This window comes from Bacillus sp. FSL K6-3312 (assembly GCF_038007485.1).
GTDB classification, from domain to species: Bacteria; Bacillota; Bacilli; order Bacillales; family Bacillaceae; genus Bacillus; species Bacillus pumilus.
Genome location: NZ_JBBOXI010000001.1, coordinates 1,729,626 through 1,844,078, shown reverse-complemented (window position 1 = coordinate 1,844,078; position 114,453 = coordinate 1,729,626). Strand labels below are relative to the sequence as shown.

The following is a 114,453-nucleotide window of genomic DNA, read 5'->3' as shown; positions in this document are numbered from 1 at the left end:
ATGACTAACTATTTACCGTTTGAAGATTTATTCAGTTGGCTACTAGAAAAACTTCTTAGGATATTAATAAAGTATTTCTTCAAAAAACTAAGAAGAAGAATTAAACAACGCAGCTAAGGCAACCCTCTTGTGTTGTATCCTTAGTTCTTGCATAGTAAAGAGTCTTGATTCCTTTGTGATGTGCGTACAAATCAATTCTATTCAAATCTCGTGTTGTCATAGTGTCTTTGAGGAATAATGTAAATGAGATTCCTTGGTCAACATGGGTTTGAATAGTTGAAATTAAGTCAATAACCTTGAACATATCCATGTCATAAGCTTCTTTATATAAGAACCAATTGTTCGGAGACAGTCCAGGCATAGGATAATAAGTCTTACTGTTTCCGTAGGTTCTTTCCTCAATTCTCTCCATGATAGGCATTACACCTGCGGTAGATGACTGTACATATGAGATGCTTCCAGTAGGTGCTACAGCTTGTCTGTAACTGTGATAGAGTCCATATGTCTGTACATCACTCTTTAATTGTTTCCAATCTTCAATTGAAGGGATATGCTGCTCCTTAAACAGTTTCGCTACCTTCTCAAGCTTCGGTGAATAATCAATGTTTAGATACTTATCAAAAAAACTTCCTGATTTATACGTAGATCCTTCAAACATGTAATATGTTTCTCCAGTTTCCTTAGCGATTTCCATTGAACGCTTCAGAGAATAAAAATTGACCATCATAAAATATGTATTAGCAAAATCAATCGCTGCTTCTGATTCATAGGGGATACCATTTTGAGCAAGATATCCATGTAGATTCATCTGTCCCAATCCAATTGATTTCATTGTTTTGTTTGCCTTATTAACTGCTGGAGCATTAACAATATTAGTTGCATCAGTGATCCTTGTAAGAGCGTCTACTGCTGTTCTAACTGTCTTCTCGATTGATTGATTATTCATGACATTCAGGATGTTCATTGAGCCTAGATTACATGAAATATCCAAACCAATTTCATCTTCTTGATCGTAGTCTGTATACTTTGATACTTTAGAGGACTCAAGCACCTCGCTACAAAGATTGGAAAATTTAACCTGAGAAATATGGTTATTCGCATGAACCTTGTTTACATTATCTTGGAACATAATATATGGATAACCTGATTCGTATCTAAGGATGGCCAGTTTCTCAAGAAGTTTTCGAGCACTCCCCTTAGTTTTTCTTACATTTGGGTTTTCTACAAGCTCATCATACATTTCATTGATATTCATCTCGTCTAAATGTTGCCCGTATTCTTTATAGACCGTATGAGGATAGAACATATAGTAATCTTTATCTTCTCTAGCAAGCTCGATAAATTTATCTGGAACAACTACTCCAATGGATAACGTTTTAGCTCTTACATCTTCATCTGCTGATATTTTTTTCGTATCTAAGAAATCATTAATATCAGGATGAAATACTGTTAAATATGTTGCTCCGCTCCCTTGTCTTTGCAGACTATTCAGGTATGTTCGCTATTCACACCCCGTCAATTGACTGCTCCGTGTTACCACGAAGATTAGACTATATCTTCATCCTATTAAGGATGCCTCCTGTTTCGACTGCCAATCGCTTGCAGCCTACGCCTTTCGGCTAGTCGTTGCACGTTCAAGACGTTTGATCCAAGTGTTTCCACCTGTGTCTATAACAAATTTTTGTAATGATTGATTCGCTAGCGTATGTATGTAATTTTTTCAGTTCTTTAATGGTAATGCCCTGTTTATATTGATGAAGTATCTCTTTTGCTTGTGCATTTGTTATTTTTGCGTTAGGGCTGTCTTCTCCCTTTCTTAGCAAACCGTGCTTGGATGCATGTTCAGCATTTCCCTTTACAGTTACCCATTCCAAGTTAGATATATCTGGATTAGCTTTATTACCATCTAAATGGTTTACAACGGGCAAATTCTTAGGGTTATCAATGAAGTATTCTGCCACTAGCCTATGCACTCTTTTTTCTTTACGAATACCATCTACAAACATTGTTGCTTTGACGTAACCATCTGAATCTATTTTAGTCTTAAGAACTGTATTATTCTTTAGTTTAACCACTCGACTTTTATTAGTAATTCCATACCCTGCATATTCTTTAAGGGGTTTGCAAATCTCTCCTTCCTCAGGAATATACGGCAACTGAGTTTTCCTTAAGCCCATAGCTATTACTCTGTGATTAATTGTCTCTCTAGATACACCCAGACTATTGCCGATTTCTTTTGCAGTCATAGAGTGGTAATGCTTGCGAATAAAATCTTCATCAACTTCTAATTTGTTATGCGGTTGTCTTGCTTCGCTCATGATTGTCCTCCTTTGACTTTTGTACCCCAATCGCCAAGAAGGAGTTCCCATGAATTAAAGAGGTTTTTCAAACGCCATTACTGACGAAAGGGGCCAATTTAACCCATCTGATCTGCATATCTGAAGGCATTATCTAAAAGTTTCATAACACCTACTACACCTTTAGTAGAGTTATCAATGTCTTTAATTGACTCTCCTTTAGCTCTAATCTTACTTAAATTGAGTGCTACTCCACCGCCTAATTTTGAAAGCTGCATGGAAATATCAATCGCTCTAGAGATGTCATTCAAGCTATCTCCGACTTCAATTAAGAAGCAGCTAACCATTTCACCTCTACGTTTTCTCCCAGCATTCATAAATGTAGGAGTGGCTGGCTGATACTCTTGCTTAATCATGGATTCAACATATCTTAGAGCTTTATCAGTATTTCCCTTTGCCAAAAACAAAGCAACAATTGAGATACGATCTTCATATCGTTCTAAGATTTTCATTTTATCGTTGGTCTTAAGTGCATAGTCGTTGTAAAACTTAAACGCACTCATGAATGATGGGAATCTAAACTTAAAACTGTAAGCAAACTTGAATACCTTTTTGATATCCTCTTTGCTGTATAGACTTAAAAATTCTTCTTCGTAATAATCATGTTCCTTTAAATAATCCAATTTCTCCTCAAGATCATGAAAGAAAACCATATTCTGATTCACATAATCAATAAAGTAGCTCTTTACAGCTTCCTTGTCTTTTTCAAATTGAAACTTTCCTTCCTTCTGAATCATGATCTCGTTATTTAATTGAATCCACTTAGGAATATTGTTTGCGCTGATTGTCAATAAATTTAACCTCCTGTAAAAACTTAGCTACATCAGAATCTGTGCCAGCTAATTCGAACTTGAGCAAAATTGGAACTCTGTATTGGTTTGCTATTTTATCTGCAGCTAGTCCAAAATTATTGCCCCAATTCTTATTACCACTTGAACAAATTCCTCTTAGTTTTTCTTTGTTATTATGTATGAATATCTGAGTCAACTTGGGCACCTCGCCAAAACCGATTGTGTATGTAATATGTATGAATGGTTCAGTTATCATCGTATCCTCAGTTATTTCCTTGACGTTTAAATACTTGTTATTTGTAATTTTATCAACGAATCGTTGAACGTTTCCTGTCAAAGTATCATATGTGATTAACATTAAAGATTATTTTTACCTGCTAACAATTGAGCTGTTAACATTTCTGCACGGTTAGTTGCATTATGACCCGCATTCGCTTCTTCTAGATTAATCTGCCCCATATCTTCATAGCCCCTAGCCATTCGATCATAGAAACTGGTATCCTCAAGCTTCACCACCTCAAAGTAATACGGTAAATGATTTTCTGGCACAAGATTCTTTTCCCCAAATTCATTAACTGATAGGACATCTCCAGGTTCTACGGTGTACGATGTACCGTCTGGATTATGAATAGTTGACGCTGTTTCAACTACTTCAAGATCTACCAGATGTCTGCTATGTACATATGGCTTTTTTAATTTCTTTACAGCTCCCATTGTATTTCCCCCAATTTTTATTTATATGAAACTGTGATTTTATAGTAAATCTCCATCAGTAAGCAATACCATTTCTTCATCGCTTGTGATATCTTTTAATACCTCTTTAAGTGGAACTAAATTTTTGTCCTCTCCTGGCGCTCTCCCATATCTCATAGCAGCGTAAATATCTCCAACCTCAATCAGTTCTTTAGATAAATCTCCTTCATCATCAGCAGAATCCTTTTTATAAAGTTCCATTGCCTTTTCTTTTGTATTTGCTTTAATTAATGAATAATAAGGGTTGCTCACTTCAAAAAATTTCATCAGTATTCCTCCATTTTAATAATTTATTTAAAACTAAATCAATATCTTGTATTCTCTAAATAATTCTGTATACTATATATAGTTATAAGGAACATGTTTTCCCATGATAGGTGGTGATTTCCTTGGCAAAGTCTAGCAGCAGAAGAGTTTCATCTTCAAAACTTGCAACTAAAGCTTCTAAAGTACTTAATTCTAAATCTTCAAGTAAGACAGCAAAGAGTTTAGCTGGGTCAGTTCTTTCTCAAGCAAAGGCTAAAAGAAAGTAACTGTATTGAGATATGTTGGTTAGGGGATGGCTTAAGTCATCTTCACCCCTTCATATCTTCTAATTGATTTTTGTGAATCTGTCTATTTCCTTTCCATCAACAATAACTTTTCCGAAGAACATCTCTTTAGGTCTTGCCCATAATACAGTGCCGTCCATATCATGGTAAACAACAAGCTCTTCTTCTGTTTCTGTATGAATGACTTCTCCAACGAGCTTATAGGTTCCACCCTTATAATGTTTGAAGTCACACATGAAATGATCAAATGTTTCTATTGAATTCTCCTCCTTATGCTTCCTCTATATTTAACACAAGTGCATTTTTATATGGATCTAGTTGAATCTCGTCACTTGTTTCTTCCCCATCAATCCAAAAGCTAACTGGTGTATCTCCGAAAAAATCAAGTTGATCTTGTAATGCTTTGATTACATCACTTACTTTTGGTTTACTTAACTTTCCTTTAGATTCATCATAAGCCATTTAAAAATCCCTCCTTTTTGCTTTGAAATCATCCTTTTATTTAGAAATTGATAAAGCCGTCCCAGTTATTGAACTCTTCCATTTCTTCTTTTTCTTTTTTATCGTTTTCCACTTCAGCTTTCATCTTTTCAACCAGCTTTAATACTACTTCTTTAATTTTCATATCCTCATAATCTGTACACTCGCCATACCAGAACAATCCGTTATATTGTTCCCCAATAATTGCAAATCCCCATACTCTCCATCCGTTTGAAAGACGATCAGCAAGAATCTTCAATGAATGTTTAAGTCCATTTAGTACAATGGTTTTTTCGATTGTTTCATATCTCATATTTTTATAATTCAATAGCTGTCCTGCCTTTCGTATTTAAGATTTTATAACTCCATCCCACTTTTCAAATTCCTCAATTTCCATATTAGTTTCTTTGTTTTTCTCTAAAGCTTTTTGGGCAGCTTTTGCAGCTAATTTAAATGTGTATTTAAGTGGATGATTGCTATAACTTAGATCACTTCCTCGGTAAACAATTTTGTTGTTCTCAACGTCCTTCACATCAACCCATTTAACTGACCATCGCCCTGTCCTGCTTGATTCATTTGCTGTAATTGTGATCCGAAGTCGATGCTCATCAATCGAAACAATTTTTTCAAAGGTTCTCACAGCCCCACCTCCTTTTCGTTAAAATAAAACTTTTAATTAAATAATTCCCCACCTTTAAATAAGGTTTGTTTGGTCTCCCATAAGTTACAACGGTCTTTTTTACCATCATTCTTTCTTCCCTCTACAATATCTTGGAGTATTTGACCAAGTTGCTGCTTTTGATCGTCAGATGTATACTTATCCATGTCTTCAATATTGATTAACCAGTATTTATTATTCATTCCAACCCCCTAAATGTATGTAATTTGTATTTTATTTTGATAAAACTGTAGTAGGCAGCAGAAAACCAACCAGGTATCCTGCTAAGAATGCAGCTAATGACCATTTAATTAATGTTAACCAGAATTTCTTATCAAACTTACTCAACTATCACACCTGCCTTTTTAAGCTTGTCAATGACTTCATCTACACCTTTCTTAACAATCGTAGACGCTTCATTTTGCATTGTCTCGTATGGATAAGGTTGAAGACAAAGTTCATCTAAGATATCAATAACTCCCTGTGAAGACTTCTTTGAGATTATTAGATTGAAAGTAATATTATCCTTCAGTCGTTTACATAAATACCAACGTGTTTTGGCATGATCAGTAAATCCAAGTTTTCTCATCTTATCTTCTTCTAAAATATTAAACTTCATTCTTCATGCTCCATGTCCAAATCCATATAATTTAACTGGCATGTTTTTCACCTCTTTCATTCTCTATAAAACTTGAATTTTATTTAAATACTTCTCCCAGGATAACAAGTATAAACATTCCAACGCTGCCAACTACACCAAACCACTTTGAAGCATCTAATGACTTTATGAATAAGATATTTTTACTTATCATAGATCAATTAAATTCAGGCCATTCATTCCATAGACCTTTCCACTTTCGGTTATTTTGCCATTGTTCTTCATTACCCTCAGTGCATTTTCAGCTTGTTTTTGATTAGAGTAAATTTTGGGATGATAGTAATTTAGGTAATTGCCAACATCACTCTTAGAAGCGATAACGAACATATTCATTTTTGCTCTCTCCATTCTCATTTTTTATAAGGCTTAATATGATCAATCCCAAGCACATTCAATGTTTTCTTTACATTCATCCCCTCACATTTTTCTCGAATTTTCTCGCTCAATTCATCAGCACATTTACTGCAGCAATTAAATTCAATTCTGTCTTCAATGCTTTTTGAGTTCTCTTCTGTTAATCTTAAACATAAGGGGTATTTCTCAACCCCTTCGCTGCAAATCTCACATATGTAGTCCATTGATTCTCCTTAGCTGTTATATCGATTATATATGTAATTTGTATTTTAATCAATACTTTTTATATGTTATTTTCAATTTATTCAGATCCTAAGTTCTTCTTGATTTCCTCTAATAATACCCATGACTTAGTAATTCTCGGCTCAATTAATTTCCATGTTTCATCATCAATTGCTGCATCCTCTTCCAGAGTAGTGTGTATATAATCCAGGTTGTTATGTACTGTCTCCAGATCATCTTCCATCTTAGCTTTATCCCGTTCTCTCAGTCTATCTTCTCCTCCTTAATGCAAGGGAATATGGTACGTCCAGCTGTCTACAAATTTGTTATCATATGTACGTTCTTGTATCTCACAGGTGAATCCTTTCCTGCGTCTAACAAACACTTCTGCTTTTGCTTTGGTATCAAACTTCTTTGGAACTCTTGTTCCGTTCCATAATACTCTAAAATAATTCTCTATCTACTCCACTAACCCTTCTTCTAAAGTTTTTCTTTGTTGAATTAAATCATCAAACCAATCCTTATCTTTTGTATCTAATGCTTGGTCAATTAGTGAATTTATCTCAGCTATTTTAATCTTACTAGATTCTTTATCTTCATATGTAAGTAATGATTCATCAAATTCCTGAGCGTACAAAAGCCCATCCACTTCAACTTTATATTTAATAACACTCAGTTTTTTTCCTTTTTCAATTGATACATGGTGTGTTGCTTTAATAACTTTACCAACAACACCCCTAGATGAAATCAGAACGCTCTGCCCAATTTTAAATTTCATTCCTTTCTTCCTCTCTAGTGGATAAGATTATTCTTATCAACAATTTGCATTTTAGGATGTCCGCCAAGTGACACAATCATATTCTCAAGGTATTCTATTCTGCTGTTCAACTCTAAACACCGCTGCATGTTGAACTGCTTAGGTTCAGATACAAATCCCTTGCCTTGTTTATATCCATCCGCTGCTCCTGTTCCGATTACAGCAGGAATTAGATCGAGTAAATCATCTTTGCTGAAGTTATGTATGTACTCTTCTACAGTCATATCCTTAATCAGTGTATGTAATATTTGAATCACTTGCTCATTTTGTTTGACGTAAATAGCGTAGTTGTCTAAATCAATATGTATGACTTCCAATGAGTTGATTTGCTCTAGAATGTTTTTCATTTACCTGTGCCAAGCTTCTTCATGTCTTCAATAATTAAATTCATGCCTTCTTGATATGTATCTCTCATCGAATTCATCGCTTCAATTTCTTTTACCAAGAACTCAATGTATATTTTTGGATCAACGATTTTCCCTTCAGCTAGTGCTTTCCTATAATCTTCAATATTCTTTTTGAAATTTGTGATAATAATTTCACTTTCAGTCATATTCCACCTCCCCTTCCTTGTATGTAATTTGTTATTTATAAGTATTTAAAAGCTCTTTGAATAGTTCTTCAAGCACTGTAACTGTGATCGAATTGCCTGCCTGTTTATATAACTGGGAGTTGCTGATTCCAGCTACCACAGCTTTTTCAAAATCTTCATCATCAAATGCTTGCAGCCTCCAACACTCTAAAGGGGTTAGCTTCCGAATCCTATACTTTGGATAATTTCCTATAGCAACACCATGTTTATCGATTGTATTTACAGTAAAAGAGGCTTCTCCGTCCTCTTTAAATCTTCTCCCATTTTGTCTTTTCTTTTCTCTGTCAGGTGTTAGAACTGGTCGAACTTCAACTGCAACTTTTACACCTTCGCCTTTATTAGTTGTTAATGTTGGACTTAAGCCTGTTGAATTATATACCTGCCCATTCATTCCTTTGCCAGATGGATTTACATCACCTAACTGCTGCACGGCTATTTTAGGTTCCCTATGTCCCCCACCCATAGTAGTTAAAGTTGGAGAAATTCCATCAGGTGAGTATACCCTTTTAATTGCATCATGACCTTTTAAATCCACGTGTCCCAACATTGCAGGCTCGCCACAAAATTCACTAGTATTTTCCTTATTTTCTAGCTGCTCAACTAATGCTTTTGTTTTTTCTTGAGATAGATAGTACTTATTATCCACATACTCTTCTAATATTTCTCTTAGTACTGTGTTTACCTTATTTTGATTTGGCCAATTAAAGTTAAATGTCATTATATCTAAATCACTGAGTCTTTTTTTACCTTTTGACATTACGTCTGTTTTCTTGCTGTCAATAGACCATTTACTGTTTTCCATCAAATCTTCTCGGATTCCAATGATGTAAATTCGCTCTCTGTTTTGAGGTACTTTAAAATATTTAGAGTTAAGTAGATCCATATCAATTCTGTATCCTACTTCAGTAAAGGATTGAGCCATTACATTAAGCGTATTTCCTTTATCGTGATTAACGAGCCCTTTTACGTTTTCAAATATAAAGTACTTAGGTTGCTTTTCTTTTAGCGTTTCTATGTATTGAAAAAACAATGTGCCTCTTGTATCCTCAAAACCTTTTCTATGACCTGCTACACTAAAACTTTGACATGGTGAACCGCCTACTAAAATATCAAAATCTGGTAATTTGTTTTTTTCAATCTGACTTACATCACCGTAATTCAACCTTTCGTCAACACCATGTATAGCACAATACGATTTAATTGCATGTGTATCTATTTCACTAAAACCAACTAGTTCTAAGTCTGCACCAATATTTCTTAAGGCAGTTTCAAATGCTCCGATACCACTAAATAGACTCATCACTTTTAATTTATCCAATAAATCCTCTCCTATTCTTCTAGTTAAAATTGATCTTTCATCTAAAATTATTTAGCACTTTATCAAATTCAGCTTCTGCTTCGATCATCATTAGGTATGCTTTGTTATGAATTGTTGACTCACATGCCTCACTCAATCTTTTAATGAAGTTTTCCAAAGTTTGCTCCTTTCTAATTTCTAAATAAATGAGATATTTTAAAGTAATTTAAGTCCAATTTCTGTCCAGTTCTTAACACGTAAGAATCTGTTGTCATTTTCATTATGAGGTGCATCAAACACTAAGCCTACACCCTCGAATGACTCTAAATTATGTATTCCATCATCAATCATATAATCAGCTTTAATGATCTTTTTTTTGCCGCAAAGAACAACATGATCATGTGAGATAAATGGAAAGTGTTCCTGCAACCATTCTAATTTAGCTTTTAATGATTCTCGATGAGCTGTTGCAGTAGTAACAACATATACCTCGTAGAAATCACATAAATCCTTAACAACTTTCTGACTGTCTTTCTTAACTGACAAACCTTTAAAAAAGTCATACGTTAAATGCCTAAACACATCATTGTTTGTATTCACATAATCTAAGATGTTCCAAGACTTTATGTTTTCACATTTTAAAGTAGGATCATCATGTTCGTTTATTGCTTTTACCCAAGCTGGTAAGAAATCTGCTAGTACATCATCCATATCAATTGCAATTACTTTTCTTTTCATGAGCCTTCCTCACTGACCAAGTAGATAATGTCCTCAACAATTTCATCGCTGTCATAAATTTCTGTATCAAATGAATATGTATGTAATTTTGACTTTGGTATCACTTCATTATAGAGTTCCACAATTGGTTCAATGTCTTTCGTGTTAACCTGATCATCTCCTCTGCTAAGAATCCTTTCTTTAATTACTTCAGGTCTTGCATACAGATAGATTAACTTGGCCTTACTCAGTAATTTGTTCTCGATATTGCTTACTTGCCCATGTGTGAGCTTTGTATTACCAGGGAATTTGGTTGCATAAACAAGGTTGGAATATATGTATCTATCAATGATCAAGTTGTCGTGTTCTGTTAGTCCAAAGCAATAATCAAATAGGCTCTCTTGACTTCTTTTTGCTAATTCAAATGATGAACCCCGTTGTACCTTGTAATCTAGTTTCTTTGACAGCTCCTTTGCTACTGTCGATTTATAGCAGCAGTCACATCCCTCTAAAATGATGATCATTTATCATCCTCCTTTGTAACTTTGTGAAATCCCATAACCTCATGCGACCCATCCTCATATTGCACTTCAAGTTGTGAGTATCGAATTGACACTGTAGCCACTACTGCCCTTTCTTTATTATGGTTTACTATTACTGTGTCTTTTACCTCAAACATGACTTCACCCCCTTAATTGAGCTAATTCATCTCTGTCGTAAATCTCCACCAAGTTATATTCATCATCAGCAACTCCATATTGATTGTTCTTATGTACTTCCACTACTGTGCCTTCCCCGTATAAAGTAAGAACTCTTTGTCCTAAAGTAAGCTTATTCAATCAAGTCACTCTCTTCTTTATGTATTATTTTTGATTTCTTTGACAATCAATGTTTTTCTCCCAAACTCTCTAGCCTTTTGAAGACTTTCAATGAAGACATCCAATCTATTTCCTTTTATGTCTCCACCTCTATCCTGACATACTCTTAAGCCGACATTTTCTATGTATAGTTTTGTTCCAAATTCCATATATGGTGGGCAAGCAATTGTAATACCTTGCCTTGTTGTCACACCGCTTGCAGTTTTACCATATTCAGATTGTCCCGGATGCTTTCCTGTGCTTTCGTAACCATTGGTGTAAGCTGTAACAACCATTTTGCGTGTTTGACTCTTTTGTTCCACAGTTTTCTTTGCTGGTTTGACATTTTTATCTCCTTTCTTCCGTTCTACCTTTTTTGCTTTCTTTTGAATTGGCTGTACTTTTTCCTTCAGGTATTTCGTTTGTAATTTCTTGATTATTTGCTTTTTGCTTTCTTGTTTTGGCAATGGAGCATGTAGCTCGATATGCCTCATTGGGAAACCCTCAACCAACTTTGTCCTACTTGCCTTTTCATTCGGCTTGTCTCTAATTAAACTCATCTCCATCTTAATAAACGAGAATGTTAGCAGCCATCCTGTTAAAACTATTAAGACCTTCGAATTAACTTTATAATATATGTTATTTGTGTTTTTGTCTACAAGTTTTTTGATAATTCTCATCACTCCTCTGTATTTTTTCTTTGGGTTGTAAGGATCAGAGAACCGTCCTCATTGATATGATCGATTTTTGAAATTGTATGGTTGTAAACACTGTTTTTATATACTTTTGGAATGAAGTTATTCCCTCTTCTAAATCCAGTAACCATTAAAAGCGTACCTCTGGTATACCAAGATTTTTCTACAATTTCTTTTTTTCCATTCCCTATAGGTTTCGATATTTGTTTATTATAGTGGCCGAATGAACCGCTCCATTGCTTAACATTTACAACTCCATCCTTAGTGAGTAGTGTAATTGTGTGTTTATTCTTATCTCTATCTAATACAGTTCCAGCAATTCTACATAACTCATGCTCATATAATGTTTTGCCTTTCCATTGATATGGTCTTCCCTGGACAGGCTCTTCTCGAAGGTCGAAGAAATTTTTGATGCCATACTTTATCTCGTCTACATGCTTCAACTCATGATCACCGTAATAGAAGCTTAGCGACTCCATTTCCCATTTGCTATAGGAGCCGTCAGCATACTTTATCCATTCAGATTCAAGCAGAGCGTTATTTAATCGCAATAGTGCCTCTTCTGATGTTATCCAATCTTTTAAGGGTTGTATCTTTGTTTCTTGCTGCTTATCAAACTTTTGTAAAGATACTATTGGCAGACCGTTATCAAAATCAACTATGCATGATTCATCGTAATGATTGTTTAGAAATTCTGCTGCCACATCATCTAAAAGAAGTAATTTGTCCTTAGGCTTGTTAAATGTCTTATAAACATTCTTCATTATGTAATCTCTGAATTTAAAGAAACGTGCCTCTGCATGATACTCTTTTGGAATAAGATTATGATTTAGAAGCATCTTTGTGTTTGCCATCGTTAGCTTTGTCTTAGGTTCTGATATTAGCGTAATAAATTCTTTCATCAGCTGTTTTCTTTCACCGAAAGAATCAAATGCGCCACCTTTAATAAGTTGTATAATCTGTCCTTTTTTTAGCTCTCCTTCAATGAACATTCTCTTTACAAAGTCATTAAAGCTTCTATAAGGTCTAGCTGCAACAATTTTATGAACAACATCATCTCCAATGCCATTCATACCTTTCAAGCCGAATAGAATGCTCCCAGAGTCTCTGTCTGCTTTGAAACTAAACTTAGCTTTATTAATATCAGGCAGATCAACTTTAACTCCTCTTTGTCTCATACTGCCAATTGCACTTGCAATCTTCCCATAATTAGTTGAAGCTTTTTTATCATCTCCCTCGGAATCAATGCCACCACTATTTACTGTGAGACATGCAGTGTTCCAGTATAGTGGATCATATTTGTAATTTAGGTTTTGTTCTTGTAGAGCAATCACTGAATATGCCAAAGTGTGAAGCAGTGAGAACGAATATCCAAATTGTCTCTTAAACTGAACATTCCAGACATAATCAAGCATGATTCTTCTAGTTCCTAGTTTTTTGCCTTTTTCAAAAAATAAAGTTTGGACTTTCTTTAAAACATCGTCTTTCTTTTTGGCAATTGCTTTTCGTAGATGATTGCTTTCTTCAATTGAAAATCCTGAAATTTCTTGATCCATTGACATTTGCATAACTACTTCTTGAGTATCAGCAACTCCATATATGCTTTTAAGATGTCTTGAGAGAACGAGGATTTCATCTTCATTAAGTCCATATTGCTTCATTTCGTTTATCCAAATCTCAATGTTTGATTTATGTTTTGTATAAACGTCTACAGGTTGTTCTTCCCCATCTGACATTAATCTCATTAGAGAGTTAGTGACTGAAGCCTCCAATAAATTCGTTGGGGCAACCTTGATTGCAGCTTGTTGACCCACTTCTGTAGAAAACTGAAACAAATCAATAATTTCACCCTTGCCTACCATTTTCCATAGCTTTGGATCTTCATATTCAATTACATCAGGATGAAGATATTTATTATATGTGTTCTTCAAATTATTTTGGGTTTCAATTTCTCCACTTTCAATCAAGTGATCCAACGTAACTCTTATTTTGTCTAAAGCTTCAATGGTTAGTAAATCAAATTTCACTGATCCCATTGATTCGCTGTCGCCCATATCAAATTGGGTTATATAAACACCTTTTGGGGTTCTCATCATAGCATTAGACTTTGTGTAGTCTTCATTAAAAATAAGTACTCCTGCCGCATGCGAAGAACGCTTATTTGTAAGACCTTCAATTTTAAGACATGTCTCTTTTAGTTTGGGATACGACTCAACCTCTCTTATAAATTCTTTAATTGGCTTTCTATCTAATTCCTCATTTCCAAAGAAACAATCATTAAGTGTCCAGTTTGCTCCTCTCTCAAATGGTATCATTCCACTTAGATATTGTGAGATGTCATTATCAATTCCCAACCCACGGCATGCTGTTTGTAAAGCAGATTTAGATTTTTCTGTTCCAAAGGTACAAATCTGAAGCACTCTCTTTTCACCAAACTTAGCACGTAGAGCTTTCAAAATTTTAGGCCGCTTGGAACCCTCAGTATCTATATCAATATCAGGTAAATCTGGTCTTGATTTATGTATATGTCTCCAATGAGGCAAGTTGTATTGCATTGGGTTAATTTGAGTGATATCAAGTAGATAGTTAACTAAAAACCCTGCTGCCGATCCCCTTGCAACACCAACCAGACTATCTCCACCACATTCATCATCCCAAATGGTGTTAATGATTTCTCTAACAGTTACATAGTAAGATGACATTGCTTGATTAAGCTTTTGACTGATTTCCCACAGTTCCCCTAATTCAACATCAATTCTTTTAAGAATTTCATGAAACTGTTCTCTAGTTAAATCTGGTCTTTTTAACTTTTCTTTGAACCCATCTTCAATTAGCTTTATTAGATACCTGTCTTGCTCATTGTTGGAATTAGCCATTTTACCAATGTACTCATACTTTTCATATCCTGGTTTAAATATGTGTGACAGCTCAAAATCAGGTAGTTCAATTTTTGGAATATATGGTTCATGTTCAATTGTATAGTCATCAACCATGCTTCCAATAAGCATTGTATTTTCGATTGCATCACTTACAACCTTTTTATCTATATAGCTCATTCTTTCATATATTTCACCTATATTTTGAACAAAGCAAGCCTCATAAAAGGAATCAACTTCTCTTTCTCCGTCTTTTGCGTTGAGAAATGCCTGATGAATTGGTCTGTCTTCTGGTCTAAGATAATGAGCATCGGTTGTGACAATCATTTTTAATCCATAACCGTTAGCTATATCAATTAATTTCTTATTGCAGTAAACCTGCTCATCGGAATAAGCTGGCTGTAGTTCTACAAAGAAATTCTCTTTACCAAATACTTCTATACACCATGACATAAAGTCGTGAATCTTTAGTTTCAATCGCTTAATCTCTTCAATGTCATTATTAACTTCAGCTTCTCTAATTTTTAGCAATTGAATATTAACTTCAGAACCCAAGCAAGATGTGGTAGCTATCAGATTACCTGGATTCTGCTTAACAATTTTCTCTACATCTTTTTTTAACGTTGGCACCCTTTCCATTGTTCCAGTGTAAAAAGAGTTCTCCCAGGCCATCGAGGACAAAATTCTTAGTTGCTCATGACCAAATTGATTTTTGGCCAACATTAAAAAGTGTGGGAATTTAGTGACTCCAGACTTATAGTTATCTCTAACTTCTTCCAGTGAATCCACCAGATATGCTTCATTCCCCAGAATTAGCTTGAAGTCTTCTGGCATTTCACCAGAATCCTTCATTTTTTTCACAGTTTGGATTGCTTCTAAGTGCGCCGACAATACTTCATGATCTGTAATTGCTAAACCTTTGTAACCCTGATCTAAAGCTGTTTTTAGCAACTGTTTAACCTGGTTTGTAGAGTCTAATAACCTAATATTACTTTTGTCAGTATGACAATGACAGCCAATCATTTAACCCCTCCTAGAACACGAGTTCTTTTTCTTTGGTCTTCACCTCCAGTTCAACAATTTCAAACTGAGCTGTTTTTCTTCCCATATATTCATTTGCCTTTGCTTTTCCAATGATGTTTAAAACAAGTAATTTATTCTTGTTTGATGCTAGGTTTTCATAAAACTCTGTATCACTTTTAAAACGTATGTATTCTATGTCATCACACTTAAATTTAATAGTGTTTTTATTCTTTTTTCCTATGTGTTCGATATCTTCTGTAGCAATTTCAATATTTGTAATAGAAATCAAAGGTTCTTCAACTTTGCATCCCCATAAAAATTTATGCTTATCGATTGTAAATATAAAATCTTTGGTTAACTCACTTGATGGGATCTCAAAATCCACTTCAAAACAATCATTGTGTTCAATTTCCTTTAACCGTTCATTCAGTGTTTCATTAACCGTTGTTAGTCTTTCTCTTTTTATTTTAAAGCCCGCAGCATTCGGATGACCTTCTACATATTCGAATTGACCTGTAGACAAAAGCAATTCTTTAAAATCCTTGATCTCACCTTTGTCGTAGCCTCTAATAGAACCTGAAAGCATTCCTTCTTCTTCGTCTTTCCTAGCTAATAAAACAGGTCTTTTATAGGAATCTGCCAGCTTATTGGCCACAAGCCCTGTTAAGTCTTTATCCAGAATACCTTCCACATACACAATGAGCACTTTGTTATCTAACAAACCCTTGCTTTCAATTCTAATTTCAATCTCTTCTGTAGCTTTATCAACCAATCTTTTTTGTTTCCCTTTCAGATTGGTAAGCATTCTTACTGTATCATCTTGAATCGAAACCATTTCTTCAGTATCTGACCCTCTTTTTTTATAAAGTACCTTCTCTCTGGATCCAAGCAGAGCTTTAAACATTTGCTCTTTTTCTTCTTTGTTGCCAACTCTTATCGCCGCATTTATCAAAGGATTGATGTAAAATTGTGTGCTTTGAATTGTTTTATTACCACCCGTAGAATACTCTTGCTTTTTAAACAACTTTCTAAGCAATGGATTTTTCAGCTCATTCAATCCTAAATACATGTAATATCTCGTTTCTAATTCACGTGAATCCGCTGAATCAGCAATATTACCGATAGAAACTAAATCGACAAACTGTTTGGCGATATCTTTATTGAGTTTTGCATCTAATGCCTGGCATACCTTATAGACCATCCCTGCTCCTGTTAGAGACTTGTTCTTGTATTCAGGAGACAACTGGTTATTAACAATTAGAGCGTCTTCAGACTCAATGTCACAGTCATGATGATCAATTACTATAGTCTCAAGACCTCTATCCCTAAGTACTTTATGTTCATCATATTGATTAGATCCTGCATCAGGAATGATAACTAAATCCGTATTTGATGGAACATCATCTGGATTGATTCCATGTTGCTTACCTTCTTGCAATCTATAGGTAATTTTCGCTCTAGGGTACGCTTTCTTAATGTACCCAATTAAAATGGCTGATGAAGTGTAGCCATCCGCATCACAATCCACTTGAATAAATATGTTATTTTTGTTTTCTAAATGTTGAATAATTAATTCAGCAGCTTTATCAATATTGTTTAATAAGGAATAATTCAATTCACTTATTTTTCCCACATCAATAAAACCACTTGGATTAGTAATCCCTCTATTAACAAGAATTGTTTTAATCGGATTTTTGAGGTAATCATTACTACCAATAAGTTTGTACTCCATTTATTCCTCCCTCGTTGTGATCTCTATTTTATTTTTCATCAACTCCTCCAATATTTGTTTCCCTTTATCTGCTGGGCTGTCTCTGTAATCCAAAAGATCCTTGTAATCCCAAAGTACAAATACTCTCATGTATGGGGTGAATTTACTTGCCAGCTTCACAATTTTCTTCTCATACTCCATTAATTTTTCAGCATATATATCATCAGACTCATCTTCTTTTTGCGGCCTGAATTTATCTAATGCAATAATTACTTCTTCAACTCCAAGTGATAGCAATATATCCCGATGATAAACTGAGATATTACTAGAACAAACCGCACAAGTGAAGTTATCGTCACCATAGAAATCGTTGCATTTTAAAACTGATTTTTCTGATTCAAATAGAACCGCTTTTTTCAGTCGCTTAACTGCTGATTTTGTTATATGCAGCCCATACAAATTCAACATTGTTGGATGATTATATAGCGTGTTTTCTATTTTCAAAGGCATGTATTTAAATCCTTGATCTATTTCTTCTTTAATCATCGATCTCTTTCTAATCCCCACTAAATTCCCATGTAAGTCTCTATGAGGAATTGAAATACCTTCTGTATGTGATCTGAAATAGTAGCCTATCTCAAATGTGTCCATCGTAGAGTGGCTTATGCCTTCTCTTAGCCACTCAGTATGATGGTAAGGAATAAATACATTGAGCACCTTCTCATTAAATATAGGGAGCTCTGTGTTTTGTTTTGGTGTTCTTTTGAACCGGTCAAATATAGCCCAATCTTCTTCTAAGGTTTGTTTTTTTGAAGCACTTGAGGCACCAAAGCCAAACCTTTTTCCAGTTATACTTACTATGTATTCAATTGCCTGGCTAAAAGTAAAATTGACGCCCTTTTGTTTTTTCGCTCTTATAACAAGCTCAAACACATCAAAGCTGTCACCGCATTCTGTATAGCATTTGAACTGTTTGCTCTCATTGTAATAATACAACTTGAAGCTTCCACCAGAAGCGTTGTGACACACAGTTCTATATACTGGATGACCATTCTGCCATAGATTTTTTTCGTTACCTAAATCAAGCATTATCTTATGTATTTCATCTATCGTTAAGCTGTTTTTTATTTTATCTTTATCAAAACGCAAGGGTTAATACACCCCTATCCTGCCTGAATAACAAGTTTATCTACATTAACAATTTCATTGTCTACATTAGTAACAAAGCAATCTTTAATTCGCATAGTTCCCATGTTTATGTATGTAAAGACTTTAACGTTCACATGTCTATTTCCTCGATTCTTATACACATGAACTACGAAGTTGGGCTCTCTGCCACCGAAACTACCTCTAGCAGTCATAATTTTTTCAACTGCTTTCTTTTCTTTGTTGCTTAATGGCAATATAATCATCCCAGCATCAATTTTGTTTGCTACCGCTTTACTTCCACTTAGATACTGACCATCAATCACTTCCCCTTTCTTCCACGCTTCTTTCCACTCTCCATTCAGCTGTGTTGCAGACGAAAGAAAAATCTTGTATTTATTAGCCAATGTTTTTAATTTATCCGATATTACCAGCAAAACTTGATCTTCCCTAAGTTTTATTCCACTTCCTTTTGCCATTTCAGCAAAGATTGAAACTGATGTATGGATGTAATCATAGAAATAGTACTGAACCTTATTTTTCACTACATTCCTTTCAATTGTTCTCTCAATCTCTTGAATGTTGAAGTCTGGTAGATAATCAAACCAAATTGGTGATTCACTTAGAATTTCAGCTGCTTTTATAACCCTTGCTTCTTCATCTTCGGTCATATTGTTCAATTGTATTTTTTCTTCGTCTACATCACTAATGAAAGCCAAAGCAATGGTTTGCAATTCTTCTTGTAACATTTCTGTTGATGTTACATTTGAGTGTTTGCCCCATTTGTTTTCGACCCACTGCCTTTTTTCTGTGTCATAGAGCATTGTGGCACTTATAGCGCAAGCATCAGCAACCATGTTTCGAGTCTTTCCTACTCCAGTTGTACCTGAACGAAGATAGAACTTTTTCAACCTAGAGCCTCTAAAAAGGGAAGTAAGCATTTCACTATTCATAGGAGCACCAATTTCAGGTGTTTTCTTGATTCTCTCTAATAAATTATTGACACCTTCTCCACCCTGGATACTGCTACTCTCAGATGACTCTTTAAACTTCTCCTTGATTTCAACAATGTTATTCTCATAAATTCTCAAAATCTCATCCACTGAAGTTGAATCAAAGTTAGACTGCATTTCTTCTTGCTCTTTAGGATCAATCAAGGTATCGTCATAGATTCCACTTATATCAAATCCGATGCCTTGCATCTCTCTAAGTAAACTGAACTTTTTCAACTTCTCATAATAGTAATCAAAATTCTCTAGTGAGGGGAATTCCTGAACTTTCTCAATGTATTCATCCCCATTAGCCTCTTCAAATACCTTATATTGAGTTGGATATTCCTGAAGATAACCTACAATCTCTATTAAATTTAGATCTTCAACACCTTGCCGTTGGAGATTACGCATAACAGAAAAAATGATCTTGTGAAACTTCTCAGGGAAATCTTCTGGTACAAGTTTATACTTACTACTTTCAGCAACAATTGACGGATCTTTTAAAATGCATCCCAGAACTTGCATTATTGTTTGCTTATCTTGTAACAATAGCACCCTCCTTTCTATAGTTGAGTAATATCGATTGAATCTCTTGGAGTTTCATCTTTAACTTTCTTTATGGTGAAATGTAATTCTGCTCTTTCTTCATATTTAGATGCTGCTTCGATAATTCTTTTTTCTTCTATGTAATTTCGTTTTGCATCCTCATAAATATAAGGCACAATACCAATGCCACCGTGCTCTTGAGGATTGTTGCCTAGAATCTCATAGAAGTATTTAAGTGCTAATTCGATGCCTTTAAGCTTGTACTTGTATTCTTCTTGAAATTCCTTAATTTGCTTCCGAATCATACCTGTAGGAGCATCGAGGTTATACAACTTGCAAATATATTCATACAAACTTTTTCTGTCCTCAGCCTCTCTTTGCCACGTATTAAAACAAGCTGTATGATAATACCTCTTTTTATAAGAAAAGGCATCGTCTTTGTCTAAAGACTGCTCACAATAGGGACATTTTACTTGTCTACCCATTAAATCCCCCTTTTTTAAATCAAGAGAGGGAGATACCCCTCTCTATTAATCTAATAAATCATTTAGATCATCAAGGATCACCGACATGACATCTAACTGCTTAGGTGTGCACTCAGTTACTTTTTTACCTTTACCCAAGTGTTTTTCAACTACTTCATTCAATTTTTCAAGTTTTCCTTCTGCAGTAAGTTGCTTGCCAGTCTCTATAATGCTACCCATTAAATCATCGAAATTTTGACTCCATGATGAGTTAACCTCTTTTTGTTCCTCATATGTAACTGCTGTGATCCCTTCAGCTGCTTCCTGCCTCTCAACCGCTTCAATAATGGCTTGGTTAAGATTCTCAGCAGTGAACTCCTCTAAATATGTATCAATATAATCAAATCGAGATCGGGCAAAAAATTCATCTGTTTCGGCCAACCATGCACTTGATTTGATAACATTCTTATTTTCATCTACTCCATTGGACTCTAAGTAAACTACAATGTCACTGTTGTCAATTACTGGAGCTAATGCACGTTTATCACCTTTAGGATAGATTTTACCTGATTTATCTGCTTCTGCATGGGCGATAAAAATAACTGTAAAACCATTGCTGATTAATTTATTGATCTCATCCCAAACTTCATTTTTATACTCTTTCCACAATCCAAAACCATCGTTTCCATCTTTAATTCTTTCAACATTGTATTGATTACAAACATATCTGGTCGCATACTTTGCAAATGCATCAACTTCGTCTACAACAATTGTCTGATACATTTCCTTTGCTTTTTCAACGTTTTTGGAAAGCTGCTTGTTTACCTTTTTGAAGTCTCCCCAACTATTGATCGGCATAAAATTTACACCAGCAATTGCATTTAATCCTTTTTCAAAAGGTAAGTACAATGGTTTAGTCATTCTTGATGACTGCTTACTTTTACCTAAGTTGTTAGAACCATATATAGTGACAACCTTACCTTCAATTCCTTTTGCAATTACTGAGACTTCTGGCTTGAAAATATCTAATCCTGACAAATAATCCGCTCCTCATATGTAATTTATAATTTATTTATGTTGTTTTGTTCTTTAAAATGGAAGATCGTCGTCTGCAATGGTTACAGGTTTGTTATTTGAAGTTGCTGGCTTTCCTCCGCCAAATCCACCTTTTTTCTTGTTACTCTTGCTATTTCCATTGTTATTGGCTTCCTGTTTCTTCTGATCTAATTCGATTTCTCTTTCATTTAGTGCTTTTTCAATGATTTCAGGGTTATACGCATCTTTGTTTTCTTCCTCATAAGGGTCTTGACCAGCAGTAACCAGAAACTCTCTTTTCGTTTTTGTTTTCACTTCCACTTTAGGTTTACCAAAAGCACTTTCTTTCTCTTTTTCTGTTCTTTCTTTATAATTAACAATTTCTCCATAAACATTTACTGTAGAATTTTTCTCGTAATTGTCTGCTACAAATTCAGAGCCTTCTTCTGTTACAACAAACGAAAATGGAATAACCTTGCCTCCATATAGAGGAATATGTCCATTTAAGACTGCTCTACCTGTTTCCTCACCATGTGCTCTTTCTTGTACAACATTCTCTACAACCAACTCCACATCAAACATAGCTTGTGGTTCAAATTCGTCATTTGACTGTCTTCTTGCAAAATTTAAAGATAATTCAGGGTAAGATTTCAATTCATTATTCACAAAATATTCATTTAGCCCAAGTTTACCTTCAACTCTGATCTTGTCAGCTTCTTCTCTAGAAGAGTTTGCAATTGATTTGTATTCATCAATCATGGTTTGAAATGCCTTTGCCTTTTTGCTCTCGTTTCCATCTTTAGTTGTGTATGAAGACATTCCTTTTAATGTATGCACAGAGAATTCATCTGTCTCAATATCAAGTTCAATGTTAATACCCTTTTTATTACCCCATTCATTTGATCTAATCTCAGCCAATGTTCCTTCTACTACTACCTTGTTCAATGCTTCTCTTAATTCAGTGTTCGCCATATGTATAAATCATTCTCCTTTATATTTGTTATTTGTTTTTAATTGCTTTTCAATTTCTTGAAACACACTATCTTCTAAACGTTTTTCAATTCTAAGTTTATGAGGTAGATTAATAATGTCTACAATCTTCCCCAATCGAACTTTAATCATTAGATTTCCATAAAGATAGACTCTACCTAATAATCCTTGCTTGATTATTCTTTCTGGCTCTCTTTCCTTTAAACAAATGATGTGTCGATTAAGTTTCATTTGAATTTTCTCATCCGATAATTTGTAATTGCCTTTTACAGTATGCCTATATGTATCCGCTGCTTTCTTTTTCACTTTCAATAGCTTCATATGTTCACCTCCTCTTTAACTGTAACTCTATAATATATGTAATTTGTATTTTAGTCAACAACTTTCATATATTATTTTTGATTTAAAATGACAGTTTTATCTGAAACAAAAAAAGAACGGCTTTAAGCCGCTCTCCTCTTACTGATTTTGTTTAGACGTTTTTGAAATGAGATAATTAATCAATGTTATTACCAAGTAGAACAATGTTCCATAAAATACACCATTAAACAAGCTCACGCCAATAAACTTGCTTATTAACACCACATAATATGATGCTGGTGTTCCAGGGAACACGGCCATGTTAAAAAGACAAATCATGAGTGTTAATAAAAAGCATATTGAAAACACAACACGAAACAATTTTGATTTTAACATTGTCATTTTATCTTCTCCTATAGTCTATTTCCGTAGAATGAAACTTTCCCTTTATTATTACAATGGATTTCATTACTAATATGCCATTCTTCCATTATAAGGTCAAATCCTCCAACTGAAAAGCCTGTTGTAAAGTTCCCTTGAGCGTAGGCTACAGCTTTACCACTAACTTTCTTTGTTCCTTTTTTCCAATTTTCAGCTTTCCATGTAGATGTTTGACCTCTTTTATAATATGCATCTGTTTGGGTTGCTCTCGGTTCTTTACCCCCATAGACAAAATATGCAGAGTTATAAACCCTAAACAACTGCAGCCCGAACATATTTTTAGCTCTGTAAATAAACTCATATTCTTTTGAAGTTGCATTTGTTGAAATTTCTCCACTCTCTGCTTTCTTCTCACCAGCATAAGTAATGAAGTATGTTGGAGAATCAGTAAAAACAACTTTGATTCCGTTGCCAATTTCGTGTGCTTCAAATTCATCAGAAGACACATTCTTTTCTATGTACTTGCCAATATCAAAACTGTCTCCAGATTCAATCCCTGGCAACAAGTTTCTTTTCTTCTCATAATAGCTGCCTAAAAGTTCATCATTCAATTTATTATCTGAATAATACTCTTCAGCAATGTCACTTGCTTCCTCTTCATTCTTCGGTGCAGCGTCTTTTAAATACTTTAAAAAGCTTTCTTGGGACTTTTTAATCTCTTTAATAGCATTTTCATATTCACTTTCGTCTGAAACTGCTGCTGATGCTTTACCCGTTATCATGATTGAAAACACCATAACCAGACTAACGATTGTAAAGATAGATTTTTTTAACAAGTAATCACTCCTTTTTTTAACTCAATTGCAATGATAGCACTTACATTTGTTAAATCAAGGGTAAAATGGAAAAATCACAAAATCTGAGACTTTGTGATTAAACCTTTTCTTTATGTAGTTCTTATGTATGTAATCTCGATACCTCTGATTCAATGATACTTGTTAAAACTTTAATAGACTCATCGAATTTTCCTGAATTGTTTCTTATTACATAATCGTAATATTCTTTATTTTTCATCTCTTGAGTATACGTCTTCAGTCTTTGTTGAACCTTTTCTATTGTATCGCCCCTTTGAATCATTTGTTTGTATGCCTTGTGGTAAGGTGTGTACAAAAACAACGTAACACAATTAGGATACACCTTTTTTACCTGCTGCATTCCATGATAATCAAGAATGACAAATGCATTCCCTATACTCGTCCTATATTCAAGTTCTTCTCGGTCAATTCCATAATAGTTGCCGCTATATTCAACTTGTTCGATTAGCTTACCTTGTTCTTTTAACTCCTCGAATTTTTCAAGACTAATAAATTTATAATCCACTCCATTAATTTCACCTTGTCTTGGCATCCTGGTCGTAAATGACACAACTTCATTCTTCATGATTTGACGCATTAATGATGTCTTACCGCTTCCGCTAGGGCCTGTTATCACAATGAGTTTATTCATTACTTGCTGTAACCTCACTCCAATTTCACATGTCCAACGTTCTCAGCTCAAAACCTGCAGGGTATTTCTTCATCTCTAGCCAAACTTTAAAACGTTTACCCGAATTCTTATGTTTGACGCTTAATTCTTCTCCGTTGAAGAATCTGACAATAGCCTGGTTGAATTCAATTGGCCGTTCGACCACATACCCGTGCTTAAAAGCAGCAATAAAGCTTTCAGGTTTTTCTTTATAGAAATTGTAAATCACTTCAGCAAACTCGGGGTTCTTATCTTTCATTACATCAAATTGAACCAACCCCAAATAGAGATGTTTATCTGAATAGCCAAGATTTTTCTTAAAATATTCAACTGCCTCGTGAATCTCTGGACTTAAAACAACTGTCATACAATCACCTCTATATCTTATTTTTAATTTAAAACGAATGTTTTATCGTATTTCATTAAGCTACCTCTTTGACTGAGTTATAGCCAAATGCAATTTGAAAGCCAAAAAACGTTGCAAAAATCTCAGATTTATATCCTTGATGTGTAATATCATTTTCATATCCATTCATGTAGTGTTGCATTAACTCTCTATTAATACCTATAGCAGCTGACCAAGTTCCCAATCTTGGATATCTTTCAAAATCTATAAACCATCCCTTTTTTGGGCAAAATTCTTTTTTTAGTTTAGTCATTCGCTCTCACCCGCTCTCGAATCGTCAATAATTACGAGGTCAGCATCTTCTGTATAATCGAAATCTCCTCCGATGTATTTGTATTTACCGTCCTCGATTTCTCCAACCGTTTCTTCATACGTATCCATACTGAATGCAGTTCTCCCTTTTACAACATCGCCCACACGCACTTCTGTCGGCTGTGGCACGTTTAGATACTCCGACGGCACTGGAAGCCCTAACGCACGTCTTAACGCAATAGCCTTGCCGATGTGTGCGTTGAAGCAGTCGGTAGGGGCGCACTTGGCGATTCCTCTATCGCGAATATAGCCTTCTGCAAACGATTTGCGTAAAGCAACTACGGTTCTTTTTTCGGCATTTACGATAAAGTCGTGGTAGTAGCCGAGGTCTGTTGCGTACAGAGCCTCTATATCAACCTTCGCTCTCGCAACGATCACATCCCGTTTCTGCTGATCGGATTTCTCATACGTACCATGCGTCGCTTCAATATCCGCATCAAAACGACCCTGATCGTATCCTAGCTTATATGAGCGTGTTCTTAGCGCCTTCATTACGGATTCGCTTAGCGCAACTAATTCGTCATAGTCCATTTCGTCTAGGTTCGGGGCTGGCGTGTGTTCACCGATGATGACTTCGTATTCGTGGTGCTGCGATATCATCCCGCAATCCAACTCTACGCCAGTAGTACCGCTGTTGGTCACCGTAAATACACCACCGTTTTGATAATCTGATAACTCGTAATCAGCATTGGTAATCAAAATGCGTTCGCCTACTTCCGCCTTACGTTTCTCCGTTTTATATTTAGTATCAGTCAATTCAATTCCCCCTCAATAGATTTGCTTTCTTTTTAATTTGATAGCCTTTTCCATTCCACGATGCTCAATATTGCTTAGAATTTGTTTCAATTTTTCATTTTCGACTCTCAATAATCTGTTATCTGTTTGTAATTTGTTAATTAATGCTTCTTTATTCAACATGTATCCCTCCTAATAAAGTTCAGGTGAATTAGACTTAACCTCTCTGTAACCCAAACCTTTTAAATGCTCTTCCCAAACTTTAAATATTTTGTCTATTTCAGGTTTTATTTCCTGCAGTTTTCTCCATGTCTCAAGATTTCTATTAATTTCTTTCTGACTAGATTTAATTCCACCTTCATGATTTTTAATTAATTGTGTAAGCATATCTATGTTTTCTTTCTTTTTAAATGGATGTACCAGCAAGGTGGAACATTGAATTGCTATGTACTTAAATGGATTCTTAATGAATCGATTGTTATCTTTTAAAAGTCCAAATAAGGGACTTCTTAAAACTTCTGTGTATCGTTTAATAGAATCTTCAGACTCTCCAATTCTATCTCTAATATCTTGATCCATTCTCTTGTAGTGCTTTTCTGAAGTCCATTCAACAGTTCGTCCGTATGTTTTTGATTCCCAATTTACTCTCAGGATACTCCCTTTCTCAGTTATAATTGACAAAGGATTTAAGTTAGCTGTCGAAATTTTGACACTACATCCATCGTATATGTTTCCCACATAGTCATTAAGAAGCTGCAAAACTCGCTGTCTAATATCTATTGAAAACTTACTCTTTGCTTCCTTGTCTAAAACATTAAATAAATTCTTTTGGGCAATGGTCAGACTTGCTAAGTATGTATGTAGATTACTTAAAACATTATCTTTTTCTTGAAGAATGATTGAGTACGCATTGAACAAGTAATCTAGATCAGCTTGTTTATTTAATGTGGCCTGTTTTAATTCGCTTAACATTAAATTCCTCACTTTCGTTAAAAGGTTGTTTTTATCTAAAAATATAAATAATCGAAAGCCCTATTAATATTGAAACTATGCTCACATTAATCAATGCAATCAGTATTAATTGTTGCCTTTTCCACCTTTGCATTGTATTAGATGTTGACTCAAGACTTCTCTCCAATTTCAAGAGTGATTTTTCTATCGACTTCACAATTAACCTCCTTAATGATCTCAATTGCTTTATCAAGAGGTAATCGTTTCAGATAACATTGATACCCAAGTTCAAGAGTGTGAACAGTACCTTCGCTCAAGGCTCTATCTTGCTGTATTTCCTCTAGTGTTTTACCGTTATTTCTCATTTTTAAATAAACTTCAATTGTCATTTTTTAAACTCCCATCATTAATTTTCAGTTCATTCCAATCTATATTTTACTGTCTATATGTCATTTACTCGTCTGCAGCTCAATATCTGGGATAATATTTTCTGGCCTGAACAAAATTTTGTAATGAAACGGGTCTTCTTTATTACCCTCAAGCTGTTCAGCAAAGAAACTAACATTATCACTTAAACCAAGATAATGCTTTTTGTATTCATCCTTACTAACCTTGCATGTTACCGTCATTCTTAGATCACTGTCATCGTTTCCAAGAGCACAAAGCCCTTCTACAGTGAGTAAGTATTTGTCTGTGATCCCATTAAAGAAAACGATTCTTCTCTGTACCTCAAATGAGTCAGACGATTTAGAAATGTTTTGTGATACTGTATCAGCCTCACTACATCCAGCCGTAATCACCATAATCCCAACAAATAATGCTAACAATTTCTTTTTCATCTTCATTCCCCTTCCATTTTCAATCTAATACCTGCGGTCAATGCATCTTGATAAACAAGGCTTGCACTTAATGCATGATGATTCCAGGCATCTGTACTGCTACTCCATCCATCATAATTCCCAGCCATTGCTTCATATTTTTGTGAGATGTGATGATCATACCGTGCTTGAAAAGCCTGTTTTTGTTCCTCCAGCAACTGAATGGCCGCTTCTAAATACGTTGTAAAATCAATTGCTTCTTGTTGAGCATGTTCTAACCAGCCTTTCAGATCATAGGAAGAGGTTTTGACCTCAACCCCGTACTTTTTCAGACCTTTTTCCTGCTGCTTATGCAATTTCTCTATGACTGAATAGATAATCGGGTTGTTTTCGGTCATTGTGCTTCCTCCAATAGATCAGTTTGATAGATGTTTCCGATGCACTTGTACGAGTCGAGTCTGAGCATTGAATTCTGTATGAGGTAATCCGGTACAATTTCATATTCCAAACCTTCCTCATCGGTAATAGTTGGGTTCACCGCTTTGGCATAAAAACCAAAGCATTTCGATGGTGGGTATTCATCCCCGCTTCCATCCTGTTCATACTCGCCAAATTCTACTGAAGCTATATAGTTGCCGTGCCATTGAGTGACATATATTAAATCTCCAACGAACACGCCTTTTTCTTTGTCAAAACATAAATCACGAGAGATTAATTCGTATTCTGTTTCATCGAAGCACGGCGACAGCTTTTTTGCTGCCCGCGCTTCTAGTTGACTAGTAGAATATTTTTTGATCTCGATGTTTCCTGAAAAACGGTGCTTGAAAACGTATCTGATAACAATATCCATCAGGCTTTCTCCCATTCTCTGAAACTGTATGGATAATCAACCGTTTCAATAAATCCGATTTCCTTTGCCTTTTGGCGAATCTTTTGACAACCTTCACGACTATAAGCCCAAATTTCTTTATAGTCTCTGAGATCGCCATATCTACCCGTGATAATGAATTCCCTCATGCTGTTGACCAGCTGCCACATGTTTCCCCCGTGTGAAAATCCGTTTGCTCGACCGTGCCCCAATTCATATGGATAAACATTTTCTCCTGTGTAATCGTCAATAAAAAATAGCTTGGTTTTAAATTTGAAAAAAGCAACTCGATCCTTTGATTTACAATAGAATGTTCTGCGATCAAGGCTTGCTATGAGCTTGATCAACTCGTTTATCTCATTCATGCGTTTGATTTGTTCCTTGCTGGCCATTCACTTCCTCCTTTTAAATTGAATAAAAAATTACTTTTAACTAATTAATTTCAATTGTTCTTTCATATGATCAACTCATTCAACAAACGCAGCTATAATGGGGTGCCTGTTGCTTGAATCTGCCCATCCTGCAAATCCAATAAATCCATCTAAGTTAAAGCTGATTGCTTCCCGTTGGGTAAAGTAGTGACTGTTTATGTATACATAGCGCCTTTTTAATGTTCCATTTGTTCTGTACTTACTATCGAGTTTTTGGCTCATCCTCATTGAATCAGTTGACATTGTTTTTTCTTTAACTGCTTGTTTGATATGTTTATTGAGCAACATCACTAAGGCACAAATATCTCCCTCTGTGATGTCTTCATAGCAAAGCCCTTCTTTAAAGTAATTTCTTGCTTCTTCCGAATTCAATTATCCTTCTCCTCCAATACTGTATAAAATCTCTGTTTTACTCTAATTGATATATGTTATTTTTTAATTAATCCGCCATGATCTTCTTCAATATGTACCATCCATTGCTCGTATAACTCATCGTACCAAGCGTTGCTAACCGCAGTATAAACACCGATGCCTTCTTCATGTAGCATTTTAAATATATGTCCACTTTTTAAATCTCTGAAAGGCTGTTCTATCCATCTCCCTTCTAGGAAAATTGTAATATACTCTTCATTTGATATAGTCATATATTAACCCCCTGTAATTCCATTATTTACATCTTTCTTTCTATATGCGATACTATTTATGTGTTCTTCTGAGTAGTCTTTCAGGCATGTATGAATCCCCTACCTTAAACCGAAAGGGGGTGTGTTTATTGCTAATTGAAAATGACAGCCTGCCTGATTTTACCGAGCTGGATATGATATTTTGAATTCCGTCAGCCATGTCTAAGTATTTCCTTAGTGCCAGTGCGGGTTTGTGTGGGTATTTTAAAAAAACAATCGGGTGTCGACACATGAAAGGATAATGCTCAAATGGCTTTAAAAAAAATGAAGAACACAATGGTTTTAGCTTTAGTTGGATTTTTGGTATCTATCTTTGTATTAATTTATTTAGATAAGATAGCCACCTTTAAGATTGAAACTGGGGTTTTCAAAACGGAAATCGTGACAAAAACTGACGGAAAAAAGGATCAAAGATAGAGGCATTGAGCCTCTATTCTTTTTTTCATTTCTTCATTCATTCCGGTTAAAAACTATCTTTCATCTAGTTACTCCTCGATTCATATTGTCATTGCCTTAATGTGAAGGTCAGTGATCCATTTCATTAATCCTTCAAAGGTTGGATCACGTTTTTCAAGATGGCAGTTAATCATATACATTTTCAGATTCTCTCCTACATCAGCAAGCCAATCTAATCCAAATTTTTCTGCATAAGCATTCTGTTCATAGCCTTCTAACATATCCGCCATTTTCTTTGCAGTCATTTTTGTCATTCCGCTACCTCCTCCATGTTTCTTCCTCTTGATTTCCAGATGCTAAATCTTCTGTTTTCCCCATCGGTTTATAGCACTGTTTGCAATAGGCTTTTGTTCCTCCGTGATACGACAGGCCGTCATGCATAGAGCCTTGTTCTTCTTCAAGGTCACCAATAGAGTTGTAGTATATGTGAGCCGTTCCAGTTATTCTTTGCTTCGTAAAGAATCCGCCATCGTTCTTGCAATGAGGACAAACGATTTTATTTGTCATTCCACTTTCTCCCCTCTTTCTGTTTAAAATCACGATTTCATCTAAACTGATAAACCAGAGTGTCGATTATTCATCATGATTTTAATCAATTTGTTGTTTCTCATTTCTTCTTTCTCTTTCAGAATTGCTTCTTCATTAGCTGCCAGCTTCATTTTCAATTTAACGTTTTCTTTAATCAATTTCTTCATATTGTTCATATGTATTACCTCCCTCAAGATGTGTGTTATTTATATTCAAACAATGTACCTTCATCTGTCTTTGGAACTTTAGTACATTGATTTGAATTTGTTTTATGTCCAACATAAATATTTTCCTTATCCTCATCAAGAACTTCATATTCTTTATCCTTTATGAAATATAAAGTATATGGATACTCTGCAAGAGCAATGTCTTTTTTAAAAATTACCTTGTCCACTTCTTTCACCATCCTTCTTATATTGTTTATAGGCTACATACGACTTCCAACTGCAGTTCTCAAATATGTTTATGTCTGCTTTATGGTGCACCTTATACCAGATAAGATTAAACTTCGCTGTTTTATATACAAAATATATGTAATTTATCATTTTTTCACCTTAATTACTCATCCCACTCAGAATCATCAAACGGTTCTAGATCAACCTTACTTTCCCATCCTTCAACAAAAATTGTTTCATTGTCTCTATGCTTCAATAGGAAATCCGCTAATCCTTCTGGAGTTCTAATCATTGTTTCTTCATCGATCATATCTAAAACAATCTCTCTGACCATTAAATTTGATACAACTGTCTTCATATTGCCTCTCCCCAATTCCTTTGAAATAATCCTTTTATTGACTAATCTAAATCTATTAATGCTCTAGGCACATTCAGGAAAAGCCATTCTAAGGCTCTCTCTTCCCGTTCAAACTTCAAGTGGTTTCCCTCCTGATTGGCCAAGAAGTCTGAGTCTCGATAATCCAATTCATCAAACCACTGCAAAGTAACAACTGAATACATGGGTTTATCGGAAATGTAGATTTTATAATAAACCTCATTGACTTCTTCCATTTCTTCCTTCATTCGTTCAAAACTACTTTTCACAGCACTCACCTCCTAGCCAGGTGTATAGTAAACTTCTAATTCAAAATCATATTGCGGAAACAATCTCCATATTGCATGACCTAGATATCTATTTCGTGCATAGTAAAGGCAATTTGATGTACCGCTCTTACTCCCATCATAAATAGCTACAATGTTCTTGCTGTGATCAACCATATATTCATTTCTTCTGTTAAACTTTGCATCTGAATATTCTCCAATTGGTACTGAATCATCTTTGTAATTTTTAATTTCATCAACTTTGATTACTTCATCTGCTTTATCAAGCATCTTTCTGTACCAGACCTGTTGTTCTGCAGACCATTTCTTATCTTGATTTTCGAATGGCACCGCAACAACATTCTTGATATGAGGATACTTCTCTTTCATAATATGTACACACCAGAATGCAGCAGTATCGGCACCTAAAGCACCACCTGTGATAAATCGATCGACATCATTTTCTTCAATCATTATTTCAATCACTTCTAAAAGCTTTTCTTTTAACTTCAGCATTGTTGGATTCTTCATATCATATCCACCTAATTTTTGTGGACGATGGCCTGTAAAACACACTGTTCTATGTCTAATTTGTTCACTTTCTTCAAAAAGTCGTCTTTCTTCTTCTCTTTTTTCCTTTTGCTACTTTATCCACTCTGGATCAGAAAACTTTTTAAAATCAATAGCCAATTGACCAACCCCTTTCTTTAAAACAGTCTTTTTAATCTAATTCCCTCATATCTTCTCTTTGTTTAATGTAGCTCATAAAGCATTCCCAATCACGTTCGATTTCTTTGATATTTCCTGCAATAAAATTCTCAGCTTTTTCTCCATCCACCATTTTGTTTACAGAAAGTTGATACATCAATTCAATTTTATTAAGTCTTTCTAAGAAATTCCGAGTAAAATCTTTAGCTGAATTTAATCTTCCTTGACTTAATCCGTGCTTAGTCTCCATTGTTAATCAATCTCCTATCCTAATTTAGAATGAAATGCATCTTTTATTTTGTTACAAAACCAACTCTTCTCCAGATTCGACTGTGTTGAAATACAGGCTTGCACCTTCTTCACTTATAGGATCTCTAACATCTACTTCAATTTCAGTGTTTGTTTCCGAAAGCTTTTTCGAGGTTACCTTTAAGTTATCTTCCCACCATTTGATCCGATCATAGAAATCTAATAGGGCGCTTTTTTTGTTAGTGTGGGGAATAACAATAAATTCACCCGCATACGCAACGTCGATCCTTATAACATGTATCCTGTTTGCCACAGCCATATCTCCTCTGTTTTTTGTGAAATCTTATTTTTATTTCCTATTCAAGTTCATCCATTGCTTGATTGGCCAACTCATCTGCTTTTTCGTTTCCAGCGTCTCCACTATGTCCTTTAACTTTTAAGAAGGTAACTGACGCTTGATTCTTAACAAGTTCGTTTAATTCCATCCATAGCTCTTTATTTTCAACAGGTTTCTTGTTTGATTTACACCAATTGTTTTTAATCCAATTCTTTACCCAACTATTCATGCCGTTAACCACATAAGCAGAGTCGGCATACACTTCAATATGTATGTTATTTGTATTTATATACTTTAAAGCTTCAATTGCACCTGTTAGTTCCATCACATTGTTTGTTGTGTTTAGCTTGCCACCTTTCAATTCAATCTCTTTCCCTTTATATGATAAGACTGCTCCCCATCCGCCAACATTTGTTTCATTTTGATTCCCTCTACAACCGCCATCAGTGTATACAATTACTTTTTCCATAGCTCTCTCCTCCTTAATTAAACAACCAATATAAGTTTTTCTGCTGCTCTAGTTATAGCGGTATAAAGCCATCTATGATGTGTTTCATGATTTAACACTTCGTTTATTACAACAACATTGTCCCATTGTGACCCTTGAGATTTATGACAGGTAATTGCGTACCCAAAATCAAAACGATTGTAATCAGATTCATCATAGGGCAATAATTTAAAGCCTGGATTCCCTATTGAATCATTAGGAATATAAAGTTCTTTGAAAAATTCATCTGTAAAATCTGGTCTAAAATCAATAACTGTTGACTCATATTTAGGTTCCCTTTTAATTTCATCACTGCTATATACTTTATGTACATAACCAGTCATCCCATTAACTAGAGAATAATCGTTAACTGATTTCTCCCAATCATTCTTCAGACATATCATTTTATCGCCAATCATTGGATAAATTGAGTCGAAACCTAAAAGTTCCCTGATCTCATCGTTAATATGTGACCTTGTTTTATTGAACCCACAAATAATTTGATCAGCAGTTTTATACAATCTGTTTTTATGTGCTTCCCATGTTACTTTATCAATGACAACAACTTCTTTGTTCTCCCCATACACACCAGGGGCAATTTCTTGTTTTGTTCTAGCCAGCATAGACAATTTAATAATCGGATTTTCAGCTGCTTGTCTATGAATCTCTGTAAGAGTGAAATCTGGATTGTTGAACATGGACATAAAATCTTCAATTCCGTTTTGAGAAACTGGTGGTAATTGTCCTGTATCTCCAATGAACAAAATTTTGATACCGAAGGACTTTAGGTCTTTCATAATCTTCCCATCCACCATTGAAGCTTCATCAATCACAATCAGCTTTAAATGAGACAGCTCGTCTTTAGACTTTTTCTCCGAATGCAAATCACCATTTCTATCTGTTCTCATGTTGTAAATAAGGCTGTGTATGGTGCTTGCTGTATATTTTCCATTTGCTTTTCTTGTTACGACCAATGATGCTTTACCTGTATAACAAGCAAATGCTACTTCTCTGCTTTTTATTTGTAATTTTTTTATTATGTATTCAACCAATGTTGTTTTTCCTGTCCCAGCATACCCCGCCAGGAAAAATGATTTCTTTTTTGAATTCTTAAACCAGTCTTCAATAATCCTTACGGCTTCCTGTTGCATTTCTGATAACTCAAATGTCTTAGTCGATATGCTCTCCTCCTTCATAATGTTCAACAATTACTTTCCCCTTATTTACAAAGAAATGTTCACCGCTATCTAAATGAATCCAGAACGCTTTCTCTGGCTCTTCTCGATAATCATAGATTGAATACACCTTAGCTCCCAAGAAGCCCTCTACACTATCCCCAATGGAGTATGAGATGCCCTCATCAATAAATCTAATCGACTTAATCAATGTATCCCTACTTTCAGCTGCACCATTTGTAATGTTAAACATCTCTGACAATAATTCTGATTCATATTTGTAATTTATGTTTTTAATATCGAATGAATGATCATTTACTATATAGCATTCACCTCCTAAGGTCTAAATAAAACTTACATTTTATCTTCTTTTGTTGCTGCTTCGTAAATGTAAAGCATTTCATATCCATATTCAATAATTGAGTGAATATCTCCAATAGCTTCAGTCTTACCTTTTTCCAAGTTTCTTTTGAAATTAGAAATCGAACCCTCAATCTTTTTTAACTTTGATTCTAATATTTCCAAACAGAACTCCTTTCTTATTAATGTGTGTTATTTGTATTTTAATAGTACGACACTCTTCCTTTCATTGTCAATAGATATTTGTTATTTTTGTTTCACTTATTTACATAAAAATAAGAGCATTATTTGCTCTTATGACAGTTTAAAAATTGTTTCATTAATTTTATCCCTCAGCTGTATCAAGTCTGAGGGATTCATTGTTATCGCAATACTATTTTCTTTCCCCGAGAATACAAGTTCAAAGGCGATTTCCATGTCACTTAGTTTGTCCACATTGATTTTTAGATTAATATCCTGGTAGTCTTTTCTCTTAATAATGACATTTGCCATATTTAGCTATCTTCTTTCCAATCCGAAAGCAAGTTGCTTACAATCTTAGATGTAGGATTTATGTTATTTTAGGTTTAATCTATTTCTTCAACATCTTCTATTAATGTGATATCCAAACATCCAGATTCTAATTTTATTTCTTTGTCTCCTATTTTCAATATAATATCTGTTGTTAGCTCGAACGGTGAGATTACCAATTCCGCTTTTTTATACGCAGCCTCAGTATTTTCAACATCTTCAATATCTAAAAATGTATCAGCGCTTATAACGAAGCAGGTTCTAAACTTAGCCATACTCATTTCTCCCTATCTGATTAGTCTCCTGCAACATAAAAAGAACATGTGTTCTGTTTCTTGTTTTCATTATACATCTAAGCTCTAATATTAGCTACAGTATTTTTTTCTTTTTTTATTTCACTTTGATTGGTATGATATGTAATAGAGCTTGTACATTTTAACAACAAAACTGGAGGTTGTCCGATGTTAAATGTAGAGATCGGGCAATGTCATATTCCTAAGCTTCTAAAGGAAAAAAACTGGACACAGGCTGACTTGGCACGTGCCACTGGCCTGACACCACAAAGCATCTTTCAAATAATTAATCAACCTGTAGACATCCGCATTAAAACAGCAGCGAAGATCGCTATGGCTTTAGGATGCAAGATTGACGATTTATTTGAGTTTAGGATACGACATTGATTAACTGAGACAATGGTCTCAGTACACCTCCATTATCAGCGAATTCGCTGATAAGACTATACTACTATAAGCATAACAGGTTGTATACGCAATATTTTGTCTTTTTTTGTCGAATAGGGAAATTATTTAGAATTTTTCATAAAAAAGAGACAAATCATAAAGATTTGCCTTCTTTTTTAAGTTCATCTGCGTAATATTTTCTTATGGTTTCCTCATTCATGAATTCTCTTCGATCTGAGATGATTTTTTGATTTAAATCAGTTGTTTGGACTTTCCTATCCTCATATATTTCATTAAGAGCTTTTCTGTCCAACTCTTCCCCTTTTAATATTAGCTTATAGCCCTCATATAGAAGGCCTGACTTAACTATACCGATAGGTCTTAAAAATGAAAAACCAAAAATTTCTTTAAGGTTTCTAAAAGTAGAACTTACTACAGTTCTTGAAGCTTGTCCTTGCCCAATCGCATTAGTCAGTTTTGTTTTTATTACATATTCATTATCAACTAAACTTAATGATGGCTTTCTAAGCCCTGGTTTCCCATTCAATGGTCTATATTCTGTTTCAAGGTTTGCTTCAAGACAGTCTTGCAAGGTTGCTTTCTCTACTTTTATTGTTCTCTCACCATTTTTTGAATCATGTACAGTTAGCATATTATTATTATTTAACGCTTTTTCTATATCACTTCTTGTAAGACTGGTCATTTCACTTGCCTCGTAACCTAATATGCCCTCAAAAAGCAATCTAAACAAGGCTCTATCTTGGGCATTAATTAATTCTTCGCACATTTTTTCCAATTCGTTTTTAGTTATATATAGTTTTAATGATGAATCTATACATGACAATAGATCATTGGTTTTTATCAACCTAGCTAAATTATTACTCCCTTTTGTAACACCGTTTGCAATCGACCAATCTATATAAGTTATCATGGTGTATAAGAATGTTTCCAAAGATGCAAGAGAAGTTGAATACATCGCTCTTAGCACATTCAAAATTTCATCAGTTGTGAAATCAAATAAGTCTTTATCCCTTATTTTTTCTTCTTTTTGTGAATGACTAAATAAAAGGGAGGCTTGCTTTAGTTGACTATCACTACTTAATGTATCTAAATAAGTTTTCTTAAACTCCTCGTTATACAAAGCTATACACCTTCTACTTCGTTCAATTTGTATTGAAAATATTTAATAACATGTTTTTTACTGTGAGTTACTTCATTCTTTTTATTTAGAATTTTGTGTTCTTTTAACTCTGGATTACTTCTAATAAAGCTAAGTCTCATTTTTTTAATTATTTGTTGCGTCATTGATGCACTAATACCAGAAGTGTACATGAAATATGCTATTTCCATGAACCCAACCAAAATGTTTTTATTTATTACAATAGTTTTTTTGGCTTGCTCAAATTTGTCTCCTAGAAATTCTTCGTAATACAGCTCAGTTAATTCATCAAAGAATTCAACCAAAAAGACACCAATTTTCCTTACAGCTATTTGATCTTTCAGCAACTTAGGGAATTTTGTTGCCTCTATTGCACTTACTACATCATTTAAGGAATATAAATAATCTGATTGAGTTGCAATCACATCATGATCTAAACTTATTCTTTGTCCAATTACACTGTTGTCTCTAATATGAGTAACAACTTTGTTCACAGGATTTTCTTCGTTCATTTCTTTTAGTTTCGATAGTCTAACTGGAGTCATTGTATTATGTTGCCCAAATAACTGCCTAGCAACTTTTTGAGTTACGTTGTAAAAGTCCACTTTCATGTATTTGTCATCAAAGTTGCCAGACCTTGCTGCTTTAGAAATACCAACAATACGATGATAACCATCAATTACATCAACCAGAGTATCTGTCATCACCGTCAAACTTCTTTCATGTGGATCGTAAGAGATCTCGATACCCTCAGACGATGAGCCAAATCTTGCATTAAATATTAATGTTGAACTTATTAATGTACCATCAATTGCTTTTTGAGCAATCTGCTCTACCGCTTCTTGGTTAAGCTCAGGAATAGGTATTTCACCACCTAAGAATTCAAAATTCTTGGTCTCACTAGTTCTCTGAGTTCTAGGGTTATATTGAAGCAAATGATTCTCATACATTTTTGCTATTTCACTTCTTTTAAGTAAGAAAGTAAAATTATTGTCATCAACTTTCGTAACATCTTCAATGGTTATAGGAAAACTAATCTCATTGTTATTTTGCGAAAAGCCTTCCCATGTTGTTTCAATTTCTTGTATTATTCTTTCGGGAAAATAATTTACTGGATTAATCTTTTCATCTTTAGTCACTTCATATATTCCTGAAGCTAAAAGATATTTTTCTTCTTTCCGAAGTGCTTCCTGTCTCCCAAATCTAATTATAAGATTCATTGTTTCTCCAGGTGAAACGCCTTTATGAGAAAGAACATTTTGCAGTCTTTCTCTAAAATGTTTGTCATGTTTATTTTTTTGCAATAACACTTCTATAGTTTCGTTTAGAAGCGCATCTTTTTCGTCATCAAAAATCACTAGCTTGTTCATTTAATACACCTCTTCTAAAACAAAAATAACAAACAAATTATATTAAATCAATTTATAGTCATAAAATTAATCTAAATGTAAACTTACCTCACAAATTCTAGGAACTTTTGCATAGTTCCCCTATCTGCTTTACGAAAAAAATTGACAAAATCCTCTTTTGTGGCACTTTCAATCAATGTAAAATCCACTTCTTTATCCATCAATATACCCGCAGAGTTTTCGATGTTGTCATTTTTAGTTAAATATCTCAATGGAGTCTTAGGATCTTTATGATTCCCTTGATTCATAGCAACTCGTATATCTTTGCCAGACTCTTCATAAGCTATATCAATCCCAACTCCCTTTAAAGAGTGAGGTTTAAGGTTTCTTGATGCAGGTATACCTAATCTATCCAAAGCTCTATTGAACGATTCTCTGTAAGATCTTGATGTCAATCCACCAAACACTAAATCATTCTCCATGCAATTTTGGTTTTTTAATTGTTGCAGATCATTCAAAAAATTTTCATGAAGGCCAGTTGAAACTACATACGAACCCTTGTTCAACGCTTCAACTTTATACAATTCACCATCAACTTTCTTGATATCCATCCATCTAACAGTAAGTGCATACTCAATCCTAAAAGAAGTACGAATTAGAAATTTGGTTAGCAGCTTCTTTTTTAAGCCATTCTCCCGCTCTAATAGCATGTTTTCAGCAATTCTCTCTGCTTCAGTTTGGGTTGTTTTACCGTAACTCTTAGATATTTCTTTTAGCTTTTTTGTTGATCCAAATTGACTTAAATCAATTAAAGAAGAATAAGTACTAACAGTCTTAAGAAACTTGTATAAGCCTTTAACTGATATCATTTTACGGTTGATTGTTGAATTCGCTAAGCCTTCTTCTTTTAGATGTTTTCTAAAATTTATTAAGTCAATTGAAGTTATTTCAATATCGCTCGGTGTTAAAAACTCGATATCCACTTCAGGTTTAATGTATTTAAAGAATTGTTTAATGTCCCCATAGTAGTTCACCGCAGTGTTTGTCTCAAACAGACTGTGTCTTCTTTTTGCTTTTGTAAAGTGATTTGTGTTTCCTACCGATCCCTCATCATCAATCTTTTTTAGATAGGTCATGATATCGTTATACACCGTGTATTCCTTTAGTGGAATTGCTTTAGTATTCATTTTTCTCCCTCCCTCACATTAATTCTTCAATTGTTGAATTAAGAACAATCGCTATTTTTGCCATTTCAATTAACCTAGCCTCTTCAGGCTTAGATATAATTTGTTCTAGTCTTTTCACTGAAATACCTGATTCAGCAGCTACACTATCTATAGTTTTGTTCGATTGTTCTATAATATTTAATAAGTTATTAGGCACTGGCACATCTCCTTCAAATGCTTATGTATCTTAGATGCCCTGGCCAATGGTGTTAATTTTATGTAGTGATAAAATATTCAAATTCATACTCAACGGATTTGCGAAGTTCTTTTATAAATTCCATTCTCTTACGGTAGGCTGCGAGAAGATCTCCAGTGTAAGTGTTTGTCAATACGGTTTGATTAAAAGAAAACTCATCTATTTGTTTTAAATACTCAAATACAGCTTGTTTAACCTTATATAGATCAACTGGTGAATTAATTGATAAACTTAGGCTGCGTAAATATACAAGTTCTTCTTTTAAGCTGTTGATTATTTCGTATTGATACTCAATGTCCGCACAGCTTTTTTCTGGTGATGCAATCACTAGCCTTACCTCCTAACTATTCAATAATTTCATATATCCTTCAACCATCGACTTTCTTATTTGTTCTTTTTTGATTTCTTTATCTATGTTATTTTTGTTTTCTTGGTGATTAAACCATTCTCCCCCGAATTTATCTATCTTACGAGCATAAACAGTTTTATTGAAATTTATAACATTGTCTTTTCTAGCAGCTAACATAATTCTCCTCCTAAATTAGATATTTCCGTATGTCTTATTTATAGTTTAATGGATAAAAACTTATATGTAAAGCTTTTTTCATGACAAATAACACATTCTTTTAATTATTTTTGAATGTGTTAATTTAGTTCCTATTCATTTAACTTTAAGAGTACAGGAACTTTTCCTTTAAATTAGAAAAGACGCTTAGCTCAGTAGAGCCAAACGTCATGCTATGTATTGCTAATATTTATTTTTGTTTAAATCAACCGCCACGACCTGGATCAGCTAACTTGTTTGTTGTATGTGATTTAGCTTGTTCAAAATCATTTCCTGCTGCTACACCTGTTGCTGCTACCAATACTAACGTTATAACTAGAATCATTTTTTTCATTATATCACCTCCCTTCAAGTTGTAAAGACTACATTGCGAAAATTTCCAAAATTTCATTTTCAACATTCATTTTTTTGAGTTCAATTAATGGTAGTTGCATAAAAAATTTGTCTCCAGACTCCTTAAAAACTTTACAGATTTAAAGAAGTCTCTTTTATCTTTGCTGATCAATCCTTGATAAAAATAATTAAAAGCTTTTTGTCCAGGCTTCAGTTTTTTCAAATCAATTGAGTTTAATATCTCAACAGCTTTCTTGTTTTGATTGTTCTTTATATGGTAAAAAGCATGTTCATGTTTATCTGAATAGTGTTCTTTTTCTAAAGGAAGGTACTTATTTTCTTTGCCCCAGTAATTTTCTAAAAAGCTTAATGAACGATAAACTTGTTTTGTATATATTTCATTATCATTACTGGCTTCAAGTGCTTTAAGAAAATATTTTTTTGCAGTATCATAATCACTAAAAATATATGAATTTCCGCTGTGTAAGTTACCAAAGACTACAAACCTATTTGAAATATTTAATTCTGTAGCTAGATTTGCTAATCTTCTGGCCTCATCAATCCTTAATTGCGCTAAAAACGCATCAGAATTAATTGCGTAAACCCTACTTTTGTAAGAACCAGCAATATATTCATTGCATAAGTCACTAAAGTCAAATTTGTTTATTTGCTCATTAAGTTCTTCCATTCGGTTGAATTCAGTGTTTAAATTTCTGTTATGTAGTAGCACAATTCTGCTGAAAAGTTTCATTTCCTTTGTTTTAAGCTTTAGAGAGTGTAGCTTTTCTGTTGTTTCAAACTCATCAATTTTATTGCAGAGTAACTCTTTTTGTAATTTATATACATTCGCCCATTCTTTACTTTCTGCATTTGTAGAGCTTTGCAATTTTTCAATTAGTTCTTCGGTAAATTCATTAAGATTATTTGATGAAGCGTACTCCAATCCATCTCTAGCTAACTGCTTTCGTGGATCTGTATTTAAAACAAATCTTTGTATTAATTCACTTTCATTTTGTGGAAAAACAAAGCGAACAATTTTTAATAAGGAGTTAAAACTCTTAAGAGGTCTGTCTTGTTCATTTAAAAATTTATAAAAACCTGATGTTTGTGAATACCCTGCCAAACTAGCTAATTTTGCTGCTAATGAAGGATCTTCTTCACATTTTGTCTTTAATACCTTCTTTATATCCACTAAATGACCTCCTTATCTTTATATTATTAATATACCTTGTTTAATCAGCATAGTCAACCGTTAAATATATGTTATTTGTACTTTATTAATTGTGTTTTGACTTCCTCTTCATAAATCATTAATATAGTTATGAATAATAAGCTAAAGGAGTTCGTCATTTTAATGTTAGAAGAAATTGATTTAGAAAAGATCTACGACATACGAGAATATCCTGATAAGAATAGTGGCCGCTGCGACAATTGTGATACAGCTCAATTTAAATCCACTATATCTAAAGGTGAATTCATACGTAAATGCGCCAAATGCGGAATGAAGAAGAGGGTTTGATCCCTCCCCTCTTATCCTCCTGGGGAAATATCAGCCATAAGCTCTCCTCCCAGACTATTAGCCTCCTACTTTAATTGCTTCAACAATCATATTCAATCACCTTCTAAATGAAATACTTCTTTTATTTAAATTCATTTAACGGCAGCACACAATCTCTTTATCATATTGTATTTAATATAACTTTTTTCCCTTCGGAATTCTTCAAGCATTCCTTTCAATACTTTAGCTGTTGCTATTCTTCCTCGGAATACTTTGTTATCAGTTGAAAAATATTGATTAAACTGATATTTTAACCTTTTCTTGAAAGTAGTCTCTCTATGATAAATAAAATTCAAAAAATTCTCTTTCTCAATGTTTGAGAGCGTGATAATAACCATAATTATTGGGAGTCCAATTATCCCGATCTTTCAAAAGATGACTGAACCTTTCCAACCTAGTTTTGTCCAGACCAAATCGCTTTTTCCATAAAGATTCAATAGTTGATATTGAGCAATTTTGATTGACCGGAGTAATACTAGCTCTAGTTCTTGTATAAATATATCCTTCTTTAACGCTTCTGTACCGCTCTTTTAAAAGATAAGCGACATTTCCCTAATTACAAATGACTTCCACCAGTTACATCCATATTATGCCCAGTAATAAAACTCGCTTTTTCACTCGCTAGAAATGAAACAACATTTGCAATTTCTTCTGGTTGACCCTCTCTTTTTAAAACACTCATGTTCTTTGCATTTTCTTGACCTTCTTCTGTATGCAGCCAAATAGCAGTTGAATCCGTATCAATAATCCCAGGCATTACAGAATTAATAGTAATGCCTTTTTCACCCAATTCCTTTGCTAGTGTAAACGTCATTGTATTAATCGCGCCTTTTGTCATACTGTATATCATCATATGCGGAAATGCGATACGTGTCACACCTGATGATAGATTTATTATCCTACCTTTGGGTTCTATAAGTCCGATTAGAGATTGTGTGATAAAATACGGTGCTTTAACATTTGCATTAAATAGACGATCGAACTCATCGTAGTCCACTTCTCCAAATCCATTTGATGTAGCATGTCCAGCATTGTGAACAATTGTATGCAACGATACATTACTATCTTGGATTACCATTTCCTTGGTCTTTTCGATGAATTCGTTAATCCCCTCACTGGAATTGAAATCACCTTGAATTAAATGTGCTTGTCTGCCAATTGATTCAATTTCTAATTTGACTTGATTAGCCTTTTCAATATTTTGATTATAGTGTAATAATAAATTGAATCCATCATTAGCAAGTTGGATTGCGATTGCTTTTCCTATCCCTCTAGATGCTCCTGTTACTAATGCATAATCATTTTTTTTCATGTATTATACCTCCCTTTAAAGTGAGTGTAAGGGTTAACCTAAGGGTAAGGTCAAACACTTAATACTTACTTAGATGGAAAAATAAATTCCGAAAGACGTTTGGAGGAATATAGATAATCATCCGGACTTAATATACGTTCATAAATATATGGTTCAGATAATTCTATTTCATTTTTTTGAATTATCTCATTTATTTTTAATATCGATTCTTGTTGATACGGATCAATTTCATAAAAAAACTTTTGCGCTTGAAAACCAAAATAATTTGTGATTGCCAATTGATTCGATTCGTAATTTTCCAATTGTAAGGCGATGCTAAAAGGGTAAATTTTATTATCTATCAGTTTATATGTTATGATTCTTTCATTCTTTTTAACATTAAGTCCCCTAACTAATCCTTCTAGGTTATTCAGTGCTACACATATATTTTCATTTGGTAATAATTCATACTCATATACGAACAATGATTCTAGATACTCTTTTTTTATTTCGTTATTTAAAATCGTAATTGTAGGATTCAGGCTTTTCAATTTATTTATTGTTTGATTTGCATTTTTTATCTTATTTATTTCCAATTGAAGCTTTTCTTCTATCAAATTACTTATTTCAGCATCAGATAACTTTCTATGAATGATTTTGCTGATTTCATTTAAACTAAACCCTGCTTGTTTTAACAAATTTATTCGTTTAGCAGTTAGTAACTGATTCTTATCATAATATCTATAATCATTATTCGGATGAATAAATACAGGATTCAAAATATTATGCTTATCATAAAGATACAAAGCTTTTCGTGATAAGCCAGTTAATTCGCTAAAGTCTTTTATCAAAAGCAAATTATTATTCACTTATGAATCACCTACTATCAATTTCATTTAAATTTATAATATACATTATAAGATTTAAGTTCAATTTATTAAAACGTGATTCTTCCACTTGAAGAGACGTTCTGAATAAATACAATACGAAACATAAAACCCATTCATATGCAAATAGGTTACAGTTCAAGCTTTTTAAAACGTCATGATTTTGTTTTAAATCTGTATTTAGAAAGAATAACTCTTTCATTAAAAGAATGATTTTATTTTGATAACTTTTGTCTCTCTTTTAATCTTCTATAAATACTCCACCCAAAATAATTGTATTTAAACGCATTGCTACATCTCTCTATATAAGTGCTATTTTAGCATATAGCTGGTCGATACTCACCAATATTTTCTTTTATTTTCCTCTTCAGATTCCTAAAATACAATTTCGCACCTCATAAAACAGCCTGAGTTTCTAAGCTTCATTTTAAGGAAATACTTGCAAAAAAATTAGAAGGAGTAACTCCTAGGGTTAGGTTTAAAGTTGTTTTTGTGTGTAAATATCCCCTTTTTTAGGTGCGGGAAATTAGTAATACATTGAATGAAACAATGACAAAAAGCGTGTGAATTAAATACTATTTCTTCTAATTTATGTAAAATTCATTTCATTTTGTGATATCCTCACTATTGAAAAATGATTAGAAAGGAAGTATTCCAATGAAAAAATTTTTTGTTAAGATGTTGCTAGTTCTCATTTCAGCAGCAGTATTTATTCCATCCACAGCTACACATGCAGCAGAAAAGATCGAACAGAAAGAAGATTTGGTAGTAACTATCAATCCTACTGAGCTTCAGAAACAACTTGCTTTAAGAGATGTACCATTAGAAAAACAAGAAGCCTTGCTTCAAGCATTTAAAGCTATTGAGAATGCCAACAATGATCCACTTGCTACTACAAATGGCCCTAAGGGTGCAGCTATTAAGGCAGCAATCAAAGTAATTAAAGGCTTAGTAAATAACGACTGGGCAAAATGGGTTTTACAGCAACGTTTTGGAAAGGAAGCTGTAAATGGTACTGTCAAAAATGCAAACAAGATCATTAAAGAATTAGAAAAAATTATTGATACTCCAAAAAATGCAGCTGGTAGGGCTAGAAAAGTTGTTTCTGCAGAGCTTAAAAAACATATAGATTCGGGTGTAGCTGATACAATCGGACTTGTTGTTGAATACATTGTTCTCACTGCTGATTTACTCATACTTTAGATAAAAGGATGGTAACTATATATGTCACAAAATCAATTTATTCAGTTCCAAAAAGCCAATGGTTTAGACGATGAAGACGTTCAATTCCTTATCACTCTCTCGGGAGCATTTTGCACCTGTGAAGAAGAAAACAAAAAGGCATATTATATAACAAGGACAGCGTTTATTAGACACTTTGGTGAAGAATTAAACCTTTCAGATATTGAAGGAAATACTAGAGATGAATATGAAAAGATCATCAATCAATTTCTAAGCAAGAAGGATAAAAAAATCAATGTAGATGAACTCTTACAATCTTTTTATGCTGCAGATATGATGGATGGATTAAAAAAGAAATTCAATTAATGGCCTTCGTAAGTAAGTTGTGTGAAAAGGGGAGCTGTTTATATGCTCCTCTTTCTTATTAAAAACATCATTTTATTTAGTTATACTTTTATTTTTATGATACCTCTAATGAAATAAAATCAAAATATGTCAATAGTTATATTCGTATTTCCCGTCAGCTGGCTCTTTAAGCCAATCCCCTAGCCGTTTTGAATTTATTTGGTTCATCCATTCCACGTCCAACTTGCGGAATAGCTCTTCACCTATTAATTCAAATATTGCGCTCTTTCTGCGGTCGATTCCACAATAATCGAGTGCCCAGTATTGTGCTTTTGTTGGCCTTCGTCTTTTGTGTTTGGCTAGCACCTCGACATTTTTTGCTCCTACTGCAAGACAAAGCTCAAACGGCATCTTATATTTTCTTGACACAATTCCGCACGCTTGTGCGTATGCTTTTCTACCTTCTTTTGTTTTTAGGGCTCTCATTTCTTCGAGCTCATCGTTTATTCGAGACACAGTTTCTTCCCATGAATCTCTCATATTTTCGTTTTCCTCCTCTATTAGAGCATCTTGAACATGTCGATATTCATATTGAAGTTCTTTATTATTATCAAATTCTTTAATTCCTTTTAAGAATTCATTATGTTTCTTCTCAAAAGCATTTGTTTTAGCTAAATTTTGTTTTAATTTTTTCTCAATTGGCACATATCATTCCCCTTTTTATGTAGAAGCTCAGTAATTTAATTGGTTGTTTAAGTATTCCTCTACGCTGCCATCAAACCCTGTATACCCTATTTCAAGTTCATCTATAATTTGTTCCTGATCCGCCCAACCTTTGAACATATTGTGCATGTTTGGTTTTGAAAGTTCCTTTTTAATTATATCTCTCATATCTTATGCCTCTTAAATATATGTAATTTGTATTTCATCCAGAATAAACAAATGCACAAAGCAACATAATGGCCAATAAACTAAATATAGCAACACTGATTAATTCATCTCGCCGCTTTAATAACCGCTCCTGGATTGTTTTCAACTTCTTCACCCCTTAGAATATGTGTTATTTATTTGTTTAAAACTCATGTTTTATCTACTTTTAGAAATTGCTTTTTCAATGTAATACAATTCTAGTCCTACTCTTACAAAACCATAATTATGATATTTTCCATTCTCTAAAATTTTTCCAACAAACCATAAAAACATTGTTTCTATTTTATTAGGTGAAAATTTCATCAATTTTTGAATAATATCTTTTAATTTAAAAGATGTCCTATTTTCATTACGAAATGATTCATATGCTGCATAATCCTTATGTGCAACTGTAACCTCTGCCAAGATTGATGAAGCCCCAGTTATCTTAGCCCATAATGTACGATGCGTTCCATCTCCGTTAACTGCATAGAAATCATCATCTTCAAAGTAAATTAACCTTACTGGATATTCCTTATAAAAAGCTTGGAATTCTTCAAGTGACTGTTCTAATAAATGCTTGTAAGCTATCTGAGAACGCCGTGGGTCTATGTTTGATCCTTTTCCATTTGCATGGTCGTACCATGATAAGCAAGCAGAGCCTCTATACCCTAAACTTTTTATTTTTGAAAGAGGTACATCGCTTAAAATTTCTTCACTTTCTTTGTAATATAGTGAAAACAACCGCTCTCTAAAGTTTTGTGTTTGTTTCATTTCTTTAATATGAGTATCTGAAACACCTTTTTGAATTAATAGTTCATCTAAATTACCCTGCAAGTCAATCCCTCCTCTTCCTATTATAGGATATTTTATGTTTTTGGGTTTGTTTTTGGGTTTTTCAGATCGTCTTAAAAGAAACATTTTATTTTGATTTTTCGATCACATGTCCAAGCATTGCGTTAGTCATTTAGTTCGTTGCACATGTCTAGGAAAGCATCAATGTGACTTGATAAATCAAATGATTGGTTATAGCACTCTTCACGCTTATTCACAAATCCATGAAAAAGGGACAAGTAATCACGTTTAGATAACCTGTCTATAAAAGAGTGTGTAACCTTTACAGGATAGCGCAAATCTTCATAGTAGCTATTGTATAGAACCGCCCCTAATTCCTCCATACTTGCCTGCTCTTTAGCGCCCTCGATTTCTTTTGTAAGCTCAAATTTCTTTCCTTCTAGTTCCAACTCAATTCCTCCTTTTTGTAGAAAATCAACATTTTATTTATTTTATATTTCATTCAGTTCTATTATTTTATCGATTAGATGAACAGGAATATCTTTTCTAATAGTAACCCATCCATCTTCAAGATAGATTTTGCCAATATCATTAATATAATAGCTCCCCAAATGTTCAAATTCTACAATCACTAAATCCTCTCTAGTGAATCCATTTAGTTCCATGAAATTAATTACATTGTGTAACTGTGTTTGTTCGAAGCTGTTTGCTTTGATACCATAAACACCTTCACTATTTTCTCCTGCCACACTTTGCTTTAATCCATTCTTTAATATAGACTCAACATTATTTCTTGTGGTAATGTGCCAAAAGGATTCGTATTCATCTGTCTGCTTCTCAATCCAACTCATTTTATACATTCCCTTCTGTATAAAATTAGAATTTTATTCGACTATTCCATATGCTTTGTATATTTCTTCTTTCATACTATGCCCTTGCCGCTCTTCTTCTTCACCAATCTCTTTAAATGTCATTGTGAACTCATCAATAAGTCTAAAATTGATTTCACCGACTCCTTCCTAGTCAATTACATCATACATTTCATTTATTGAGTATTTTACCGTTCCTTTTAAACCATCAACATCTGCATCTAAAATTCTTTTAATTACTTGCTCCATAATTTTTACATCCCCTTTTTTAAAACGCTAGAATTTTTATCAACCGTTTCCGTTGTATCTTATAACTATATTATATATGTTATTTGTACTTTAATCAATAAAAAATGTGTGTTATTTGTACTTTAATTTCCTAGCATTAAAACTTTTGATGTATCTAACATATAATAACCTTTGTTTTTCATTGTCTTGTTATATTCTCTCTCACCTTCGAATTCATTGATAACCGCTCTTTCCTCTTCGTTCATTTCAGTAAACTCTGTATTACCGTATGATGGTGGCAACCACCCTTTTTTCTGACTTCCGAAAATATTGAACTTTTTTAAAATCTCATCATTTTTAAATTCAATATGACATGTCCCTTTTTTGTAAAACGTTAAATAAAAATACTTCAAATCAATTTTTTTCGTTTCTCCATAGTGTTTAGACATTTTTAGAACTTCATCAATATTAACATCTTCAGTAAGGCCATTGTCTAGGTAGTTAAACACTTTTTCGATATCTTTGAGTTTATCCATAACAGTATAGTAAGTTGGATCATAATTACCATCCCAAGTACCATAACCATTTAGTGGAATTACAACTTTTTTGTTTATTTTATAAGATTTGTTTGTTTTCCATCCGTTATATAAGTGAACATTTTTTGATGTTTTATCATAATAGTGTTTATGGCTGAACTCTTCAAACAAATTTAGAATGGTTTCTTCGACTCCTTGAATCATTTCTTTACTCATTTGTATTCTTAATGTGTATATGTTGAATAAAGAGAAATCATAATCCTTTAACTCTTCGACATGCTGCAAATATTTTTGCTTTAGATTGCTTGTAAAAAGACTCATGAATTCAGCATTATTAAACAGTGTATTCCAATACTTTTGCCTTACACTTTTAATAAATTCGTTTTCCATATCTTCTGTATAGTTATTTGCAGAAGAATCCAATTCTAATTTTAGTATCGGTTTAGAAGTTTCTTTAAAGCTATTTAAGATTAACGGTTTCATGCTATTGTATTCATTTATAAGTTTCAAGCCTGCTTTAAGCTCATAGTTAAATTGCTCAACAATTCCCCTTATGTAATCAGAATCAATTAATTGAGTTGATTTATAATCATTTTTAAGTATGTGGCTTTCATCCTTTTTCAATTCATTTAAAAGAACACTGTTATATTCACCGTTATCAATTTTTATATAAACTAAAGCTGTCTCTACACTTGTCTTTCTTTCAGAACTAACAAAGGCATCTTTTATAAATTCGACATCTGCATCAAGCTCGGTCAACTTTCTAACGAGATATTTCCTGTCATTAGAATAAGGGTTATTTAATGTTTCAGCGTTTAGTAAACAGACTATCTGACCCGTTCTATGTTGTGATTCAATTAAATTAATGGCCTTTAATAAATGCTTTTCCCCATTGCTGAACGGCGGATTCATAAATATAAGATCATATTTCTTGTATGTATTAAAAGTTAGAAAATCATCTGAAATAACTCTGAAATCTTTACCTTTTAACAAGTGGCGCAAGTTCTCATCATGCTCAATAGCATCGATGTCATACTTTGATTCTCTTCTATATATCTTGGTGTAATCAAATTGCTTATGAATTGCTTCCACCAAATTGCCTGAACCCGCTGAAGGCTCTAAAACTGATTTAATATACTTCCAATCTACCTTTCTATTCATTTTGTTGATTAAACTTGCTGGAGTTGGGTAAAAATCTAGATTCTCTTTAAACATATTTTCTCCTTTTTTAAAGGCACCTTTACAGAACCTTATTTAATTTGATTTAAATGGGATACCCCTTCTTCAATACTCATTCTTAAAACAATTCTCACCATCTCCTCCTGAAAACCCGTTTCATCTTTTTTAGATGAGAGATTAATAAGATTTTTCATGTCATTTAAATTGAGGTTAGGCAAAATATCTTTGGTGAAGTGTTCTTTTGCTTTTTCGATATTTTCTTTTTCATTTTTTGCTTCTCTGATTGAGTTTAGACTTACAACATTTGTTTTTTGCACTTCTTCTTGAACATCTTCGATTTCTTGTTTCGTTAATTCTGATTCGATTGGTTGGGGTGTAGGATCAGTAATAAAGGCTTCGACTAGTTCAGCTTCACCATTTTTGATTAGTTCCAATGCTTCTGATTTTTTTATTGGAAAACTTCTCATTTGAGCCCAGCTGTATCTGTAGTATCTGTTACCTTTTTGTTTAATTAACATCATCTTTACCCTCTCCAGTCTCACTTTTTATTTTTGCAACCCCTGGCCATTATTGACCAGGACGCTCACAGCCTAATGCCTGTTTATACTCACTGTGACGAGTTTAGCGTATCAACATGCTGGATATATCCTTTAGCAATCCATGAGCTGTGAGGAGACCACTCAGCGTCACCCTCTCTCATATAAGCTGTATGTACAGGTGTTCCAGCTTTTCTATCAGGATGCTTTTCTTCTGTTAATTTAGTCCATACCCAGTTGTTCGGCTTTACTTTTTTCATATCCAATCTCTCCCTTTAAAATATTCATTTTATTTCGTTCTTTTCTATATCTTTATTATATATGTTATTTGTATTTTAATCAATACTTTTTATATGTTATTTTTAATTTATTTGAGTATTTTATTACGTCCTATGAGGGGTTTGGGGTGGTGTAGGACGAAAGGGCAATTCAACTTGTTGAAGTGACCAAAGTCAGCACCCCAAGGTCTTATTTTCAGTCTATATATTATTTATAATTTTAACTTCTTTTCTTTTACGAGAGACCCCCTAATAACCCTTGTGGCTGTTGAGTTTTTAAAATGATTTATTGCTTTTGTTTTCATAGGTCATTTTCTAACCACTCGATTAATAGACGTCTCATTCTAAATGATGGGATGTAAATGTTGATTGATTTGTTATTCCTTATTGCTGATCTCCATATCCATTGAATCATCTCTGATAATGCGTAAATGTCTTGATCTATATTTATGTTATTCTGCTTAAAGAAATCATTAATAGCTGGATTAACAAATCTGTTGATTGAATAAACTAATGATTTCTTGTGACTGTATTCATTAGTCGCTTTAATATTACACGCTAAGAATCCTTTAGTGTATCCTTTACCGCTCAACTTCCCTTTATGAGATTTAAAGGTTGTCCATAGGTTCTCATTTGATTTAGACTTTATGATATTTTGGTAATAGTTTAAGATGTTGTTTTTTAACCGCTTATGTAACACTGTTCTACTTTCAAACCAATTTTTAGACAATGCGTAATAGTCGTCACCTACCTTGTTCAGATCTCCTTCGTAAATCTTTATCTTATTCTTCAAAGCAGCTTTAACCTTTTGGTCTAGGGATTCATTATGTTTAATTAATTTATAATTTTTACTTTCTTTTATGACTGATAACAATTCATATTCAATACCGTGTAAGTCAAAATAATACTTTTGAATCTGAGCATTAAACAAATATGTTAACACGTACACCTCGTTAAACTTAGCAAAGACATCGCTAGGGAATTCCCAGAACAAAACAGATTCATTGTGATAGATTAGATTATCACTTTTGGCCAGCTTCTTTAATGTCTGGAACTCTCCTTTGTATTCCCTATTCAACTTTTCTTCATTCTCAGAGTTCCACAATATCTTTCCGTTGTTGTTAATGATCCAGTTGTTTTTAAATAACATATCTAAATCATCTTTAGAAATATTGAATTTCTTAATCACTTCCATTGCTTCATCAAGTACCAAAGTATAATTGCCTGAGTAAATTAAATCTTTGGTTGTTTGATCAGACATGCTAAATAATGCGTGAGTTGCAACAATGTCCTTGTTTTCTGAAAGTAACTTATGAAAGGAATCAATTTTATATAATACTTCTCCCTTTTCTGTGTGAACCTTTGGCTCATAAAACTTTCTGTTGCTGCATGACTTCTTAATTCTTGATACTTCATCCAGATATGGCGTGATAAAAATGAAATGCTTATCTAAAGATGCTTCATTCATGTGATCAATCATTAGACTCGTTTTACCGCTGCCCATAATCGAATCAATAATTTTTACTTTTGACATTCGTTCTCCTCTATTCAAAATTTTATGTATGGCGAGCTGAGCTACCGCTCACCGTTTAAAACATTTAAATACAAAGTAAGACAACCATGAAACAATAAGGATCAATGTAGCAATAGCATATGTCCAGTTAATGATGTATTGTGCGCTGCTACTAAATAACCCTTTGATAAGCCAGAATACAATGAATGTGATACCGAAAGTGATTAGTGAGTACCATAATTGTTTATGCTTCATATATGTTTACAAAGTGCTGCAAGGTGCTATAATATAGGTGACAAAGGGAGAAGTATCTCCCAATGTCTAATGGTGTTTAATGGCGTATTCGTTTGCGTGTCCTTGACCTAGGTCGCTTACGTGTACGCTTTTTCTTTTGGCTTATACTTTTAGTGATACTGACAACCTTTTCAATAATCACAAGCATATTGATTAAGACTGTAGTAAGACTGATAAGTAAAGCCATTATTATAGTCACCTTTTCAAGCACTTTTGCACCTCCTTTCCATACTTATATTATAACATATAATCTCGCATATGTATGTAATTTGTTGTTTATTAATTGAATTTATTCATCTTTATTTTTGTGCTTATATTCGTTTGTGTGGTGTGTTGTATATGATTAGAGATTGGTTGTGTGATTAATTTAAACCTTTGTATGAGGATGTGAGTGTGCTTAGAATTGATGTGGTGATGTGTGTGATGTGAGGAATAGAATATAGATAGATGGATGCGTGTGTTATCTTAATTAATTGATATACGTTAGTTAGGTTAGACAATGTGAGATTATTAAAGTGTGTAGGTTCATACTATATAATATTAAATATCAAATATTAGAATAAATAACACTTCGATTTCCTGTCCCCTGTTATTCATACGAAGAGTTCCGTATAATGGAACAAAATTTAAAAATTACATCATTTTTTTAAAATTTTAAAATTTAATCCAATAAAGTATTGATTTTCCTAATTAATTGTGCATCAAGTCAGTTGCAAATAAAAAAGCAGACTCACAAAGGAATCTGCATTATAACTATAATTATAAGACGTATTCATAACCATAAAACACCAGTAGAGGGGGGTATATTAACATCCAAATCGCTAAAACAAAGAACAAATGTGCCCATAGCACTTCCATTTCCACACCCTTTAAATTTTATCGATTTTAGCCTATTTTCTATCGTACTTGCTATCGTAAACGCCTTATATATCAACGTTAATCCCTTCCCCTACTCACCCATTTTTCATGATTCCCATCAAATTTGACCACTTTTCCCTACTCCCACAACGACTTTACGATCACTCACCTTTCACAATCATCAAATTATCGTCAAACTTATTGATATTACTATGTATTTTCACTTTTTGAGCAATTTTACGATATCGTCCTCAAAAATTTACGATAACAAAAAATGAGACAGTCAATTGACCATCTCATCCTATTTATTTCTTTAATGATTTAAGTCTATCTAAGTAACTCCCCTTGCTTATTTGTTTCTCACCCTTATTTGTGTTAGTTTGCTGCTTTAAAAACGCTGACTTTGAATTAAATTTTGGAACGTATACCTCTTCTTTAATTGGTTCAACCTTTCTAGAGTCAATCAGTTCATCTAATTGTTTCATTCTTTCATTAATCCACCCTAGTCCACTTAAAATACAAATCACTTGATTCTTACCAGTATCATAATATCCTTTAAATAAATCTAATGGTTCTCCTTCATTAAAGAGTCTCTTAAAGTTAATTTGATCAGTCAGATCAGCATTACCATCTATAATAACACCCGCTTTAACTAATGAATTAAAATTATCTGCGCTATATATCGATTGCTGCCATGACTGTTTAATGTCAGCATGAAGAGTGTTTGCAAATTTTCCGTTATTATAATCAGATAAATCCATTTTTGATATCACTGTTACACCTGGAGTATTGAAAATTTGATTTAAGTCCTTTTTGTCTAATGTACTGTAGCTAGATGGAAGGTTTGTATACCCCTCAACCTCTTCAAGCATATCAATAAATTGTTTGTTTACCTTTTGATATAGGATTGGCTCTGAGAATGTTTTAATGCCCTTTTGAGACACTTTAAGATTGTCTAGTGGAATTATATTCAATTGCTTTTCTGTCATTTCCTGGAGGCATTCAACGGTGTTTAATTGATTCAATATCACTTCACTTTGATCAGGAAGTACAGGTACAGCAACTACGGTTTTGTTATCCAAATATTCATCTAATAATTCAATTAATGTCGGTGCGATTCCTGATCCTGTGCCTCCTGCTGTTGAAAAGACTACGAATACAATTTGAATCGATGGTTTTTCCATTGCTTCTTTAATGAATTCAACAGATGATTCCCAGTTATTTTTAAAATAGTTGATAGCTGCTTCCCTGTCCTTACCTACTCCCTCGGATCCTACTAACTTAAGCCTGTCTTCAACAACTTCTAAACTATTTAAATCTGAGCTAGAGTAATTGACAGCAATACTGAAATATCCTCTTTTCATAGCTTCATCTGCAATACTCCCACCACATTGACCAATTCCAACAAATCCGTACATTAAACCATTTCCCCTTCCAAATGATATTCTAAGGCCATAACTCCATATGAAGTAATAATGAACTTATGGTGTTTACTCGTTGAATCTCTTTCAATTAGTAGCAACGCCTCTAATTTACTTAAAGACGATCTTATAGTCGATTCTGAGAATTGTGTCTCTACTTTAACTGATTCGCTCTTTAAGTCTTCTTTCGTCATTCCTTTTATTAGCCTGATTGCACCGCATTCTTGCAGCAAAGTTAACAGTGATACATCGTCAATATTCAATCTAGCCACGACTTCATCAAAATATGTCATACTGCACCTCCATTGATAGGAGTAACAAAAGTTATCCATATAGACAACTTATTTTGTCTATTTAAGTGAATTTAATCGAACATTTGAATAAAACCAACACATAATATAAAATTCTCATTGGGTGATATTATGAAATATAAGGTTAGAAGCAATCTAAAGAATTACTTAAACTCCAAAGGTATTAAACAAAAGTGGCTTGCTGACCAAATAGGCACTAATTCCAGCAGGATTTCTATTTGGTGTACAAATAATGATGAAGGGTTTTGCTCAAATCCCCCTTCCCTTCCTTATGCTATGGCCTTGTGCAAACAATTGAAATGTAAAATCGATGATCTATTCTCAATTGTTGAAGACTGAGTAATCAGTCTCACTTATTAAAATACAAATAACATATATTTATTATTGACTAAAATACAAATTACAAATATAATCACCTTATAACGTACTGAAATGAGGTGATTTATTGGGATCATGTAACAAGCAGGACATCATTGAACTTCTTGAATATCGGATTGTTAATGGTATTGCTTCTCAAGAAGAGAACATTTTTTATGAAGACTTCAAATGGTTTGGCAAAACGGACGAGTCTTCTACCCTGTTTAAAAGATTGGCATTACATATTGAAAGACAAAATAACAAATAGAGGAGAGCGCTTTTGGGGAGAAAAACAAATGATTTAAGTAAGCAAGTATTTATCTATAGTCTCGATACTTCTAGTTTTTATAATGACCGAGAGAATTTATTACATAGAAAGATTTTAAAGTCTTATAGATATAGAGATTTGCTTAAAACACATAATGGGGATACCAAAAAAAATAAGAAATACATAAAAAACAGAATCGCTAAATTAAAACAGGAGTTAAATCAAGCCTTCAGTGAACATGAAAGTGTACGAATGCTTAGAGCTGACACGTTAACTGACAATAAAAAGATCGCTATGTTTGATTCAGTTATGACTCGCACCCTAGGTATAAAAGAAAACAATTTTTCTGATGATGTAATTGTGGTTCAGGTTTACCACTTTCAGGTGTTCAAGAGCATTCTTGATAAAGGTTTTGTACATAACAATGAACTTTATGTTTACTTTACAAGTTCAGCAGGTCAAATCAGAACTAAAAAAGCTTGTTTTATTAAGAAGTCTACATATGATAAATATCAAAACTCATTAACTTGTGGACTTAGTCTAGATCACATCAATTCTAAAGGCGGTATGAACATTAATAAGTGGAATGCATATCTCGCATTATCCAATAGTGCAAGCAGCCACTGGGATATTGATATAAGTAAAACAGTTGTAGTTGATGATTTAGAGACTGAAGTAATGAGTGAAGTGGATTATATAAATCGAGACACATACGAGATTACTAGAAAGAAAATGAATATCCCTATCGAACACACAGACGGCTGTGGTATTATATCTCCTCAGCTCAGCAAAAAAAGTTTTATGGTTAGGCTTCCTTGGGTTAAGGGCTTGTTAGTTCCTTTTGATTTTCACAAATTTGCTGACAAACACAATAAATCCAAAATAACAGATATATACGGAAAAGTGTGGGATATTAAAAATGATGATATTCAAATCATATTTACTAAATCACAGTTTAAAATGTGGAAGTATTACTCCTCTTGGGATGAATATCAGAATAAATTTATCCAGTTTGCATGCCTTGGGGCAAGATTAAACGAAGAAGACACTACTGTAGAAGGAAAACTTACATATCAAATGCTTCAGACGCTTACGGATATTACATATGATGAACTCAAGTCGATCAGTGAAAAGACAATCAAGGAAATAAAAGCAATTGGAAATGACAAAGATGTGATGATGAAGGTTATGGGAGCTACTGAAAATCGAAAATTTAGATCACCATTGCAAGATTCCCTTCTCCTCTACCCACAGCTTTTAAATGATGACTATGTAAAAGAAACAATCAAAAATAAAAAGAAGAGCCTTGTTAAAGATGCGAAATCAGGAAAATTACAAGTTGAGAACTCCAGGTATACATATCTTTGTCCTGATTTATACGCTTTCTGCGAAAAACTGTTTCTAGGAATTAGTAATCCTAACGGGCTTTTAAATGGTAGTGATGTTTACTGTTCCTTGTATGATAGTGGAGATATTGATGTTCTACGCTCCCCTCACCTATATCGTGAGCATGGTATTAGAAATAATACTCGTAATAAATTATTGGATGAATGGTTTATTACAAAGGGTGTATACACAAGCATCCATGATCCAATTTCTAAGTTGCTGCAGTTCGATAATGACGGAGATAAAGCTCTTATTATATCGGATCCTTACTTTGTAGATATTGCTAAGAGACATGTAGTGGACATCGTTCCCCTTTACTATGAGATGGGAGTAGCCAATAAACAGGTAATTAACAGCAAAAACTTGTATGAATCACTGACCAATGCTTATGCGGTGAACATTGGTGAGTATAGTAACAACATTACAAAGATTTGGAACAGTAACTCTGTAAATATTGATGTCATCAAATGGCTATGCGCTGAAAACAACTTTGCTATCGACTATGCCAAAACACTTTTTATGCCGACTAGACCAGAAAATGTAGATGAGCAAATCAAAAATTACATAAAAGACAAAGTACCTTTCTTCTTTGTTCATGCCAAGGACAAAGAGCACACCTCTGTGCAACCGATTAATGAAAGCACTGTTAATAAATTGGACAGTATCATCCCAACTGAAAGAATCAATTTCAAAGCTGTGGCTGGTATTTTCGATTACAACTTTCTATTAAAGAATAAACGCATCAAAGAAGATGAGCAGTTAGTTAAGGAATACATAAGGCTTGATCGAAACAAAAAATGGCTTACAAATAAAGAAGAAACTAAGCCAAATCAAAAATTATACGTTTATAAACTAATTAGAGAACGACTGCTTGAAATAAATAGCGATGAACAGTATGTTGTGGATGTTCTTGTGAAACATCTATACAAAAAGAAAAGCAGATATAAAGCAACGTTGTGGGAATGTTTTGGTGAGACCATACTCAATAATCTAAAAAGGAATTTAAAAACTTTCAAAGGTTGCGTAAAGTGCGGACAAATCTATAAGCCTACCTCTAACAACTCTAGTTTTTGTTCAAAGTGTTCAGTCACAATTGAAAAAGAAAAACATAGAAAAAGACAGAAATTATATTCATCCAGGATAAAAATGACGGTTTAGGAAGTACCTTGAGCCCTAGAGCCACAAGGGTTACAGCGTTTTTGTGCAAAAATAAGCCTAGTGAAAAGTGGCTTCAACCTTACAGCCACAAGGGTTTAGACCACTTTTGGAGATAATCGTCATAAGGGAGGTAAAAAGCAAATATCCAAATTAAAAAGGTTAGTATATCTCCCCTCCCCAATTTTAAAAAAATAAAAATTACACATACAATCAGGAGGAATTAGAATGAATAAAACAGAATTAGTTTCAGCAGTGGTTGAATCAACAGGATTAGCAAAGAAGGAAGTTGCATCAGCTGTGGATGCAACATTACATGCAATTGAGTCCACTCTTAAAGAAGAAGGTCAAGTTAAGATTGCAGGATTCGGAACATTTGAAGTAACTACACGAGCAGCCCGTAAAGGTCGAAATCCGCAGACTGGTGAAGAAATTGATATTCCTGAAACTAAAGCACCGAAATTTAAAGCTGCAAAAGCACTTAAAGATGCTGTAAAAGGTTAATTTTATTCAAATCAATAAATAACACACTTCTGCAATATTAGAGGTCTTTCACGAATATGGGGGTATTCGTGGCTGACTAATGATTATTAATAGAATAATAGTCATTAGTGGGTTGACCACCCTGTACAATTTTGTTCTCCAAACTGTCTCACTCCCTTTCATAAGATAGGTCTGGCTCAGATTTTAGGAGATGGCTACTCCTGAGTCGGATAATATTCATTTATATAGGTTTGGACTCCCCCTCTTCAACTTATACCAAATGAATATTATCGGGCTACTAATGCCAATAAGTCTTCACGCTCAAATGCGACTGTATCCTAGCAGGGGCTTATTATAGGAGGCATTTTGCTCGACAATTAAAACTAATTGCGGTGTTGAGCTTCGGCCTTCACTTAAGGTGATTGGATGCGTCCGATCTTCTTTTAAACTATATTTTCCCAAGCATGTACCTTCTCACACAAGGTAAAGAAAAACCATGCAGAATAAGAGACTGGCGATCTACACGCAATGTATGTAGATAAGGGCGTGTGACCTGACAAGCGCAACAGAATTTGTCTCAAGAAAGGTTTATCATAGGTCTTACCTTTCTATTGATTATTATGTATTAGTGGTAGGGACTACCCCACGTTAAAAAAAAGAAATCCCGTAGAATAACCAATCATTAAGTAGCGATGGTTTCTCCACTGGCAGGGAGTTAAAATACGTGCCAGTAAGCGTGTTTCACTATCCTATCGACTTACTCAGAGTCTGTCGACTACAAAGGTTTCAATCGCTGAACCCGTAATCAGCGTACCACCCTGTCTTATAAAGATAGGGTTATTTTAATTAGTAAATTCCTTCGGGTGTTTCCCCAGCACCCTTCCGACTTTTCTTTTTTATCCCCTTCTTCTCTCCTTTTTCGGGTGTTCCAATGTGTCGGCATTGGACATCCGAAGGAATTTATTCGGTTTAAAATAAAATTACATACTATCTGGAGGTTTTAAAATGGCAAGCAAGCAAACTGTCACAGTTGATTTAAAAGGTATTTTTGATATGGATGTTATGGAAGTTGTTGAACGAACAAAAGACTCTGAAAAAAATCCGTATGACCTAAAAGAAATTTTATCTAAATTTAACGGAAAACAGGTAAGTATCTCGATCAAAGAAGTGAATGAGCTTCCTGTTAAATACGAGTAAAGGTTGGTGAGTAAATGAGCGTAAATGTAAATCCTGATTTACGACGTGGAAAAGACGAAAGCTTTGATGATTATTTTATTCGATTACATACAAATAAACACGATTATAAAATCGACAATTTCGTTATCAGAGACTTACTGAATGAAGAATCTGGCGAAAATTACAGCGAAAGCAAATGGCGCAAAGACTTCGCTCAATACCGTAGATGGGCTGACTTTCATGTAAACAAAAACCTGGATAAAGAAATTGTCGATAAATATGATGAAATTAAGATTGAAGCCGCTAAAGCAGAAGTCCGTAGACGTGATCAGAATAGAGAGTTAACCAAGAAGATTAGAAATTCCGCTCGTTTTGATCGTATCCGTGATGATTTGACTGAAGCAATTTTGAATTTAGAGAAAAAACGTCCTCTTAAATTCTCCTCCCCTCCCCCTTCAACATCTGATAAGCATGGTCTAGCACTGTTCAGTGACTGGCATTTCGGAATGGACATCAACAATCGAATTAACACTTTTAATGAACAAGTATTCAACGAGAGAGTTCAGAAACTAACTCAGGACGTTATTAAACACGGTAAATCAAATGGGATTTCAACTCTGCATGTAGCTAATCTTGGAGATTTAATTGGTGGACTAATACATGTTTCAACACGAGTTCAAGCTAATACTGATTCTATAGAGCAAATTCAATACGTCACAGAAACATTAGCTGAGATTTTGGCAGCATTCGCTAGTGAGTTTGAACAAGTTAAATTCTATAGTGTTGCAGGAAACCACGGTCGCCTCTCCCCTTCTAAAAACGATGTAGGCATTAAAGAAAACTTCGAGTATTTAATTAACTGGTATTTAGAAGCTCGCCTAAGCCACATCTCAAATATCACTATTGAGCAAGAGCAAGACGGTTTCATCCCTACAAAAATTAAAAATCAAGAAGTTGTGTTTGTGCATGGTCATTATGATCGGGTTGATCAGTGTGTAACACGGCTACCTCAATTACTTGGTTATATCCCTTCTTACATATTCGGTGGACATGTTCACCACAATTACGAAAAAGAATACGGCAGTACGACTGTAGTTGTTAATGGAGCTTTAGTAGGCGCTGATACTACGCTATGCAAGGACGCTTTGGAACTAAGCCTTCACAGAAATTCATGGTATTTGATGAAGAAGGTATTGAAGCTACATACATAATTCGTTTTAAAGTTTGTAAATAGTTGAATAACACTTTATAGGGTTGCGACCAATCGCTACAAGGAGAAAATATGCAAACTATTGATTTCGTAAAAAAAAGTACCACAAATACATTTGTTGAAATTGAGAGCAAGTCCAGTGAAAAGCGACTGCCATATACAGAAATTAAAACCTTGGTGAAAACAGCTAGAGAGTTAGTTTCTATATTGAGTTCTTCACTGACTGTTGAACAGAGAATGGATCATTCGGATTTCTTTAAGGAGTCCACAGAAAAACTGAAAGCAATCGAAAATGATTTGCAAATAGCGTTAACGAATTCTCTAGAAAAGAAAGATTATAAAGCTCACTTCTCTCTTTCTAACACTTATAAAGATGTCGTAGGTCTAAAAAAGCAACTGTATGTGCCTATTGATGTAAAGCAATTAGGAGAAGAAATAAAACGATTAGGCGGCTACGGGACGGTTAATTTAGTTTAAAACTTTAATTTTAACTTAATTTATTGATGAGGATGATGAATGATGATTGAGAACCAAAGCAAAGACCATATTGAATTCTTGCGTGAACATTTGGAAATTCTAACTAGACTAAAGGAAACTGGATATAGATGTGATCGTGAAATCAATGATGTTCTATCAAAATTACACGGAATTGTTTTTAAACAAAAACCTACCATTAGATTAGGTGACAATAGCTTTATCTCTAATGGAGGAAAAGCAACAAATAAACTCCGATTTGGTTTAGTGGACTCTGAATTAAATAAAAGGTTTAGGGAAGCACAGCCGAAATTGGCACAAGTAAATGCTAAAGATGACAGAGGCAAAGGTAAAACCACTATTCTTTTCAATTGCTGCTACGATGATAGTGCGTTGATTGTGGTGGGAAATTTAACTATCGCTAAATTATATCGTGAATTATACCGAGTTGTTCTTGAGAAAAATGGTGTTTTTCAGCTCAAAGGAACAGCTGAATACATTCTAACAGTTGATCAGCTTAATGGTAGAAAAGGCAACGCTTACATTGATGAATCTGTCAGTGAAAAACAACTACAGATTATCAAAGAGAATCAAGATATTGAAATTTTAGGCGGATTCTATACTGCTTAAACACATTTTTAGAGCGTCTAGTTGATCTGGGCGTTTCGTAAAATGTGTTTTTATTTTTAATTGGAGGTGAACAAAATTGGCAGTCAGTAAATTGACATGCACGTGCTGCGGAAAAGAGCAAAGTGCAATACAATTCTATAAATCTGAGTCACCCTTTAACAAAAACTCTGGGAAAATAAGTGTTTGCAAATCGTGTTTACAGGAAGAATTCAAAAAGGCACCTGAAGACATTAAACACGTACAGAGTATCTTTCGAATGATTGACAGGCCATTCATTTATGACATTTGGATGTCTTCTCAGGAAGAAGCTAAATTAAAGAGTAAGGGTAATCAATTGAATGTTTTCGGCACCTATATGAAGAACATCGGTATGAAGGATTTCATTTCTAAGAATTGGTCAGACAGTGAATACGACGTGGAAGAACAAGATGAATACACTAAACAGCTCCTATTATCAAAAAGTGATAGTGATATATCAGAACAAGACATTCAAGAATTGATTCACTTTTGGGGGCGTGGTTTAGATTATGAAGATTATGTTTGGCTTCAAAACGAATATGTTGACTTTACTAATCGCTACGAATGCGACTCTAAAGGCATGGAGCTTTTAATAAGTCAGATATGTATGACAATGCTTGATATTAGAAAACGAAGAGAAAATGGAGAAAAAGTAGATCAGCAGCAAAAAACACTGCAAGATCTACTTGGTTCAAGTAATTTAAAGCCTGTTCAAGAAACTGGAGCAAACGGGGCTGAACAAGAAACTTTCGGAACACTGCTGAAAAAATATGAGAATGAAAGACCTGTTCCAGAGCCTGAAGAAAGATGGAGAGATCCTGATAAGATTTCAAAGTACATCAAGGTTTTCTTTTTAGGACACCTATCTCGTATGTTAGGTGTTAATAATAAATATTCTGATGAATATTGGGAAGAAATTGATCAGCTTACCGTTAATGAACCGATTGAAGAAGATGAGGAAAATTCTGATGGTCACAATTAACAACTTCAAACCAGATAGTCATAAAAGAACCAAAGGTATAAACATTTTCAAAAAGACAAGAAATTTTGAAAAAAAAACAAAATCAGAGAGGTTGATGGAAGGTATTGGAGTGTGGGCATCGTTTTATAGAGCCAACCCTCACCGTTTTGTAAGAGAATATCTTGGTATCACTCTGAAATTATTTCAATGCATCTTGATTTATATGATGGTTCATAACCATTACCTTATGTATCTTGCAAGTCGTGGTCAGGGGAAAACATGGCTAACCTCAGTTTACTGTTGTGTACAGGCTATCTTGTTTCCTGGGACAAAAATTGTAATTGCCTCTGGCACTAAAGGTCAAGCAAGAGAAGTTATTGAAAAAATAGACGATCTGAGGAAAGAATCGATAAACCTAAAAAGGGAAATATCTGACCTGAGAACTTCTTCTAATGATGCTAGAGTTGAGTTCCATAATGGCAGTTGGATAAAAGTTGTTGCTTCAAATGATGGAGCACGTTCAAAAAGGGCTAACCTGCTAATTGTTGACGAATTCCGAATGGTTGATTTTGAAATCATTAGTAAAGTTTTAAGGAAATTTTTAACTGCCCCCCGCTCCCCTCGATATCTTGAAAAAGAAGAATATCAACATCTAAAAGAACGAAACAAAGAAATTTACCTCTCCTCATGCTGGTACAAAGTTCATTGGTCTTATAATAGGTTTTTAACTTATTTTAATGCAATGATGAAAGGTTCAAAGTATTTCGTGTGCGGGCTACCATATCAAATCGCTATTAAAGAAGGTCTTTTAGATAAAGATCAAGTTAAGGATGAAATGTCCGAAGAAGACTTTGATTCAGTTGGATGGTCAATGGAAATGGAAGCACTATGGTTTGGCGAATCAGAAAAAGCATATTTCAAGTACGAAGATTTAGAGAAAAATAGAAAACTGGCCTCTCCCCTTTTCCCTCAAGATTATTATTCGTTAATTAAAGATTCCAATTTTAAATATGAGCCGAAAAAACCTGGTGAAATAAGACTGGTTTCAAATGATATTGCTACAATCGCTGGCAAAGAAAATGATGCAAGTGTTTATACTGTTTTTAGATTATTGCCTAATGCCACTGGATTTGATAGACATATTGTATATATGGAAAGTTTGGTTGGTGGTCATACTGGCACGCAGGCAACTAGAATACGCCAATTGCAAGAAGACTTTGAATGCGACTATATTGTTTTAGATACTCAAAATGCTGGAATTGGTGTCTATGATGCGCTTTGTCAACCTCTTTATGATAAAGATAGAGCAAAAGAATACGAGCCTATTTCTTGTATAAATGACGATAAACTAGCAGATAGGTGTACATATCAACATGCCAGTAAAATCATATATAGTATTAAAGCTTATGGGCAATTGAACAGTGAAATAGCAGTCTTATTAAAGGATGGATTTAAAAGAGGAAAAATCAAAATGCCTGTTAGTGAGAATGAAGGCAAAGAATACATGAAAAAATTCAAAGGATATGAATCATTACCTGAAGAAACGAAAGCTAAGTTTATATCAAGCTATGCCCAGATAACATTGCTGATCAACGAAATGATCAACCTTGAAGCTGAGTATGCAGACAACGGACAAGTCAGGTTAAAAGAGCCTAAGAGTAAAAGGAAAGACAGGTATAGTTCTGTTGCCTACGGAAATTATATCGCTTCTTTGCTTGAACGAAACATGAATAAGAAACATGATTTTGACGATGATGATGATTTAGTATATTTCTAATAGATTAGAGGTGAAAAAGTGACAAAAAAAATTAAACAAGTTGATATTGAATCTGAAGAATATAAGCAAATGTTGAATGATTTCGAAACGTATACATCTACTTATGCTACTGGTTTTGTTTCGAACTTGTTTTCAAAAGGGATTATAAATGACGTAACTGCTGAACAATTAAAAAAATATTTTTCTTCACCTGATGAACACCAAGATGACATCGAAGATTTAGCCAACTATTTTTATGTATCCACTGCAGAAATTCATCAACTTTTCGAACTAATTGAAGCTCTACCTATATTAAATTTCAAAATAGATTCCTTTGAAAACCCCGATGCTTCAGAGAGTCATATTAAAACAATAAAAAAAGTATTGCATAAGAATAAACACAAGCGTTTAACTAGGGATTTGATGAAACAAACAGCAGCTGCGGGTACTTTGATTGGAATTTGGCTAGGTGATAAAAAATCCCCTTACCCCTTCATCTTCGATGGATTGAAATATGTGCAGCCCTCTTATCGTAGAAATGGTGAATGGGTATGCACATTAGATATGAGTTTTTTTGACAATATTTCAGATAATGATGCCCACCGCAAAGACCTCATTTCGAATTTCCACCCTTATATTACATATCAAGATTATCAAAATTTCCAAAAAGATACCGTTCGATATAAACATAAAGAGCTTCCTCAAAATAGAACGTTCTGTCTTAGAACTGGAACTCTTAAGAGAAATCAGGGTCTAGGTACATCTTGGGTTGCCCCTGGTCTATATGACGTTCTTCATAAGAAAAAGCTTAAAGATGTTGAGCAATCCATTGCGAATAAAATTATTAATGCGGTTGCGGTATTGACAATTGGTACTGATAAAAATAATGGAGATTACAGTAACCAAAAACTTCCTAAGCCTATCAAACAAAAGATTCACTCTGGAGTAAAGCAAGCACTAGAGAAAAACCAAACTGACGGTGTAACTGTCGTTTCCATCCCAGATTATGCAAGCTTAGACTTTCCTGATGTTAAAACTGACGGTTTGGATGGCAAGAAATTCGATCATATAAACAACGACATTCAATCTGCATATGGTCTTTCTGGCTCTATGTTAAATGGCGAAGGTGGCAACTATGCAACATCTTCATTGAATTTAGATACCTTTTATAAAAGAATCGGAGTTCTTTTGGAAGATATTGAACAAGAAGTTTATCAGAAATTGTTTAATTTAATTCTTCCGAAGAACCAAAATGACAATTACTATATTGTATACGACAAAGAGAAACCGCTGACTCTCAAAGAGAAAGTTGATTTACTGTTGAAATTGAACGATAAAGGATGGTCTATTAAACATGTAGTTGACAATATACCTGGGGTGTCGTGGGAATCATATTTAGATCAAACACTTCACGAAACCGAAACATTGCAACTGCAAGATAAAATCAAGCCGTACCAGACATCATATACATTCTCAGGTAACGATCCAGGGAATATTTCTGATGACACTTCGACTAATGAAAACACTTTAAAAACAAAATCATCAGACGGGAATAACACTCCATAGCTCTTCCCTTTTTGTCTTTGGAAGGAGGTGAAAATACTTGAAAGACAAACAAAAGAAAATTGATTATAAACTTCAATTAAATGAAATTAAAGCAAGTGATGATCCATCCAAGTTATCTTGTACATTTGTCATTTTTGATTTTGAAAAGTCTCATAATAATACAGTAATTTCAAAAGAAGTAGCCCTTGAAACAGCTGCTACCATTATCAATAAGCCAATTGTTGCAAAGTACAATGAGGTTGATTCCACTGGAACAGCAACTGATTCATTCGGGTCACATGAGGCATATTTAAGCACTGATAAACATGGTGATTTAGAGGTGAAGATGGACACCGCAGCAATCGGTGTTTTCACAAGTGAGGGCTATATTATGGAAATGTTGGGCTCTAATGGAGAAAAGACTGAAGTCCTTGCTGCTGATGCCATTCTATGGAGATCACGTTTTAAAGATGCTTGTGATCTACTTTTAGAATGGAACTCTAGAGGAATAAATATTAATACAAGTTGCGAGTTATTGTATTCAAATTACACATTTAAAGACGGTATTGAATACCTTGAGTCACCTGTTTATTTGGAAGGTCATGCTATTTTAAACTCTGAAAAGCGTGGAGATCAAGATGTTGTCCTGCCTGCATATGATTCAAGCAAACTACTAAGTTTCAATGAAAAAAATAAATTCGAAAAGCTTGTTGCTCAAGCGATTATTAATGAAAAAGAAGGTGAAAATGTGAAATTCAAAAAAGTTTTTGAGTTGTCTCACAGTGATATTAGATCGCTATTGTACTCTAAGCTGGATCCACAATTAGGAGTCAATGTATACTCGTATATTTGTGATGTTTATGAAGATTACTTTGTCGTCAACATTGAAGATCACAACGCAGAGACAGACTTATATTACAAGTACAATTACACAAAAAATGATGACATTGTCGAAATCCAATTCGACTCTAAACAAGAAGTGTTCCTTAAGAGAAATTGGGAAGAGGTTACTTCAGAAGAAGTCAAGAATCAGCTTAATGCAAAAGATCAGCAAATCAGTGATTTAACAACTAAATTGTCTGCTAAGGAAGATATAGAATCTAAATTCAATAGCGCAAGCGAAAAACTAGTGCAGCTCAATCAAACGGTTGAAGAGTTAACCCCTTTTAAAGAGCAATACGAGAAAGTTCAATTCGAGGCTCGTTTAAAAGAAAAAAGTGAACATTTTAAAGCTAAATTTAATGCGTTGAATGCATCGGATAAATTCGAAACTAACGAAGTTCAAAAACTTCTATCAGAAATTGCGAAACAGGATGATTATTCGGATAAAGCTTTATTACAACTGAATTCTATTCTGGTTGATTTGGTTTCTACTAATATCTCTCCTACCGAGATCCCCCCTCTCAGAGAACAATCCAGTATTCGTAAAGAGTTAATTCCAGAAGATGATTCATTCGAAGCAAGATATTATATTAAATAATTGGAGGCAAAAATTAAATGGCTACTAAATTACAAAAAGCTATTACTGAAGTAGGTAAACATACTACAGGCAATTTAAATTCATTAAAAATTAAAACAGTGGCGCACGGCGCTGAAGTATCTGGTTCTGATATTGATAATTTCACATTAGTGGAACTAGGATTCAATTCAGACGGAGATCGTATTGCGAAAAAATTGTCTGATAAGGCGAAAAAAGCTTATTTGATTGCGACTCCAGAAACTCGTTACATGGGTGAATCACTAAGAGACTTTTACAATGGTGAAGGTGAACGTGCAAGAATCGTTATTCTAGAGCCCGCTTATACTCGCTTCGATGTTTCGGCATTCACGCTTAACACTGGTCAAACTGAAGTTAAACGTGGACAAGTGGCTCATTTCGACATTGCTTCGGATAAATATATTCTGAGTGATGCTGCAGCGCCACATGAAGACTATGAAGACTCTTCAGCTAAATTCCTAGTAGTTAATGGTGAAGATGACCTTAGTTATACGATGGGTCAAAAACTTGTTCGACTTGAAGTAATTGAAGCTTAAGTAATTACACACAAAAATTTCTCAATAAAAGGAGCATTTTAATGTTTGATAACGTAAAAATTAAAGGCCTATTCAGCCGTGTTCTAAACAACCAAATGGAGCAAAAGGATGAATCGGATATTAAAGATTGTATTAAAAAAGTTTTTGGTGATTGTACGGTTACTCCTGATCCTTCTTTATTGCATCAATTCAACAATTTGATTGTGGAACAAGCTGATGCAATTGCAAAACCTAAAGTAACTGAGTTGCTAAAGCTGTTCGCTGATACTTCACAAGAGAAACCAGGCAATTTAAAACAGCTTAAAATCCCTAAGAAAACTAAAGCTAAAGTCGTTTGGTCAGCATCAGGATCAGGCGTAGACTTGGTTCGTGTTGAAGGCCGTGAATCGATCACTGCCGTTCCAGAAACAATGTCAGCTGGATTCTATTACGAACCTCTTGATCTTGTAACAGATTCAATTGTCGCTTTCAATAATCTCGTAAACGATATTGCAGATGCAAAAGTTAGGCTGTATCTAGACAAAATTCATGAATTGACTGCGGCAGCTGTTGGTTCTGGTAAGATCCCTGCAAAGAATGTTCAAACTGGATCTAATCTAACTCTGCAAAAATACAGTGAAGTAGCTTCTGTCCTTCAGCGATATGGTGGTCGCCCAGTGTTCATCGCTGACTCACTATTGATTGATTACTTTGCGTCTCAACAAGGAACTGATCCGAAGTACGTAAACCTTTTATCTGACAAGATTAAAGAGGAACTTCTTACAGCTTTAAACCCTACCACTATCGGAAGAACTACTGCAGTAAACTTAATCAATCCATTCACTGATGAGACTAATTCAAAGGTCGAGCTACCTGTAAATAAAGGTTATATGTTTGCTGGTGGCGTTTCACAAAAACCATTCTCTGTAGTTGAGTATGGTGGTTTGAAACAAATGACAGAGCAAGATATTGAGGATGAAAGAGTCAAAATGAAAATTACTCAATCTGCTTCAATCGTTCTATTGTTTGGTGAAGCTATTGGTATTATCGAAGAACAAGCAGCAGTATCTATTTAATTTACACAATAAGGATTTATTAGGAGGAATATTAGTTGGCGGAAAAAGTTAAATTAGCACGATATAGAAATACATCGTATTTTGTTGGTTATACAGGTGATGGCGCTCTCAAACAGTATAATTGGGCAGGAAGTAAAAATGGAAAAGTCGATGTCAAAGAAGTTCCAAGAGAACTGGTTGATTGGTTAACTATGAGTAGCGTATGTTTTGATAAAGGTGAATTAGTTTTGATTGAGGAAAATGAAGAATCGAAAGAAATTCAAGACTCTATTAATGACGTTGAATCTTATGTTAACAACACTCACACCAAAGAAGAAATTGAGACTATGATTAAATCTAGCACTATCCCGCAACTCAAAAAAAAAATAGCTGAAATCACTGTAGATGCAGAAAAGCAATTTGTAATTGATGTTGCTTCTGAATTCAGCGAAGAAATTCCAAGCGGAAAGCTAAAAGCGATGGCTGAATGGATGGGCGTTGAAGACAGTTCTATTCTTTTTGATTAGGTGGTAATTTATGAATACTACATATGATCAAATTTGGCAATGTTTCTTAGATAATTGCAAAACCTCCGATATAAACCTCCCTACTGACGACGAAGGTATTTACTCTCAAATCAAGAATGCCTCCCTTCTCTTCAATAATCGGTTTAGAGATAATCGAATAAAGTGTGACAATGATACAGAGACTGTAGATCGTCTTCTTAATGAAGATGATCTGCTAATCTTGGGAAACTACATTCGTTTAGTGTTTTTGAAAAATGAATTAACCGCTTATTCGAGCACCTGGCAACCCTTCTCCAAAGACATTGGGACAACTCATTTTTCAGCTCAAATTAAAGCGCTGGAATCCCAAGTGAATGAGCAGCAAAGAACAATTGACAAAATAATTTTTAATACGGAGGTAGACTTCGTATGAAATTATATATAAACGATCAATTGTATTCTAGCTACGTTCCAATTAATGAACACCTCATTAGACTAAGTAAGAAAAATAATTCAGTGCTATTCAAATTGGAAGAATTCCTAGATAAAAAATTGATTGCTGATCCCTCTTTGTCTGAAATTAAAGACATTATTTTATCAGTAAGTGGTGATATCGTACGTTTGGAAAATTCTATTGTTTGTGGTGATCATGATGAGGAACTTTAAAAATTATCATAAATTTAATCCTAATCAGAAGATTTCTTTTGATGGTCGGGGTATTTTTGAACGTGGATTAGAAGGCTTTCAAGGTGAAGAGGTTTTTGTTGACGGTGTTTCCGTGAAATGTCTGATCCAATCTAAATCAAATGATGGATTATTTAGATACATACTAGCAAAACCTGATGAGATTAAATTAGGTAGTGTTGTTGAATGGGATTTCAGTAATTGGTTAATTGTAACACAGCCTTATGACAATAAGATTTACAAAAAAGCAGAAATGCGACTGTGCAACAGTTCAATCAAATTATCTTCAGGAGACATATATGTAGATACAGGTAAAATCAATGAAATCACTGGAAAGCCAATTAGAAAACTTGTTCCTGGTGAAAGCATTGAAATCCCTTGTGTGTTTGATCGAACTGTTTCAGTTAACGGCTCTGATCAACCGATCAATCTTCCTGATGGCCAAGCCCACATCACTCTCCCCTACTCTACTAATCCTCAATTAAAAATTGGGTTAAAAACGCAATTTTATTCAGAAGAGTTTATTGTACACGATATTGATTATTCAAAAGTAATTGATGGCGTGGGCACCATTAAACTCATCGCAAAAAAGAAAGTCAGTGATAACAAATGAGTATGATGGTTCAAGAAATGACTAAGTTATTCAATAGTGCATGGCAGGATAATACTCTAAATCGTCTTCTCTACTACAAAGACAGTCCTCTCTCCACTGATCTTCCTGATGTCCAAGAACTAGATAACTATTTTGAATCAACTCCTGATGAGCAACCTCCGATTTTTAAGACAATTTTTAAAAGGGCTGCTAAAACGACCGATCTAAATGACGACAAGCCTATTTGTAGAGTGTGTATGTATTTTGGGATCTCTTCCCCCCTTCCTTCACACTTAAGCGAAAAAGTTTTAGAACGAGATTTACATTTTGATGTTTACACACATATTGAAACTTTTGAAGAAAACGAATTTAGAAGTCTTAAAATCATTGACAGACTTTCAGACATATACTTGGGTAAGAATGTTGCTGGTTATGGTAAAACACGGTTCGTAAGGTGTCAACCGATTTCAAATCCCCCAAATGGTTACACAGGATACAAATTGATTTTAAAGATCGGTGGTCAGAAATGGTGATTGCGTTTAATCTTGATTATTTAATCACTGGCCAACCCATTAAAACTCCATATGGCGAGTGTTCTTTTATAAAAATTAAAGATTATCCACAATTCCAAAACCATTTAGCTTTGTTCAAAATGTCAAAGAAAGAAATAATTTATAACTACAGTAAGAAAGAAAACAATCAGTATGGTGAGCTAGATGAATTAATAGCTGAGTTAAAAAAAATGACGCTTTTTGAGATAACTGGTGAGCTAGAAAACTTCAAAGAAGCATATGAATCAATCTTTAATTACATGTTCGGGAAAAACATCCTAGAAAACATCTCTGAAGATGATTTTAATGAAATTAGAAACTTGATTCTAAAAATGTGTGTTCTTAAGGAAGAGAAAATCAGCTCTAATCCCGAAATTCAAAGAGCAAACGAGCGAAGTCAACGAGTTAAACAAGCAGATTCAGGTAACGTTGAACTAGCTGACATTATTGACAGTGTTGCAATTGGTGCAAATACTCCAATTCATGTTATCAATGAAGGTTCGATGTATCAGTTGTACAGGCTATATTATCGAATAGCGCAATTCAAGAATTACGAAACCACTACTTTGTTTGCAACTGTAAGCCCAGAAGCTGGGAAAAATATCGAAAGTTGGAGTAAGTCTATAGATTTATTTGAAGAAGAAAAACACTACATGAGTAGAGAGAGCTTCTTTAATTCAACTAAAGGTTTCGCACAAGGATGATGCATTGCATCGTCCTTTTTTATTTTAAGGAGGAATTCATTAATGAAAATGGTAATTCAAGACACAGCCGATGTTTATTTTAAACGTAAATCTGATGGACATACTGTGTTTACAACTGAAGCTCAATTAGCTTCACTCTCTGGAGCTATCTCCGAAGAAAAGCTATACGCTGGAATTGGCAACAAGCCTGTCTACATTCTCAAGACTCAAAAAGAGTTAACGCTATCTGTTAGAAACGCTTTGTTTGACCTAGAGTTTTTAGCAATGTCTCAAGGTGAAGGTGTTCAAGAGGATGTCACTGTTAAATTGTTTGATCGTGAGCACAGTGTTAAAGTTGCGGATGACAATAGCGTTGAATTAAAAGGAAAGTCTCTTGCAGATCATATGGTTACTTTTTACAACAAAAAGAATCAGACATATCAAGTCATTTCTAGCAGCGATGGAAAATACACGTTGCCAACTGCGTTTGTATCTCCGAAGGAAACTGTTACCGCAGTGTTCCATGTTGAAAAAATGGGTAGAAGTATGAATATCAAGGCTTCTCGTTTTTCTGAGAGATATGAAGTTGAATATAGAACAATCGCTTACAATCCAGAGACTGAGCAAGTTTACTCTGATATCATCATTCAGTTCCCTAACGTATCACCTTCTGGAGAATTTGAGCTATCTTTAGAAAACGGTCAAGCTTTAACTCCTGAGTTCAAATTCGAAGCGCTTGCTGATATGGACACTGATAACATGGCTGTCATTTCAGAAATCCCACGTGATCAATCTGAAAACAAAACGCCTGATCAGACAGACGATGACAAAGGCGATGGCGATCTAGGAGATTAAGAATATTTAAAGGAGGTTTATATTATTGGCTGACTTTTTAAACCAGTCTAACGGACGGTATACATCATCTAAAGATGACGGAAATGGTAATCCTATCACCTCTGTTGAAGTGAACAACAACGAGCCGATTGATGTGACTCTATCAAATGAAAAACTTTCTGTAGAGGTGTCTAACACCACTTCTATCCCTGTTGTTATTAGAAATACAATTCCAATTAAAACAACTGTTCAAAAAGGTTATAAAGATGCGCTGCTTGCCGAAAATGTAGATATCGCAAGTGGAGAATCTTCTGTATATACCATTGATCTGGTAGATGATTTTGGTTTGTTTAATACATACGGGGTTTCATTGTTAACAGCGAAAGAAGATGAATTAGGTAAAGTTGACTGTGAAGTTTACGCTATCCCAAAAGGATCTTCTGCATTTTTTCCTTCTCCCCAAAGTGATAACAACGTGTTATTTAAAGAGTCTGCACTAACAAAAGATTCCCCTCTTTCTAAATCGATCTCTTTTAAATCACCTAAGCTTTCAATTGTTGTCAAAGCAAGTGGAACTGTTGATTTAACGGAATTGAATTTAGCTGTCTGGGGTATGGATTAATTTATTTCTGAGGAGGTCTCCCCTCCTCTTTTTTATAAGGAGTGATTATTATAGCTACAGAAGATACAGCTCCTATTGTAGTAATTCCTGATCGTACATCATTTGTTTTTCATGAGAAGTCAGTCTCCCCTTCTGACGGTGAATCATTAGAAGTTAAACATTATCAAAAATTAGGTATCACTATAACTGGGACATCTACTTCAAGACGAATTTCGTTTGTGGGAGTAATGAATGATGGTCAGGAAATTGAATTAGGAGGTACTCAGTTAAGTGATTACCGAATTGCCGTAGGAACAGAAGGAATTAATGAGGCTTGGGAATTCTCGATTTTCCCTTTCAAAAAAGTATTTATTAAATTAGAAGATGTGACTGATGGAGATGTCTCTGTGTTTGGGGAGGCTTCGACATAATGCTTGATTCATTAATAAGAGGGTTGTATAAAAGGCTGGAGAAACAAATCGCTAACCTCAAAGACCTCTTTTTAACCAGTGAGGATTCCATGAAGCGTGATGTTGAAAGCTTCAAAAGTGATAATGATTCATTTAAGTTTGAAATTAAAAGTGACTTCGAAACTCATAAACAAGACACTAAAAATCCACATGCTGTCACAAAAGAGCAAGTCGGTCTCAGTGATGTATTAAACATTGAACAAGCCACTAAAACAGAGTTTAATGAACATCAAAACGATTATGTTATCCATGTTGATCAAGATCAAAAAGAACAATGGGATAAAAAAGAAACCGTTGAAGGTTCACAAGAGAAAGCTGATTTAGCTTTAGTTCATTCTAAAGAATACACTGATGAGCACGCACAAAAAACAAATCTTCACACCCAGCCAGGTGAGAAAGACAAATGGAATGGTTATGAAAATTTGATTGATACTTTAGCGACTTCTTTGAATGTTGTGCAAAAATATAGGTTAACTCAAGATGATGGGAAAGCGCAGCCCCTTTCGAATAGAACTGATGTATTAACACTATCCCCTGGAATATACACTGGTCAAAGCTTAATTAATGCCCCATCTGCAGATGATCCCTTCCTATTCTTCATCAATTCTAAGGATAATTCCAATAAGTCAATCTTGGCTATCTCATTAAAAAATAATGAAATGTGGCTTTTTTCAAAGTTTCAAAATGCGAATTCAACTTGGAACAAAGTTGTATCTTCTAAAGATATGAATGTGGTTTGGGTGAACACCACTTTAGTAGTTGGAACCACAAATCCTCAATATCCTTTAAGACACAGGTATATACCTGTTTCCAAAACTTTAGAGATACAGGGAACATTCACCGCTCCGCTCGGTGCAACGATTGCCAAGTTGTCCTATTTCCCTGTCCAAAACATTGATTTTACTGGTGTTACTGTAGGTTCTTATGGGCAAGCACGAATGACACTAACGACAACAGGAGACTTAATCTATTCTGGTTTGTTTTCAAAGGATGATAGCAAAGTTGAAAGAGTGTCCTTAAATGAAACTATACCATTATCATAAAGAGGGTCACATCTATGAAAACAATATTTTACTATGATGAAAACTTTATTTACTTAAGACAATCTGATTACTTTGAAGGAGAAGTTTTGCCAGAAATGAGCACAGATATCGCACCTCCCCAATCACTATATTTAGGTAAATTCTATCCAGAAGAAAAGACGTGGAAAGAATCAGCTACTCAAGAATACATGGACTCTTTCAAAGTCGAACCCGAGCCTTCTGAAATAAGCATAGTTAAACAACGGGTATCTGATCTTTATTATATTATTGCGATGGGAGGAATTTAATTGGATATTGACTGGTATGAATTGATTAAAAGTTTTTATGACGAAGGTTCATGGTCTAAAGAAAGAGTATACAATACGGTTGCTGCAGGGAGAATCACACCTGAGCAATACGAACAGATTACAGGTGAAGCATATGTTAAACAATAAACGCCAATTAAACACAGGGAGTTATTTAGGGGAATTTTTAGTTCTAGGAAGAATGAAATCTGATCCTAAAAAATGTGACTATATGATTGTTGTATCAGAAAAAGGTGCAAATAATGCAGTAGACGCTTTTAACAAACAGGGTTTTGATGAAACCTTCGTATCGTTGATTCAATAAATAAAATAAGAATTTTATTGAAATAGGAGGTTTAACTTGAACGTTCTTGCTAACTTTGTTGATGTGTCAGAGGACATTTTACTTTTGAAGGGTTTCTGCAAAGAATCTCTTAAAGGAAAATTAAAATGGCTTTTCTTTTTATACCCTTTGTGTCTATTAGCAGTGACACTGTTAAAGCTCACTTCCCTTGTTTATTCAATAAAATACAATAAATATTCTAAAAAACGCTAACACCTCTCCCCTATTTGAGGTGTTTTTATTTTAATCATAAGGAGAGATATGATGACAACACAAAAATTAACACTTGATCACATTAAAGATGGGAATAAAAAATACGATGAGAAATTCAAGGTTCAGTTAGATGAAAAGTTTCATGTACATATCTACCCTAACTTTGATCCAGTTAAGATTACTCAAATAATCAACATGGCTCTAAAAGATGTAGTTGAAATCGAATCCAACAAAAAGATTAAACACAAACTCAATGTTGTTGATCTTTTAAACATTTATGCAATTCTCACCTTCAGTGATATCGCTGATATCCCACAAGGTATTGTTTCTAAAGTTAACTTAATGACTGAGTTGGTTAAGTCTCCATACTTTAAACTAATCAGTGGTTCATTTCCTGAAGAAAGCTTCGAAAGTATTAATGAAAAACTCCTTTCTATGACAGAAGGTGCAATCAGAACTCAAGAGGCTCTTACTGACAAAGCTAACCAAGAAATCCTACAAAAAGTTCAAAAATTAACTGAAGTATCTTAATGGCTAAAAATCATAAAGAATTAGCCGTTATGCTTGAAAAAGCAGCTTTAAAAGCCTTGCAGACTGGCAGTCATACAAAAGAGATCTTAGTCAAAACAGGTCAAGAGCAAGTCCAATCTGTTGTGTATGACTCGTACAATCCTGTGGAATACAATCGAACTGGTGAATTAAAGGCTTCATTTGTTGTAGCGAATGAATCAAATGGAATCTCATTAGATAACACCAGAACGGATGAAGGACGAGACGTTGCGACTATTGTTGAGACTGGTGAAGGTTATCAATTTCCTGACGAATATGATTATGGATATGGTGAGCCTCGTCCTTTTATGAACAACACTATGGAAAAATTAAAAAACAGTGGAGAACTTTTGGACGCTGCTACGAAAGATGTTCGCAAGGCTGGTTACAAGACAATCAAATAGCCTGGCGGTGAAATTATGGCAAGAAAGAAAGTTGCGTATGCAACTAAAGATAAAATCGAAAAAATTAATCCGAAAAATAGTGATTTAATACGAAAGTATTTTGTTTTTAAGAACATGAATTTAGCAGATTCGAGCAAAGTCAGTTACCAATCAGACTTTAATCAATGGCTTGTCTACATCATGGAGAACTATAGCAATCAATGCATTATTGATGTAGTAAAAGAAGATCCTGATGAAATGGTTGACCTGATCGAAGACTTTGTTGCTTTTTGTACAAGTGTGTTAGGTAATAACGAAAGAAGAATCCAGAGAAGAATGAGTAGTATTAGTAGCTTCTTTTTATTTTTGCGTAAAAAAAGAAAAATTAAAGAAAACCCAGTTGACTTCTTAGATAGGCCATCAGCAGGAGTTGGTGAAAAACTTCAGGTGAAACAAACTTTCTTAACTAAAGAACAGGTTGAGGAAATACGAAAAGGTCTTACTAAATTAGGTAATTTACAACTTGAGTTATTTTTTGAATTTGGTTTATCGACGATGGCCAGAGCTAATGCAATCAGTAATGTTAAAGTCGAACAAATTGACTTCGATAAATCAAGAGCAACCGATGTCATTGAAAAAGAAGGTTACAATGTCACCCTCTACCCTTCTCAAAGATCAATGGAATTAATAACCGAATGGATGAATTATCGAAAAGAAAATAACATTGAATGTGAGTATCTTTTTGTAACGAAGTATAACGGTCGTTGGAAAAAAGCTGAAACTGGTACACTTCAAGGTTACTGGATCAAGAAAATAGGTGAAATTATCGGTATTCCTGAGCTTCACTGCCACGATTTGCGGCACAGCGGAAGCAACCTCCTATACCATAGCGGTATGAGTCTTGAGGAAGTATCTCAGTTGTTAAATCACAAGGGAACTGATGTAACCAAAAATCACTATTTGGAAGTCAATAAAGACGCAATACAAGATAAAAAATCACAATTTGAAATTTAGATAAAATCCCTCTTTTATTCAGAATCAAGATCCTTCTTTTGAGGGGTTTTGCTTATGGTTAAAACAAAAAATATCATAGATAACTAGCGCCCTAAGAATTCATTGACATAAGGATTTATTAATTCTAAGGTTGATTTTAAACCGATAAACCCTTTTTCATTTATTTAAAAAGTAAAGGGTTTATCTGATCTATGTCTTATTGATAATTGTCTATTTCAATGACAATATTCTTTATATTGATTAAGTATTCATTTAAAACTGTGACTACAGGAACATGACTGCCTTCGAGGCAATAGTATGAAGTGAACTCTCCATCAAAATCACGAACAAAACTGTTGGATTGAGGATTAAAGACATCAAGTGGCTCTCCATTTACTGATACTGGTTGTCCTGAATTAATAAATACATTATTTTCAAGGATTACACCATTACCTATGTCTGCTCTATTAATTACCCCATCGAACATTTTTCTACTGCTTGTTAGTTTTATGTGTTTATTTTGATTGGTAAGCAATTTAAAATCCGATAACCATGTTGATTCAGATGAGAACACTTGAGAACTTTTAAATATGTCGTATATTTCTTGATGATTTTCTTTCAAACCAATAAAACTTTGATCCACTTGTTTAATAAAAACATCTTCTTTTTTATATGAAGGAAAATATATTTTTCTTTTTACTTTACTTAGCTGCGTTTCATTTAATTTGTACGTTGCTAATTCTAGGCAGTATTTTTCGAAAGTATAATATGCCGCGTAATCCAACGCGGAATTCAGAGAATCTAAAAAGTATTTAATTTTAAAAGCTAAAGGCCTCTCGAGATTCTCTGACATTGATCTCTCTTGCATTTCTTCGATTTCTTTAAGAGTTTTTTCTGCTTCTTCAGTTAAAAATAATGCTTCTTTAATTGACAATGATCTTCCCCCTAAATTTAAGTATGTTTTTAATATATCAAAATTACGGAGTGATAAATATGAAAAAAGAGAAATTAATGGAAATATTTCATGAACTTTTGGAGGACTGGTATAGTGCAGAAAGCACATTAGAAGGATTTTCAGCATTTCAAGATGAAGACACCATAGAAAAACAGAAAAAAGAGTATGTTGAACGTTTTAATGAAGTGTTAAAACAATTGTAGGCCTTTAAATGTGTATATCTAACGAATTAAATTTGGATTGAACCGACTTCCTGTCTACTTTGATAGGAACACTATGGCGGTCACTCCTCATATTAACTGAGGGATTTTGATTATCATTAAAACACAAACACCTTTAATCATTTGGTTCTTGGTGATAAGATCAGCATAGCAATTGTGTATATCTGAAAGTGTTAGGAGTAATACATATGCCTAGTCTATGTGAACGACTGAAACAACTGCGAAATGTTTACCGACCTAAATTGACTCAGCAAACTCTTTCAGAGGAATTGAATATTACTAGAGCAGCATACGCTAGATACGAAACTGGCGATAGCGAGCCAGACATTGAAACTCTGATAAGTTTAGCTAAATTTCACAACGTAAGCATTGAGTATTTGATAACAGGAAAAAGAAACGTAAAGTGTATCAACTTATTATCTCGTAGGGTTAATCCTAAGCTAGAAATGCTTTGCAACGAGCTTTTGGATGCACCTGTTGATAAACTAAATCATCTAATTCACTTTTGGGAATTCATCAAACTTAAAGGCAATTGAGTCACCTTATTGGGATAATCAGAAGAAGAATAAAGAATATAAAAATAGCTCTGCTGAATGTGTATCTTCCCTACAAACGGCACAGCTATTTTTATATGGCTTCACTTAGAAATTGATGTTAGTATTCCGTCTTCAAAGTATAAGTATTTGTTTCCTTTATAAACCCACTGTTTTAAGGTACGATTTTTTGTGACATTTGTGTTTACTTTTGCAGGTCTCCCCCAACCATTTAAAAGTACATCGTCTTCTGTCATTCCAATGGAAACCCTCTGAGGATCTATCGTCCTATCCTCTATTTGCTTCTTCCTTTCGTATCCTTCGATCTCATACTTATCTCTTGCTGTGTTTTGGTTTTTAAGATTCTCTAAAGATTTAATTCTAGCCAAATTATCTTTCTTGATTTGCTTGTATTTTAAATCAGTATGAGCATTTGAATATTTAACTTTATCTAACATAGCTTCAATGTATGCATATGAATCGTAGTTTTCAACATTTGTTTTCTTTTCATTTAACTCTTTATTTTTTTTGAAAGCAGAAGCTATAAAATAATAATCTTTTTGAAAAACTTTCTTCAGTTCAGCAGTTTTGCTAATAACCTCATCAAATTTCTCTTCTTTTATAAGTCTTATAAGTTTTCTATCTTCTTCAGTTAAATTGTGGCTATCATTAACGGAGCTTACTTTTTCTTCAGAGGTTACATTTTTAGTACTAGTAGATTCTTCTGATACCTTGTTTTGTCCACAACCAGACAAGATAAAGATAGCTCCCAATATAAATAATATGGATTTATTCATGGCGTTCCCCCATTTACCTTATGTTAAAAGTATAGCTGTAATAAACTGCTTAATCAAACACAAATTTCCGTGCTGTATTGAAAGGATGTGAGCAATTAATTGAGCGAACAACTGAAAATATTTGTTACTCCAGTAGCAGACACCTCTCCAAAGACCACTGATGATCTAAACAAGCAAATAAAACAAATTCAATCTAAGCTAAATGCCCTCGAATTAAAAACAAACATTGACACTAACACCCTAAAGACTCTAAAAGAGTTCACTTCTGCATTTGACAAATATCAGTCCAATTTAAAAAGTTACAACGACACTGTTAAAGAAACCACAAGAATCACCCAACATCTTAATGGCAATGTTACAAAGGTAACTCAGGAACATAAACGCAGTGGAGAAATTATCCAGCGGACAACTGAGAAAATTAAAGAGCAAACAACCGAAACTAATAAATTAGCAAGTGCTCAACAAAAACTCGGTCAAGTTGTTAAAAGTACTGAGAGAATGAATGCTCAAGATAAAGTTACAGGTTCTACTCAGAAAAATCGTGATGGTTACAAAGATTATACATATAATCTTGATGAAAAAGGAAACGTGAAAAACTCTACTGTTTCCACTAACTTCGATAAAAAAAGAAAAGATATTGAAGCGTTAAACGCCTCTCTTCAGAGACTTCGTGAGCAAGGTATTCTATCTGATACTACCCTCTCCTCTCTTGGCCGTAAAATCAACCTTGCTCAATCTTCAGCTCAAATTGACTCTCTCAAACAAAAAATTCGCACATTGGATGACAAGTCGTCTGCCGTAGCAAAAAACAATGAGTTAAAACAAACCATTGCACTATATCAACGCCAAGCTCAACTTAATGCAAATAATTTAACTAGTAAATATGGCAATAACTTGAGTAATCAAAGCAAGGCGCAAATTCAAGAGTACCTTCTTTCCATGACTCAACTTACCTCTAAAACCCCTGCATTATCTTCAAAGATAAAAGACCTCAATATGCAGTTTAGAGAGCTTTCGTCCTCTATTCAAAACTCAACTCAAAGGGCAACAACATTTGGACAACAATTGGGTGATGCTTTTAGTCGTATTCCAGCATATTTGCTGTCAGGTTCTATTTTTTATGGAGCTATTACAGCTCTAAAAAATATAACTCAGCAAGCTGTTGAGATCGACACTCTAATGACAAATATCCGAAGAGTCATGGATTTGCCAGATTACAAATTCAATGAGCTCCTTCAAACTTCATTAGATTTAAGCAATGAATTATCAAACAAAGTATCAGATGTTCTAGAAATTACGGGAAGTTTTGGTCGAATGGGTTTTCAGGCAGATGAGCTTTCCGATTTAACCAAAACAGCACAAGTTTTGCAGAATATTTCAGATCTAACTGCATCAGATACTGTAAACACTCTTACTGCAGCCATGCTCAATTTCAACGTATCGGCAAAAGATTCAATTTCTATCGCTGATAAACTTAATGAAGTTGACAACAATTTTGCGATTTCCACGCTCGACATGGCTAATTCGATAAGAAAAGCTGGAAGTACCGCTTCCACCTTCGGTGTTGAATTGAATGACTTAATCGGCTATACAGCAGCCATTGGAAGCACAACACGTGAAAGTGGAAATATAGTCGGTAACTCATTAAAGACCATTTTTGCGAGAATTGGTAATAATAGAAGCTCTATTAAAGCCTTAGATCAAATCGGCATCTCTGTGCAAACGGCAGCTGGTGAAGCAAAAACTTCAAGTCAGTTAATTGGCGAAGTAGCAGAAAAATGGGACAGCTTGTCTGATGCCCAAAAGCAAAACACATCGATTGGTGTTGCGGGTATTTATCAGTTATCCAGATTTAACGCCCTATTGAATAACTACTCAATCTATCAAGACGCAGCTAACACTTCTGCAAACTCAATGGGTTCAGCATGGAAAGAACAAGAAAAGTATGCTGATAGCTTACAGGCACGGATAAACCGCCTTCAAAATACGGTTACTGAATTCGCTGTTGCCGCCAGTGATGCCTTCATTTCAGATGGTCTTATCGCTTCTACAGAAGCTCTAGGAAATTTCATGGGATTGACCACTGGTTTAGTTAAAAATATCGGCTTCCTTGCTCCTGCTTTCTCAACAGCTACAGCGGCCACTATACTGTTTTCTAATGCTTTAAGAACAACGGCTATGCAAAGTGGCGCTCAAATCATTAACACACTTAAAGCGCTCCCTCTTACATTGCAAACATACTCTACTGGTGCAGGGATAGCAGCAACAACAAACAGAGTTCTTTCCCTTTCTTTTGCCACTTTAGGAAAAGCAGCAAAATCTGCTGGATTGTTTTTAGCTGGAGCCGCATTGCCTATTGCAGGATTTGCTGCATTGGGATTTGTTGTTGAGAAATTGGTTAGCGCTTATTCTGATGCAAAAAAAGCTCAAGAGGATTTCGAGACTGCACAAAGCACCTCTATCGAAGCTTGGACTACGAATAAAGAAGCTACTCAAGGATTAATCGATAAGTACAAAGAACTTCGTAAAGCTAAAGACGAGAACCAACTAACGCCTGAAAAAGAACAAGAGTACTTATCAGTCTCTCAGCAGTTGGCAGCGACATTCCCTAACCTAGTTGAAGGGTATGATGCTCAAGGTAATGCCATCATTAAGAACAACGAAGCCTTAAAAGAGGCAATCAAATATACTGAAGAGATGGCAAATTTCAATAAACGTGATCTGAAAGATAATGCAGCCTCTAATTTTGAAGATCAAATTAAAAAGCTAAAAGATTTGAACAAAGAAATGGAAGCTAATAAAACTTTAGCTGATAACTACAAAGAAGGTTCAAGTTGGATTACAAGAATCTTCGAAAACCCCTTTGCTAATGATGATGATTACGTAAAAGAAGGATACAAATACGAACGTGAAGCCTTGCGTGCGAAACAATCCATTGTTAGTGCAAATGCTGAAATTCAGGCTTCGGTATTAGATGTAATCAGTGCATTTAATTCCATTGATATTAACCCAAACATCAAACAATCAATCACCGATATATTAAACACAATGGACTTTAGTAAATTGAGTCCTGAACAGCTTAAGAGCTTTTCGCAGCAAGTAGCTGTCATTATGGACTCGCTTCAAAAATCACTAAACAATGGCAACGGCTCGGAATTTGATAAACAAACAGACTCACTGAAATCTCTTATTACTGAGTTTTCAGATGGGAAAGTGAAAGTCGATAACTTGAACCTCTCCTACTCTACGCTTAAGGATTCGTTAGATCAGGCTAAAAATTCTGGCGATTCAGCGAAAGTCACCTGGAATGAAAATGGTGAAGGTGTAGATGAGTTAGGCGAATCGGTTGGTAACCTATCCGATAAGCTCAAAGAAGTTAAAGGTGATATTGAAGCTACGACAGATGTATTAGACCAATTACTACAATCTGGTCAAGCTACTGCAGCGATGGAAGCTTTACAAGGTGACGTTTACGATGATTTAGCTGATCAAGTGTCCCCTCTCAATGGATTACTGGAAAAAATGGCAGAAGGTAAGTCTATTTCTGCATCAGAAGCAATGAAGCTTATTCAAAAGGAAAAAGATTTAGCTGGTGCGATTTCAATAGAAAACGGAATAGTGAAAATAAATCGTGATGCAGTAATAAAGCTGCGAAACGCAAAGGTTAAAGCATATGCAGATATGCAAACTTCCGTAAAGCAAGAACTATTGAATCAAGCTAATGCATTAAGTAAAAAAATCGGATATTACAAGTCTGAAATTACAGCTATTAAAACTGTTCAAGATGCTCTGAGAAAGAAAGCGGAGTTAGAAAAACTCAAAGAAGATTCTTTGAAAATGACCAATGGCAAGCAAGATCAACTCGCTATCGAACAATTTAAAGCAGCTCAAAGAGATCTTGGTGAATTATCAGGTATCACTGATCAACTAGAAGAATTAGATAAGCTGTCAGACTTAACTCAAGCATCTCTAAATGAAACAGGAACATCTTTTGAAGCAATGTCGGATTCAGCTGACAAGGCTTCAAAATCAACGAAAGATTCAATCTATGTTGCAGACAAATATAAAGAAGCATTAGAGCGAGTCAATAAGCAGATTGAAGAACAAAACAGAAAAACTAATGACTACCCTAAATGGTCACAGAAATATCGTGATTCCATTAAGAAGGAAATCAAGGCGTTAGAACGAAAAGAAAAACTTCTTAAAAGTCAGATTAAGCTTCTTAAAGAGCAAATTAAATCTGGCTACATTGCTCAAACGGGTATTGTTGATTCTTCTTCATCCTACTCCCCTTCTAGCTCTTCGTATTCTGCTTCTGGTGGTTCCTACTCAGGTAAATACTCAAATGTTATCAATCAAGCTGCTTCTAAATACAATGTTCCAGCTGCTCTTATTGCTGCAGTAATTAAGCAAGAATCTAACTTTAACCCTAATGCTCGCTCACATGCAGGAGCAACTGGTTTAATGCAACTTATGCCAGCTACAGCAAGAGGTCTAGGAGTTAAGAATTCTAGGGATCCTTATCAAAACGTAATGGGCGGTACTAAGTATCTTAAGCAAATGCTTGATAAATTCGGCTCAATTGAAAAAGCGTTAGCTGCATACAATGCGGGGCCTGGTAATGTATCCAAGTATGGCGGTATCCCTCCATTTAAGGAAACGCAAAATTACGTTAAGAAAGTAAATAAATACTTTAAACAAATGGGTGGCTCTTTATCCTCAAGCGGTGGCTCTGCGGCAGGCTACTATGACTTAATGAGAAGAACATCTCACTTTGGTCAGCAAGAAAAAGGATTACGCTCTGCTCCTCATAAAGGTTTAGACTTAGCTGCTAAATCTGGAACTCCTATCAAGTCTCTTAAATCAGGTAAAGTCCTCACTGCTGCATACTCTAAATCAGCTGGTTATTGGGTTGTTGTTCAACAAGATGACGGCACAGTTGCTAAGTACATGCATATGCAAAAAGGACTCAAAGTTAAAGCTGGGCAAAAGGTTCAGGCTGGCCAAACTCTCGGTAAAATGGGAAGCACTGGTCACTCTACTGGTACTCACCTTCATATGCAGATTGAGAAAAATGGTAAAGCAATTGATCCAGAAGCATATATGCAACAAATTGGCTCTGATTTGTCTAGCTCTGAAGCTGAACGTCAGCAAGCTATTTCACAAGCTAAATCTGATTTACTAGGTCTTGAAGGCGACCTTTCTTCTGTCAAAGACCAAATTCAAGATCTGCAATATGAAATCGTTCAGTCAAAACTTGATGAATTCGAGAAGCGTAAATCTGATTTAGAGTTGAAAGTTGCTCAAAACCAATCTAAAGCCAGTCGTTACCTCAACGACAGCGCACAATTTAGAAAATATACAAATGAGCAACGTAAAGCAGTTGAAGCGCAACAAAAAATTCAGAATCAAAAAGTTAATTGGATCAACAAAGAGCTAAAGCAAAATAAACAATTAAACGCTGCTCAACGTGATCAATTACGTGAAGAATTAAAACAAGCTAAACTTGACCTCATCAGTATCAAGGATCAAGTTTATGAGCTGCAAGCTACAATTGTTCAATCTAAAACTGATCAAATTCTTAATAACATTGATAAGTCAGTCAAAAAGACTGAATCAAAGCTTAAGAATGTCGATATTAAAATTCAAACAACTGAAGAAGACAAGGATAAAGTTAAATACTATAGTCAGCAAATCAAACTGATTCAACAGCAACAAAAAGAAGCTGCTAAATACATCAAAGAGCTTGAAAAACAAAAGAAAACTGCTAAAGGTTTCCCTGAAATCCAAAAGCAAATATCGGACGAAATTGCTTCTTGGAAAGATAAACAGAAGGATTTCAACCTAGAGCTATATCAAACCAAGAAAAGCATCAAAGATATTTACAAGTCACTAGCAGATGAAGTCGTCTCCATTTACAAAGAGATGTACGAAAAGATGCGTGATATTGAATTAGAAGCCCATCGTAAAGCTACTCAAGACATCATTGATGGCATTGACAAGGAAGACGATGAAGCTAAGTTCCAAAAGGATTTAAAAGATCGCCAGGAAAGCATTCAAAAGCTTTTAGATCAGATAAATCAATACGCATTAGATGATTCAGAGTTTGGTAAGTCAAAGGTGAAAGAACTTACTGAACAGATGCAAAAAGAACAGCTTGATTTAGATCAATTCCTAAAAGATCGTGAAAACTCCAAGCGTAAAGAAGCGCTACAAGATCAACTTGAAAAAGACGAAAAATCAATCAACACAAAGTACGATGATCTTGTTAATGATGAACGTGGGTTCAAAGATTTAGAAGGGAAATTGATGAACGGTAAGATTAGTGATATCAATAAACAACTTTCTGAGTTTACTAAATTTATCAATTCAAATATGGAGTCTATTGGTAAGTCTATCTCTAACAATTTGATTGATAAGCTTAAAGAGGCTTCAAATGCTCTCGGTGTTGTCGTTAAGGGTAATACAACTGGACAAAAGATCGCTCGTTTTAAGACTGGTGGATCAGTTGGTAAAGTACCAGCCCAAGGAGCTTTAGCTGTAGTAGATGATGGAGAAATTGTCCTCAATAAACAAGACTCAGTTAACATGCTTAAAGCTGTCGAAACCGTTAGAGACATCAGTCAAAATGATGTGCCATTTACCCCGAAATGGGGAACTGGACAAAAGTTGAGCTCAGCTTTAACTAGCGTTCCAACTGAAGCAGTTAAATTAGCTGGAGCGAATATTGTTAAGAGCGCAGCATCAGCCATTAGCATTATTCCTAGTGCGATCACAAAACTTACAAAAACTCCTCAGTCTACAGTTATGTCTTCTGTGTCGAATGATCAGGGCGATGTTTACAATCTAACCTTGCAGATTGATAAAATGATTGGTGATGAGAATGGCGCAAACAGTGTAATGGAAAACATCAGAAGAGGATTAAAGCAAATGAAAGGTAAGGTATAAGAGTCTGATTTCAGACTCTTATCCTTTTAACTAAGGAGATTTTAAATGATAAAAGAAAGCCAATATTTTTTATTTAATCATATAAGATCTATTGATATGGGTGTTGTTAATGTTAATACTGATGGTGGCCTACAAGAAGAGAACTTTTTAGCGGGAAAGACAATTAACGAAACGTTTCTTAAAGATAGACCTGATCCTATTGTTGATAGTATTGTTTACGAACCTTTTGAGATGCCTTTAAATTTCTATGTTGATCAGAACATTCGTGAAGGATTTTATAAAAATAGAAATCTAACACAAAAGAAATTAAGAGAAATTGCAAAATGGTTGACGGTTACTGACTACTCTCCCCTCTCCTTCAGCTCGAATTTAGATATCGTTTACTACGCAATTCCAATAAATGCTATGGATTTAGTACATAACTGTTCTGAAGACGGTTATATAAGATTGACTATGAAAGTCCTCCCTTTTAAATTCAGCACAAAAATCTCAACACCTTGGATAAACCCTTCAAATAAAGGTGATAACATTATCACTTTTGACAATAAGGGAGACTTAGATGTCCCTCTCTCAATGGAGATTCAAAAAATAGGTGATGGGAATTTAAAAATCACGAATCTTAGTATGTATCGAACTCCTTTCACAATTGATAATTTAAAAGATAAAGAAGTACTACAAATAGACTCGGTAAAAGAGTTAATGGAATCTAGTGTGACGGGCTACGAATGTTACGAACAATCAAACGAAAGCTATGTGATTCTTGGTGAAGGTCAAAATAGAATCAAAATTGAGGGTTCATGCTTGATAAGATTTAGCTATCGATTCAAATATTATTAAGGAGGTTGCTATGAATTTAGGAGAATTCACTTTTAAGCCAGGCAAGCTTAAATTAGAGCTATGTAAGACGAACAAAAAGAAAATCGCAAATATTGTTGATTTTAATAGCGCTTCAGTCAACCTAAATCACGCAGCCATTAATGATTTGAGTTTTAGCATACCACTTAAAGCTAGATATGATGGTGATGAAATAAAGACCAATCACATAGCGCAACTTATCAAACAGTGGTACTTGATTAAGGCTACTTTTTTTAACCGAACTGAATATTATGTGATTGACAGTATTACTAAAAATAACACCTCAGAAAAAGAAGAAATTCAGGTAAGTTGTCAACTCTCTCCTTATATGCTAAACAAACCAAAAATCAGGCAATATGAAGGTATATCAAAGAACCTCCAAGAAATCGGTGAGGTTTGTCTAAAGGGAACTGGTTGGACTGTTGGAGAAATTGAAAGTACGCTTAATGAAAAAAGACGATCATTCTCCATTGGATCAATTACATCAAGGTTTGATTTTCTAAGGAATATTTGTGAAACATTTGACGCTGTGCCTGTGTTTGACACTATCAATAATAAAGTATCATTCTTCGAAAAAGACAGTGTATCTAAATACAAAGGTGTTAAGATTTCATCTCATAACTTTATGATTGATATGACAGATACTAGAAGCATGGATGATGTCGTGACTAGGCTTCATGTAACCGGAAAAGACGGCATTGTTATCAATTCAGTTAATCCAACAGGTCAAGGTTACTTGGATGACTTCAGCTTCTTTTTGAACCCTTTTCAACGTGATGAAAACAGGAATGTAGTTAAAAAAAGTGACTACATGAGCAATGAGCTTTGTCATGCTTTGCTAGACTACAATGAACTTGTCGACAAAGAATCAAAAAAGTTTAAAACAATGTTGGATGACAAAAAGAGTATCGAAGCCAAAAAGACTGCTCAAGAGAATGAGCTATTCGTTCTTAAAAACCTTGAACTGCAGCAAATTTTAGATCGAATTGAAGTGGTTAAAGAGACTGAGGGAGACACTAAAGATCTAATAAAGCAAAGAGATGCGAAGCAAAAAGAAGTTGATACAAAAAAGAAAGAAATCGATAAAACTATTTCTGAGATTTCCACGTTAAACAGTCAAATTGAGCAGCTTAGAAAACGACTAGATATGAGTAACTTTCTTGGTGAAGAGATGTCCAATGAGCTGTCCAAATTTATACTTGAAGATGAATGGACTAATGAAAATATCTTCGATGAAACGGAATTGTACGAAAAGAGTTATGAAGAGTTAGATAAGCGTAAATCCCCTCCTATCGACATCAAAACAAATATAGTCAACTTTTATAATGCTCTAAGTGAAAAGGAGTATTGGGACAGAGTTTCTTTAGGGGATATTGTTAGAGTACAAGATAAGCAATTTGCAACTGAATATAAAGCAACATTAACTGGTATGAGCTTAAATTTTGATGATGCATCTATTTCTGTAACAGTCTCAAACGGAAAAAAAACTAAAAAAGACGATGACTTTATCCAAATGCTATATAGAGTTGATAAAGCATCTACTGAATTCAACACTCGGAAAATCGATTATGATACGCTTGCTACCAATTACAACGCACGTAATGACCGCATTTCTACCCTTCCCTCTCCTCCAACCATCGGAATGAAATCTGTGACTCACAAAGTGAATGAAAATGGCTCTGTCGATATTTCGGTCTCTTGGAATTATCCAACGTCTGATGAGGATAAATACAATATAGATGGTTTCATTGTATATTGTTATCCTGATACATCTTCAGATGCCTACTTGTTCGGAGCTTCGTTGGCTAAGGAGCAACGAATTTCTGTTAGATATGATAAGCGAATAGCTACCTTTACTTCACAAGTTCCAACAAAATATTTCACTTTTGGAGTACAGTCATACAGAAATGTTGAAACTTCTATTAGCTCAAATGGTGTTTTGTTATCTGATATAGTTCAACCACAAACACCAAGTGAGAATCCTTACAGGCCATCTAATACTGTTGAGGTTAAAGGTAAAGTAAACGGAATACGCCAGATTTCTACGCCTGAAAAGCCTTCTAGTCCAGATGTCAACACTCTCTGGATTGATCCTACAACTAATAAATCTGAATTGTATGATGGCGAAAAGTGGATTGTTCAATCTGCTGGTAACGCTGACTCCTTAAATGGTATAACTCCTGCTCTAAACGAAGAACCCAACACTATACCTGTTAGAGATGATAACGGTGTAATATCAGCATCTATATCAGGCAGCGCATCTAAATTAGGTGAGTATACAGACCAAGACTTCATTCTAAAGACAGATAAAGATATGCCAAATGGAGTTGCTGTATTAGATGCTAACGGAAAGATTAAGCTGTCCAATCTCCAACAAGTAAGTTTTGTCGGCACATATATCGGTAATGGAATTCAAAACAGAACAATCCCTCTCCCCTTCACCCCTTCCCTGGTTAAGGTTAAATCCACAGTTCAAAATGATCCTGCCTTAGTTATTGTTAGCACAAGTGGTGGTTATGTGGAGGAAATATTTGAATCAAATATCTATTTTAAAGGAATAAGCAACCTTCCAGATAACACAAACGGACGACTTGCGAATATGGGATTTGTGACTGGTTCAGATTCAACGTCTAAAGGTAATAAACAAGGAGTCACATACTTCTTTGAAGCGTATAGAAATCTATAAGAAAGGAGTGATTCTAAATGGATTTCCCAAAACTTTATAATGATCCAATCTTATATCACAAAAGAAAAGATACTTATGATGATCCTTATATGAGCTACGATGAAACACATTCTATTCTTAACGGACGAATACTTCTAACTGAAAATCCTAATCGTGAAAATAGAGTTGTTATTACCGGAGGAAACAAAGAGTGGAAAGAAATTGAAGATGGTGAATTAGAAGACGACTGTTTTCGTGTTGATTACATGATGGGAGTTGTCTTTTTTAATACTTCTAACGAAGGTAAACAACTTCAGGTTAAATACATTGGAGAAGGTGCTTACTTCTCCCCTGCTTCACGTATTTGGATTAAGAGATCAGGCAATGCAGTAGTTGAAACTTTGCAGGGTCTAATCGATGAAGCTGAAGATTGTATTATTCGCATGAACGAGAGAATTTTAGAATGCGAACGAGTCATCAAACGCTGTATAGAAATAACTACTTGGTGCCGTCAAATCACCTCACAGTATGAGCGTGTCGTCGAGGAAACAAAGAAAAAATACTACCCGTCTGTCAATAACTACTCAGATTTAATTGTTGAATACCCAAACCCTCAAGTTGGTTGGACTGTCGCTGTTAAGAACATAAAAACAGTTTATCGATGGGATGGATTCGAATGGGTTGATATAGGTGTTTCAGAAGTCTATGAAGGATTCAACATTCTTTTGAGTGCTTATGAGCCCCACAGTTTAAATTATATTTGGTACCAAGATGAGAGTTTAAGTCCTACCAAGAAAAGAGTTGTTATTTCTAACGCAGCTCCAGAAACAGGCCAGATATGGTATAAGCCTGATTGATACACATAAAGGAGGAATAAATTAATGGGTTTTAGAATGCCAGATCCTGCTACTGGTGAATATGTGCCAATGGCCATTGAATTGCTGAAATCTGACGGTGTTGGATATACCGCACCTGAAATTAAAGCCAAATTTGATGGAATTCTAGATTCAGTAACAAACCTGTCTACAACAACTACTGATAAGCTGAAAGAAATGGCTGACTTAATTGGAGACATTGGCGAGCTTGCAGGAGATACTGGAAGTATTGTAGATACAATTAAAAAAGAACTAAACCAACGTGGGATAAACGTTAAATGGCTTGGTGCAGTTGGAGACGGTGAAACAGATGACACACCAGCTTTCCTTGCTGCAGAAGCTCTATCTAACAATGAGTATCCGATCTTCGTTCCACCAGGTACTTATTTAGCTGATCAAGCAGACTTGAAAGGTAATTACTTTGGTAATGGTGCATTTCTTATTGTCAAAGAAAGAGAAGCTTTCAACGCAACTGCTCCCCCAAGTCAAAAAAGAGATCAACGTCTGTTCCCTCTCACCTCTTCACCCCTTCCTATCCTCAATGAATTCTATGGGAAAAACTCAGGAATCAAAATCACTTTAGACGCTTATGGAAACACATCTACAGGAGAAGAGTCTTTAAGAAACCTTACTTCTGGTAAGCAAAATACCGCTATCGGCTTCTTATCCCAAATGAATAACCAAACACAGTACTCAAACGTTTCAGTCGGTGGAAGTACTTTAGCACAAGGAACTTATTATAGTCGTACCACGGCTATCGGAAATAACTCATTAAAATGGGCAGGCATTAAAGATCCAATCGTGTCTAGACATGAACTGTGGCTAAATGAGAAGGATTTAAACAACATTTGGAACATTTCAGGAACAGATTCTTACATCTTGAAACAAATGAATCCTGAAGTTGAAAAATTGATTCAGCCTACAGGATACCCTGCTCCACAAGGCGCTGTTATTGTTAATGAAGGTGGAGGCTTTCCTGCAGCAACTTCCTCATCTCAAGTTTTAGGTAATACTGGTGTTGGTCGTAATGCTCTACTTCAATTGGTTAGAGGTATCCATAATACTGCAATTGGGTATCAAGCTCTAGCAAGATCTTATACGACTGAAAGATGTACAGCTATTGGTGCATTTGCATTGGCCAATAACCTTGCTGGTAAAGAGAATATCGGTATTGGTAGAAATGCAATGAAGTATAACCAAACTGGTCAAAAGAACATTGTTATCGGTAATAACGCTATGGGGTATGACATATTTGGCACTAGAAATATTTTCATCGGGCATCAAGCTGGACAAAGATCAAACGGAAATAAGAATGCTTCCCACACTCTAAATACTGTTATTGGGACGTACGCTCATCAAAATAAAACAGATGGTGAAGCAAACGTTTCTATCGGTGCTAGAACACTTCTAAATGGTGCAAATGGTAGTCGAAACGTTGTTATAGGTACTGAAGCTGGTATCAACTATACTGGCAACAACTCTATTATCATCGGAAATAAAGCAATGCCTAACAGTAACCAAGATCGATTATTATGGATTGATTACGGTAATGATGGCAATGCCTCTCCTTTCATATACGGTGATATGGGAAATAACATTATGAACCTTCGTGCAAACTTGCGACCTGACACTGATGCTTCTCAATCATTAGGTGCTCCTTCAAGACGATGGGCTAACATCTATGCTTCAAATGGAACAATCAACACTTCTGATGAGAGATACAAGCAAAACATCACTGATATTCCTGACGAATGGCTAGATGCATGGTCTGAAGTTGATTTCTGTAGATTTAAGTTTAAAGATGCAGTAAGTGAAAAAGGAAGTTCTGCAAGATGGCATATTGGTGTCATTGCTCAGAAAATCGATGAAGTGTTTAAAAAGCACGGCTTGGATGCCACTGAAATCGGATTGCTTTGTTATGACAGATGGGATTCTGAATTTGTAAACAAGGTAGATCCTAAAACTGGTGAATTCGGAGAGAAAATCGAAGTTGTAAAAGGCGGATACATGTGGGGCATTCGTGCTGATGAGTGTCAATTCCTAGAGATGGCTCTAATGAGACGTGAAACCGAAAAGATGCAGCAAGAGATGCGTGAACTTAAGGCTGCATTATTGAAATAAAACTATGATTTTATAGGAATATTGCTTATGCATAACAGAGAAAGACAGAGCATGTGTGAGAACGAGAGAGCTTGGGTTATCCCCTGCTCTCTTTTTGTGCTCAAAAAATTAATTGGAGGAATTTATTTAATGAACATTACTCAAAGTTTGTTGACTCCCAACAAATACTCCAGACCTCAAACAGCTTTAAAAGGTGTCAAAGCAGTTGTTATCCATTGGGTTGCTAATCCAGGATCATCCGCTGAAGGAAATCGCAATTTCTTCAACAATCGTAAAAGTGGAACTTCTGGATTCGGCTCTGCTCATTACATTGTTGAAGGTAATAAAGTAATTCAATGCTTGCCTAATAGCGAGTTAGCTTATCACGTCGGCTCGAATGTTTATACAGCAAGTGCCCTTAGAAATCTGAGCTCATACCCAAATAATTGCACAATTGGCATTGAAATGACTCATCCTGATTGGACTGGTAAACCTGATACTGCAACTTATAAAACAACTGTAGAGTTAGCTGCCTCCCTTCTTAAAACTTATGGGCTAAAATCTGAAAATCTGTGGACACATAACCAAGTAGTAGGATGGAAAGACTGCCATCGTTATTACACTAACAACCCTAGTGCTTGGGTTCAATTTGTCAGTGATGTTAATAAAGCTTTAACAGGTAAAACTGTAACTATTCCAACACCGAAGCCATCAGACAAAAATGACCTTGAGTTAGTTGAAGCTTACGGTCTTGGTGATAAAGGTGCAAAAGTTAAAGAAATTCAGTCTAATCTAATTAAGCTTGGCTATAAATTGCCTAAATACGGTGCGGACTCCCACTTTGGTGATGAAACTGTTGCTGCTGTGAAGGCATTCCAAAAAGCAAACAAGCTAGCAGTAGATGGAATCGCTGGGAAAGCGACTCTTGCTAAGATCAAAGAGTTGTTAACTAAATCTAAAGCCCCTTCTTCCTCTAAGTCTAACTCTTCTAAAGCAAGTGGCTCTCTAAAATCTAAAGTAGACGGTCTTCGATTTTATGCTAAAGCTTCATGGGATGATAAAGATGTTGTCAGTACTGTAAATAAAGGTATTGGCTTCCCTACTGTTGTCGAAAAAGTAAAAGTTGGTACGGCATACCAATATAAAGTGAAAAACTCAAAAGGTGCAACGTTTTATATCACTGCTTCAGATAAGTATGTTGAAGTAACAGGCACAGTTAAAGCATCTACTCCTGCTAAGACCGCTTCAAAGCCAAAACAGAGCTCTAAAAGTTCATCAATTAAATCTGTTGGGAAAATCAAAATTATCGGCGTGTCAGGTGCTGCTTTTATTATGGATAAACCTGATCGCAATTCAGCCAAGAATCTAGACACCATCTCATTAGGTAAAACAATTGAAATTTCTGGATCTGTTAAAGGTAGTAACAATCCTAAAGGTTACTGGGAAGTAATTCACGAAGGTAAACGTGCTTACATTTCAGGACAATATGGCAGTAAAGTATAACTAAATTAATATAGATTTTTGTGGATTTACAAATATCCATGAAAATTTATGAAAATCAACTTCAGGGAGGTGAACTAAAATCACCTCCTTCTCTAAGGCTGGTGTCAAATGGAAAGTAATGACGTTCATGTTCGTATAAGCTTGCTTGAAGAAAAATCAAATCAGCAAGCAATTCAAATTGTTAAGCTAGAAGATAAAACAAATACACTCAACAGAATTGAAATGATATGCGAACAACAACTTGAATTTAATAAAGAGTCTCAAAAGCAATCGAAAGAGTTAACTTCAACACTCATTGAAATGAGTAATAATTTAAAAAACCTAAATAAATCTTATGAAAAATTAGATACAAGGGTTGAAACTCTTGAACGAAGTGATTCAACAAGAAAGATAGATCCTTCGCAGTTTACCAAAGATATTTTTTATAAGATTCTTCCTTCAGTAGCTGCAACGATAATCGGAGCATATTTGCTATACCATTTCGGAATTAATAAATAAGGAGCTTGATGTAATGAAAATCAACTGGAAAGTACGTTTAAAAAAGAAAACATTTTGGGTGTCAATCCTCTCAGCCACCCTTTTATTCGTTCAAATGGTCGCTGAGGCATTCGGTTATGACTTAACAGGATTTGGTGATGATCTAACTGTAAAATTTAATGCTCTGCTTATATTTTTATCTGCTATCGGAATTATTGATGATCCGACCACTAAAGGTGTATCAGACAGTGAGCAAGCTTTAGAATATGACGAGCCTAGAGAGAAATGAATACGGTAAATATTAAGTATTCGCCATACCCAAATAAATTCAGTGAAGCCCACATTAATACTGAGGGTGAGGAGAAAGTTCTAACTCTGTTGTTAGACGAAGTTGAAGTTCCCCAAACTGATGAAGAAAGTGAACCAGCTATCTTCCCCGTTCTCAAGATTTCACTCTCTGAAGGCTTGGGCAACGAAGACATTTTAAGGATGGAAAAAGAAGATGCTAAAGCATTTCTTCAAGTTTTAAAAGATATGATTAAACAAATGTGAGAGAGGTAATCTCTCTTTTTTTTTCATTTTTTATGGAGGTTAAATTATACGATTAGGATCTGGATACAAAGGCTCTTTAAAACTAGAGTCAACAAACATTGAGAACTTCGATATTGTCCCTCCAGAATCACAAGGTTCGAATAGACCGACACAGTTTTATAAATTTCAATTTCGCAATGACCAAGATTGCACTGTTTCTATAAATCACGGAGAACCCATTTTCATCAGGTCTGGGGATGGCTTTTCAATGGATCATATTGACACTCCTATCTTTAGCTTTGTAATCAAAGAAAAAGGAATTCAGTATAACTTTGCTGGTGCTCACACATGAGCTTTTTTAATCCCAGGTTAAACAATGGAATATCACTGAAATGGTCTTTTGAATATACGCCTGACGAGAACGAGCAAATGATCTCGTTTATTGAAGTTCCAGATTACGACCCAACTAAAGATCAACTTTCAGTTATTGTTGGAGGAGTTGAGTGCTCCCCGCCCCACCGCTGCATCACGGAATAAATTAATGATATTACGTCTTTTCCTTAATATATAACTCTTGCTATTACACTTATTAAAATAGCTAAAATTGTTAAGAACATAACTATACCAATAATTAATGAATGTTGTCGCTTCTTCATACTTAGAATAGCTACATACTCTCTTATAAAGGCATTTATCCAAAAATAAAGCTTTGTCTTAGAACCATAACCATATATTTTCAAACCCATTTCTTTAGCTATTAAAGATGCTCTTAATATATGGAAATTATTCGATACTAATACAGCCTTATAGTTCTTACTCAATCTACTCATTATATCTTTTGAATAAAGAATGTTTTCTTCCGTTGTTTTAGAGCGTGTTTCTTCTATTATGACATTATCATTTAAACCTTTTTGTTTAGCATAGTTTGCCATTGCTTTCCCTTCGGGTAAACTTTCATCTTCTCCCTGGCCGCCAGAAAATATTATTTTAATACTTTCATTATTCTCATATTTGTTACGGATTTCAATAGCTTTATCAATTCTACTTGCTAGTAAAGGGGGTACTTTATCATTTATTAAGCCACTACCTAAGACAATAATAAAATCAGGACGTTCAATTATAGGTAATTTTTGCAATAAATATGTGTTTATAAAAACTGTAATATGTACTATAAAATATGCATAAACGAGTGTAATTCCAATACTAATAAACCCTATCTCCCTAATATACTGATAATTATTTAAAATCTGAATACATATTATATATAAGATTAAACTAACTAAAACGATTAATGTTAAGCTATTTGTAAACCTTTTACCTTCTAATTTTCTTATTTTAATTCCATTATATAAAAATAAAGGTATAAACCACCATAAAAAACTGGAATAGAAGACCATAATGACAACTAGTAAGAGTATGCCTAAATTGGGTATTATAGGAATTTTACCTAACAGTGAGATGAGACTAAAGGGAAATAAACATATGGAAGTTATTACTAAAAAACCATTAATCATATTTCTTCGATCATACAATATTGATAGTATTAAACCGATTACTGATATTATAAATAGAAACCATAAAAATAAAATCAACCATATATCCATAATATTCTCCAATCCATAATTATTTAAGAATCCATAAACATTATAGCATGCTTATGGATTCTTATTTTTTTCAAACTTAGACTTAGATATTTCTTTTATGTTACTTACTATAGCTCTTCTTTCTTCCCATTTGACAAGGTATGCTTGATTCTTCTTAATTGGACTCAATAAGCTCAATTTAAGATTTTCACTCTTACCATCTCTATAACCTGATACTTCATAAATATAATACTTGTTTGACTCCCCTTGATCATTTGTCTCATGTTTTATTTTAGGGTCTTCAGTATTATAAATATAATACTCATTTGTTTTATAGTAACCTTGATCAGAAAATAAATAATACCCTCCGAATGATGCAATTCCTATAATAACTAAAAATAATATTAATGCTAACTTAGCCATAATTTTATTATCCTATTAAGACTTTTTTAACGTTCGATAAGTTAATTTTCTCCATATATATTCTAATGGTCCTTGTTTAAAGTACTTTAGTATAAGATAACTACATATAAAATTAATTGAAATTATAATTAATGCAAGGTATAGTATTTGAACAGAATTAGGAAATACAATACCTAATACAGAAATCAAGATTCCACCTATGATACTTTGCATGACATAATTCGTAAATGCCATTTTACCAATCCTCTCAAAAGCAAATACCATTTTTTCCATTTTTAGTGAAATATTTTGTAAAATGAGAAAATATAATATTGTTTGTGGAATTGCTAATAAACTTATATCTAAATTGTCTTTAGATTGATAAGTACCCGCTATATATATAATTACAACAATAATCATTATTGACACACTTGATAAGAATATATACTTATTTCTATTTATTTTTGATACTATAGAATCTTCACTGTATATATATCGGCTTTTAACCATATATAATCCTATTATGAAGAAGTTAAGAATTAGTATACTGTCATTCACTATAAAATCTAAACCCATAAACTCTATATGAAAAGATTTTATAATAACACTAACAAGGTAAAGAGACATAATGCTTATGGATATGTTTTTTAATATAATAGATGATAATCCATATAAACCCATAACAATAAATCCCACCAAAGCATAAGGCACTAATATACTTCCCCAAAATATAGCTACCATATGAATAATACCTAAAATTAATAAAAAGGTTAATCTACGAGACATAAATCTATATGGTGAGATACCTTTTGATTTACAATTATCCATAAATATCCCTATACCAATTCCAAATAAAATTGAAAATAAACCAAAAAATTTTTTCGTAACTAAAATATCAATTAACGAACTAATCATAGATTCAATATGTGTGGGTTCTGGTAGGTTCATATCCTCAGTTACCATCACAAATGCTGGTATATTAATCAACAAAATACCACATATTGCAAAACCTCTAATAAAATCTAAACTCTTTATTCTTTTATTCATTGCTTACTCCTTTTTAATTCTAGATTGCATAAGTATAATAAATTCATTATCTGATATGCTTTTTAGACATCCATTATTTTTCCTTACATCTTTAACATATCATATTATAATAAAGGCTCACTACAATATTATGTGACAATCACTGTATCTATATAACAATATTGTCACTTTCAAAATTATAACATGTGACAAATCACCAATCATTTGGTGATTTAATGCAGTATTAGTTATCTATAACTGAAAAAATGCATATTTTCAATATTAGCTTCTATGACCACCAGTTAAACCAGCTCTGTACAATGCAGTGCCGCCTTTAGTATATGAAACAGCCCTCAGCAGCGACTTCGCTCCGTATTTATTTCTAATACCATCCATAACGTATCCAAGCTGTCTTTTTTTCTCTAATCCTCTTTCATCGAATAAAGTTAACTGTTGATTAGCATCTTCCTCAATTTTGCTTAATGTGACTGAAATACTTCTAACAGTCTTATGTTGATAAAACGTGTTAAATAATTCAATACATGTGTTATAGATGTCCATAGTGATATTTGTTGGGTTTTCGATTGTTTTGCTTCTGTGAAACCCTCCTCCATATTCATCTTTGCTATATCCGATACCTAAGCTAATCGTTCTCCCTGCTTTGTTGTGATCTCTTGTTCTTTTAGCAACCTCTTCACATATTTCAAGTATGACTGCTTTGATTTCTTCTTTTGTCGTGTAATCTCTGAGCAGAATCTGGCTTTTACCAAAGCTCACTTGTCCTTGTAGTACTGGAGCACCTATCTCAGATAAATCAATTCCCCATGCATGGTGGAAGATTTGGTTCCCCATTACTCCGAATTTCTTTTCTAAGGTTTCCAGTGAATACTTAGCTAATGCACCGACTGTGAATATACCCATTCTATTCAAGTTTTGCTCCATTCTCCTGCCTATTCCCCACATTTTAGAGATTGGTCTAACTGGCCATAGCTTTTCTGGAATGTCTTCATATCTCCATCTAACAATACCATTCGGTGCTTTCTTACTTTCTAAATCCAAAGCAAGTTTGCTGATCAGCATATTGTCACCAATCCCAATTGTACAAGGCAAGCCAAATTCCCGCATGATGGCATCTTGGATATTTTCAGCAATCTCTTCAACACTGTTCCACATTCTCATAACACCATCAACTTTTAAAAAGGATTCGTCTATGGAATAAGTGTGAACATCACATTCTGGGACGTAACGATAAAACAATTGAGTAATTTTCGTTGATACGTTTATAAATGTATCCATCTTGGGATTAACAATATGGATTCTTGCATCATTAGGTATTTCAAACAGCCTTGAGCCAGTTTTAATTTTAAAATCTTGTTTAAGTTTGGGGCTTGCTGCCAACACAACACTTCCCTGTCTCTCTGTGTTACCTACAACAGCTAAATAACATTCGAGAGGATCTAAGCCCATCATTACTGCTGAAATGGAAGCGTAAAACGACTTCATATCAACACACAGTATCTTGTGACGTGGAAACTTAGTGTAATCAATCATAAGAAACACCCACTATGTCATCTATAACAATGAAGTAGGTTTCGTGCGACAAATCCTTTATATGTAGCATTTTCTTTTCATAATTGATGTATTGTGTAAATCCTTTTAGTTTGTTGACAACTCCTGAATCATAAATAGAAAAAGTCAAAGGTTTGTTAACACTCATTGCATAGGCAATTGTTGATTCAAATTCTTCTATTTGTTGTTCATCTATAATTGGCTTATCTGTTTTTTTCGTCTCTGCTAGGTCGTGTTTAAGTCGTGCAACATGCTCAGGCAACATCATAGCAGTCCATTTAATCGTTCCTCTGTCTCTAAGCATTTAATCACTCCTTTTGAATGATTAAATAGTAACAGAACAAACGTTCTTTATCAATGAGTTTAGAGAACTTTTGTTCGATGTAAATATTGGTATTTAAAAACCCTCCTTTAATTTGGAGGGCAGTGTGTTAGTTGTTTTCTTCTTTATTTTTAAGATAATTCAGCACAGCTTCTTTATCTTTCTCGTCTTCTGGTAAAAACCCGAACGTTTTATACTCCCATATGGCTCTTCTCTGGATACCATAAAGCCCTATAGATAAAATATCTTCATAGCCATAATCAATAGAGAATTTCCCTGTTTTATCTAATTGGAGGGTAGCTGTTGTCCAAGCACCTAAATCATTTTGTATATATGCTTTTTTCAATTCTTCAAAAGTTTTACTGAGTTCGTATAATAAATGAATGTATGTTGATTTACTTACATTATATTTATGTGGAATTTCATGTCCATAAACATACTCTTCACTATTAGTCTCGTTGAAACAAAATGTAATTCCAGCCGAATCATCAAGTATTTCTGCATACATCCAAACTTTATCCCAATCACACGGTATTAATTCATTAATTGATTCTGCTATTTTTTTATAATAGCGTTCTATTGATTCCATTATCCTTAACCTCCAGGTTGATTCTTGATAAATTCTTGAACATAACTTTTTCCGATTTTATATTCCACAAAAAAACTATCAGGTCTTAACAAATCACCCTGATAAATAGGCTCAATACTTACCTCTACATGTTTAGGTGGAATCTCTTTTAGTGCAGCTAACCATTCCTGCTCCATGTTGTACCATTTCCCACCACTACGATTAATTTGGGAATTCATCGGAAGTAGGTTATCAATATCGCCTGATCCTTTGAAAATAGACGCAATTAAATGACCACCGTCATCATCTAGTAATCGGTCAGGCTTTCCTGAATTTGACTGAGCGTATTGATTTCTTTTGACCTCTCCGTATTTTAAATCACCTGCTTCGACTTTGACAATTCTTCCGTAGTGGTCGGTTGTGTAGGTGTACCCTTGCTTTGTTGAATACACAACATTTGGTTTTAATACTTTTTTCCGTTTCCATCTCACATAGTGGTCTCCGTAACTGACAACAGCCGGTGGTGATTTAGGTGCTGGTAATCGTCTCCCTGTCTGAGAGATTCCGTATCCTGAGTTGTTGTCTAGACGCTTTGCCATGGAAAGGAGTTTATTTTTGAGATTTTCGCCGTCAAAAACGTTATACGGTATTTTCCCTCCACCAGCTATTTGAAACTTTGGTGAGTACGGCAATAGATTCGGAATAGAGACTCTGTCTATTGATTTTGCTCCTTGTTCAAGCCCTTTCTTCACTGTAGTTTTCGCCGCTGTTGTCCCCGTTTTTGTGATGGCTCCTGCCCCTTTAGAGCCAAAGACGATTTCTGCTAGAGAACCAGTCGCATAGGCGAACCAGTGTGATCGGGAATACGCATCACCATCTATGACTTCTTTTTGGAATGAGTCTGAAATTGATTTTCCAATCGCTTTCGATGTTTCAATTGGGTGAGAAACAGCCGTAACGACTGATTCAACGGCACCCCCAGGATCTGTCACAAGATCGTAAATGCCAACTACTGTATCTTTGGCCACATCATATAGACCAACAGCAGCACCTTTTACACTATCAACGAATACCTCTGATGCTTCTTCCTGCGCTTTGATTTGGAGCAGCTGGCTGTAATACATTTTTTGATCGTAAGAAAGATTTTCATATCCAATTTCATCTACAATCTCAAAGTATTTCGCTTCTGATATACACGAAGGATCATTGAGCTTTTCTTTCAATTCTTTGATTCTTCGTTTCTCTTTTTCTTCTTTTTTCACTTTTAAATATGCTTTCACCTGTGCATCGATTTTATCATGATTCTTATACACATCTGTCTCATGAAATGCCTTTGCATCATAATACATGGGCTGAGCGTTCTTTCCTTTTCCTGTAGCAGCCATCATCTTTGCATAAAAAGTTTTGAGGTGATTCTCAATCGCTTCTGACTTTGCGTATTCTATTTTCAACTCATGGTCTATTTTATGTAAAGCATCAATTGTCTCTTTTCTTTTTTTGTTCGCATCGTCTAAATGTTCATTGACCTCTTTACTTGAAAATGTGCGTAATTCAATCAAATCACTGATATCATCAAAAATAGTGGAGAGGGCTTCTTTTTGTTCCTTGACCATATCTTTATTGTTCTGAATACCTTGCTTCAATTGAACGTCTAAGAAGTGCTCATCAATAAATGTACTCCCGCCTAATGATTCATCATCAAGCTTTCCTTTCACTCCATCTAAAAAGGCCTTTTGCATATCAATAAAATCAAGATAAGTATCTGTGTATAGTGCAAGATCATTATAAAAATCTTTGATATTATCTGCACCTTTTCCAGTAAACTCATCACCGAGATTGGCAACACCTTGTAATGCCTTTTTCAAATCTGTTATTTCTTCCCGTAGCTTCTGATACACCTTTGACCTCTGTTCTACAGCTGATATCAGGGAGGGAGCGTCTAATATCTTCATATAAAAAAGACTCCTTTGTGAAATATTCTTTTACTAGAATACCATAAGGAGTCTTATACTTTAATCCATTTTATCAATTTTTAACCATTCAACCTCCAGAGCTTCCTCTTGATGCAACTGTTTGAACATCATCATGTAGAGGTTGAATCAAACCATTTGTAAAGAAAAGTGTACCTAGTGCAACTACAGCTATTGATAATGTTATAAAAATAGACTTTTTCATTTAATTCACTCCTTTTCCTACATACTGGCTTGCACGTAAGGCTCTTTTATAGTAATCCAATGATTGTTGCAGCAAGCCTATTCTCTCTAAATATTTCGCCACATCAACTAAGATTTCCTCTAAATCAACCCACACTCCTTTTTCTTCAAGTTCTGAGCACAGGGTGGTAATATTATTTATTTGAGACTCAGTAACATCATAAGCAAGCTCTTTTAATAATTTAAATTTAATCTGAAAGATTTCATGTCCAACTTGTTCAGATAAACTATACCCTTGGTCAATTAATTCTATTGCTTCTTTACTTTGAGTGGAAATTTGAACTCTAGATAATTCGTACAAACATCTCAATTTCAATAAATCTTGGTTTTCAATTTCTCTGTAGCTTAAGGTGCGCCTGTATAATTCCGCTGCATCTGAGTAATTACCTTTTTTACTTTCTAAAAACCCCATATTGTAATACAGGTGAATTATTAAGTGATTATCGTCTATATTCTTAATCATTCCCTCTGCTTCATTAAAGAGGTCACTTGCATCATCATATTTAAATTGATCTATTAAGTTTAGTGCGTGAAGCAACCTACAGTTGATTTGTCTTTTGATATATGTTTCATGTGCATTAAAAGTATCTGAAGCGATTTGAGCATGATATTTAGATAGGAAAGTCATTTTCATATCATAGAATAGAACAGCTAATTTATAATGAAATTCTGCTTTTTCTATTTCATCATCAACATAAGCCAACTTCTTTTCAGCAATTCTGAAATAACTTAATGCCTTATCATAATCTTGCAAGTAGTCATGATATATCCCATTGTAAAAGTAGAAGTAATATGACATGAGTTTATTTGTTTTTTCTTCTTTTTCGTCTGGAGCGTTTCTCTCAAAGAACGGCTTGCCTAAATTTCTGCTAATATTCTGAAGTTTCAGCTTAATTCTAAAGCTCAGTAGCTGATAATACAAAAGAATATCCTGATTTTCTTCCATTGATTCAATTGCACTGTCTATATCATCTTGCATTTCAATAGCTGCTGATAAATCCCCTTTTTGTATGGCAAGATTCCAAGTATTTAACATGTTGCCTACCTCTTGAGAGGCAATTAACCTTGTCATCCCGTTACCCCCTTGTAAACAATTCCTTTGTATAATTTTAACATGATATTTACAACATATGTAAAGTTAAGTTGCTCATTTTGAAAGTTTTCGGTATCCCGCAATCGAGGTGTTTTACTTGGTTTACTGAGTTTTGAATAATCAATGAGACAACATTTTGATCAGATCGTTTTCATTTAAACAAAAAAGGATGCTTTTTTCGCATCCTTCAACCTTTAGAAACTATCGATTTCAACTATTATTTCTCTTTCACCGAAATATGGAGAATACATTAAGTAATATCTATCTTTTACTTTAACATCAAAATGCACTTTGTTTGTCTTTTTGTCAACCAAGAAAGATTCATCATCTTTATTTGCGAAGTAATAAGGGTACTCTTTTCCTTCATCATCTTTCAACTTGAAATCTCCAGGTGTAAGGCTCAGTCTCTCTTCTTCTAATTCAAATGTAAGAACGTAGTCATTTTTAACATGCATAAACTCATTAGCCATGGTTTTGTATGCCCTGCTTACTCTAAATGATTTTCCATCCACTTGAATTAACTCATTTAATTGGTGAACTTCAGGTTCTCCCTTGTTCAGTTTCATTCCCATTTCTATATTAATGCCGTATTTTTTAAATTTAAAATTCTTTTCCATATCATTACCTCTTTCCAACACTATAATTTCAATTGGTGTTTTGCATAAATAGTGCGAGATACTATAGTATCTTCATTTGGATTAAACAATACTTGATATTTAGGGTCATTGCCTTGATTAGTAATATGGTATATTATGTCATGAGAAGCACTATCTGCACAAGCTAATACTATATCAGCACTGATCATCATATTTTTAGTTTCTTTTAATTTATTGAAACCATCCATCCACTCAACTTGTAATCCATGCAACCTTAACCGATCTGTAAATTTTTTGCCGTCCCTACTACTAATGATTAAAACTTTAAAATCCCCGATATGAACGTGCTCAACTTCATTCTCTTTAGAGCCGTTCTTTTTTCTTCTTACTCTGTGTGTTTCCTGATCTGTATTAAATGACGTCTCATCTTCGTATGTTAAAACAACGTCTACAGTACCGTCATCATTTAGTATTCCTCTCGCAGCTTTACCTGATTCATCTGAAGATTCTTCTACATGAATACGAATTTGATATGTTTCACCATTAGTGCTTTCTAATTTATAGCTATCCTCGTATTTTTTTAAATACCCAAACACATTTACTCTTTCGGTTTGAGAAAAACTGTAAAACTTGCTCAAAGAGCGATATTTTTTCACTAATTTAAAAACTGACTTGAAACTGCTGTAATTGCTTTCATCCATTCGTTCATACAAATCATTCAACACTTGTTCTGGATCAATCATACTTAGATTCTCATAGAAATTATCATAAAAGGATTTATAATACTCGATTTTCTCATCCTTTTTATGAATTTTAGATTCTAATGTCTTCATACCCTTAGTTTTTTCAACCAATCGTTCTTCAAGGTGTTCAGCAGTTCTCTTCAGTTGATTTAGGTTGTCCTTTAATTGGTTTATTGTATTTAGACTCCCCTTGTATCGATTTTCGTAAGTTCTAAACTGTTTTGACTTTAAAACTTCTTCATCCAATTTTTCATTCAGCCGTTCGATGTCCAGGTGTGCTTGAGTGAGTTTTTCTTCATATTCTTTGATTAGAGCAGAGTCTCCATATTTCAAAGAATTTATTTCTTTAATTAAAGAATACTTCAAACTCTGAGCATCTTTTAATTTATTATTTTTGTTTGAGAGCTCTTCCCTGTCTCTTTTAGCTTGTTCAGATATCTGACTCAGCTCTTTTTTTAATTTTTCGTTTAATTTCTTTTGTTCTTTATAAAGCTTTTTATAATTTATATCTGACTTTTCATTTTCTTCTTCCTGATTAACATTTTCGTGACTTTTTTGTATAGACCTCATTTTTTTTATAAGTTCGTTCTTATTAGAGGCACTATCTTTTTGTTTGAATGGATTTTTTTTATTTTGTTCAAAGATGTGTTTATTATGCATCAGATACACCTAACTTATTACTGTATTTTAGAGTTATGCTTATTATATCAAAGGTTCAGCTTTTATTGAAATTGGTGTACTTAGAATGAAAGATATGTTTTATGCAGAGTGTTTTGCAATAGGTCTACAGGAAAGATTTTGTTGTTTTTGTAATAAATATATAATACAATCATTTTATAAAACTGCGGTTTAGCCGTTTATAACAAGGAGAGGTGCTTTTTTATTGGAATTAAAACACATTGTCAATTCTTATAATGTGACTAAAATTATTGGCTATTTAAGACGTTCTAGGCAAGATGTTGAAAGAGAGAAACGCACTGGTGAGGACACTTTAACTGAACAAAAAGAACTCATGAATAAAATACTGACAGGAATTGAAATCCCCTACGAAACAAGAACTGAAATTGGATCTGGCGAAAGTATTGAAGGAAGACCTGTTTTTAAGAGCTGCCTAGCTGATTTGAGATCTGGCAAATTTCAAGCAATTGCGGTAAAAGAAATTACTCGTCTTAGTCGTGGGAGCTATAGTGATGCTGGAGAAATCGTTAATCTTCTAAATGAAAAAAGGATTATCATAATTACACCATATAAGATATACGACCCCAGAAATCCTGTTGATGCTCGCCAGATTAGGTTTGAACTATTTATGGCCAGAGAAGAATTTGAAATGACAAGAGAAAGAATGAACGGTGCCAAGTTCACTTATGCTGCACAAGGCAAGTGGATTTCTGGTTTAGCACCGTTTGGATATAAATTAAACAAGCGCACTTCTCGCCTAGAGCCAGCAGATGAAAGCAAAGCTGTGGTGCAGTTGATATTTGATATTTTCTTAAATGGTCTTGATGGCAAAGATTTAAGTTATACAGCTATCGCAACCCATCTAACCAAACTCCAATTTACTACCCCTAGGGGAGGAAAAAGATGGAGCAAGGACAGTGTTAAAAAGATTCTTCAAAATGAAGCTTATATGGGAAGAGTTAGATATAAAGCAAGAGAAACCACAAAAGATGGTAAAAGAATATTCAGACCAGAAAGTGAGCACATTGTTGTCGATGATGCACATGAACCGATAATAAGTAAAGAAGACTTTGAAGCTGTTCAAACAAAAATTGCAAATAAAGTTCCCCTGCTTCCAGTGGTAACATCTTTTGAACCAAATGAATTAGCGGGATTATGCGTGTGTTCAGTTTGCGGGAAATCACTTCAAAAATATGAATCTGAATACAACAGACAAAACAAAGATGGAACTTCTAGCTATTTTCATGTGAAGTTGCTGATTTGCAGGATAAACAAGTGCACATCTGTAAGGTATCAGTATGTTGAAGATGCTATTTTAGACTATCTTGAGCAATTGATTGCATTAGAAAACGATAAGTTAAAGGATGTAATTGAAAAATCCATGGAAGCTGCAGAAAACAACAATTCAGAAAAGACAAGTGAACAGATGGTTGTTCAAGCGAATCAAAAACAGAAAGAACTTGAAAACAAATTGACATTTATTTTTGAAAAATTTGAGTCAGGAATCTATACTGATGAAATTTTTTTGCAAAGGAAAGCAGCCATTGAAAAAGAAATAAGTGACATAAAAAAATTAAAACAAGAACTAAGTATGACATTTGAAGTCAAAGATAAAGATGTCAATGAATTCCGGGTCAACATAGCAGACGTAGTTAAATTTTACAAAGAATCTAAAAGCAGAGGGATGAAAAATGAAAAACTAAGAACTGTTTTTGATTATATAGTTTTAGAAATGACAGAAAAAAGGCGAGGCCCCATCCCTGCAAAGTTTGAGATATATCCGTATCTTCGAATTGCTAGTGCATCACATTAAGTATCATGATAAACTGAAAAAGCAGTTTCTCCGACAAATGCCATGGGTGCAACAAAATTGATTTCAGAAAAACTATTTTTCCAAGCAAACGAAAGTATTCCGAACCAAAAAACAATGTTTTGCTCTGTGCGTTTTGGCAATGTGCTTGGATCAAGAGGTTCCGTCATTCCCATCATGCTCCAGCAGTTGTTAAATGAAAAACCTTTGACCGTAACTGATCCTCATATGACACGTTTTTTTATGTCCATCGAAGAGGCTGTCTCCCTCACACTTCAAGCAGCCATCATGATGAAAGGCGGCGAAACGTTCATTCTCAAGATGGAGTCATTACAGCTTGCTGATCTCTTAAAAGCGTTTCATGAATATGCTACTCAAATCAATGTCACATCTCCGGAAATTCTCGTTGTCGGGAAAAGACCTGGAGAAAAGCTTCACGAAGAGCTTACATTTCCGCACGAAGCAGATGCACTCTTTGAGCATGAACAATTTTATGCCATTTTACCAAGACCACAACTGCACGCTGACTTTCAAAAAGTCGACTTAACTAATTACACATCCAATGAAGCGCCTCTCATTACAAAAGAAAAGCTATTCCGCATCATTGAACAATTACATCACACGCATCATAAAAAATAAAAAATCGTCACACGGAAGCAGATGCTTTCCATGTGACGATTTTTCAATAGATCAATTAAATAGATGTTTCAAATCCCCATAGCCTTCTTTTTCAAGATCATCTTTTGGGATAAACTTCAAAGCGGCTGAGTTAATACAATACCGAAGACCATTTGGTCCTGGTCCATCAGGGAAGACATGCCCTAAATGAGAATCTGCTGTCTTGCTGCGCACCTCTGTCCGCACCATCCCATGGCTCTTATCCACCTTCTCGGCTACTTCCTCCTCTTCAAGCGGCTTTGTAAAACTCGGCCAGCCGCAATGGGCATCAAACTTATCTAAAGAAGAAAAAAGCGGCTTGCCTGAAATGATATCTACATAAATGCCTTCTTCTTTATGATCCCAGAATTCATTTTGAAATGGCGGCTCAGTGCCATTATTTTGTGTGACTTCGTACTGCATTCGGTTTAATTCTTTTAGTCGTTTTTCTTTATCGTTTGTCATGATTTATCACTCCAATGGGACTCAATAAAACCCGCTCTGCCAGAACCGATATGATATCGTTCGTAGTGCATTTTGTTCTTTTTATAATAATGCTGATGATATTCCTCTGCGGGATAAAAAGGAGCAGCATCTAAAATTTCTGTCACAATTGGCTTTTGGAAAGTGCCGCTTTCGTTCAGCTTCTCTTTCGATGCCTCTGCAAGCTTTCTCTGCTCGTCATGATGAACATAAATACCTGTGCGGTAGGACTCTCCTCTATCACCAAATTGGCCGCCATCATCTGTTGGGTCTATTTGCTGCCAATACAGTTCTAATAGCTTTTCATACGGGAAAACGTCTGGATCAAACGTGATTTGAACCGCTTCTCTATGTCCCGTTGTATTTGTACATACTTCTTCATAGGTCGGATTCACTGTATGTCCGCCAGTATACCCTGATTCAACTTTGATAATGCCCGGCTGTTCATCAAAAGGTTTAACCATACACCAGAAGCAGCCTCCTGCAAATGTGGCTAATTCTTGTTTTTCAGACATATTAGTGCCCCCTTCATTTAAAAAATGGTATCATCATATTATAACATGATGAAAAATAATGAAAATGATACGACTTGTATACCTAAAATATAAGAAAGCATTTTGTCGTATTTTACAATATAATGGGGGTTTGATGATTGGAACAAAGAAAAAAAATGATGTATGAAATGGATACTTTACTGAGAACCGTATTTAAGCAGATCCGTTATGAGATTAACAGCCTGCTCGAAAACGAATTATCTCGGAATGAATTTCTTATTTTAAATCTGCTTCGTGAGCAAGGTGCAAAAAAAGTAACGGAATTTGCGTCCATTCTAGGGGTGTCAGCAAGCCATATCACAGCTGTGACCGACACACTCGTAGAGAAGGGCTGGATCACCCGTATCCGTTCTAAAGAGGATCGCCGCATCATTAAAATCCACTTAACCGATAAGGGTAAGGAAATTACTGAGCATTTTGAGAAAAAGAAAACAGAATACTTTATGGAGCGATTTGAGTCATTCGACGACGAGGAACTAAAAACAATGATTAAATTATTTAAAAAGCTGGATAAAAGTCAAAAGGATTAAGCATAGAATTTAGCGCATTGGACATGCTACGGATAAAAAGAGGTGGAATGAACCATGACAAGCCCTTATCTTTGTCCAAACTGTAAAACGAACAGAACGCGCTTTAATCTGATTGAGCAGCTTTCAGAACCTGTGAAGCTGGACCCTGCGACCGGAGAAGTTGTCGAAAGATACGATGGAGAGCAGCTTTCTCCTTTTCACATGAGCTATCAAGGTCCTCAAATAAAGGTCCAGTGCGGTGTTTGTGGTCTCATTGAGGATGAAAAAACGTTCATTAAGCTAGCTGAATATCATCAATATTCTTCTCCTTCTTAACATGCGGGCCTGACGGAAAACGTCAGGCTTTTTTCTATGCTTCTTTTGCCTATACAGATCGTCTTTTTCATGCATACGCTACAAAAAACACCATCGCATAAGAAAGTAGGGATTGATACATGCAGCAGCTCTTTTATCATAACCATCCATACCGTCCACTCGCTGCGGGCTTCGAGCACCCTCAAAGCAGCCCTTCATCCAAAGCCTTTGTTCGGCTCTTTCACGCTGCCCCAGATCTTAGTGAGCTCGCTGTTTATGTGAACCGGAATGAGGTTTTGAAAAAAATGCCTTACAGCCAGTTAACAGCTTATATGGAGTGGGATGAGGGGATGTATGAGATAGAAGTGTTCAAGCTAGCTACAAAACAAAGAGTTCTTCATTCTCGTATGATGATTAAACGTGACGAGATTTATACCCTATGTATCACAGGTGCGCATGCAGGTTTTGCGCTGCTGACAGAGCGGCAAGACCCTCTAATTCAACATGAGGATCTGTCAGCCCTTACATTTGTCCACCTTTCTCCAGACCTTCCTTCCATTGATATATATGAACGTGATCAAGGGGTGTTAGCTAAGGAGCTTCACTATGTAAACAGCACTCACATTCATCATTTCTCCCCGAATAAATATCATTTTGAATTGAAAGCCGCCGGCACTCAAAGTATACTGCTTGATATCCCAAAAGTTCATCTGCAAGCCAATCGCGCATACCTCATTCTGCTTCATGGATTTGCTAATGGAGAGCCAGAGCTTATGGCGAAGGTGGTCTTGTCTCAGCAAATATAAAAAAGAGCCTTTTCCATAAAGGAAAGGCTCTTTACGAGACATCTTCAGCTTTTTCTTGCTTTTGAAAATCAAAAGCAAGAATCATGATACCTAGAAATAATGCACAATAGGCAATATTTAAGTAAAACTGATCGATATTTTCTGCTCTTAAATCAGTGGCAGCTGTCATGCCAAAATACGCAGCAAATAAAAACGACAGTAAACTAAAATATTGATAGACTCGCTTCATGATTTCACTCCTGACTCACTTTCTATTGCTTTGGATGATAATATGAGAACTCAATTTCATCGTTCTGTAGATCAATTTTGTTTGCTTTTACATACATATCATTCGTCAGCGGCATTTCTGAAAGGCGCACTTCAACCGTTTTTTGATCCGGTTTCACATGAACGAATTCTGGCAGTTCATAGAACTGACCCATGTAGCTTAGAACAAAACTAATCGGAATGCTCAATTGTCCAATTGAAAGGCCATCCACTTTCAAAAGCACATCACCATTATCTTCGACAGTTG

General features: G+C 34.5%; 146 protein-coding genes and 5 pseudogenes (1 of these 151 cut by a window edge). 53 read left to right on the top strand and 98 right to left on the bottom strand.

Annotated features, from left to right (window positions below; all coding sequences use genetic code 11):
• Window positions 1-100 precede the first annotated feature (100 nt).
• The 6 genes and pseudogenes from MHI11_RS09630 to MHI11_RS09605 all read right to left on the bottom strand — a co-directional run.
• Window positions 101-1,480 (bottom strand): annotated as a pseudogene (locus tag MHI11_RS09630) (ribonucleoside-diphosphate reductase subunit alpha); the annotation flags it as partial.
• 154 nt (window positions 1,481-1,634) lie between these two features.
• Window positions 1,635-2,318, bottom strand: a complete 684-nt coding sequence (locus MHI11_RS09625) for an HNH endonuclease (RefSeq protein ID WP_340911363.1) — start codon at window positions 2,316-2,318, stop codon at window positions 1,635-1,637.
• A 101-nt stretch (window positions 2,319-2,419) separates the two neighbouring features.
• Window positions 2,420-3,142, bottom strand: a pseudogene (locus MHI11_RS09620) (ribonucleotide reductase N-terminal alpha domain-containing protein); the annotation flags it as partial.
• Complete coding sequence (nrdI, locus tag MHI11_RS09615) at window positions 3,120-3,506, bottom strand: class Ib ribonucleoside-diphosphate reductase assembly flavoprotein NrdI (RefSeq protein WP_340911366.1); 387 nt, start codon at window positions 3,504-3,506, stop codon at window positions 3,120-3,122. The pseudogene MHI11_RS09620 and the gene nrdI, both read right to left, overlap by 23 nt.
• A complete protein-coding gene (locus tag MHI11_RS09610) occupies window positions 3,506-3,862 on the bottom strand; it encodes an antitoxin endoai (protein ID WP_340960946.1) in 357 nt (118 codons plus the stop codon). Before MHI11_RS09610 ends, nrdI begins: the two co-directional genes overlap by 1 nt.
• Window positions 3,863-3,901: 39 nt before the next feature.
• Window positions 3,902-4,168, bottom strand: coding sequence for a hypothetical protein (locus tag MHI11_RS09605; RefSeq protein WP_106037481.1), 267 nt, complete (start codon window positions 4,166-4,168; stop codon window positions 3,902-3,904).
• Between the two features lie 122 nt (window positions 4,169-4,290).
• Here MHI11_RS09605 and MHI11_RS09600 point away from each other — a divergent pair, with 122 nt between their 5' ends.
• Window positions 4,291-4,434, top strand: coding sequence for a hypothetical protein (locus MHI11_RS09600; RefSeq protein ID WP_162860237.1), 144 nt, complete (start codon window positions 4,291-4,293; stop codon window positions 4,432-4,434).
• Between the two features lie 59 nt (window positions 4,435-4,493).
• Here the strand turns inward: MHI11_RS09600 and MHI11_RS09595 are convergent, their stop codons facing one another.
• The 39 genes from MHI11_RS09595 to MHI11_RS09405 form a co-directional block, all read right to left on the bottom strand.
• Window positions 4,494-4,688: a DUF1653 domain-containing protein gene (locus MHI11_RS09595; RefSeq protein WP_223251491.1), complete on the bottom strand. Its 195-nt coding sequence runs from the start codon at window positions 4,686-4,688 to the stop codon at window positions 4,494-4,496.
• 34 nt (window positions 4,689-4,722) lie between these two features.
• Window positions 4,723-4,914, bottom strand: coding sequence for a hypothetical protein (locus MHI11_RS09590; protein WP_340960945.1), 192 nt, complete (start codon window positions 4,912-4,914; stop codon window positions 4,723-4,725).
• 40 nt (window positions 4,915-4,954) lie between these two features.
• Window positions 4,955-5,260 carry a hypothetical protein gene (locus MHI11_RS09585; protein ID WP_106037476.1) on the bottom strand — a complete coding sequence of 102 codons (306 nt, stop codon included), beginning with the start codon at window positions 5,258-5,260 and terminating at the stop codon, window positions 4,955-4,957.
• 21 nt (window positions 5,261-5,281) lie between these two features.
• Window positions 5,282-5,572 carry a hypothetical protein gene (locus MHI11_RS09580; RefSeq protein ID WP_106037475.1) on the bottom strand — a complete coding sequence of 97 codons (291 nt, stop codon included), beginning with the start codon at window positions 5,570-5,572 and terminating at the stop codon, window positions 5,282-5,284.
• A 32-nt stretch (window positions 5,573-5,604) separates the two neighbouring features.
• Window positions 5,605-5,793: a hypothetical protein gene (locus MHI11_RS09575; protein ID WP_340911382.1), complete on the bottom strand. Its 189-nt coding sequence runs from the start codon at window positions 5,791-5,793 to the stop codon at window positions 5,605-5,607.
• Between the two features lie 137 nt (window positions 5,794-5,930).
• On the bottom strand, window positions 5,931-6,209 hold the full coding sequence (locus MHI11_RS09570; RefSeq protein WP_340911384.1) for a hypothetical protein: 279 nt from the start codon (window positions 6,207-6,209) through the stop codon (window positions 5,931-5,933).
• A 189-nt stretch (window positions 6,210-6,398) separates the two neighbouring features.
• Entirely contained in the window at window positions 6,399-6,581 is a 183-nt protein-coding gene (locus tag MHI11_RS09565) for a hypothetical protein (protein ID WP_333980410.1), read from the bottom strand.
• Between the two features lie 322 nt (window positions 6,582-6,903).
• On the bottom strand, window positions 6,904-7,068 hold the full coding sequence (locus MHI11_RS09560) for a hypothetical protein (RefSeq protein ID WP_340960944.1): 165 nt from the start codon (window positions 7,066-7,068) through the stop codon (window positions 6,904-6,906).
• Between the two features lie 216 nt (window positions 7,069-7,284).
• Window positions 7,285-7,602 carry an IDEAL domain-containing protein gene (locus tag MHI11_RS09555; RefSeq protein ID WP_340960943.1) on the bottom strand — a complete coding sequence of 106 codons (318 nt, stop codon included), beginning with the start codon at window positions 7,600-7,602 and terminating at the stop codon, window positions 7,285-7,287.
• Between the two features lie 14 nt (window positions 7,603-7,616).
• Window positions 7,617-7,988: a hypothetical protein gene (locus tag MHI11_RS09550; protein ID WP_340960942.1), complete on the bottom strand. Its 372-nt coding sequence runs from the start codon at window positions 7,986-7,988 to the stop codon at window positions 7,617-7,619.
• Window positions 7,985-8,194: a hypothetical protein gene (locus tag MHI11_RS09545; RefSeq protein ID WP_340960941.1), complete on the bottom strand. Its 210-nt coding sequence runs from the start codon at window positions 8,192-8,194 to the stop codon at window positions 7,985-7,987. Before MHI11_RS09545 ends, MHI11_RS09550 begins: the two co-directional genes overlap by 4 nt.
• Window positions 8,195-8,225: 31 nt before the next feature.
• Window positions 8,226-9,551, bottom strand: coding sequence for a DNA (cytosine-5-)-methyltransferase (gene dcm, locus MHI11_RS09540; protein ID WP_340960940.1), 1,326 nt, complete (start codon window positions 9,549-9,551; stop codon window positions 8,226-8,228).
• Window positions 9,552-9,746: 195 nt separating this feature from the next.
• Window positions 9,747-10,268, bottom strand: a complete 522-nt coding sequence (locus tag MHI11_RS09535; RefSeq protein WP_340960939.1) for a 5' nucleotidase, NT5C type — start codon at window positions 10,266-10,268, stop codon at window positions 9,747-9,749.
• Entirely contained in the window at window positions 10,265-10,771 is a 507-nt protein-coding gene (locus tag MHI11_RS09530; RefSeq protein ID WP_340960938.1) for a hypothetical protein, read from the bottom strand. The genes MHI11_RS09535 and MHI11_RS09530 overlap by 4 nt, the downstream gene beginning before the upstream one ends.
• A gap of 159 nt (window positions 10,772-10,930) precedes the next feature.
• On the bottom strand, window positions 10,931-11,086 hold the full coding sequence (locus tag MHI11_RS09525; protein WP_216927149.1) for a hypothetical protein: 156 nt from the start codon (window positions 11,084-11,086) through the stop codon (window positions 10,931-10,933).
• A 17-nt stretch (window positions 11,087-11,103) separates the two neighbouring features.
• The gene (locus MHI11_RS09520) at window positions 11,104-11,784 is read right to left on the bottom strand and encodes a 3D domain-containing protein (protein ID WP_340960937.1); all 681 of its coding nucleotides are present in this window, start codon (window positions 11,782-11,784) and stop codon (window positions 11,104-11,106) included.
• Complete coding sequence (gene dnaE / locus MHI11_RS09515; RefSeq protein ID WP_340960934.1) at window positions 11,784-15,698, bottom strand: DNA polymerase III subunit alpha; 3,915 nt, start codon at window positions 15,696-15,698, stop codon at window positions 11,784-11,786. Before dnaE ends, MHI11_RS09520 begins: the two co-directional genes overlap by 1 nt.
• Window positions 15,699-15,708: 10 nt before the next feature.
• Window positions 15,709-17,430, bottom strand: a complete 1,722-nt coding sequence (locus MHI11_RS09510) for a DHH family phosphoesterase (protein WP_340960933.1) — start codon at window positions 17,428-17,430, stop codon at window positions 15,709-15,711.
• Window positions 17,431-18,558: a hypothetical protein gene (locus MHI11_RS09505; protein ID WP_340960931.1), complete on the bottom strand. Its 1,128-nt coding sequence runs from the start codon at window positions 18,556-18,558 to the stop codon at window positions 17,431-17,433.
• A 14-nt stretch (window positions 18,559-18,572) separates the two neighbouring features.
• Window positions 18,573-20,096, bottom strand: a complete 1,524-nt coding sequence (locus MHI11_RS09500; protein ID WP_340960930.1) for a replicative DNA helicase — start codon at window positions 20,094-20,096, stop codon at window positions 18,573-18,575.
• A 14-nt stretch (window positions 20,097-20,110) separates the two neighbouring features.
• Window positions 20,111-20,578 carry a hypothetical protein gene (locus MHI11_RS09495; protein WP_340960928.1) on the bottom strand — a complete coding sequence of 156 codons (468 nt, stop codon included), beginning with the start codon at window positions 20,576-20,578 and terminating at the stop codon, window positions 20,111-20,113.
• 45 nt (window positions 20,579-20,623) lie between these two features.
• Window positions 20,624-21,595 carry an ATP-binding protein gene (locus tag MHI11_RS09490; RefSeq protein WP_340960927.1) on the bottom strand — a complete coding sequence of 324 codons (972 nt, stop codon included), beginning with the start codon at window positions 21,593-21,595 and terminating at the stop codon, window positions 20,624-20,626.
• Window positions 21,596-21,646: 51 nt separating this feature from the next.
• Window positions 21,647-22,564, bottom strand: a complete 918-nt coding sequence (locus MHI11_RS09485) for a hypothetical protein (RefSeq protein ID WP_340960926.1) — start codon at window positions 22,562-22,564, stop codon at window positions 21,647-21,649.
• Window positions 22,565-22,573: 9 nt separating this feature from the next.
• A complete protein-coding gene (locus MHI11_RS09480; RefSeq protein ID WP_340960925.1) occupies window positions 22,574-22,903 on the bottom strand; it encodes a hypothetical protein in 330 nt (109 codons plus the stop codon).
• 138 nt (window positions 22,904-23,041) lie between these two features.
• Window positions 23,042-23,284, bottom strand: coding sequence for a hypothetical protein (locus MHI11_RS09475; protein WP_340960924.1), 243 nt, complete (start codon window positions 23,282-23,284; stop codon window positions 23,042-23,044).
• Between the two features lie 11 nt (window positions 23,285-23,295).
• Complete coding sequence (locus MHI11_RS09470) at window positions 23,296-24,099, bottom strand: hypothetical protein (RefSeq protein ID WP_216927167.1); 804 nt, start codon at window positions 24,097-24,099, stop codon at window positions 23,296-23,298.
• Window positions 24,100-24,220: 121 nt separating this feature from the next.
• Window positions 24,221-24,787, bottom strand: a complete 567-nt coding sequence (locus MHI11_RS09465) for a guanylate kinase (protein WP_340960923.1) — start codon at window positions 24,785-24,787, stop codon at window positions 24,221-24,223.
• Between the two features lie 7 nt (window positions 24,788-24,794).
• On the bottom strand, window positions 24,795-25,154 hold the full coding sequence (locus MHI11_RS09460; RefSeq protein WP_340960922.1) for a hypothetical protein: 360 nt from the start codon (window positions 25,152-25,154) through the stop codon (window positions 24,795-24,797).
• 55 nt (window positions 25,155-25,209) lie between these two features.
• Complete coding sequence (locus MHI11_RS09455) at window positions 25,210-25,446, bottom strand: hypothetical protein (protein WP_216927172.1); 237 nt, start codon at window positions 25,444-25,446, stop codon at window positions 25,210-25,212.
• Window positions 25,443-26,261 (bottom strand): hypothetical protein, encoded by an 819-nt coding sequence (locus MHI11_RS09450; protein WP_340911430.1) that lies wholly within the window; start codon window positions 26,259-26,261, stop codon window positions 25,443-25,445. The genes MHI11_RS09455 and MHI11_RS09450 overlap by 4 nt, the downstream gene beginning before the upstream one ends.
• Window positions 26,262-26,273: 12 nt before the next feature.
• Entirely contained in the window at window positions 26,274-26,420 is a 147-nt protein-coding gene (locus MHI11_RS09445; protein WP_340911432.1) for a hypothetical protein, read from the bottom strand.
• 12 nt (window positions 26,421-26,432) lie between these two features.
• A complete protein-coding gene (locus MHI11_RS09440; protein WP_340960921.1) occupies window positions 26,433-27,212 on the bottom strand; it encodes a hypothetical protein in 780 nt (259 codons plus the stop codon).
• Window positions 27,213-27,361: 149 nt separating this feature from the next.
• Entirely contained in the window at window positions 27,362-27,580 is a 219-nt protein-coding gene (locus MHI11_RS09435; protein WP_340960920.1) for a hypothetical protein, read from the bottom strand.
• Between the two features lie 60 nt (window positions 27,581-27,640).
• The gene (locus MHI11_RS09430; protein ID WP_340960918.1) at window positions 27,641-28,030 is read right to left on the bottom strand and encodes a beta-sandwich lipoprotein; all 390 of its coding nucleotides are present in this window, start codon (window positions 28,028-28,030) and stop codon (window positions 27,641-27,643) included.
• A 2-nt stretch (window positions 28,031-28,032) separates the two neighbouring features.
• On the bottom strand, window positions 28,033-28,407 hold the full coding sequence (locus MHI11_RS09425) for a hypothetical protein (RefSeq protein ID WP_340960917.1): 375 nt from the start codon (window positions 28,405-28,407) through the stop codon (window positions 28,033-28,035).
• On the bottom strand, window positions 28,404-28,859 hold the full coding sequence (locus MHI11_RS09420) for a hypothetical protein (RefSeq protein ID WP_340960916.1): 456 nt from the start codon (window positions 28,857-28,859) through the stop codon (window positions 28,404-28,406). Before MHI11_RS09420 ends, MHI11_RS09425 begins: the two co-directional genes overlap by 4 nt.
• Entirely contained in the window at window positions 28,859-29,269 is a 411-nt protein-coding gene (locus tag MHI11_RS09415) for a hypothetical protein (protein WP_340960915.1), read from the bottom strand. Before MHI11_RS09415 ends, MHI11_RS09420 begins: the two co-directional genes overlap by 1 nt.
• Before the next feature lie 75 nt (window positions 29,270-29,344).
• Complete coding sequence (locus MHI11_RS09410) at window positions 29,345-29,680, bottom strand: hypothetical protein (protein WP_340960914.1); 336 nt, start codon at window positions 29,678-29,680, stop codon at window positions 29,345-29,347.
• A gap of 56 nt (window positions 29,681-29,736) precedes the next feature.
• Window positions 29,737-29,952: a hypothetical protein gene (locus tag MHI11_RS09405; protein WP_340960913.1), complete on the bottom strand. Its 216-nt coding sequence runs from the start codon at window positions 29,950-29,952 to the stop codon at window positions 29,737-29,739.
• Window positions 29,953-30,240: 288 nt separating this feature from the next.
• Here MHI11_RS09405 and MHI11_RS09400 point away from each other — a divergent pair, with 288 nt between their 5' ends.
• On the top strand, window positions 30,241-30,408 hold the full coding sequence (locus MHI11_RS09400) for a hypothetical protein (protein WP_340960912.1): 168 nt from the start codon (window positions 30,241-30,243) through the stop codon (window positions 30,406-30,408).
• An 80-nt stretch (window positions 30,409-30,488) separates the two neighbouring features.
• On the opposite strand, the gene MHI11_RS09395 is transcribed toward MHI11_RS09400, so the two are convergent.
• The 14 genes from MHI11_RS09395 to MHI11_RS09330 form a co-directional block, all read right to left on the bottom strand.
• A complete protein-coding gene (locus MHI11_RS09395) occupies window positions 30,489-30,701 on the bottom strand; it encodes a hypothetical protein (protein ID WP_340960911.1) in 213 nt (70 codons plus the stop codon).
• A gap of 4 nt (window positions 30,702-30,705) precedes the next feature.
• Window positions 30,706-30,954: a hypothetical protein gene (locus MHI11_RS09390; protein WP_340960909.1), complete on the bottom strand. Its 249-nt coding sequence runs from the start codon at window positions 30,952-30,954 to the stop codon at window positions 30,706-30,708.
• Window positions 30,955-30,995: 41 nt separating this feature from the next.
• On the bottom strand, window positions 30,996-31,151 hold the full coding sequence (locus MHI11_RS09385) for a hypothetical protein (protein ID WP_340960907.1): 156 nt from the start codon (window positions 31,149-31,151) through the stop codon (window positions 30,996-30,998).
• A 26-nt stretch (window positions 31,152-31,177) separates the two neighbouring features.
• A complete protein-coding gene (locus MHI11_RS09380) occupies window positions 31,178-31,369 on the bottom strand; it encodes a hypothetical protein (RefSeq protein ID WP_340960906.1) in 192 nt (63 codons plus the stop codon).
• Between the two features lie 164 nt (window positions 31,370-31,533).
• A complete protein-coding gene (locus MHI11_RS09375; RefSeq protein WP_216927199.1) occupies window positions 31,534-31,728 on the bottom strand; it encodes a hypothetical protein in 195 nt (64 codons plus the stop codon).
• Window positions 31,729-31,769: 41 nt separating this feature from the next.
• On the bottom strand, window positions 31,770-32,015 hold the full coding sequence (locus MHI11_RS09370) for a hypothetical protein (RefSeq protein ID WP_268493481.1): 246 nt from the start codon (window positions 32,013-32,015) through the stop codon (window positions 31,770-31,772).
• A 12-nt stretch (window positions 32,016-32,027) separates the two neighbouring features.
• Window positions 32,028-32,603, bottom strand: a complete 576-nt coding sequence (locus tag MHI11_RS09365; RefSeq protein ID WP_340962306.1) for an SLOG family protein — start codon at window positions 32,601-32,603, stop codon at window positions 32,028-32,030.
• 130 nt (window positions 32,604-32,733) lie between these two features.
• On the bottom strand, window positions 32,734-32,970 hold the full coding sequence (locus MHI11_RS09360) for a hypothetical protein (protein ID WP_216927204.1): 237 nt from the start codon (window positions 32,968-32,970) through the stop codon (window positions 32,734-32,736).
• A gap of 51 nt (window positions 32,971-33,021) precedes the next feature.
• A complete protein-coding gene (locus MHI11_RS09355) occupies window positions 33,022-33,288 on the bottom strand; it encodes a hypothetical protein (protein ID WP_340960905.1) in 267 nt (88 codons plus the stop codon).
• A 37-nt stretch (window positions 33,289-33,325) separates the two neighbouring features.
• Window positions 33,326-33,775 (bottom strand): ribonuclease HI, encoded by a 450-nt coding sequence (rnhA, locus tag MHI11_RS09350; protein ID WP_340960904.1) that lies wholly within the window; start codon window positions 33,773-33,775, stop codon window positions 33,326-33,328.
• Window positions 33,776-33,792: 17 nt separating this feature from the next.
• Window positions 33,793-34,989 (bottom strand): ATP-dependent DNA helicase, encoded by a 1,197-nt coding sequence (locus MHI11_RS09345; protein ID WP_340962304.1) that lies wholly within the window; start codon window positions 34,987-34,989, stop codon window positions 33,793-33,795.
• Window positions 34,964-35,230, bottom strand: a complete 267-nt coding sequence (locus MHI11_RS09340; RefSeq protein ID WP_216927210.1) for a hypothetical protein — start codon at window positions 35,228-35,230, stop codon at window positions 34,964-34,966. Before MHI11_RS09340 ends, MHI11_RS09345 begins: the two co-directional genes overlap by 26 nt.
• Before the next feature lie 92 nt (window positions 35,231-35,322).
• Window positions 35,323-35,493 carry a hypothetical protein gene (locus tag MHI11_RS09335; protein ID WP_340960903.1) on the bottom strand — a complete coding sequence of 57 codons (171 nt, stop codon included), beginning with the start codon at window positions 35,491-35,493 and terminating at the stop codon, window positions 35,323-35,325.
• A gap of 401 nt (window positions 35,494-35,894) precedes the next feature.
• Complete coding sequence (locus tag MHI11_RS09330; protein WP_106037425.1) at window positions 35,895-36,113, bottom strand: hypothetical protein; 219 nt, start codon at window positions 36,111-36,113, stop codon at window positions 35,895-35,897.
• A 186-nt stretch (window positions 36,114-36,299) separates the two neighbouring features.
• On the opposite strand from MHI11_RS09330, the gene MHI11_RS09325 reads away from it, so the two are divergent.
• The gene (locus MHI11_RS09325) at window positions 36,300-36,518 is read left to right on the top strand and encodes a helix-turn-helix domain-containing protein (RefSeq protein ID WP_044141742.1); all 219 of its coding nucleotides are present in this window, start codon (window positions 36,300-36,302) and stop codon (window positions 36,516-36,518) included.
• Window positions 36,519-36,672: 154 nt separating this feature from the next.
• On the opposite strand, the gene MHI11_RS09320 is transcribed toward MHI11_RS09325, so the two are convergent.
• From MHI11_RS09320 to MHI11_RS09285, 8 genes are all read right to left on the bottom strand, one after another.
• Window positions 36,673-37,659 carry a phage lytic cycle repressor MrpR family protein gene (locus MHI11_RS09320; RefSeq protein WP_216927215.1) on the bottom strand — a complete coding sequence of 329 codons (987 nt, stop codon included), beginning with the start codon at window positions 37,657-37,659 and terminating at the stop codon, window positions 36,673-36,675.
• Between the two features lie 2 nt (window positions 37,660-37,661).
• Window positions 37,662-39,047, bottom strand: a complete 1,386-nt coding sequence (locus tag MHI11_RS09315) for a DNA sulfur modification protein DndB (protein ID WP_340960902.1) — start codon at window positions 39,045-39,047, stop codon at window positions 37,662-37,664.
• Between the two features lie 83 nt (window positions 39,048-39,130).
• Window positions 39,131-40,213 (bottom strand): tyrosine-type recombinase/integrase, encoded by a 1,083-nt coding sequence (locus MHI11_RS09310; RefSeq protein ID WP_340960901.1) that lies wholly within the window; start codon window positions 40,211-40,213, stop codon window positions 39,131-39,133.
• A 13-nt stretch (window positions 40,214-40,226) separates the two neighbouring features.
• Window positions 40,227-40,409 carry a helix-turn-helix domain-containing protein gene (locus MHI11_RS09305; RefSeq protein WP_340960900.1) on the bottom strand — a complete coding sequence of 61 codons (183 nt, stop codon included), beginning with the start codon at window positions 40,407-40,409 and terminating at the stop codon, window positions 40,227-40,229.
• Window positions 40,410-40,467: 58 nt separating this feature from the next.
• Window positions 40,468-40,776 carry a hypothetical protein gene (locus MHI11_RS09300; RefSeq protein ID WP_056704503.1) on the bottom strand — a complete coding sequence of 103 codons (309 nt, stop codon included), beginning with the start codon at window positions 40,774-40,776 and terminating at the stop codon, window positions 40,468-40,470.
• 12 nt (window positions 40,777-40,788) lie between these two features.
• Entirely contained in the window at window positions 40,789-40,974 is a 186-nt protein-coding gene (locus tag MHI11_RS09295) for a hypothetical protein (protein WP_216927219.1), read from the bottom strand.
• Between the two features lie 244 nt (window positions 40,975-41,218).
• Window positions 41,219-41,347: a hypothetical protein gene (locus tag MHI11_RS09290; protein WP_302052099.1), complete on the bottom strand. Its 129-nt coding sequence runs from the start codon at window positions 41,345-41,347 to the stop codon at window positions 41,219-41,221.
• An 84-nt stretch (window positions 41,348-41,431) separates the two neighbouring features.
• Window positions 41,432-42,538: an AimR family lysis-lysogeny pheromone receptor gene (locus MHI11_RS09285; RefSeq protein WP_340960898.1), complete on the bottom strand. Its 1,107-nt coding sequence runs from the start codon at window positions 42,536-42,538 to the stop codon at window positions 41,432-41,434.
• Window positions 42,539-42,700: 162 nt separating this feature from the next.
• Between MHI11_RS09285 and MHI11_RS20940 the strand changes: the two genes are divergently transcribed.
• Window positions 42,701-42,865, top strand: a complete 165-nt coding sequence (locus MHI11_RS20940; RefSeq protein WP_268467204.1) for a hypothetical protein — start codon at window positions 42,701-42,703, stop codon at window positions 42,863-42,865.
• A gap of 595 nt (window positions 42,866-43,460) precedes the next feature.
• Here MHI11_RS20940 and MHI11_RS09280 read toward each other — a convergent pair.
• Together MHI11_RS09280 and MHI11_RS09275 are read right to left on the bottom strand one after the other, a co-directional pair.
• Window positions 43,461-44,216, bottom strand: a complete 756-nt coding sequence (locus MHI11_RS09280; protein ID WP_340911485.1) for an SDR family NAD(P)-dependent oxidoreductase — start codon at window positions 44,214-44,216, stop codon at window positions 43,461-43,463.
• A 65-nt stretch (window positions 44,217-44,281) separates the two neighbouring features.
• Window positions 44,282-45,064: a MerR family transcriptional regulator gene (locus tag MHI11_RS09275; protein ID WP_217012388.1), complete on the bottom strand. Its 783-nt coding sequence runs from the start codon at window positions 45,062-45,064 to the stop codon at window positions 44,282-44,284.
• Window positions 45,065-45,739: 675 nt separating this feature from the next.
• Between MHI11_RS09275 and MHI11_RS09270 the strand changes: the two genes are divergently transcribed.
• Entirely contained in the window at window positions 45,740-46,285 is a 546-nt protein-coding gene (locus MHI11_RS09270) for a hypothetical protein (RefSeq protein WP_340911489.1), read from the top strand.
• A gap of 21 nt (window positions 46,286-46,306) precedes the next feature.
• Window positions 46,307-46,630 (top strand): hypothetical protein, encoded by a 324-nt coding sequence (locus MHI11_RS09265; protein WP_340960897.1) that lies wholly within the window; start codon window positions 46,307-46,309, stop codon window positions 46,628-46,630.
• A 129-nt stretch (window positions 46,631-46,759) separates the two neighbouring features.
• Here the strand turns inward: MHI11_RS09265 and MHI11_RS09260 are convergent, their stop codons facing one another.
• From MHI11_RS09260 to MHI11_RS09210, 12 genes are all read right to left on the bottom strand, one after another.
• The gene (locus MHI11_RS09260) at window positions 46,760-47,314 is read right to left on the bottom strand and encodes a hypothetical protein (protein WP_216927223.1); all 555 of its coding nucleotides are present in this window, start codon (window positions 47,312-47,314) and stop codon (window positions 46,760-46,762) included.
• 27 nt (window positions 47,315-47,341) lie between these two features.
• Window positions 47,342-47,500, bottom strand: a complete 159-nt coding sequence (locus MHI11_RS09255) for a hypothetical protein (RefSeq protein ID WP_216927225.1) — start codon at window positions 47,498-47,500, stop codon at window positions 47,342-47,344.
• Between the two features lie 195 nt (window positions 47,501-47,695).
• Window positions 47,696-48,355 carry a hypothetical protein gene (locus MHI11_RS09250; protein ID WP_340960896.1) on the bottom strand — a complete coding sequence of 220 codons (660 nt, stop codon included), beginning with the start codon at window positions 48,353-48,355 and terminating at the stop codon, window positions 47,696-47,698.
• A 122-nt stretch (window positions 48,356-48,477) separates the two neighbouring features.
• Window positions 48,478-48,762, bottom strand: coding sequence for a hypothetical protein (locus MHI11_RS09245; RefSeq protein WP_340960894.1), 285 nt, complete (start codon window positions 48,760-48,762; stop codon window positions 48,478-48,480).
• Window positions 48,763-48,804: 42 nt separating this feature from the next.
• Entirely contained in the window at window positions 48,805-49,164 is a 360-nt protein-coding gene (locus tag MHI11_RS09240; protein ID WP_340960893.1) for a hypothetical protein, read from the bottom strand.
• Between the two features lie 389 nt (window positions 49,165-49,553).
• Entirely contained in the window at window positions 49,554-51,161 is a 1,608-nt protein-coding gene (locus MHI11_RS09235; protein WP_056704519.1) for a DUF4942 domain-containing protein, read from the bottom strand.
• A 35-nt stretch (window positions 51,162-51,196) separates the two neighbouring features.
• Window positions 51,197-51,643, bottom strand: a complete 447-nt coding sequence (locus tag MHI11_RS09230) for a hypothetical protein (protein ID WP_156376667.1) — start codon at window positions 51,641-51,643, stop codon at window positions 51,197-51,199.
• Window positions 51,644-51,732: 89 nt separating this feature from the next.
• Window positions 51,733-51,921, bottom strand: coding sequence for a hypothetical protein (locus MHI11_RS09225; RefSeq protein ID WP_056704522.1), 189 nt, complete (start codon window positions 51,919-51,921; stop codon window positions 51,733-51,735).
• Window positions 51,922-52,240: 319 nt separating this feature from the next.
• On the bottom strand, window positions 52,241-53,473 hold the full coding sequence (locus tag MHI11_RS09220) for a hypothetical protein (RefSeq protein ID WP_044141762.1): 1,233 nt from the start codon (window positions 53,471-53,473) through the stop codon (window positions 52,241-52,243).
• A 310-nt stretch (window positions 53,474-53,783) separates the two neighbouring features.
• Entirely contained in the window at window positions 53,784-53,945 is a 162-nt protein-coding gene (gene yonT / locus MHI11_RS20935) for a type I TA system toxin YonT (protein WP_411265990.1), read from the bottom strand.
• 964 nt (window positions 53,946-54,909) lie between these two features.
• Entirely contained in the window at window positions 54,910-56,022 is a 1,113-nt protein-coding gene (locus MHI11_RS09215) for a tubulin-like doman-containing protein (protein WP_340960892.1), read from the bottom strand.
• Complete coding sequence (locus MHI11_RS09210) at window positions 56,022-56,318, bottom strand: hypothetical protein (RefSeq protein ID WP_340911533.1); 297 nt, start codon at window positions 56,316-56,318, stop codon at window positions 56,022-56,024. Before MHI11_RS09210 ends, MHI11_RS09215 begins: the two co-directional genes overlap by 1 nt.
• 129 nt (window positions 56,319-56,447) lie before the next feature.
• Between MHI11_RS09210 and MHI11_RS20930 the strand changes: the two genes are divergently transcribed.
• The 30 genes from MHI11_RS20930 (at window position 56,448) to MHI11_RS09065 (ending at window position 79,573) form a co-directional block, all read left to right on the top strand.
• Window positions 56,448-56,675: a helix-turn-helix transcriptional regulator gene (locus tag MHI11_RS20930; protein WP_373466238.1), complete on the top strand. Its 228-nt coding sequence runs from the start codon at window positions 56,448-56,450 to the stop codon at window positions 56,673-56,675.
• A 106-nt stretch (window positions 56,676-56,781) separates the two neighbouring features.
• Window positions 56,782-56,961: a hypothetical protein gene (locus MHI11_RS09205; protein WP_340911536.1), complete on the top strand. Its 180-nt coding sequence runs from the start codon at window positions 56,782-56,784 to the stop codon at window positions 56,959-56,961.
• 12 nt (window positions 56,962-56,973) lie between these two features.
• Complete coding sequence (locus MHI11_RS09200) at window positions 56,974-59,505, top strand: RNA dependent RNA polymerase (RefSeq protein ID WP_340960891.1); 2,532 nt, start codon at window positions 56,974-56,976, stop codon at window positions 59,503-59,505.
• A gap of 225 nt (window positions 59,506-59,730) precedes the next feature.
• Entirely contained in the window at window positions 59,731-60,006 is a 276-nt protein-coding gene (locus MHI11_RS09195) for an HU family DNA-binding protein (protein ID WP_340911540.1), read from the top strand.
• Between the two features lie 984 nt (window positions 60,007-60,990).
• Entirely contained in the window at window positions 60,991-61,182 is a 192-nt protein-coding gene (locus tag MHI11_RS09190; RefSeq protein ID WP_217012366.1) for a YonK family protein, read from the top strand.
• Between the two features lie 14 nt (window positions 61,183-61,196).
• Window positions 61,197-62,372: a hypothetical protein gene (locus tag MHI11_RS09185; RefSeq protein WP_340960889.1), complete on the top strand. Its 1,176-nt coding sequence runs from the start codon at window positions 61,197-61,199 to the stop codon at window positions 62,370-62,372.
• 71 nt (window positions 62,373-62,443) lie between these two features.
• Window positions 62,444-62,848, top strand: coding sequence for a hypothetical protein (locus tag MHI11_RS09180; RefSeq protein ID WP_340960888.1), 405 nt, complete (start codon window positions 62,444-62,446; stop codon window positions 62,846-62,848).
• Window positions 62,849-62,890: 42 nt separating this feature from the next.
• The gene (locus tag MHI11_RS09175) at window positions 62,891-63,475 is read left to right on the top strand and encodes a hypothetical protein (RefSeq protein WP_340911551.1); all 585 of its coding nucleotides are present in this window, start codon (window positions 62,891-62,893) and stop codon (window positions 63,473-63,475) included.
• A gap of 76 nt (window positions 63,476-63,551) precedes the next feature.
• Window positions 63,552-64,475 (top strand): hypothetical protein, encoded by a 924-nt coding sequence (locus MHI11_RS09170; protein ID WP_340911553.1) that lies wholly within the window; start codon window positions 63,552-63,554, stop codon window positions 64,473-64,475.
• On the top strand, window positions 64,462-66,231 hold the full coding sequence (locus tag MHI11_RS09165; protein WP_340960887.1) for a terminase large subunit domain-containing protein: 1,770 nt from the start codon (window positions 64,462-64,464) through the stop codon (window positions 66,229-66,231). The genes MHI11_RS09170 and MHI11_RS09165 overlap by 14 nt, the downstream gene beginning before the upstream one ends.
• Window positions 66,232-66,300: 69 nt before the next feature.
• A complete protein-coding gene (locus MHI11_RS09160) occupies window positions 66,301-67,776 on the top strand; it encodes a hypothetical protein (protein ID WP_340913833.1) in 1,476 nt (491 codons plus the stop codon).
• Window positions 67,777-67,813: 37 nt separating this feature from the next.
• Window positions 67,814-69,235, top strand: a complete 1,422-nt coding sequence (locus MHI11_RS09155) for a hypothetical protein (RefSeq protein ID WP_340911556.1) — start codon at window positions 67,814-67,816, stop codon at window positions 69,233-69,235.
• A gap of 17 nt (window positions 69,236-69,252) precedes the next feature.
• The gene (locus tag MHI11_RS09150; RefSeq protein ID WP_340911558.1) at window positions 69,253-69,789 is read left to right on the top strand and encodes a hypothetical protein; all 537 of its coding nucleotides are present in this window, start codon (window positions 69,253-69,255) and stop codon (window positions 69,787-69,789) included.
• Window positions 69,790-69,830: 41 nt separating this feature from the next.
• The gene (locus MHI11_RS09145) at window positions 69,831-70,844 is read left to right on the top strand and encodes a hypothetical protein (RefSeq protein ID WP_340960886.1); all 1,014 of its coding nucleotides are present in this window, start codon (window positions 69,831-69,833) and stop codon (window positions 70,842-70,844) included.
• Window positions 70,845-70,879: 35 nt separating this feature from the next.
• Window positions 70,880-71,350, top strand: coding sequence for a hypothetical protein (locus MHI11_RS09140; protein WP_340911565.1), 471 nt, complete (start codon window positions 70,880-70,882; stop codon window positions 71,348-71,350).
• Window positions 71,351-71,360: 10 nt separating this feature from the next.
• Window positions 71,361-71,762 carry a hypothetical protein gene (locus MHI11_RS09135; RefSeq protein ID WP_340911567.1) on the top strand — a complete coding sequence of 134 codons (402 nt, stop codon included), beginning with the start codon at window positions 71,361-71,363 and terminating at the stop codon, window positions 71,760-71,762.
• On the top strand, window positions 71,759-71,995 hold the full coding sequence (locus tag MHI11_RS09130) for a hypothetical protein (RefSeq protein WP_340960885.1): 237 nt from the start codon (window positions 71,759-71,761) through the stop codon (window positions 71,993-71,995). The genes MHI11_RS09135 and MHI11_RS09130 overlap by 4 nt, the downstream gene beginning before the upstream one ends.
• On the top strand, window positions 71,970-72,626 hold the full coding sequence (locus MHI11_RS09125; protein ID WP_340962302.1) for a hypothetical protein: 657 nt from the start codon (window positions 71,970-71,972) through the stop codon (window positions 72,624-72,626). Before MHI11_RS09130 ends, MHI11_RS09125 begins: the two co-directional genes overlap by 26 nt.
• A complete protein-coding gene (locus MHI11_RS09120; protein ID WP_216927266.1) occupies window positions 72,623-73,138 on the top strand; it encodes a hypothetical protein in 516 nt (171 codons plus the stop codon). The genes MHI11_RS09125 and MHI11_RS09120 overlap by 4 nt, the downstream gene beginning before the upstream one ends.
• A complete protein-coding gene (locus MHI11_RS09115) occupies window positions 73,132-73,860 on the top strand; it encodes a hypothetical protein (RefSeq protein WP_216927268.1) in 729 nt (242 codons plus the stop codon). Before MHI11_RS09120 ends, MHI11_RS09115 begins: the two co-directional genes overlap by 7 nt.
• Window positions 73,861-73,902: 42 nt before the next feature.
• Window positions 73,903-74,694: a hypothetical protein gene (locus MHI11_RS09110; RefSeq protein ID WP_216927270.1), complete on the top strand. Its 792-nt coding sequence runs from the start codon at window positions 73,903-73,905 to the stop codon at window positions 74,692-74,694.
• 25 nt (window positions 74,695-74,719) lie between these two features.
• Window positions 74,720-75,295 carry a hypothetical protein gene (locus MHI11_RS09105; protein ID WP_216927272.1) on the top strand — a complete coding sequence of 192 codons (576 nt, stop codon included), beginning with the start codon at window positions 74,720-74,722 and terminating at the stop codon, window positions 75,293-75,295.
• 41 nt (window positions 75,296-75,336) lie between these two features.
• Entirely contained in the window at window positions 75,337-75,705 is a 369-nt protein-coding gene (locus tag MHI11_RS09100; protein ID WP_216927273.1) for a hypothetical protein, read from the top strand.
• Window positions 75,705-76,787: a hypothetical protein gene (locus MHI11_RS09095; RefSeq protein WP_340911580.1), complete on the top strand. Its 1,083-nt coding sequence runs from the start codon at window positions 75,705-75,707 to the stop codon at window positions 76,785-76,787. Before MHI11_RS09100 ends, MHI11_RS09095 begins: the two co-directional genes overlap by 1 nt.
• A 14-nt stretch (window positions 76,788-76,801) precedes the next feature.
• Entirely contained in the window at window positions 76,802-77,074 is a 273-nt protein-coding gene (locus MHI11_RS09090) for a hypothetical protein (RefSeq protein ID WP_073205334.1), read from the top strand.
• Window positions 77,075-77,221 (top strand): XkdX family protein, encoded by a 147-nt coding sequence (locus MHI11_RS09085; RefSeq protein ID WP_254117325.1) that lies wholly within the window; start codon window positions 77,075-77,077, stop codon window positions 77,219-77,221.
• Window positions 77,208-77,396: a hypothetical protein gene (locus MHI11_RS09080; RefSeq protein ID WP_216927275.1), complete on the top strand. Its 189-nt coding sequence runs from the start codon at window positions 77,208-77,210 to the stop codon at window positions 77,394-77,396. Before MHI11_RS09085 ends, MHI11_RS09080 begins: the two co-directional genes overlap by 14 nt.
• Before the next feature lie 282 nt (window positions 77,397-77,678).
• The gene (locus MHI11_RS09075; RefSeq protein WP_340960884.1) at window positions 77,679-78,158 is read left to right on the top strand and encodes a hypothetical protein; all 480 of its coding nucleotides are present in this window, start codon (window positions 77,679-77,681) and stop codon (window positions 78,156-78,158) included.
• Window positions 78,158-78,580 (top strand): hypothetical protein, encoded by a 423-nt coding sequence (locus tag MHI11_RS09070; protein WP_340960883.1) that lies wholly within the window; start codon window positions 78,158-78,160, stop codon window positions 78,578-78,580. Before MHI11_RS09075 ends, MHI11_RS09070 begins: the two co-directional genes overlap by 1 nt.
• A 15-nt stretch (window positions 78,581-78,595) precedes the next feature.
• On the top strand, window positions 78,596-79,573 hold the full coding sequence (locus MHI11_RS09065) for a tyrosine-type recombinase/integrase (protein ID WP_340960882.1): 978 nt from the start codon (window positions 78,596-78,598) through the stop codon (window positions 79,571-79,573).
• A 196-nt stretch (window positions 79,574-79,769) separates the two neighbouring features.
• Here MHI11_RS09065 and MHI11_RS09060 read toward each other — a convergent pair whose 3' ends face one another.
• Complete coding sequence (locus tag MHI11_RS09060; RefSeq protein ID WP_106037377.1) at window positions 79,770-80,486, bottom strand: hypothetical protein; 717 nt, start codon at window positions 80,484-80,486, stop codon at window positions 79,770-79,772.
• Window positions 80,487-80,545: 59 nt separating this feature from the next.
• On the opposite strand from MHI11_RS09060, the gene MHI11_RS09055 reads away from it, so the two are divergent.
• A complete protein-coding gene (locus tag MHI11_RS09055) occupies window positions 80,546-80,710 on the top strand; it encodes a hypothetical protein (protein WP_340960881.1) in 165 nt (54 codons plus the stop codon).
• Window positions 80,711-80,916: 206 nt separating this feature from the next.
• The gene (locus tag MHI11_RS09050; protein WP_106037376.1) at window positions 80,917-81,264 is read left to right on the top strand and encodes a helix-turn-helix domain-containing protein; all 348 of its coding nucleotides are present in this window, start codon (window positions 80,917-80,919) and stop codon (window positions 81,262-81,264) included.
• A gap of 101 nt (window positions 81,265-81,365) precedes the next feature.
• On the opposite strand, the gene MHI11_RS09045 is transcribed toward MHI11_RS09050, so the two are convergent.
• Window positions 81,366-82,058 carry a hypothetical protein gene (locus MHI11_RS09045; RefSeq protein WP_340960880.1) on the bottom strand — a complete coding sequence of 231 codons (693 nt, stop codon included), beginning with the start codon at window positions 82,056-82,058 and terminating at the stop codon, window positions 81,366-81,368.
• A gap of 99 nt (window positions 82,059-82,157) precedes the next feature.
• Here MHI11_RS09045 and MHI11_RS09040 point away from each other — a divergent pair, with 99 nt between their 5' ends.
• From MHI11_RS09040 to MHI11_RS08995, 10 genes and pseudogenes are all read left to right on the top strand, one after another.
• Window positions 82,158-89,006 carry a phage tail tape measure protein gene (locus tag MHI11_RS09040; protein ID WP_340960879.1) on the top strand — a complete coding sequence of 2,283 codons (6,849 nt, stop codon included), beginning with the start codon at window positions 82,158-82,160 and terminating at the stop codon, window positions 89,004-89,006.
• Between the two features lie 45 nt (window positions 89,007-89,051).
• Window positions 89,052-89,843, top strand: coding sequence for a phage tail domain-containing protein (locus MHI11_RS09035; protein WP_216927292.1), 792 nt, complete (start codon window positions 89,052-89,054; stop codon window positions 89,841-89,843).
• A gap of 10 nt (window positions 89,844-89,853) precedes the next feature.
• Entirely contained in the window at window positions 89,854-92,547 is a 2,694-nt protein-coding gene (locus MHI11_RS09030) for a DUF7359 domain-containing protein (RefSeq protein WP_340960878.1), read from the top strand.
• Between the two features lie 17 nt (window positions 92,548-92,564).
• Window positions 92,565-93,383 carry a hypothetical protein gene (locus tag MHI11_RS09025; RefSeq protein ID WP_216927296.1) on the top strand — a complete coding sequence of 273 codons (819 nt, stop codon included), beginning with the start codon at window positions 92,565-92,567 and terminating at the stop codon, window positions 93,381-93,383.
• 24 nt (window positions 93,384-93,407) lie between these two features.
• Window positions 93,408-95,522 (top strand): tail fiber domain-containing protein, encoded by a 2,115-nt coding sequence (locus tag MHI11_RS09020; RefSeq protein WP_340960877.1) that lies wholly within the window; start codon window positions 93,408-93,410, stop codon window positions 95,520-95,522.
• A gap of 27 nt (window positions 95,523-95,549) precedes the next feature.
• Window positions 95,550-96,098: pseudogene (locus MHI11_RS20925) on the top strand (peptidoglycan recognition protein family protein); the annotation flags it as partial.
• 153 nt (window positions 96,099-96,251) lie between these two features.
• Window positions 96,252-97,004: pseudogene (locus tag MHI11_RS09010) on the top strand (peptidoglycan-binding domain-containing protein); the annotation flags it as partial.
• A gap of 108 nt (window positions 97,005-97,112) precedes the next feature.
• Window positions 97,113-97,502, top strand: a complete 390-nt coding sequence (locus MHI11_RS09005) for a hypothetical protein (RefSeq protein ID WP_106037369.1) — start codon at window positions 97,113-97,115, stop codon at window positions 97,500-97,502.
• Between the two features lie 13 nt (window positions 97,503-97,515).
• Window positions 97,516-97,770, top strand: a complete 255-nt coding sequence (locus MHI11_RS09000) for a phage holin (protein ID WP_340911629.1) — start codon at window positions 97,516-97,518, stop codon at window positions 97,768-97,770.
• A complete protein-coding gene (locus MHI11_RS08995) occupies window positions 97,767-98,033 on the top strand; it encodes a hypothetical protein (protein ID WP_340960876.1) in 267 nt (88 codons plus the stop codon). The genes MHI11_RS09000 and MHI11_RS08995 overlap by 4 nt, the downstream gene beginning before the upstream one ends.
• A 539-nt stretch (window positions 98,034-98,572) precedes the next feature.
• Here the strand turns inward: MHI11_RS08995 and MHI11_RS08990 are convergent.
• The 11 genes from MHI11_RS08990 to MHI11_RS08940 all read right to left on the bottom strand — a co-directional run bounded on the left by MHI11_RS08990 (window position 98,573) and on the right by MHI11_RS08940 (window position 108,787).
• Window positions 98,573-99,616, bottom strand: coding sequence for a YdcF family protein (locus MHI11_RS08990; protein WP_340911634.1), 1,044 nt, complete (start codon window positions 99,614-99,616; stop codon window positions 98,573-98,575).
• 51 nt (window positions 99,617-99,667) lie between these two features.
• Window positions 99,668-100,018: a DUF1093 domain-containing protein gene (locus tag MHI11_RS08985; RefSeq protein WP_340911636.1), complete on the bottom strand. Its 351-nt coding sequence runs from the start codon at window positions 100,016-100,018 to the stop codon at window positions 99,668-99,670.
• A 15-nt stretch (window positions 100,019-100,033) separates the two neighbouring features.
• On the bottom strand, window positions 100,034-101,044 hold the full coding sequence (locus MHI11_RS08980) for a DUF418 domain-containing protein (protein WP_340911639.1): 1,011 nt from the start codon (window positions 101,042-101,044) through the stop codon (window positions 100,034-100,036).
• A 261-nt stretch (window positions 101,045-101,305) separates the two neighbouring features.
• Window positions 101,306-102,574 carry a Y-family DNA polymerase gene (locus tag MHI11_RS08975; protein ID WP_340960875.1) on the bottom strand — a complete coding sequence of 423 codons (1,269 nt, stop codon included), beginning with the start codon at window positions 102,572-102,574 and terminating at the stop codon, window positions 101,306-101,308.
• Window positions 102,567-102,896, bottom strand: coding sequence for a YolD-like family protein (locus tag MHI11_RS08970; RefSeq protein ID WP_340960874.1), 330 nt, complete (start codon window positions 102,894-102,896; stop codon window positions 102,567-102,569). The genes MHI11_RS08975 and MHI11_RS08970 overlap by 8 nt, the downstream gene beginning before the upstream one ends.
• A gap of 127 nt (window positions 102,897-103,023) precedes the next feature.
• Window positions 103,024-103,503: an immunity protein YezG family protein gene (locus MHI11_RS08965; RefSeq protein WP_340960873.1), complete on the bottom strand. Its 480-nt coding sequence runs from the start codon at window positions 103,501-103,503 to the stop codon at window positions 103,024-103,026.
• 5 nt (window positions 103,504-103,508) lie between these two features.
• Entirely contained in the window at window positions 103,509-105,434 is a 1,926-nt protein-coding gene (locus tag MHI11_RS08960; RefSeq protein WP_340960872.1) for a T7SS effector LXG polymorphic toxin, read from the bottom strand.
• A gap of 88 nt (window positions 105,435-105,522) precedes the next feature.
• A complete protein-coding gene (locus MHI11_RS08955) occupies window positions 105,523-105,657 on the bottom strand; it encodes a hypothetical protein (RefSeq protein ID WP_260851759.1) in 135 nt (44 codons plus the stop codon).
• Entirely contained in the window at window positions 105,658-106,767 is a 1,110-nt protein-coding gene (locus tag MHI11_RS08950) for a response regulator aspartate phosphatase (RefSeq protein ID WP_340960871.1), read from the bottom strand.
• A 215-nt stretch (window positions 106,768-106,982) separates the two neighbouring features.
• Window positions 106,983-107,405: a hypothetical protein gene (locus MHI11_RS08945; RefSeq protein ID WP_340960870.1), complete on the bottom strand. Its 423-nt coding sequence runs from the start codon at window positions 107,403-107,405 to the stop codon at window positions 106,983-106,985.
• 20 nt (window positions 107,406-107,425) lie between these two features.
• Window positions 107,426-108,787, bottom strand: a complete 1,362-nt coding sequence (locus tag MHI11_RS08940; protein WP_340960869.1) for a coiled-coil domain-containing protein — start codon at window positions 108,785-108,787, stop codon at window positions 107,426-107,428.
• Window positions 108,788-109,010: 223 nt separating this feature from the next.
• Between MHI11_RS08940 and MHI11_RS20920 the strand changes: the two genes are divergently transcribed.
• Both MHI11_RS20920 and MHI11_RS08930 read left to right on the top strand, forming a co-directional pair.
• A complete protein-coding gene (locus MHI11_RS20920; RefSeq protein WP_217012320.1) occupies window positions 109,011-110,618 on the top strand; it encodes a recombinase family protein in 1,608 nt (535 codons plus the stop codon).
• Between the two features lie 12 nt (window positions 110,619-110,630).
• Window positions 110,631-111,254: pseudogene (locus MHI11_RS08930) on the top strand (polysaccharide biosynthesis protein); the annotation flags it as partial.
• 51 nt (window positions 111,255-111,305) lie between these two features.
• Here the strand turns inward: MHI11_RS08930 and msrB are convergent.
• Both msrB and msrA read right to left on the bottom strand, forming a co-directional pair.
• Window positions 111,306-111,737: a peptide-methionine (R)-S-oxide reductase MsrB gene (gene msrB / locus MHI11_RS08925; RefSeq protein WP_106035424.1), complete on the bottom strand. Its 432-nt coding sequence runs from the start codon at window positions 111,735-111,737 to the stop codon at window positions 111,306-111,308.
• Window positions 111,734-112,270 (bottom strand): peptide-methionine (S)-S-oxide reductase MsrA, encoded by a 537-nt coding sequence (gene msrA, locus MHI11_RS08920; RefSeq protein WP_340960868.1) that lies wholly within the window; start codon window positions 112,268-112,270, stop codon window positions 111,734-111,736. Before msrA ends, msrB begins: the two co-directional genes overlap by 4 nt.
• Window positions 112,271-112,425: 155 nt before the next feature.
• On the opposite strand from msrA, the gene MHI11_RS08915 reads away from it, so the two are divergent.
• The 3 genes from MHI11_RS08915 to MHI11_RS08905 all read left to right on the top strand — a co-directional run bounded on the left by MHI11_RS08915 (window position 112,426) and on the right by MHI11_RS08905 (window position 113,939).
• Complete coding sequence (locus MHI11_RS08915; RefSeq protein ID WP_370339267.1) at window positions 112,426-112,839, top strand: MarR family transcriptional regulator; 414 nt, start codon at window positions 112,426-112,428, stop codon at window positions 112,837-112,839.
• 54 nt (window positions 112,840-112,893) lie between these two features.
• Window positions 112,894-113,154, top strand: a complete 261-nt coding sequence (locus MHI11_RS08910; protein WP_044141184.1) for a hypothetical protein — start codon at window positions 112,894-112,896, stop codon at window positions 113,152-113,154.
• Between the two features lie 119 nt (window positions 113,155-113,273).
• Complete coding sequence (locus MHI11_RS08905) at window positions 113,274-113,939, top strand: DUF4397 domain-containing protein (RefSeq protein WP_065098208.1); 666 nt, start codon at window positions 113,274-113,276, stop codon at window positions 113,937-113,939.
• A 31-nt stretch (window positions 113,940-113,970) separates the two neighbouring features.
• On the opposite strand, the gene ypmT is transcribed toward MHI11_RS08905, so the two are convergent.
• Complete coding sequence (gene ypmT / locus MHI11_RS08900) at window positions 113,971-114,168, bottom strand: protein YpmT (RefSeq protein ID WP_044141182.1); 198 nt, start codon at window positions 114,166-114,168, stop codon at window positions 113,971-113,973.
• Between the two features lie 22 nt (window positions 114,169-114,190).
• A protein-coding gene (locus MHI11_RS08895) for a YpmS family protein (protein WP_065098209.1) crosses the window boundary here: on the bottom strand, window positions 114,191-114,453 show its final stretch. 304 nt of this gene lie beyond the right edge of the window; only the last 263 of its 567 coding nucleotides appear in the window; the start codon falls outside the window, past its right edge; it ends in the stop codon at window positions 114,191-114,193.

Coding starts and splice junctions, on each gene's coding strand:
- MHI11_RS09265 (WP_340960897.1), top strand. CDS start 46,307: ATGTCACAAAATCAATTTATTCAGTTCCAAAAAGCCAATGGTTTAGAC.
- MHI11_RS09575 (WP_340911382.1), bottom strand. CDS start 5,793: ATGAATAATAAATACTGGTTAATCAATATTGAAGACATGGATAAGTAT.
- MHI11_RS09220 (WP_044141762.1), bottom strand. CDS start 53,473: ATGTCAAAAGTAAAAATTATTGATTCGATTATGGGCAGCGGTAAAACG.
- MHI11_RS09420 (WP_340960916.1), bottom strand. CDS start 28,859: ATGGATATTGTTATCAGATACGTTTTCAAGCACCGTTTTTCAGGAAAC.
- MHI11_RS09050 (WP_106037376.1), top strand. CDS start 80,917: ATGCCTAGTCTATGTGAACGACTGAAACAACTGCGAAATGTTTACCGA.
- MHI11_RS09215 (WP_340960892.1), bottom strand. CDS start 56,022: ATGTACGGATTTGTTGGAATTGGTCAATGTGGTGGGAGTATTGCAGAT.
- MHI11_RS09385 (WP_340960907.1), bottom strand. CDS start 31,151: ATGAACAATATGAAGAAATTGATTAAAGAAAACGTTAAATTGAAAATG.
- MHI11_RS09070 (WP_340960883.1), top strand. CDS start 78,158: ATGGCTAAAAATCATAAAGAATTAGCCGTTATGCTTGAAAAAGCAGCT.
- MHI11_RS09460 (WP_340960922.1), bottom strand. CDS start 25,154: ATGACAGTTGTTTTAAGTCCAGAGATTCACGAGGCAGTTGAATATTTT.
- MHI11_RS09005 (WP_106037369.1), top strand. CDS start 97,113: ATGGAAAGTAATGACGTTCATGTTCGTATAAGCTTGCTTGAAGAAAAA.
- MHI11_RS09405 (WP_340960913.1), bottom strand. CDS start 29,952: ATGACTATATCAAATGAAGAGTATATTACAATTTTCCTAGAAGGGAGA.
- MHI11_RS09180 (WP_340960888.1), top strand. CDS start 62,444: ATGCAAACTATTGATTTCGTAAAAAAAAGTACCACAAATACATTTGTT.
- MHI11_RS09315 (WP_340960902.1), bottom strand. CDS start 39,047: ATGAACAAGCTAGTGATTTTTGATGACGAAAAAGATGCGCTTCTAAAC.
- MHI11_RS09145 (WP_340960886.1), top strand. CDS start 69,831: ATGTTTGATAACGTAAAAATTAAAGGCCTATTCAGCCGTGTTCTAAAC.
- MHI11_RS09425 (WP_340960917.1), bottom strand. CDS start 28,407: ATGACCGAAAACAACCCGATTATCTATTCAGTCATAGAGAAATTGCAT.
- MHI11_RS09175 (WP_340911551.1), top strand. CDS start 62,891: ATGATTGAGAACCAAAGCAAAGACCATATTGAATTCTTGCGTGAACAT.
- MHI11_RS09225 (WP_056704522.1), bottom strand. CDS start 51,921: ATGAAAAAAGTAAAGCCGAACAACTGGGTATGGACTAAATTAACAGAA.
- MHI11_RS09520 (WP_340960937.1), bottom strand. CDS start 11,784: ATGAGAATTATCAAAAAACTTGTAGACAAAAACACAAATAACATATAT.
- MHI11_RS08910 (WP_044141184.1), top strand. CDS start 112,894: ATGACAAGCCCTTATCTTTGTCCAAACTGTAAAACGAACAGAACGCGC.
- MHI11_RS09535 (WP_340960939.1), bottom strand. CDS start 10,268: ATGAAAAGAAAAGTAATTGCAATTGATATGGATGATGTACTAGCAGAT.
- MHI11_RS09055 (WP_340960881.1), top strand. CDS start 80,546: ATGAAAAAAGAGAAATTAATGGAAATATTTCATGAACTTTTGGAGGAC.
- MHI11_RS09020 (WP_340960877.1), top strand. CDS start 93,408: ATGGGTTTTAGAATGCCAGATCCTGCTACTGGTGAATATGTGCCAATG.
- MHI11_RS09355 (WP_340960905.1), bottom strand. CDS start 33,288: ATGGCTGTGGCAAACAGGATACATGTTATAAGGATCGACGTTGCGTAT.
- MHI11_RS09035 (WP_216927292.1), top strand. CDS start 89,052: ATGATAAAAGAAAGCCAATATTTTTTATTTAATCATATAAGATCTATT.
- nrdI (WP_340911366.1), bottom strand. CDS start 3,506: ATGTTAATCACATATGATACTTTGACAGGAAACGTTCAACGATTCGTT.
- MHI11_RS09045 (WP_340960880.1), bottom strand. CDS start 82,058: ATGAATAAATCCATATTATTTATATTGGGAGCTATCTTTATCTTGTCT.
- MHI11_RS09075 (WP_340960884.1), top strand. CDS start 77,679: ATGACAACACAAAAATTAACACTTGATCACATTAAAGATGGGAATAAA.
- MHI11_RS09595 (WP_223251491.1), bottom strand. CDS start 4,688: ATGTGTGACTTCAAACATTATAAGGGTGGAACCTATAAGCTCGTTGGA.
- MHI11_RS09160 (WP_340913833.1), top strand. CDS start 66,301: ATGTTGAATGATTTCGAAACGTATACATCTACTTATGCTACTGGTTTT.
- MHI11_RS09190 (WP_217012366.1), top strand. CDS start 60,991: ATGGCAAGCAAGCAAACTGTCACAGTTGATTTAAAAGGTATTTTTGAT.
- MHI11_RS09110 (WP_216927270.1), top strand. CDS start 73,903: ATGAAAATGGTAATTCAAGACACAGCCGATGTTTATTTTAAACGTAAA.
- MHI11_RS08980 (WP_340911639.1), bottom strand. CDS start 101,044: ATGAATAAAAGAATAAAGAGTTTAGATTTTATTAGAGGTTTTGCAATA.
- MHI11_RS08950 (WP_340960871.1), bottom strand. CDS start 106,767: ATGACAAGGTTAATTGCCTCTCAAGAGGTAGGCAACATGTTAAATACT.
- MHI11_RS09590 (WP_340960945.1), bottom strand. CDS start 4,914: ATGGCTTATGATGAATCTAAAGGAAAGTTAAGTAAACCAAAAGTAAGT.
- MHI11_RS09415 (WP_340960915.1), bottom strand. CDS start 29,269: ATGGCCAGCAAGGAACAAATCAAACGCATGAATGAGATAAACGAGTTG.
- MHI11_RS09150 (WP_340911558.1), top strand. CDS start 69,253: ATGGCTACTAAATTACAAAAAGCTATTACTGAAGTAGGTAAACATACT.
- MHI11_RS09400 (WP_340960912.1), top strand. CDS start 30,241: ATGGCTTTAAAAAAAATGAAGAACACAATGGTTTTAGCTTTAGTTGGA.
- MHI11_RS09165 (WP_340960887.1), top strand. CDS start 64,462: ATGGTCACAATTAACAACTTCAAACCAGATAGTCATAAAAGAACCAAA.
- MHI11_RS08975 (WP_340960875.1), bottom strand. CDS start 102,574: ATGATTGATTACACTAAGTTTCCACGTCACAAGATACTGTGTGTTGAT.
- MHI11_RS09570 (WP_340911384.1), bottom strand. CDS start 6,209: ATGAAGTTTAATATTTTAGAAGAAGATAAGATGAGAAAACTTGGATTT.
- MHI11_RS08960 (WP_340960872.1), bottom strand. CDS start 105,434: ATGAAGATATTAGACGCTCCCTCCCTGATATCAGCTGTAGAACAGAGG.
- MHI11_RS09240 (WP_340960893.1), bottom strand. CDS start 49,164: ATGAGTTGGATTGAGAAGCAGACAGATGAATACGAATCCTTTTGGCAC.
- MHI11_RS09440 (WP_340960921.1), bottom strand. CDS start 27,212: ATGTTAAGCGAATTAAAACAGGCCACATTAAATAAACAAGCTGATCTA.
- MHI11_RS09090 (WP_073205334.1), top strand. CDS start 76,802: ATGAAAACAATATTTTACTATGATGAAAACTTTATTTACTTAAGACAA.
- MHI11_RS08985 (WP_340911636.1), bottom strand. CDS start 100,018: ATGGCTAAGTTAGCATTAATATTATTTTTAGTTATTATAGGAATTGCA.
- MHI11_RS08915 (WP_370339267.1), top strand. CDS start 112,426: ATGATGTATGAAATGGATACTTTACTGAGAACCGTATTTAAGCAGATC.
- MHI11_RS08940 (WP_340960869.1), bottom strand. CDS start 108,787: ATGCATAATAAACACATCTTTGAACAAAATAAAAAAAATCCATTCAAA.
- MHI11_RS09330 (WP_106037425.1), bottom strand. CDS start 36,113: ATGGCTAAGTTTAGAACCTGCTTCGTTATAAGCGCTGATACATTTTTA.
- MHI11_RS09000 (WP_340911629.1), top strand. CDS start 97,516: ATGAAAATCAACTGGAAAGTACGTTTAAAAAAGAAAACATTTTGGGTG.
- ypmT (WP_044141182.1), bottom strand. CDS start 114,168: ATGAAGCGAGTCTATCAATATTTTAGTTTACTGTCGTTTTTATTTGCT.
- MHI11_RS09310 (WP_340960901.1), bottom strand. CDS start 40,213: ATGAATACTAAAGCAATTCCACTAAAGGAATACACGGTGTATAACGAT.
- MHI11_RS09360 (WP_216927204.1), bottom strand. CDS start 32,970: ATGGAGACTAAGCACGGATTAAGTCAAGGAAGATTAAATTCAGCTAAA.
- MHI11_RS09390 (WP_340960909.1), bottom strand. CDS start 30,954: ATGACAAATAAAATCGTTTGTCCTCATTGCAAGAACGATGGCGGATTC.
- MHI11_RS09185 (WP_340960889.1), top strand. CDS start 61,197: ATGAGCGTAAATGTAAATCCTGATTTACGACGTGGAAAAGACGAAAGC.
- MHI11_RS08990 (WP_340911634.1), bottom strand. CDS start 99,616: ATGGATATATGGTTGATTTTATTTTTATGGTTTCTATTTATAATATCA.
- MHI11_RS09610 (WP_340960946.1), bottom strand. CDS start 3,862: ATGGGAGCTGTAAAGAAATTAAAAAAGCCATATGTACATAGCAGACAT.
- MHI11_RS09235 (WP_056704519.1), bottom strand. CDS start 51,161: ATGTTTAAAGAGAATCTAGATTTTTACCCAACTCCAGCAAGTTTAATC.
- MHI11_RS09295 (WP_216927219.1), bottom strand. CDS start 40,974: ATGTTAGCTGCTAGAAAAGACAATGTTATAAATTTCAATAAAACTGTT.
- MHI11_RS09530 (WP_340960938.1), bottom strand. CDS start 10,771: ATGATCATCATTTTAGAGGGATGTGACTGCTGCTATAAATCGACAGTA.
- msrA (WP_340960868.1), bottom strand. CDS start 112,270: ATGTCTGAAAAACAAGAATTAGCCACATTTGCAGGAGGCTGCTTCTGG.
- MHI11_RS09480 (WP_340960925.1), bottom strand. CDS start 22,903: ATGAAGCTATTGAAAGTGAAAAAGAAAGCAGCGGATACATATAGGCAT.
- MHI11_RS09565 (WP_333980410.1), bottom strand. CDS start 6,581: ATGAATATGTTCGTTATCGCTTCTAAGAGTGATGTTGGCAATTACCTA.
- MHI11_RS08995 (WP_340960876.1), top strand. CDS start 97,767: ATGAATACGGTAAATATTAAGTATTCGCCATACCCAAATAAATTCAGT.
- MHI11_RS09280 (WP_340911485.1), bottom strand. CDS start 44,216: ATGAAAAAAAATGATTATGCATTAGTAACAGGAGCATCTAGAGGGATA.
- MHI11_RS09210 (WP_340911533.1), bottom strand. CDS start 56,318: ATGACATATTTTGATGAAGTCGTGGCTAGATTGAATATTGACGATGTA.
- MHI11_RS09345 (WP_340962304.1), bottom strand. CDS start 34,989: ATGAAGGAGGAGAGCATATCGACTAAGACATTTGAGTTATCAGAAATG.
- MHI11_RS09485 (WP_340960926.1), bottom strand. CDS start 22,564: ATGGCGAACACTGAATTAAGAGAAGCATTGAACAAGGTAGTAGTAGAA.
- MHI11_RS08965 (WP_340960873.1), bottom strand. CDS start 103,503: ATGGAATCAATAGAACGCTATTATAAAAAAATAGCAGAATCAATTAAT.
- MHI11_RS09095 (WP_340911580.1), top strand. CDS start 75,705: ATGCTTGATTCATTAATAAGAGGGTTGTATAAAAGGCTGGAGAAACAA.
- MHI11_RS09130 (WP_340960885.1), top strand. CDS start 71,759: ATGAAATTATATATAAACGATCAATTGTATTCTAGCTACGTTCCAATT.
- MHI11_RS09475 (WP_340960924.1), bottom strand. CDS start 23,284: ATGACAATGTTAAAATCAAAATTGTTTCGTGTTGTGTTTTCAATATGC.
- MHI11_RS09375 (WP_216927199.1), bottom strand. CDS start 31,728: ATGAAGACAGTTGTATCAAATTTAATGGTCAGAGAGATTGTTTTAGAT.
- MHI11_RS09120 (WP_216927266.1), top strand. CDS start 72,623: ATGAGTATGATGGTTCAAGAAATGACTAAGTTATTCAATAGTGCATGG.
- MHI11_RS09560 (WP_340960944.1), bottom strand. CDS start 7,068: ATGGAAGATGATCTGGAGACAGTACATAACAACCTGGATTATATACAC.
- MHI11_RS09270 (WP_340911489.1), top strand. CDS start 45,740: ATGAAAAAATTTTTTGTTAAGATGTTGCTAGTTCTCATTTCAGCAGCA.
- MHI11_RS09550 (WP_340960942.1), bottom strand. CDS start 7,988: ATGAAAAACATTCTAGAGCAAATCAACTCATTGGAAGTCATACATATT.
- msrB (WP_106035424.1), bottom strand. CDS start 111,737: ATGACAAACGATAAAGAAAAACGACTAAAAGAATTAAACCGAATGCAG.
- MHI11_RS09325 (WP_044141742.1), top strand. CDS start 36,300: ATGTTAAATGTAGAGATCGGGCAATGTCATATTCCTAAGCTTCTAAAG.
- MHI11_RS20930 (WP_373466238.1), top strand. CDS start 56,448: ATGAAATATAAGGTTAGAAGCAATCTAAAGAATTACTTAAACTCCAAA.
- MHI11_RS09195 (WP_340911540.1), top strand. CDS start 59,731: ATGAATAAAACAGAATTAGTTTCAGCAGTGGTTGAATCAACAGGATTA.
- MHI11_RS08970 (WP_340960874.1), bottom strand. CDS start 102,896: ATGCTTAGAGACAGAGGAACGATTAAATGGACTGCTATGATGTTGCCT.
- MHI11_RS09455 (WP_216927172.1), bottom strand. CDS start 25,446: ATGACTAAACTAAAAAAAGAATTTTGCCCAAAAAAGGGATGGTTTATA.
- MHI11_RS09545 (WP_340960941.1), bottom strand. CDS start 8,194: ATGACTGAAAGTGAAATTATTATCACAAATTTCAAAAAGAATATTGAA.
- MHI11_RS09115 (WP_216927268.1), top strand. CDS start 73,132: ATGGTGATTGCGTTTAATCTTGATTATTTAATCACTGGCCAACCCATT.
- MHI11_RS09495 (WP_340960928.1), bottom strand. CDS start 20,578: ATGGGTAGACAAGTAAAATGTCCCTATTGTGAGCAGTCTTTAGACAAA.
- MHI11_RS09025 (WP_216927296.1), top strand. CDS start 92,565: ATGGATTTCCCAAAACTTTATAATGATCCAATCTTATATCACAAAAGA.
- MHI11_RS09030 (WP_340960878.1), top strand. CDS start 89,854: ATGAATTTAGGAGAATTCACTTTTAAGCCAGGCAAGCTTAAATTAGAG.
- MHI11_RS09435 (WP_340960920.1), bottom strand. CDS start 27,580: ATGACAATTGAAGTTTATTTAAAAATGAGAAATAACGGTAAAACACTA.
- MHI11_RS09510 (WP_340960933.1), bottom strand. CDS start 17,430: ATGGAGTACAAACTTATTGGTAGTAATGATTACCTCAAAAATCCGATT.
- MHI11_RS09605 (WP_106037481.1), bottom strand. CDS start 4,168: ATGAAATTTTTTGAAGTGAGCAACCCTTATTATTCATTAATTAAAGCA.
- MHI11_RS08945 (WP_340960870.1), bottom strand. CDS start 107,405: ATGGAAAAGAATTTTAAATTTAAAAAATACGGCATTAATATAGAAATG.
- MHI11_RS09555 (WP_340960943.1), bottom strand. CDS start 7,602: ATGAAATTTAAAATTGGGCAGAGCGTTCTGATTTCATCTAGGGGTGTT.
- MHI11_RS08905 (WP_065098208.1), top strand. CDS start 113,274: ATGCAGCAGCTCTTTTATCATAACCATCCATACCGTCCACTCGCTGCG.
- MHI11_RS09065 (WP_340960882.1), top strand. CDS start 78,596: ATGGCAAGAAAGAAAGTTGCGTATGCAACTAAAGATAAAATCGAAAAA.
- MHI11_RS09290 (WP_302052099.1), bottom strand. CDS start 41,347: ATGAAAAAAATGATTCTAGTTATAACGTTAGTATTGGTAGCAGCAACA.
- MHI11_RS09430 (WP_340960918.1), bottom strand. CDS start 28,030: ATGAAAAAGAAATTGTTAGCATTATTTGTTGGGATTATGGTGATTACG.
- MHI11_RS08955 (WP_260851759.1), bottom strand. CDS start 105,657: ATGAAAAAGTCTATTTTTATAACATTATCAATAGCTGTAGTTGCACTA.
- MHI11_RS20940 (WP_268467204.1), top strand. CDS start 42,701: ATGTTAGAAGAAATTGATTTAGAAAAGATCTACGACATACGAGAATAT.
- dnaE (WP_340960934.1), bottom strand. CDS start 15,698: ATGATTGGCTGTCATTGTCATACTGACAAAAGTAATATTAGGTTATTA.
- MHI11_RS09135 (WP_340911567.1), top strand. CDS start 71,361: ATGAATACTACATATGATCAAATTTGGCAATGTTTCTTAGATAATTGC.
- MHI11_RS09255 (WP_216927225.1), bottom strand. CDS start 47,500: ATGAGAGATATAATTAAAAAGGAACTTTCAAAACCAAACATGCACAAT.
- MHI11_RS09625 (WP_340911363.1), bottom strand. CDS start 2,318: ATGAGCGAAGCAAGACAACCGCATAACAAATTAGAAGTTGATGAAGAT.
- MHI11_RS09080 (WP_216927275.1), top strand. CDS start 77,208: ATGTTAAACAATAAACGCCAATTAAACACAGGGAGTTATTTAGGGGAA.
- rnhA (WP_340960904.1), bottom strand. CDS start 33,775: ATGGAAAAAGTAATTGTATACACTGATGGCGGTTGTAGAGGGAATCAA.
- MHI11_RS09395 (WP_340960911.1), bottom strand. CDS start 30,701: ATGACAAAAATGACTGCAAAGAAAATGGCGGATATGTTAGAAGGCTAT.
- MHI11_RS09230 (WP_156376667.1), bottom strand. CDS start 51,643: ATGTTAATTAAACAAAAAGGTAACAGATACTACAGATACAGCTGGGCT.